Origin of the sequence: Fodinicurvata fenggangensis DSM 21160 (genome assembly GCF_000686045.1) — a bacterium.
GTDB lineage: Bacteria > Pseudomonadota > Alphaproteobacteria > Kiloniellales > DSM-21159 > Fodinicurvata > Fodinicurvata fenggangensis.
Genome location: NZ_JMLV01000007.1, coordinates 57672 through 167267, shown reverse-complemented (window position 1 = coordinate 167267; position 109596 = coordinate 57672). Strand labels below are relative to the sequence as shown.

Genomic DNA, 109596 nt, shown 5'->3' with positions numbered 1-109596 from the left:
GCAGGTCGCCCAATCGGTCCTGCCGGTCGCAGCGGGGGAATTCCTTGACCATGTAATCGGTCAGGTAGGTGTGGGACAGGATCGCGCCGTCCCGTCCCCGGGCCAGGTCGCAGCCCCGCTTCAGCAGTTGCACGTCGAAGATCGACCGCCCGAACAGGCGGAAGGCGACCAGGTTGGCAAAGACCACCGACACCATGGCGGCGATGGTCAGCGGGTAGCTGCGCGTCAGCTCGAAGACGACGATGATGGTGGTCAGCGGCGCGCCGATGACAGGGCTGGTCACCGCCATCATGCCGCAGATCGCATAGACGACGATGCCCGAGGTATCAAAGGGCGAGAACTGCGCGACGATCATGCCGAAGAGCGCCCCGAAGAGGATGCCGATCAGCAGCGAGGGACTGAAGACGCCGCCGGGAAAGCCGAAGCCGAGGCAGAGCGCGGTCAGGACAATCTTGGCCACCACCAGCAGGGCCAGTTCGTGGCCGGCGAAGGCGCCCTCGATCGTGGCGAAGCGCAGCGCCTCGTAGCCGATGCCCATGACCTCGGGCAGCTCAAGGGCCACCAGGCCCACGGCCAGACCCGCCAGCATGGGCCGGAAGGCGAAGGGCAGGGACATGCGGCCCGAAAGATTCTGGCAGGCAAGGATCAGCTGCATGAAGGCGATTGCGATGAAGGCGCAGAGAATGCCCTCGAGGGCGAAGAAGACGAATTCATAGCTGTGCTTGACGCCTTCGAAGGCGACGGTGAACAGAGGCTCATGCTCGAAAACCACATTGGCGAAGACATAGCCGGTTGCCGCCGCCACCGTGGTTGGCGCAAAGGCGCGCAGGGAATAGTGCCGCAGGATGACCTCGTGTGCGAAGACCAGCCCGGCAATGGGGGCGTTGAAGGCGGTGGAGATGGCGGCTGCGACGCCACAGCCGATGGCGACCCCCTGCAGGTGGGCGATGCCCAGGTTCAGGCGGGCGCCCAGTGCGCCGATCTGTGCGCCCATGTAGGCCATGGGGCCGTACTGTCCGACGGAGGCGCCGGCCCCCAGGGACAGTGCCGCCGCCAGGCTGGAGACCAGACCGTCGCGAAAGGACGGCATCGAGGTGCGTGTCTGTACGGCCAGGATGGCATCCGGCGGCGTGAAGCCGCGGCCCTGCGAAGTCAGACGCGCGAGCATGAGTCCCACGATCAGTCCGCCCAGCGTCGGCGCCAGGATGGTCGCCGCCATGACCAGCAGCGGCCTGGTTTCCCAGATGATCCGCGCACGCGGGGCGACAAGCAGCAGGTCGTTCAGCCAGGCCACCAGCTCCACGAAGCCGATGGCGGCCAACGATGCCAAAGTGCCGATCGCGATACTGAGCAGCGCCAGAACCGTGATGCGGTAGAGCGCCTGCATTGCGAACCCCCGCTCGAACGCCTCCCCTTGTGGCGGGCAGTATGCCGCTTTCAACGCCGATTGCCCAACATTTCCTTGTAGTTTCCGGGTGGGATGCTGGCGAGCGGGGCAATCCACCTGTGCCAAGGCTGTTTCGAGGCTTCGCGCTTTCGCACTCCGCACCTCAACATGAGGCTAGTCCTAAAGTATTGAATCAAAATAGAAAATTCCCTCGCGCTGAGGTGTGCTCCCGCAAGGGGGCGCCTCGAAGCGCCCTGGCCCAGGCGCTGCCATTGGCAAGTACCGGCATGTTCCGGACGCGCTGTACGCGTGTATCCATGCCACCAGACACCTTGTCCGGCAGAATGTAGGGTCATTCCGCCCAGACTGCACTGTGAGGCAAGGCCTGCAGATGGTCGCCGAAATTCAGTACCTGGTCTCCGGAATAGAGGACGAGCCCAATAAAAGCGCGTTCGCCGGCAATGTTATCGCGAAACCAGCGCAAACTCTTGAAGGCGTTTTTACTCAAGGTAGCAGAAGATTTTACCTCTATACCCAGAAGTGCACCGTCTGATTGTCGTTCCACCAGGAAATCGATCTCGTGCTGTTGGCGATCGCGGTAATGGTACAGCCGATAGTCCTCTTCCAGATCGCTCAATGCCGCAAGTTCGTTATAGATGAAGGTTTCTACCAGCTTGCCAATACGGTCAGCATCATACTGAACCTGCTCCATGCGCCAATTCAGAATACTTGCCATAAGACCGCTATCCGACATGAACAGCTTATCCTGTTTTCCAACGCGCTCGTAATCGGTCTTTGTCCAGGCAGGGACACGATCGACAAGATAAAGTGCTTCGAGTGCCGCGAGATAGCTCTCTACTGTGGGGCGTTTGATTGAGAGGCCGGAGGCGATATCCGCGATCGTCAACAACTTGGAGGACCATGCCGCGACGATTTCTACCAGCCGGCGCATGGCATCGTGGCGGTGGATGCGCGCTATATCGGCAAGGTCGCGGTCCAGAAGAGCTCTGATGTAGTCCTGGTGCCATTCCTGCCGTCCGCTTTTATCAAGCCCAAGAGCCTCCGGATAACCGCCCATGAATGCGAGATTGCCAATCTGCTCACGGCTGATCGGTGGGACTTTCTTTGGCAAATTCATGTTGAAGGCATTGTGAAGAAAATGCGGAGCCGTTCCTATGCGCTCGGCCTGGGTGAAGGGTCTCAAGCGAATTCTGGCAATTCGGCCTGCCAGGGATTCCTGGACCTGAGGTATGGCGGACAGGTTGGTGGAACCGGTTAATAGAAACTGGCCTGGCCGGAGGTCCTGATCCACCATAAGTTTGATTGCCGAAAGAAGTGCAGGTGCACGCTGGATTTCATCGATGATCAGTGTCTGCGCGTCGTGATGCACAAAGCTGATCGGATCCTCAAGTGCGGCAGCACAGATATTGGGGTTGTCGAGAGTCCGGTATTCCGTGTCCGCGCCGTGCAGGCTGCGTGCAAGCGTGGTCTTGCCGCACTGACGCGCCCCGGCCAACAACAGAACGCGTCGATCCTTCAATCGTTTTTCAACGCAGGATTGCTGCCAACGCTGAATCAGCTCTTTGTTCATTCTGGTCATTCACTCAAGCCACCGCAGAGAACAAGCCACTTCAGCGAGATTATAAAATTATAAGGCGCGAAATTACAAACTATATATGCGCGAAATTATAAAAATTTAGCGCGCGATTTTATAAATTTTCGGGATGAAATTCGGGCACGGGTGGGTTTTCTGGCCCATTGAGCCTCCACCATACGTGCCATCACCGAATCCCGGTGCTAAGCTGGCGACCATGAACGACTACAGTCCCCTATTCCAGAAAGGCGCGGATGCGACCGAGTACGTCAGCCTGGGTAAGGACGGCCTGGCGGTGGAGCGGTTGGGTGCGCGCGAATTCCTGACCGTGCAGCCGCAGGCCCTGTCGGCGCTGGCCGAGCGGGCCTTTGCCGACCTGGCGCATCGTTTCCGGCCCTCGCACCTGCAGCAGTTGCGCGCCATCCTCGAAGACCCCGAGGCTTCGGACAACGACCGCGAGGTGGCGCGCTCGCTGCTGAAGAACGCCGTAATCGCCTCGGCCGGCGTGCTGCCGTCCTGCCAGGACACGGGCACGGCGCTGGTGGTCGGCGAGAAGGGGCAGCAGGTGCTGACCGAGGGCGACGACGCCGCGGCCTTCAGCGCCGGCATTGCGCGCACCTATGCCGAACGCAACCTGCGCTTCAGCCAGCTGGCGCCGCTGAACCTGTTCGAGGAGCAGAACACCGGCACCAACCTGCCGGCGCAGATCGACATCTCCGCCGTGCCGGGCAACAGCTATGACCTGCTGTTCGTGGCCAAGGGCGGCGGCTCGGCCAACAAGACCTTCCTGTTCCAGCAGACCAAGGCGCTGCTGAACCCCGAAAAGCTGCACGCCTTCCTGGAAGAGAAGGTGGCCAGCCTGGGCACCGCGGCCTGTCCGCCCTATCACCTGGCCATCGTCATCGGCGGCCTGTCGGCCGAGCAGACGCTGAAGACCGTGAAGCTGGCCAGCTGCCGCGCCCTGGACGGCCTGCCCACCTCGGGCGATGCCACGGGCCGCGCCTTCCGCGACCGCGAGCTGGAGGCGCAGGTGCTAGAGATGACGCGCAAGCTGGGGATCGGCGCGCAGTTCGGCGGCAAGTACTTCTGTCACGACGTGCGGGTGATCCGCCTGCCGCGCCATGCCGGCAGCCTGCCGGTGGGCCTGGGCGTCTCCTGCTCGGCCGACCGCCAGGTGAAGGCGAAGATCACGGCCGATGGCATCTTCCTGGAAAAGCTGGAGGCGCATCCCGAGCACTATCTGCCCGAACTGTCGGAGGGTGCCGGCACGGCGCCGCTGAAGCTGGATCTGAGCCGTCCCATGGCGGAGATCCGCCGGACTCTGTCGGGCCAGCCGGTGGGCACCAAGCTGAGCTTGAGCGGCCCGCTGGTCGTGGCGCGCGATGTCGTGCACGCCAAGCTGCTGGAGCGCCTGCAGGCCGGCGAAGACCTGCCCGACTATTTCAAGGACCACCCCATCTATTACGCCGGGCCGGCCAAGACGCCGGAGGGCATGGCCTCGGGCTCGTTCGGACCGACGACCTCGGCGCGCATGGACCCCTATGCCGCGCCCTTCATGGCGGCCGGCGGCTCGCTGGTGACCCTGGGCAAGGGCAATCGCAGCCCCGAGGTGCGCCAGGCCTGCGCCGAGCACGGCGGGTTCTATCTGGGCACCGTGGGGGGCGCGGCCGCGGCCATCGCCCAGGACCACATCCGCAAGGTCGAGACCCTGGACTTCGCCGAGTTGGGCATGGAGGCGGTCTGGCGCATCGAAGTGGAGGACATGCCGGCCTTTCTGGTGATCGACGACCAGGGCAGCGACTTCTACGCGCGCTGAACTACCCTTCGTCCTTTCCGCGTGCTAAGAGCGGGGCGCAATGATCCGGGCCGTGCGCGCCGACAGGCTCGTTCGCAGATGTGACAAGAGCAACAGGAGACAGTTCACCATGACCTTCGATTTCGGCAGGACCGCCCTTCTTCTGGCCACGGGACTGGGGGCTGTGCTGCTGTCCACAGCGGCTCCGGCGCAGGAGACCGAACCCTTGGGCAGCATCGAGGCCACGATTGCCGGCGAGGCGGGAAACTGGGAAACCCTGGCGGTGCCGGCGGACGATGCAGCCACGGCGACGTTCCGCATCGGCGGTCAGACCACGCACATCGCCATACAGGGGCACGATCCCCAGGCGGATTCCCTGCTGAAGAACGTCCTGAACCTCGAGGCGACGCTGGCGGGCAGCAACGCCGATGCCGAGGTGCTGGATGCCGGCGTCAACCTGTTCCCCGACGGCCTGGACAATCCCTTCTATGTCAGTGAGGCCGAGGCTGGCGCAGCCAGCATCACCTTCGACAGCCTGGAGCTGGGCGACAGCGAGGGACGGGCCGAGGGCAGCTTCACGGCCACAATCTGCCGGCGCGAGGGAATCATGGCGGAGGCCGATTCCGACGACTGCCGCCGGGTCGAGGGCCGTTTCAGCACGGGGCTGCAGCTTCTGAAGGAATAGGCCCGGAGGTCAGAATTGGCTCGGGGGTAAGAATAGGCGGGAGGGCTCAGCGGGCCCTCGCGGCCTTCTGGATGGCGGCCAGGTAGACGCCGAAGCCGGTGAAGACCACACCGACGCCGTGATACCAGTGGAGCTGTTCGCCCAGGAAGAACACGGCCATCAGGCTGCCGAAGACCGGGATCAGGTGGATGAACTGCCCGCCCCGGTTGGCGCCGATCAGCTCCACCCCGCGGTTGAAGCAGAAATAGGCCAGGACCGAGGCGAAGCAGGCCACATAGAGCACGGCGCCGATGGTCGGCAGGTTGGCGCTGGGTTGGCGCCCGAAGGTCAGCTCGAGCAGGAAGACCGGAAACAGCAGGGCCACGCCGATGGTGAAGGTCACCGTGATGAAGCTGAGCGGATGGACCTGGGGCCGCTTGCGCAGGAAGACGGCATAGACGCCGTAACAGCAGAAGGCGATCATCAGGATCATGTCGCCGGGATTGAACTGAATGGACAGCAGCGCCAGCGGGTTGCCCTGGCCGACGATGATGCTGGCCCCCACGATGGACAGCCCCACGCCCAGCAGCTGCTTGGGCGTCATCGTCTCGCGGAAGAAGACGAAGGAAAAGACCACGATCAGCACCGGAATGGTCGATTGCAGCAGGGCGCCGTGCAGCGCCAGGGTGTGGTTCAGCGCGAAGTAGACCAGGGTGTTGAAGGCTGCGATTCCGGTGGCCGAGATCAGCAGGACGACCGGCAGGGAACGACGGATGACGGGCCAGTCCTGCAGCGTGCGCCGCCAGGTGAACGGCAGGATGATCAGGAGCGCCAGAGACCAGCGCATGAAGCCCAGCGCGATGGGCGGCACGTCCTCGTAGACCGCGCGCCCGATCACCACGTTTCCCGACCAGCAGAGCACGGCGGTGAGCAGCAGCAGATAGGGCATGTTGAACAGGCGGCCGGGCAGGCTGCGCTTCACTGCGCCTTCCGTTTCCGCCGTGCCGCTCTCTGGGCCGGTTTTCCGTGGTGAGGACCCCTCGGACATGCTTCCCCCCGACTGGAGTTGACGCGACTAGAGTTGGCGCGGCGCCGAGCCCAACCCGAGCGCCCTGTTCAGGACAGCGAGACTGTCCCAGGCTCGCCTTGTTCACAAGCCGGGAAGTTACAAGGAAAATTGTGAGTTCAGGGGCTGGCGGGTTGGTCCGGACAAGGGGCCTGGACGGGCTCAATCGTAGTAGACGCCCACCACCAGGTGCAGGCCGGCCACGCGGTGGCGGGGCAGGGCAAAGTCGCGGGCGGGGTTCAGCTGTCGCAGGATCACCTGTCCCGCGTCCAGGCGCACGAGCTGCTTGATCCAGGCGCTGTGGTCCCCGTCGACCTGGACCGCCGTGGCCTCTTCCTCCGGCAGGGCGGTGTCCGCCTCGGCCGGCAGGCTGTCGCGCGAGATCACCAGCACGTCCTTGCCCGGGCGCACCGGCCGCTGGGGATGGATCAACAGCAGGTCTCCCTGGCGGTAGCGTGGCTCCATGGAATCGTTCACCACGTACATGGCGAAGGCATCCGGCACGCCGGCCAGGGGCGCCGGCCGTTCGATCCACTCGATGGGGTCATAGGAGACCATCATGCCGTCGGGCCCCGCCTGGGCGCTGGCAAAGACCGGCAGGTCGCGCGCGCCCAGTGGCGCCGGTCGCGGCGGTCCGGCCACGTTTGGGGCTGGCTGTGGGGGGGGTGGCTGGGCCGGGGCGGGTGCCGGTTCGGTTGCCTCATGCTGCGCCCCCCGCGCCAGGCCGGGCGGCAGTTGCCCGGCTGCCAGGGCGCCGGGCTCCATGTCCATGACCTGGGCCAGCTGCAGAAGGTAGCGCGGCGCACGCGTCTGTCCGGCCTCCAACTGGGCCAGGGCCTGCTGCGTCACGCCCAGGCGCGCGGCCAGCTGTGGCTGCGACAGGCCGGCAGCCTGGCGCCAGCGGCGCACGATCTCGCCCAGGCGGTGCGGTCGTATCTCGCCCGTCTCGTCCATGATGTCCAAGCATAGGATCCTTTCCACAAGTTATCAACAAGAAAATTTGTTGCATTCGGAACAGGCTTGCCTGTATAGAGAACATAACAAGAACATTCATCCTAGCGACAAGGACAGCCCAAGGGAAGGAGCTTTCAGGATGCAGAACAGGCAGCCGGGGAATCGGGACGCGGGACAGCAGGAGGTGGAGCGCTGGCAAAGGGACTGGCAGGAGGAGTTGGAGGCCCTGGCCGAACGCCTGTCCAGCCGGGTGGCCTGGGGGCGCATGAGCACGGGGGCCACGCGCCGGGCCCTGGGGTTGCCGCCGCCGGCCTGCCGCGAACGCCGCGAGCACGAGGCGGGACGCCTGGACCGGGCGGCGGGTTGCCGGCGGCCGCGGCAGGCCACGCTTGCCTATCGCAGCGGCTTCCGTTCGCCCCGCCTGCCCGGCACCACCGCCCGCGCGGCGGCGCGCCTGAAACAGACAGGGGAGGAACGTTGATGACGCGCGCGCAGGCACGGCGCCGCCTGGCGCTGCAACGGGCGACGGCTGAACACTCTACCCCAGCCGCCTGGCAGGAGCGGCAGGCGCCGACCACCACCGTGGAGCTGCGCCTGGGCCAGCGCCTGGAACGGCAGGGCGATGGATCCCTGGCCTTGGTGACCCTCAGCCAGGCCCGCACGCGGCGCCGGCGCCTGGACGCGCGGCTGTGGGACAGCTTCACCGCCGAGGAACAGGCGGCCGCCGAATGCATCTGGTTCGCCTTTTCCGCCATTGCGCGCGGCATGGGCCTGGCCTCCTGCGCCCTGGCGCGCGAACGGGTGGACGGCACCCCGGCCGACGGCGAGGGCGCGCGGCGCCTGGTGGACCTCTATTTCCGCTGGGCGCGCTGGTGCACCGCCGAGGGGGTGGAGCATGCCACCATCATGGATGTGCTGGGCTATGGCCTGGGCTGTGCCGAAACCGACCGCAAACGCCGCCGCCGCAAGGGCCACAGCCGCGCCCAGATCGCCGACGGCCTGGCCCTCTACTGCCGCCTGCGCGGCTGGCCGGTTCGGCGGGGGTGAGGGGCGAGCAGGAGTGAGAGTGCAGGATTCAGGGAGGCGCCAGAATATGTATCGTGTCATGATACATTTATGTTGACGTCAGGAATGTATCACGCAATGATATAGGAAGACGGGAAGCCTGCATGATCCTCTCTTACCGAGATAAAAAGACCGAGACTGTGGCACGCGGAAAAGTGCCGAAAGGGTTCCCCTCGGATTTGCTGAGACCGGCCATTCGCAAATTGACAATACTTGAGCATGCAATGTCCCTAAATGATCTTCGGTCTCCGCCAGGTAACAGGCTGGAGGCTTTGGCTGGAAATCGAAAGGGGCAGCATTCAATCCGCATAAACGAGCAATGGCGAATATGTTTTGTATGGACAGAAGCCGGCGCGGAAGGTGTCGAGATTGTCGATTATCATTAGGAGATAGGACCCACTGATGACCAGTATTTTGCCCCCGGTCCATCCCGGTGAAATCCTGCGTGAGGAATACCTGGTTCCCCTGGGGTTGTCCGCCGGTGCTTTGGCGAAGCGGTTGGGCGTGCCGCGCACGCGTATCGAGCGCTTGGTGAAGCAGGAGACGCCGGTCACACCGGACACGGCACTGCGTCTCGGACGCTTTTTCCGCACAAGTCCGGAATTCTGGATGAACATGCAGGCCACCCATGACCTGAAGGTCGAGGCGGAGAGGAAGAAACGCGAATTGGAAGCCATCGACTCCTTCGAGGCGGCCTAGGTTTGTATTGCTTTTTTTGTCCAGCTTCCGGCCACGCACTTTACTGCTGCGGGGGGTAACGGAACAGCCGGGGTTTTTCCGGTCCTCGAACGCCTGCGCGTTGGTCAGGTCACAAGGACCTGGTCGAGCGGCCGGCGCGGGCTGAGACGGGCCGTGTCCGTGGCCTGGCCTGCCCGGAACACGAAGGTCGGGCGCCAAGCGGCCCCTCCCGTCAGGGAAGCCAGCCGGTCCGCCGTGACGGGCGGTGCACCGGTCTGCGCTTCGCGATCCACCATCTCCACCGGTTGGTTGAGCGGCTGCGCGACGAAGCCGTTCGCGGTGAGCCAAAGGTGCAGCCTTTGCCAGAGCCGGCCCGCCTGGAGCGCCGTTGCCGGATCGTAGAGGTCGCGCACGGCGATCATGCCGAGCAAGGGGGCCGTTGCGACGTGAACATCGCGGGTGCCCTTGAGCCATTGCTGGTCCGCCTCCTCGTCGGAGGGTGCGGGCAGGATCTTGGCGACGGCGTTGAGAAGGGGCGGCAGGCCCACGGTGTCGAGGGTCACGCCGTCACGATGCTCCTGGACCGACTGCCAGTCGAAGCGGAACCAACGGGCACTGTCCTTTGCCATCTGGCGGTCCTCGATGATCGCCTCCGTACTTGAGACGATCAGTGCTCCGAGCTTGTCTCTGTCCACTTCCTCGCCGGCGCCGAAGAGATACAGTCGCACAGGCTGGTCCGCCGACACGAGCGCCTGCAGCTCTTCCTCGAGATCGCCAGGCACCGCGCTGGCGGTGTCGTAAGAACCACGGTGGGTGTGGCGATCTGGAATCGCCTTGAACAGATCGGTGGTTGCCGGCTTTCCTGGAGAAAGCCTGAGCACCGCCACCCGTTCGATCTCGTCCCCACGGGGCTGGGTCAGGGGCCGGGACGGAGTGGCTGAGACCTCAGCATCGAGCCCCTGGGCCCTGGCCGCCTGGGCCATGTTCTCGAGGACGCAGCCCAGGGACAGCATCATTTCGCGACGGAAGGGGTCGAAGCTGCCCAGGTGCCGGCTGTGATCGGCGTAGAGGGTGATGGAATCGCTGCCGACCTGAAAGCGCCAAGGCTGGGTGTTGTGCGCATTGGACGCCAGGATGCCCGCCTTGACCAGGGCCAGCGGGCCGTCCTCGGCATCCGTCCAGGAGTGCCAGGGCGCATAGGCGGGGCCTTCGCCAACGGAGAATACACCGTTGTCCCAGGCGCGCCAGGCGAGTCCGCCGCCGGCGGCCACGCCAAAGCCCGCCAGGCTTGCTCCCAGAACCTGACGGCGTGTCATCTTGAGTCTCATGGGGTTTGATCCTGGCTGGTGGATGTGATGGCCGTAGGCGGATCCGGCAACCGCACAGCGCCCAGCATGTGCTCAGCCGACTTGCACAGCTGTGTCCAGCCGGCCTCCGACTGCAGGTCGAGGCCATTGAAGCGAGACAGGTGACGGCCGCGTGCGGCGAGGTAGTTCGCGGCGGCCCCCAGCAGCGCAAAGAGCGGCGCGACCTGAGCCTGGAAGTCGGATTCGGCCACATCGAAGCGCAACGCCAGGCCGCGTATTACGGCCAGGCTGCGATCTTCACGCACGCTTTCCAGCGCAGCCGTCAGCTCGTTGCGCGCGCTCATTTCCCAGGCGATCACCTCCAGTGTCACGGGATGGCTGCGCAGGAAGGCGACATGGCGCTCGAACACGCGGGCCAGGCAGTCCGGGAGCGCGTCCGGACGATCCGGATCAGGCAGCGGTTCGGCCAGCAGGTCGTCAACCCTCCACCAGAAATCGCCGGCCTCGGCATAGGCCGTCAACAGGCCAGCGAGCCCGCCGAAATAACGATAGATGAGAACCTTGTCGACGCCGGCGCGGCGCGCGAGCGCGTTAACGCCGATGCCCGAGAATCCTTCTTCCAGAATGACGGACTCGACGGCCTGGATCAGGCTGATTTCGCTCGTGTCCCGGTCGCGGGCAAGGGTGTCGGTCATGCTGCAAGCCTTCATGTCACTGATAAGTGACATTGTATAGTCACCAGTTGGTGACAAGTCAAGACCTGGTGATGGACTTTACAAGTGGGGTTCCGATGGGAGGTCGGGCCACGGTCATGCCAATGGCACAGCCGGTGCTAACATGTTTCGAAGCATCCCTTCGGGGTGCGCCTCAACATAAGGGGATGTTTTAACTCGCTGATATAAAACAAAAAAACGCGTCACGCTGAGGCGCCCGGCCGCCAGGCCGGGCCTCGAAGCGCGTTGGCACAGGTAGGTCTAACCTGGCTATCAGGAGGCGTCGGGGGAGGTGTGTGCGTTCTTGGACTTTCCGCTGGAGGGACAGAAGACGCGGCAGATCATCCGGGTCAGCGCGTTGCCGCGGCGGCCTCTGACCTGCTGGCGGGCAGGATCGGACGGGGCGGCCCCGCCTTCGCCTTCCCAGTCGCGGACGGCTTCAGCTTCCTTCGAGCGGTCGGCCGGTCCGTTTGGCGGGCCGGCGGATGTGGTCTTTTTGTTGGTCATCGTAGGTCTCCTGGTTCGATATAATCCGCTGCGCCGGGGTCAGCGCGCGGAGGCTGTCTTGCGGCTCGCGCCGGACGGGCCGGTCTTGTGCGGGTCGCCAAAGGGGGAGGTGGCGGCTTGCGGCGCCTTGACCTGCTTGGGTTTTCGGGGCTCGCGCCCGCTGCGTTTCTGGCCTTTCGCCATGGGAGTGTCCTTTCCGGACTCTGTGCACCTTTCCGGTGCAACTGTAGGGATTCGGGGTTGGTCTGTCAGGCCTGGTGGGAGCCGTCCTTTGCCTGGTCACGGAGCAACGCCGCCTGCAGTTCCAGGTGATCGATCGCAACCGTCTCGCGCAGCTTGATGCCCGAGGTCAGGGCCGGCAACTGCATGAAGGTGGCCACGCGCCGGTAGGCGACCCAACTTGGGCCCTGGATCTCATCGCTGTCTTCCTCGACGGCGTAGTCGCCCGCCGGCTGGACACCCTCCAGTCCGGTCAGGACGAAGGGCGCGGTGAAGTGGATGATTGTCTGGCGTGTCTGGGCGGGCATGGCCGGCTCCTTCGCCCGAGTGCCGGCCAAGAAGCCGCGGTTCGGGCCTGTCGCGTGGGATGCGGGAAAGGGGCGGCAGTCGGCTCTCTGACAACACGAGATGTCGGACCACTGGCCTGCATATCAATAAAAAGAAACTGGACCGTAAATGTGGTTTATTTGAGGCCTTGTTGTATCGGGCTCGGCGGCCGGCTGTCGCCGGTGCCCAGGGCACACTGAAGGTCCACGGCGGCTATGGCTGTTGCCGTAATTTTTCCCCTGGAAAGTTCCTTGCGCGATCTGCGCATCTTCCGCATCTATGAAGGCAGCTCGGAGGTTCAGCGCAACATCATCGCCCGGACCTTGTTGAAGAACTGAGGTTCAGGCCAGTTCGAGGCGCAGCGAGCGGCCCAGGATGGTGGCGGCACGCTGCAGCTTGTCCAGCTGCACCCGGTCGTTCCCGGGATCCAGCAGGCGGTCCAGCTGGGCGCGGCTGGTGTTCATGCGGCGGGCCATTTCGCTCTTGGTCAGGCCCTGGCGTTTCATTTCCTGGTCGAGCTGCCAGGCAAGCAGGGACTTGAGGACATGAGGCTGCGCCGTGTCGCGCAGGTCCGCTTCCTTGAGGGAGTCGTCAAGGGACGATCCCCGGATCGGGTGCGTCATTCTTCCATCTCCATTTATCAGCTCCGGACCATCTCCAGTCCGGGGGCAGGCGTCTTTTGGGTTCTTCTCCACGACCCTGTGCAACAGGATCATGCGCCCAGCCTGGCCAAGTTTACCGTTCCTACTCCAGGCGGTCCAGCAGGCCGGCGAGGACGCGGCAGCAGGGTTCCAGGGAGCTGACCAGCAGGTGTTCCTCGTGGGTGTGCGGGCCGCCGCCGCAGACGCCCAGGCCGTCCAGGGTGGGGATTTCCAGCGCGCCGGTGAAGTTGCCATAGCTGCCGCCGCCGAACTGGCCGTGCTCCAGGGTCAGGCCCTGTTCGGCGGCAATTTCGCGCGCGATCTCATAGAGCTGCAGGGTGCCCTCGTGCGGCTTGAACAGCGGGCGCACCGGGCCGGCCTCCACCTCGATATGGCGCGCCTCGCTCTGTTCGGCCAGGCCCAGGACGCGGGCGCGCACCTCCTCCATGTCGGCCTCGGTGGGGGCGACGCAGAGCAGCTGGGCGCTGCATTCGATGGGCATGACGTTGGCGAAGGTGCCGCCCTGGATGACGCCCACGGAATAGGTCACGCCGCGCTCGAAGTCGGACCAGGACTCCACCTGCTGGATCACCCGGGCCATCTGGCTGATGGCGCTGCGCCCGGCGCGGTTGTCGGCGCCGGCGTGGGCCGGCCGGCCGTGGCAGCGCAGGACGAACCGCAGGAAGGCATGGCGGCCGGTCACCAGCTTGCCCTCGCGCGAGGGCTCGGGCACCAGGACGTGGCGGTGCCGCTGCGCCTCGGCCTCGATCAGCGGGCGCGAACTGGGGGTGCCCACCTCCTCGTCGGGAATGACCATGACGGTGACGGGCAGCTTCGGGCGCCCGCCGTCGCGCAGCACCTGGCGCAGGGCATGGACGGCCAGGTAGAGGCCACCCTTCATGTCGAAGATGCCGGGACCATAGACCCGGTCGCCCTCGCGCCGGATGGGCAGGGGGCCGTCCAGCGTGCCCTCGGGATGCACCGTGTCCACATGCCCCAGGATCAGGATGCCCGAACCTTCCTGCTGGCCCGGGAAGCGCGCCAGCAGCACGTCGCCGTACCCCTCTCCCTGGTCGACGCGCTCGATGGCGCCGCCCAGGGCGCGCAGCTCGCCCTCGACCTTGTCGACCATGCGGTTGACGGCTTCGCGGCTGTAGCTGGGGCTTTCGATGGCCACCCATTCCAGCAGGCCGTCCAGGATGCTGTCGGGATTGAAGGCGTTTGATCGGGTCATCTGTGGTGCGGTCTTCCGTTTGTTTTCATAAGCGGTGCGGATTATGCGGCTCCAGGCGCGCTCTGCAATGCCGGCCTTCCGGTATTGCGCGCGGGCAGAGCGCATAGGTTGTTATTGCGATTCTGCGGCCAAGGTCTGAAATTACGCAGCGGACTGGAGATGAAAGGGCCAGAGATGAAAGGGAATAGAGGATGAAACCTGAAATCGTCGGCTGGGGTCATACGCCCTTTGGCGCGCACAAGGACCAGGACCTGGAGGCCCTGATCCGCAATGCGGCGCGGGAGGCCCTGGATCATGCCGGTGTCTCGGGCGCGGACGTCGACGGCATCTGGCTGGGCCACTTCAACGCCGGCATGGTGGACGAGGCCTTTCCCGCCTCGTTGGCGCTGGCAGCCGACGAAGGGCTGCGCTTCACGCCGGCGACGCGCTGCGAAAACGCCTGTGCCTCGGGCTCGGCGGCCATCTATTCCGCGCTCAACGCCATCCAGAGCGGCGCGGCGCGCATCGCCCTGGTGATCGGCGTCGAGAAGATGACGCACCTGGATACGCCGGGCGTGACGAAGGCCCTGGCCCGCGCCTCGTACCAGCGGGAGGAGGCGGGCCAGAGCTTCCCGCAGATCTTCGCCAACCTGGCCCGGCAGTACGCCCAGCGCTTCGGCGACCCCTCCGAGGCCCTGGCCCGGATCGCGGTCAAGAACCACGCCAACGCGCTGTCCAACCCTCTGGCCCAGCTGCAGAAGGAGCTGAGCTTCGACTTCTGCAATACGGTGTCCGAGAAGAACCCCATGATCGCCGAGCCCCTGCGCATGACGGACTGCTCGCTGATTTCCGATGGCGCGGCGGCCCTGGTGATCGCGCAGCCGGACGTGGCGGCCGAGTTCAAGCAGTCCGTCGCCTTCCGCGCTACGGCGCAGGTCAGCGACTACCTGCCCATGTCCCGGCGCGAGATGACCGAGCTGCCCGGGCCGCGCCGCGCCTTCCAGAGCGCCTTCGACAAGGCCGGCATCCAGGTGCACGACCTGGACTTCGCCGAGGTCCACGACTGCTTCACCATCGCCGAGCTGATGATCTATGAGGCCATGGGCCTGGCCGAACCGGGCCAGGGCGCAAGGTTGCTGGCGGACGGCCATGTCCTGAAGGACGGCAAGCTGCCGGTCAACCTGTCAGGTGGGCTGAAGGCCAAGGGGCATCCCGTGGGCGCCACGGGCGTCTCCATGCATGTCCTGGCCGCGCGCCAGCTGGCCGGCGCCGCCGGAGAGATGCAGGCCAAGGGGCAGACCGTGGGCGCCGAACTGGGGGCCGTCTTCAACATGGGCGGCAGCGGGGTCGCCAACTACTGCTCGGTGCTGGAGGCGCGGCGATGAACCCGGCAGAGTGGCTGGCCCGCACGGCGCGCGCCCATCCCCGGGCGCCGGCCCTGTTCCACGGCGCGCAGCAGATCGCCGACTATGGCGGCTTCGCGCGCCAGAGCGCGGCCCTGGGCGCGGCGCTGCAGGGCCGCGGCATCGGCCCCGGCGATCGGGTGGCCGTGGTGCTGCCCAACTGTCCGGACTATCTGCCGATTCTCTATGGCATCTGGTATGCCGGCGCCACGGCGGTGCCGATCAACGCCAAGCTGCACGCCAAGGAGGTGGACTGGATCCTGGACAATGCCGGGGCCCGGCTGGTCTTCCTGCCCGATGCCGGGGCGTTCCGCGCGGCCGGCGGCCTGACCGGCGCGTTGGAGGTGATCGAGGTGGGCGCCGCGGGCTTTGCGGCGCTCTACGATACGCCGCCGATGGACTGGCCCGTGCCCCTGCCGCCCGAGCAGACCGCCTGGATCTTCTATACCTCCGGCACCACGGGGCGGCCCAAGGGGGCTCTGCTGAGCGGCGGCAACCTGATGGCCATGTCGCTCAGCTATCTGGTGGATGTGGACCCGGTCCAGCCGGAGGACGCGGCGCTCTATGCCACGCCCATGTCGCACGGCGCCGGTCTCTACAACTTCGTCCATGTGCTGCGCGGCGCGCGCCATGTCATTCCGGAAAGCGGCGGTTTCGATGCGGCCGAGATCCTGGACCTGGCGCCACGCATCGGCAACCTCTCCATGTTCGCAGCCCCCACCGTGGTCAAGCGCCTGACCGAGGAGGCCCAGCGGCGCGATGCAGGGCCTCGGGATACAGGGCGTCAGGGCGCAGGCGGAGAAGGGATCAAGACCATCGTCTATGGCGGCGGGCCCATGTACGTCGCCGATATCCAGCAGGCGCTACAGGTCCTGGGCCCGGTCTTCGTGCAGATCTATGGCCAGGGCGAAAGTCCCATGTGCATCACGGCCCTGTCGCGCAGCGAAGTGGCGGATAGCGCCCATCCCGACTGGGCAAAGCGGCTGGCCTCGGTGGGCCGCGCGCAGAGCGTGGTGGAGGTGCGGGTCGTGGACGAGCAGGGGCGTGACATGCCCGTCGGCGAAGTGGGCGAGGTGGTGGTGCGCGGCGCCTCGGTCATGCAGGGTTATCTGGACAATCCCGAGGCCAACGCGAAGTCCCTGCGCGACGGCTGGCTGTGGACCGGCGACCTGGGGCAGCTGGATGAGCAGGGCTATCTGACCCTGCACGACCGCGCCAAGGACCTGGTGATCTCGGGCGGCGCCAACATCTATCCGCGCGAGGTGGAAGAGGCCCTGTTGACCCACGGATCGGTGCGGGAAGTGGCCGTGGTGGGCGCCCCCGACCCCGAGTGGGGCGAGATCGTCGTGGCCTTCGTCGTGGCCGCCGACGGCGCCCGGCCCGAGCCGTCCGCCCTGGACGCCGCCTGCAGTGCGGAGATCGCGCGTTTCAAGAAGCCCAAGAAGTATGTCTTTGTGGAAGAACTGCCCAAGAACAACTACGGCAAGGTCCTGAAGACGGAATTGCGCGCGCAGCTTCAGGGGATGAAGGCGGAGCAGGGGGTTTTAGGTGAAGTCTTGTCTGATGGATAGAATTCACCAGGCCAGATCATTTGCCTGGTCCTGAATTCGGGTACAAGCCTGCATGAGATCGTCAAAGGGCGCTGCATGTGTATGCAAGAGCCCTGCATCGATCATACGGGCATAGTCATCGGCCAGAACCTGCTGTGCTTCGCCTTCAGGCACGATACGCAACGCACCGTTCACGGCCTCTTTATAGTCGATGAGCGTTCCATCAGCGGCTTTCTCACGAAAGAAAACGGCCTTCTGTCGTGCAACGGTCTCAGCGATCTCACGATCACTCAAGGCCTGATCGAAATAGTCGCTGTTCGCCAATGCAGCGAGATCATGCCAATGCCTGGCAAAGCGTTCGCCTTTCAGTTTCGCCTGGGCGCAGAAGACGTGCGCAGCCGTGGCTTTCTCCCAGAACGTTCGCTCGACTTTCATGACCCGTGCCCTGGCGATGGGGAAGGTGACTTCGGGCAGGAAAGGGGCCGCATCGCAGGTGATTGTGTGAACTTCCGCTGGTTCTCCGGTCGATCGCGCGCCAAACTCCAGCATGACAGCGGGCTTCACGTAGCCATAGCCCTCACGATGTACTGGAAACTCGATGAAAAGCCGATCCTGCCCCTCCTGCTGGAGGGAGGCCGGAATTCCCTGCCTTGCCACCGCGTCGGTCAGAAGGGGTTTGATGGTGCTGTCCATCCAGTCGGGCAGCTTCCGGCGAACTGCCTCCGTCCATTTCTGACCCTGGCTCCTGCTGGCTGGAATGCCATCTCCATCCCCTGCCAGTTCCGGAAGCATCGTTCGAATGTCATAGGTCAGATCGATATCTTCCGAGAAACGATCTATGAGCCCATAGGCCTTTGAGAGGGACGTGCCGCCCTTGAAGGACAGGTAACGTCCCATGCTCGTGTCAAACAGGACGGAGAGCGACCAGACAACCCATATGTCTTTTTCGAGGAGATAGGCTGGTTGGCCCGAACGAGCGGCAGCGGTCTCCAGTGCTTCGCCCTGATCCTCGGCAGAGAGCTCGAAGAACGCCTCACCCATGCGTTCCGGCTTCGCTCACGGCCTTGGCCATCCAGGTGGGCAGGAGAGGGCGTGCCGACGCCAGGGCCTGCCATTCGGCTTCGGGCAGGGTCTTCCGGAGCTTCGCGAAAGCCTGTCGCGCATGCCGTTCGCCCAGCCACGCGACCGCCCGGATAGCATCGCCGGCGGGCCGGCCTTCCAGGGCCATCTGCCAGTGCGGCACGTGCCGGATCTCCAACGTCTGGGCACCGAGGCTCAGGCGCTTTCCGCGGCCCGATGTGACGAAGCGTTGCTGAACGGGGACCTGGCTCGTCAGGCCAAGGGCATTCGCTGCGGCCGCGCCATGCGCGGCGATGCTTTCGCCGCCTGTGGCGGTCAGGGCCTCGATGACCCTGTTGGCGGAGGGCGCGCGGGCTCCGAAGCGGCTTTTGACAGGGACGACATAGGCGCCGCGGGCAATGCGCATCAAATGCCCGCTTCGGACAAGCCTGGAGAGCGCCTGGTCAACGGCCGCCCGGCTGCCCAAGTGCAGCATGCCCCTGGCCGTGATGACGGCGCCTTCAGGTTGTTCCCTGGCTTCGCGTAGGATGCTTTCGGCTGTCGAGGTCATGTTCGTTTCTCCATTTGTCAGGAATATAAGTTAGTTTCTGACATACTACAAGTAACTATAACGCTTTGCCCTGATCAGAGTTTGCTGTCAGTGGGTTGACGTGAGCGCACTCTAAGCTGTGTGTATTGCTCAAGCAGACGAAGGTTGGCCGGCATCTCCTGGAAAGCGGTAGAAGTCTGTCAGGCTTCAGCGTATTGGTGTTACAAATAAAGCGAGTGTGTTTGCTTGATACGCCAGACGACTTTTCCATCGTAGTACCATACCGAAAAAGGCTAGGCGCATGATTCCCGACTATCAGAGCTTGATGCTGCCCGTGCTGCAGGAGGCTGCGGAAACAGAAGTCAGCACGCGGGAGGTGATCGAGACACTTGCGGGCAAGCATGGCCTGTCGGTGGAGGAGCGGGAGCAGCTGCTTCCCAGCGGCCGGCAGAGAATCTTCGACAATCGCGTGCACTGGGCGAAGAGCTACCTGAAGCAGGCGGGGCTGGTTCGTTACACGCGGCGCGGGTCTTACATCGCGACGACCGAGGGCCGCAAGGTGCTGGCCCAGGCGCCGGAGCGCATCGATAACGCCTTTCTCAAGCAGTACGAGTCGTTTCAGGCCTTCCAGAACCGCCGGGGTGCGCAGACGCCCACGAAGGAAAAACCCGAAGAACCGCCGGAGCCGACGGGCTCGACACCCGATGAAGTGCTGCGCACGGCCCATCGCCAGATCAACGCCGCGCTTGCCGCCGACCTGCTCGACCGGGTGCGGCAGGCCACGCCCCAGTTCTTCGAAGATCTGATCATCGAGCTGCTGCTTGCCATGGGGTATGGAGGAACCTCGGAGGACGCGGCCCGCGCGCTGGGGCAATCCGGGGACAACGGCGTGGACGGCGTGATCGACCAGGATCCGCTGGGCGTGGACCAGATCTATGTTCAGGCCAAGCGCTATGCCGAGGGCAACAATGTCGGGGCCAGCGATATCCGTGATTTCTTCGGCGCGCTGAATGTGAAAAAGGCCCAGAAGGGCCTGTTCTTCACGACCTCGTCCTTCAGCACCTCGGCCAAGCAGACGGCGAAGGAGCTAGGTATGCGGATCGTCCTGATCGACGGCGACCAGCTGACGAAGCTGATGATCCGCTACAACGTCGGTTGCCGGGACGAGGAGGTCCTGCACCTGAAAAGGGTGGATGAGGATTACTTCGGGTGAGTGCTTTGGCTGGTGCGGCTGTGCAGAAAGGCTGTATGAAGCTTACTGGGGCTTTGGGATTGGGAAGGGAAAAAGATTGCCAGACTGTAGTTTTTAGACTACAGTCATCATAGATGATGGACATCAAGCAGTCAGAGACCTTCCGCAAGTGGCTGGGTAAGCTGAAAGATCGACGTGCACGCACCCTCATTACCGCACGTATCAATCGGTTGGCAGAAGGCCTTCCCGGTGATGTGCAGCCCATAGGCGGGGGCTTGAGTGAGCTGCGCATTCACTACGGCCCTGGCTATCGCGTTTATTTCCAGCAGCGTGGAGATGTCCTGATCCTGCTTTTGTGTGGTGGAGACAAGAAGTCTCAAAGCCGCGATATCGAGAAGGCAAAGAAGATTGCCGAGGACTGGAGTGCCCAATATGGCTGAGAAATTCACAACCTTCGATCCAGCGGCCATGCTGGAGACGGAAGCGGATATTGCTGATTTCATGGCTGATGCCTTTGAAACCGGAGACACGACTTATATTGCCAAGGCCCTTGGTGTCGTTGCCCGTGCCAAGGGCATGACCCAGATTGCCCGGGAAACCGGCTTGTCCCGGGAACAACTCTACAGGTCGTTCAGCGAGCGGGGAAACCCGACGCTGAAGACCACGCTCTCGGTCATGCGCGCCCTTGGTGTGGACATGACGGCCAAACCGCACGCCGTTCAGAAGTGAAATTGCCTTTTTATGGACTGACAAGCGAACAGTCTAGAAAGGCTAATAAGGCATAAGAAGCTATTTAAAGTGAGGGCCGCGGTGGCGCCAGGCGGGTTGCTTCAGCCCGACCAGGCGAAGGCCATTAAACCCTCTTGATAGCCGGGGCATGTTCCGGTTATGTTCACGCATCATCGAAAAGTTTGAGCGAAACCCGCGGCCCTTGTGGCGGCGGGTTTTTTCGTTGGGGAGAGTGCGGTGAGCGGGGACGCGGTGGGGGACGGGCCGGTTGGAGCGGATGGCACGGCCGGCGCCGCTACCGAGGACTGGCGCGACCTTCTCTGTCGCCGGCTGGCGGCGGGGGAGGTGCTGGGGCAGCTTTGCGGGCGGCGCGGCATTCCCGAGCGCGGGGCGGTGCTGGCGGCGCTGGCGGGCGAGCCGGAGCTGGCGCGGCGCTTTGCCCTGGCCCTGCAGCTTCAGCGCCAGCAATGGGCCGAGGAGATCCTGGAGATTGCGGATGGCAGCGAACCGGCGGACCCGGAGGGCGATGGGCGCCTGGCGCTGAGCCACGCCCGCCTGCGCATGGAGGCGCGGCGCTGGGTGCAGGAGATGACGCGCCGGGCGGCGGCCTTGCCGGCGGGGGACGCGGCGTCGGACGGTTCCGGCAAGAAGAACAATGCGGGCGATACTGCGGAGGTGGGCGCCGAACGGGCGGAGGCGCTGCTGGCCGCGGCCCAGCTGGACCGGTCCGAGCGCGCCTTCCTGCGCCGTCTGCTGAACAAGCGGCTGGCCCGGAACGAACGGCGCCCCAGAAAAGGACGACGCCCCAGAGGTTAGTTTCTCTGGGGCGTCGCTGTTTCAGACTTTGACGTCAGTGCCCTTTGGGCGCCGTCACGTCAGGCCGTGTCCTCTTCCATCGGGTTGAAGATTTCGTGGTTTTCCTCGCCCTCGACGATCAGGTGGCCGGCCAGGCCGCGTTCGGCGCGCGACAGGGCGTGGTCCACCAGCACATAGGTGCCCGGCACCTGGGTGGTGAACTCGGTCATGATGGCACCGCCCGCCGGCACCATGGCCGTCTGGACGTTCTCCAGCGGCGGGCTGGTCAGCGAGCCATAGGGATAGACGCGGTCGAAGATCTCGCCGATGACATGGAAGGAGGCGGGGTAGTTCGGCCCGCCGACGCCGTAGAAGATGCGCACGCTCTCGCCCACCTGGGCCTTCAGGGGGTAGTGGTCGGTCAGTGCGCCCACATGGCCGTTCATCACGAAGTACTCGGGCCGCTCGTTGAGCAGCTTCTCGTAGCTTTCGGTCAGGACACCCGAGGTGCCGAAGGGCTCCTCGGTATAGATCTCGCCCTGCATCACGTAGAACTCGTGGTCCACGGGGGGCAGGCCCTCCTCGGGCTCGACCAGGATCATGCCATACATGCCGTTGGCAATGTGCAGCGCCACCGGCGGAACGGCGCAGTGATAGACATAGATGCCGGGGTTGAGCGCCTTGAAGCTGAAGCGCTTGGTCTCTCCCGGACCGGCCGTGGTGGCCTCGGCGCCGCCGCCGGGCCCGGTGGCGGCGTGGAAGTCCACGTTGTGCATCATCCAGCTGTCGTCGGCGTTCTTCAGGGTCACCTCGACCGTGTCGCCGACGCGCACCCGAACCATGGGGCCGGGCACCGTGCCGTTGAAGGTCCAGAAGCGGAAGGTGCTGTTGTTCGACAGATGGGCTTCCAGCTCGATGGTCTCCAGCTCCACCTGGACGGTGGCCGGTTCGCTGCGCTCGATGGGTGGGGGCACGTTCGCCGGATTCTCGGCAATGTCCGCCATGTCGGGATGCTTGGGATTCACCGAATAGAGACGGTCACTCATGGTGCCGCCGTGTTCGGCCAGCTGGACATGGCCCTGTTTCTGGGCAAGCGCCGGCGATGCGCCGAGCAGGCTGCCCAGGCCCAGGCCTGCGGTGCCGGCGAGCACCCCGCGGCGGCTGACGCCGGTGCGTGTGGGGGTGTCGTCCGTCTCTTCACTCGAAGCGTCGCGCGTGGTGCGGTCATTGCTCTGAGACATGTTGCCTCCTTTGATTCCACAGTTATAGGGCCCTGTCCCTTGTGGTGCGGGTCAGGCCGGCCGGATGCGGGCGAAACCCGTCCGTGTCGCCGGGTTTTCCGGCAAACATGCATCTACAGGTTGGGATTTGACCGACTGCTGTCCACCCATTCCCGACCAGCAGCGAAGAGGACGGCACCGAACGGCCCGATGGCACCAGGAAAACCGGGAGGAACGAGCCAGCGCCGTGGCAGGTCGGGACAACTCAACTCTGGACGAGATGGCCGTCCTGGACGATCCGGGCGCCAGTCTGGCGGCGCTGGACCGGCTGGAGGCAGCGGGTTCGCTGTCGGCCTTCATCGAGCTGGCCTGGCCGGTGCTGGAGCCGGGGCGGCGCTATCGCGGCAACTGGCACATCGACGCGCTTTGCCGCCACTTGGAGGCGGTCAGCCGGGGCGAGATCACGCGCCTGCTGATTAACGTGCCGCCGGGGACCATGAAGTCTTTGACGGTCAGCGTCTTCTGGCCGGCCTGGGAATGGGGGCCGCTGGGCCGGCCCTGGCTGCGCGGCGTGCTGGCCAGCTATTCCCAGCGGCTGTCGATCCGCGACAACCTGCGCTGCCGCCGGCTGGTGGGCTCGGACTGGTACCGGGCGCGCTGGGGCGGCGGGGTGCAGCTGTCGCGCGAGCAGAACGCCAAGGCCAGGTTCGAGACGCGGGCCGGCGGCTTCCGCCTGGCCACCTCGGTGGGCGGGCTGGCCACCGGCGAGCGCGGCGACCGCTTCGTGATCGACGATCCGCACAACGTGCAGCAGACGGACTCGGACCGTGTGCGCGAGGCCACGCTGCGCTGGTTCCTGGAAACGGTGCCCACGCGCCTGAACGACCCTGCGCACTCGGCCCTGGTGGTGGTGATGCAGCGGGTGCACGAGCGCGATGTCAGCGGCCTGATCCTGGCCCGGGCGCTGGACTACGAGCACCTGATGCTGCCCATGGAGTTCGAGCCCGAGCGGCGTTGCGTCACCCGCCTGGGGCCGGCCGATCCGCGTCGGCGGGCGGGCGAGTTGCTGTGGCCGGAGCAGTTTCCGGCGCGCGAGGTCAAGCGCCTGAAGGACACGCTGGGCAGCTACGCCGCCGCCGGCCAGCTGCAGCAGCGGCCGGCCCCGCGCGAAGGCGGCCTGTTCCGGCGCCAGTGGTTCCCGGTGGCGGGCGCCCTTCCGGTCGAGTGCACCTCGGTGCGCGGCTGGGACCTGGCGGCCACGCGCGCCGGTACCGGCAGTGACCCGGACTGGACCGTGGGCGTGAAGCTGAGCCGCTCGGCCGAGGGTGTCTTCTACATCGAGGATATCCTGCGCCTGCGCGGCAGCGGCCTGGAGGTCGAGCGCGCCATCCTGAACTGCGCCCAGCAGGACGGGCCCGAGTGCCTTGTGGCCCTGCCCCAGGACCCGGGGCAGGCGGGCAAGGCCCAGGCGGCGTACCTGGTGCGGCGGCTGGCCGGCCATCGCGTGAAGGCCAGCCCGGAAAGCGGCGACAAGGTCACGCGCGCCGCACCGGTGGCCGCCCAGGCCGAGGCCGGGAACCTGCGCCTGATCCGCGGCGCCTGGAACGACACCTTTCTGGAGGAGGCGAGCTTGTTTCCCAACGGAGCCCACAAGGACCAGATCGACGCGCTGAGCCGTGCCTTCGCCGAGCTGACCGCCGCTCGCCCGCCACAGGTCTTTGCGTGATGGGGAGGGGCAGGCTTGAATGGCTTGCCGCGTGCGCTTGCGGTAGGATCGTTCGCGGAGGAGAGCAGGCATGAAAGTCAGGCTGGAAACCATCGGCAAATCAAAAGTGGTGCGCCTTCCCGAAACCGTGATCCGGGATTGTGGCCTGGGCGATATGCTCGAGCTGCGGGTCGAGAACGGAGCTGTCGTCCTGACGCCCTGCCGTGGTGTTCGGGAGGGCTGGGATGCCGCCTTCGAGCGCATGGCCGCCAGTGGTGACGATGCACCGCTGATTCCCGACACGCTCGACAACGACTTCGACACCAAGGCCTGGAGCTGGTGACGCCCAGGCGCTTTGTGCCTGCGGCCTGACGGTCGAACGACTCACTGAAAACTGAAGACAGCATGGCGCTGTGCCCGGCCTTGTTCGCGCGCAGGCGTCTCTGCGTGCTCGGGAGGGCTATGAATGTGGCGTTGGCTGACGAAACGGCGGGCGGCGCCGGTGGCGCTGCCGCGGGGCAGTAGCAATGATGGTGGTGGGGGGACGGGCTTCACCGGCCTGCTGCGCCGGGGGCCGGAGCTGGAGCTGCGGCCGGTGCGGAGCCGGCGGCAGGCGCTGGAGGCCTATGCCGGCTGGGTCGCCGCGGCGGCCGGGGCGCTGGCCCAGGACGTGCGCGCCGCGCCCTGGGACCTCTGGCGAAGAAGTGGCAGCAAACAGCACTGGCGGCGGCTGGCCGAGACGGAGATCCCGCCCCTGCTGCTGCGGCCCAACGGGCTGCAGACCTGGGGCGACCTGCTGGAGCTGACGCAGCTGCACCTGGACCTGGCGGGCGAGGCCTTCTGGCACCTGCTGACGGAAGCGGACGGGCGCGGGCGCGAAAAGGTGACGGGGCTGCAGCTGCTCTATCCGCACTGGATCGAGCGGCCGGTCTTCGACCGCGACGGCCTGGGCCTGGCGGGCTGGCGCCTGCAGGTGCCGGGCCATGCGCCGCGGACCCTGCCGGCCCGGGACGTGGTCTTCCTGCGCTATCCCCATCCGCTGGAGCCGCTGCGCGGTGCCTCGCCGGTGGAGGCCTTCGCCCTGTCGCAGGAGCTGGACCTGCACGCCCGGGCCTATGCCGGGGCGCTGCTGCGCAACCGGGCGACGCCGGAGCTGGTGATCACCAGCGAGGAGGAGCTGACAAGCGACCAGGCCGACCTGATCCGCGAGCGCTGGCTGGAACGCTATCGCGACCCGGCCAGCGGGCCGGCGGTGCTGGGCCGCGGCGGCAAGGTGCAGCAGCTGGGCGGGCAGCTGAAGGATCTGGCCTTCCTGGAGCTGGCGCAACTGAGCCGCGACCAGGTCTTCGCCGTCTACAAGCTGCCGGCCAGCAAGGTGGGCCTGACCACCGACACCAACCGCGCCAACGCCGAGGCGGCGGACGCGACCTACAAGGAGAACGCCGTGCTGCCGCGTCTGCGCCGCATCGAGGAGGCGATCAATCACGCCCTGCTGCCGCGGCTGGCGGAGGAAGCGGCGGGGCCGGCGGACGGGGGCCGGCTGTGGTTCGAATTCGAAAGCCCGGTGCGCGAGGACCGCGAGCATCTGCTGCGCCGGGCCGGGGAACTGCTGGCCAACGGGGCCATCACGCTGGACCGCTATCGCGAGCTGCTGGGCGAGGACCCGGGCGCTGCGCGCGGGGATGCCGGCGTATCCGAGAGCTGAAGGGGAGACTGTATGGAAACTGAGATGGAGACGGCTGGCCAGGCGGCCGGCGTGCTGCGCCGCGCCGAAGGGGCGGCCCTGCCTGCGGCGGGCGAGACGAATGCAGGCATGGAGGGGCGGCGGGTGACCTTCCGCGCTATCGGGCCGGGGGTGGACCGCCACGGCACGCGCATCGACCCGCGCGGGGTCAGCACCGCCGACTTCGACCGCAACCCGGTCTTCCTCTGGGGTCACGACGGCTATGCCGCCCAGGGCAAGGCGCCGGAGCTGGGCAACGTCATCGGCCGGGTGGTGCGGCACAGCGCCGGGGCGGCGGGCTTCGACATCGTGGTGGAGTTCGCCGGGGCGGAGGTGAACCCGCGCGCCGAACAGGCTCTGCGCCTGGTGCGCGCCGGCTTCCTGCAGGCCGTCTCGGTGGGCTTCCTGCCGCTGAAGAGCCACCAGGAGGAGGCGCCGGGCGGGCGCAGCGTCACGGTCTTCGATGCCGTGGAGCTGCTGGAGGTCTCGCTGGTGCCCGTGCCCTCGAATCCCCAGGCGCTGGCGCTGCTGCGCGCCCTGGCGCCGACAGACAGTACAGGTTCGAACATTCAACGCACAGCAAGGGAGTACAGCATGACGGCAGAGACCGAGACCCGGGCGCCGGAAGGTGCCGGAGACCGCGAGACGGCGGACGCAGCAGCGGAGGAGGCGGCGCTGACCGGCGCCGTGCGGCGCGAGGTGGAGGCCCTGCGCGGCAGCCTGCTGGCCGAGATGCAGGCCGGCGCCGGGCCGCGCGACCGCAGGGTCAGCGACCTGGAGGCCCGGCTGGGCGAGGCCGAGGCGCGCCTGGCCGACGCTAGGGAGAGCCTGCGCCTGCAGCGGGCGGGGCCGATCCTGCCCCGCGACGGGGCAGCGGGCGGCGACGGGGTGGCGGGCGGCAGTGAGGCCTTCCGCGGCATTTTCCTGTCGGATCCCGGCGAGGTGCGGGCGCGGCTGGCCCAGCTGCGCTCGGGCGAGGCGGCGACGCGGGCCATCGACTCTAGCCTGTTCACCGGCGGTGGCAAGCTGGCCGCCGAGACGGCAGACCGCTTCGTCGACTACCTGATCGAACAGCAGGTCGCCCTGTCGCGGGTGCAGGTGCGGCGCATGAACAGCCCCGAGGGCCATACCGACGAGCTGACCGTGACCTCGCGCCGCCTGCGCCGGGGCAGCGAGGGCACGGCGCCCACGCCGGCCGATGCCGTGGGCGTGCGGCGGCGCGGCCTGTCCACCGTGGAGGTGATCTGGGCCGAGGACGTGACCCTGACCTTCCTGGAAGACAACATCGAGCAGCAGGACGCCGAGCAGGCCATCGCCGGCCTGTTGGCCAAGGCCTTCGGCAACGACGTCAACGACCTGGCCTGGAACGGCGCCGAGGCCGAGACCGGTGATCCCTTTCGCTCGATCAACGACGGCTGGATCGCCCTGGCCGAGGCCGATGCGGCGGTGAACGACCTGGACCTGGCGGACGTCGCCCACGGCATCGACGGCGACAGTTCGGCGCGCGATGTCCTGGCCCTGCTGTTGCGGCAGCAGCCCGTTCGCTTCCGCGGGCGCACGGACCAGGCGATCTTCGTGCCGGTGGCCTTTGCCGAACGCTATGCCGAGGAGACGGCGAGCCGCCAGACGGCCCTGGGCGACCGGGTGCTGGTGGGCGGCTTCCCCGAGCTGCGCTACTTCGGCATCCCGGTGATTCCCGAGCCGCACCTGACCGGCGCCACCGGCGAGCGCATCATGATGACGCCGGCCGGCAACCTGTTCTTCGGGATCCAGCGGCAGATGACCGTGGACGGCCAGTGGCAGCCGCGCCGCCGTGTGGTGGAGTACACCATGACGGCCCGCACCGATTACCAGTACGCCACCGGCGAGGCCATCGTGCTGGCCGGCAACCTGCCGGCCCACCTGGCCTGAGCGGCCTGACCTGGGTTTCTTGGCCCCTATCCCCCTGACTGACGGGCGGGTCCCTGGCTTTGGACTCGCCCGTGCTTTTTCTCGAGCAAGGGAGCGAAAGTAACGATGTCTTTACTAACGCAGGCGGAGCTGGCCGCCTTCGCCGGGGTGGACGTGGGCCATCCGCGGTTGATGGCGGCCGCCGAGTCCGCCGAGGCCCTGGTGGCGGCCTGGCTGGGCACGGCGTCGCTGACGGCGCGGCAGGTGACCTGCGAGATCACGCCGCCGCGCCGGCGGCGCCTGCTGGAATTGCCGGAGGGGCCGCTGAGCGCGCTGTCCGGCGTCGAGATCGACGGGGCGGTGCTGGCGCCCGAGGGCTTCACGGCCCGCCCCTGGGCCGTGTCGCGGGCCAGCGGTTTCCGCGCCGGCGTTCCGGTGACGCTGACCTTGCAGGCGGGCTGGGGGGACGGTCCCGGCGAAGTCCCCTTGCCCGATGCCCTCCGCCAGGCGTTGCGCCTGGTGGCGGGCAGCCTGCTGGGCCGCGGCGCCGACCTGAGCCGCGCGCGCGAACGCCTGGGCGATCAGCAGGTGACGCGCAACCTGCAGGGCCAGGGCCTGCCCGGCGAGGCGCGCCTGTTGCTGCGGCCCTGGCGCAAACCGTGAGGAAATGGCGGTGATGGGATTGAACGAGCGCCTGACCTGGCTGCGCCGGGTCGAGAACCGCGACGCCCAGGGCCAGTGGCAGGTGGACTGGCAGGAGGAAGGGCCGGTCTACGGCCAGCTGCAACTGCATCTGCCATCGGGCGCGCCGGACGTGCCTTATGACGTAAGTGCGGTGATGGGGCGGCTCTGGCTGCCCGGTCACCTGGACATGAAGGTCGGCGACCGCCTGCGCCACCAAGGCCTGGACTACGAGCTGCGCGCCCTGCTGCCCGCCGCCGGCCCCGACGGCCTGCAGCAGGTGCGGCTGGAGGCGGTGCGGCCGGAGGCGAGCTCATGAGCCTGTCGGCGGCCCTCTACGAACGCCTGAGCGGCGATGCCGAGCTGGCTGGCCTGCTGCCCGCCTTCCACGGGAGCCCGGCAATCTTCACCGCCCTGCCGGTGCCGGCGGCCGCACCCCTGCCGCTGCTGGTCATCGGTGCCCTGGAGCAGGAGGACAATCTGGACGTACAGGACGTACGCCTGGCCCGTCTGGGTTTCGCGCTCACGGCTTTCGCGCGGCAGGAGGCACCGCCCGGGCAGGCCGAGGCACCGCTGCGCCGGGCGCGGACCCTGCTGGAGGGTGCCGACCTGGCCTGGCCGGACGGGCAGCTGGTCTCGCTCACCTGTCGCGGGCCGCTGGCGGTGCCGGCGGAGCGGCCCTGGCGGGCGTTCCGCCTGGAGGTCGCGGGCCTTTACTTTCCACAGCCTGAAGGAGGCAGCACGCCATGAGTCACCAGGCCTATCGCGGGCGCCTGGCCCGCCTGTTCCTGGCCGCGCCCGGGGACCCCGAGACCTTCGAGGTGGTGGCCGGCCTGCGCAGCAATGCCGTCAGCCTGGACAACGACCTGCAGGACGCCACCACCCTGGACTCCCAGGGCTTTCGCGAACTGCTGCCCGATGCCGGGGTGCAGCGCCTGAGCGTCGAGGCCGAGGGGCTGGCCAACGACAACGCCGCCTGGGCGCGCCTGCACGCCAGCGCCGTGGCGCGGCAGGTCGAGCGCTGCCGTATCACCTTCGACAACGGCGACCGCTTCCAGGGCGATTTCGCTATCGCCCGCTTCGTGCGCACCGGCAGCTACAACGAGGCCGAGACCTTCTCGCTGACCCTGGAGAGCAGCGGGCCGGTCAGCTTCACCGCCGGCGGAGGCACGCCATGACCATGGGCGCAACAGCAACAGGAAACCCACAGCAAGGAAATCTCTATAGGGGAGAGGTGGTGCTGCGCCTGCAGGGCCGGCACCATCGCCTGCGCCCGACCTTCGCCTTCGTGGCGCGGGCCGAGGCGGCGCTGGGCCCGCTGCCCGACCTGGCCGAACGCCTGGTCGCGGGCCAGGGCTGGCGCATCGGCGAGGTGGTCACCCTGTTGGTTCTGGCTCTGGAGGAAGGACCGGATCAGCTGTCGGAGCCAGGCATCGAGGATCGCCTGCTGCGCGCCGGCGCGGCCCGCTTGCTTCCCGTGGCGGCGCAGCTGCTGATCCAGGCGCTGTCGGGCGAGCCGGAGAGCAAGGAAGGGGCAGGAGGCGGCGCGACCGATCCGCCGGGAAAGCCGGGACGCCCGGCTGGCGCATCGACTGGCGCCGCCTGATGGCGCTGGCCTTCGGGCCGCTGGGGCTAACCCCGGCCGTCTTCTGGGCCATGACCCCGGGCGAGTTCACCGCCCTGCTGGAAGGCCGCGGCCTGCTGACCCCGGTCAACGGCGGTCTGTCGCAGGAGGAGCTGGAGGCTTTGGCGGGCATGCTGGAGGAGGTTGACTAGTCCTGTTGAAGGTGGTCGGCATACAGTGGATGCGCTAGATTCAAGGAACGATGGAATGAGGCAACCGAGGAGGTTTGCAGTGAGGGTACCCGTTATCATGACCGCGGCCTGTCTGTTCCTGGTAGCCGCGCCCGCCTGGGCCGAGACGTCGCAGCCCTATTCCGGACTTCAGGAGCGCGAGATCAAGGCCCTGTCGCAGGAGGAGCTTGCCGACCTGCAGGCTGGGCGGGGCATGGGATTTGCCCTGGCGGCTGAGTTGAACGGCTATCCGGGCCCCTTGCATGTGCTCGAACTTGCCCGGCAACTGGACCTGACCTCCGAGCAGGAGGCGCGCGTCCAAGCGCTTTACGACAGCATGAAGGATGCGGCGGAGGAGCAAGGGGCAAGGCTGGTCGAACTGGAAGCGAAGCTCGACCGGAAGTTCGCCGAGCAGAGCATCACGTCCGAAAGCCTGCAGGCATTGACCGCAGAGATCGGGCAGGCCCGGGCCGCGTTAAGAGCCACGCACCTGAAATCCCATCTGACCACGAGGGACCTGCTGAGCGCCGAGCAGATCGCAGCCTATGCAGAGTTGCGCGGTTACCAGCCGGGTGAGGGGCAGGAAGGCGAAGGTCATCACCACGGCGGGCACGGGAATTAGACCGCCGCCGCTCCGGTGCTTCTATTACAGGGCCTGAGGTGCAGGTGCCGCTTACCGCTCGTCGTTGGCTGAGCCCGGCCACTGGTGGGTACTAGGGGGACGAGCTGGAGACTTTGGCGGAAATGGTTGATGATTTCATTGACTAAAAACAACTTCAGCGGGTAATCTTTAGTTATAGAATTATTCTGGATCTAGGGTCCCATTTTTCCAGAATATTCGTCCCAGTATGTCATGGGGGGTGGTTATGAGTGGAAATCTATCAAAAGCAGTTATTTATATTCCAGTAGTAACTATTTCTTCCATCATTCTCTCCTCCTGTCAGTTGCAGAACGCGGATAAGGTTGGACAAGGGGATATTACACTTAGTTCGGACGTTCAGAGCGCTTACCAAAGCTACAGAAGTTCTTATCAGACAGGATACTTTGCTGTTTCCGAAGACGGGGAAACCTACGGTGGGTATGGTTGCCCATCCGTGTATGATGGTTGTTCGGGAGTCGTTACAGCGCAGAAAGCTATCAACCGATGCGAAAAGGCCTCAAATGGTGTCCCCTGCTACACCTACGGCATCAATCATAGAGTGGTTTGGGAAGGGGACATCAGCGAACAAGATTCTGCTGGTCGTACTACCAAACAATCCAATGCCTCTACCCAGAAAAAATTTTCTAATAGTGGAGACTTTTCGGTAAAATCGGATGATAAATCTGGTGATATTAGGAAAATGGCAATTTATTGGGATAATAAATATGGAAATATGATTGGTGAAATAGAAATAAATAATAAGAAAACAGGGGATATTAAAATAGACATGGATGATAATGTTAAATGTACAGGCTCATATGCCTTCGCAAATAAGGCCGAGGGGAGTTGGTCAGTGGCTTGCAACGACGGTAATTCTGCTTCAGGAGGGTTTACAGCGCTCGGTCCTGGTAAAGGATCAGTGGGCGAGGGACAGGATCAGGATGGAAATAAAGTTGAATACAGAGTAGGGAAATTATAATTTATGGAACTGATTATCTATAATGGAAAGTATATCAAAATTAATTAGGTTTTTATTATCATTTTGGTTCATTACGATACCAATAGCTATTTCATTAATATTTATTATTTTAAAAGAAAGTGATTATAATTGTAGTTCAGTTGAATTTGAGGTTCAGCAAGCTTCGCGTTGTTTCGTCTCTCTACGTGCATGGGAAGGTTGGGATAGAATAAGCGATTCCATACCAGGAGACGGTGGTCTGGGCATAGAAGAGTGCGAACAACATATAGATAGGAGCTTTGATGCAGGGTTTACCGATTATGAATTAGATAATATCGGTAATTGGCTTAAAAATGAGAAGGGCAGTGTGTCCAGTTATTGGTCACATGCAAAAAATGAAGACTTTTGTGACGATAACCGTGTTCAGGATCGGGTGACGAAGATGAACCGGGGATCAAATTCGGAATGAACATAATGCCTGTGTTCAAGAACACACCGAATATACAGGGAAATAGCTGATAAAATATCACTACCCAAAGATTTCTCTTCTCAATTAGAGCTACCGCTCGTCGCTGGCTGACCCCGGTGTGCCGAGCACGGGTTCGCGGCGCTGTTTGTCCTGTCGGGCTGGCTTCTCGTTGCGCAGGCGGCGGCTGCGCGGTTCTTCCGTCTCTTCGTCCTTCAGCGGCGGCGCGTCGGTGAGCGGCGGTTCGCGGTGGGCCCTGCGTTCGCGTCTGGGCTCTTCCGGGACCGCTTCCTCGCGGGCGCGGCCTTCGCGCGGGGCGGTTTCCCGGGCCGGGGCCTCGCGGGCGGGCAGGTTCTCCAGGCTTTTCATCATCCGGGCCTGCTGGGCCAGCAGGCGGGCGAAGCTGTAGGACAGCAGAGCCAGGCTGAGCCAGCCGATCAGCCAGAAGCCGCTGGCCACCACGGGCATGTTCATCACCAGCGTTGCGGCGCCCTCGGAGGTGCCGAAGATCTCTCCGGACAGGCCCTGGAAGACGACCACCCGCGCCAGCGGCAGGACGGCGATCACCAGTTGGGCGAGACAGAAGATATAAAGCAGGAAGCGGGCCATGCGTCTGTTTCCCTGGAAAGCCGCGTCAAAGCTTGAAGCCTAGACCTGCGGGGCCGGCAAGGCAACGCGGGAACCCTGAAACAAAAATGGGAAGATTCCGTGACTCACCCACTCGAAGAGGAGGTCGGGCATGGCCGAGCTGTCGTCGCCCTATGGTCATGACGGGCGCCGTGAGGCGCCGCCGCTGCGCCTGGAGGTGGACCTGGCGAACTATCGCCGGCAACTGCAGGCCCTGCGCCGCGAGACCGAAGCCGAGCTGGGCAAGGCCTTGCAAGGAGGGGGCTGGAGGCGTCGCCCGCCGGCCTGCCCGACCCGAAGGCGCTGGCGGAGCTGCGCCGGGGCCTGCTGCAGAGCCGCGAGGCGGCGCGCGGCCTGGACGCGGCCGCCGATGACCTGGGCACGGCCTTCGCCCGCGCCTTCGAGGGCGCGGCGCTGGAGGGCGGCAAGCTGTCCGAGGTGCTGCGCGGCCTGGTCGGCGACCTGCAGCGCATGACCCTGCGCCGGGTGCTGGACGGGCCGTTGGAGCAGCTGGGCCAGGGCGTGACGAACCAGCTGGGAGGCCTGCTGGGCAACCTGCTGCCCTTCGGCGGCGCGCGCGCAAATGGCGGGCCGGTGCGGCCGGGCCGCGCCTACCTGGTGGGCGAGCGCGGACCCGAGATCTTCCGTCCCGACAGCGGCGGGCGCATCCTGCCGAACGGCTCGAAGCAGGAGGCGGCGGCCCCGCAGATCACCATCAACATCCAGGGCACCGGCGGCGATCCGCGCCGGGTGCGCCAGGCCGCCAGCCAGGCGGCGGTGCAGCTGGCCCGCATTGTCGAGAAGGGACGGCGCGATGCCTGAAGCGACCTTGGAAGGATTTGACGACGTGGCCTTCCCGCTGGCCCTGGCCCGCGGATCCCAGGGCGGGCCGGAGTTCAGCACCGCCATCGTGGAGACCGCCTCGGGCCGCGAGCAGCGCAACCAGAACCGGGCGGCGGCGCGTTTGCGCTTCAATGCGGCGCGCGGGGTGCGCTCGGCCCCCGACCGCGACCTGCTGCTGGACTTCTTCTACGCCCGCCGGGGCCGGGCGCGCGCCTTCCCCCTGCGCGACTGGGCCGACTACAAGTCCTGCCCGGCCGCCCAGGCGGTGCAGCCCACGGACCAACTGCTGGGCCACGGCGACGGGGTGCGGCGGCGCTTCCCGCTGGTCAAGCGCTACGGCGTCGGGGCGGGCAGCTACCTGAGGCGCATCACCCTGCCGCTGGCCGACAGCCTGCGCGTGGCCCTGGATGGCGTGGAAGTGGACGGGGCGGAGGTGACCGGCGGCTGGAGCGTGGATCGCCTGGCCGCCGAGCTGGTCTTCGACAGCGCGCCGGCCGAGGGCGCGGAGCTGCGCGCCGGATTCCTGTTCGACGTGCCGGTGCGCTTCGACAGCGACCGGCTGGACATCGCCTGGCTGGCGCCGGGCGGACACGAGATTGCCGAGGTGCCGCTGGTGGAGGTGATCCTGTCATGAGCTATCTGATGAGCCTGCCAGCGGCCGAGCGGAACGGCCAGATCATGCGCTTTGCGCCGGACTACTGGCAGACGGACTTCAACCTGCTGACCTCGGCCTCGTTGGTGAGCGAAGGCGGCGACAGCCTGGTCTTCCGCGCCGTCTATCGCCGCAACCTGGACTTGGCCGGCGCGCACTGGGCGAGCGAGGACAGGGCCGGGCACCTGCTGCACCGTTACGAGGCGCAGCCCAGCAATCGCGGCTGCACCCTGCGCTTCCGCTATCGCGCCAACCCGGAGTCCCTGGGCCTGGACGCCTTCAACGGGCCGGCCCTGGCGCTGGAGACCCATGGCGGGCCGACCCACCACCTGCGCCTCTGGAACCACCGCGTCCTGCCCAATCCCAACGCGCCGGACGACGACCCTTACGACCAGGTGATCGAGGTAGTCTTCGACGAGGCTCTCACCAGCGGCTTCAGTCCGCCGTCGGAAGACGAGCCGGAGGCCTTGCGGGCGGCGTGGGTGCCGGTGGACGACATCCGCCGTGTCCTGCTGACCCTGCCACCCAAGAGCTACATGGCTGGGCGCACCACCCTGGCGGCACCACTCGCCAGCGGAGACAGCCAGGTGAGCCTGTCGGTGCCCAGCGGCCTGGCCATCTCGCCGGGCGACCGCCTGGTGTTTCCGGCGCAGCGTGCACCGGGACCGGAGGAATATATCGTCACCAGCACCACAAGCGGCCCGCAGCAGACGGTCAGCTTCGAGCCGGCGGCGGTGCTGACCGACAGCATGGCCACGGGGCAGGAAGTGCGGGTGACGGTCGAGACGCAGCAGCGCCTGCCCCAGGCCGAGACGGTGGAGGTGCATCTGGAGGAACTGGTCTGTGAGGGGCCGGGCGCATTGCTGGCGATCAACGACCAGGGCTGCGCGCCGCACGGCCTGGCCATGGCCGACGGCTACGACAATGCCTATCACCTGACGCCGGCGCGGGTGGTGGCGCAGGCGGTTCAGCTGGGCTACCGCGACGACTGGGTGCTCTACCTGGGCATCTCGCACTTCCACAACCTGGCCTGGGACGAGAGCGCCGGGCGCTATCTGGTGGATCCGGCGCAGGCACCGCTGAACGCGCCGGCGGCGGCCTGGCTGGCCGATCTCTGCGCGCGGCTGCAGGCGGCAGGCTTCCGCCTGTGGCTGTCGCTCAGCTTCGAGATCCTGGCCGACTTCATGCCGGCCGACTGGGCGCAGAAGGACCATGCGGGGCGGATGGCGCTGACCGGCTGGCAGCCGCCCTCCTCGCTGATCTCGCCCTGCAATGATGCTGCGCTGGACTGGCTGGGCGGCGTGGCCGAGGCGGCGCTGGGCCTGGCGGAGGGCGCCGGTCTGGAGCCCTGCCTGCAGATCGGCGAGCCCTGGTGGTGGGACGGCAGCTTCGGCGCCCAAGTGCCGCACATCTATGACGCCTTCACGCTGAACGCCTATCATGCCGAGACCGGGCTCTATGCGCCCACGCCCTGGCTGCAGCGGGTGGAGGGTCCGGCGGGGGTGCACGGGCCCTACCTGGACTGGTGCCGCGGGCGGCTGGGCGCGGCCACCGACGCGCTGCGCGACCGGGCGCGGGCGGCCTATCCGGCGGTGCAGGTGGCGCTGCTGCTCTTCACGCCGCAGGTCTTCCGCCCCGACAGCGAGATCCTGACGCGCCTGAACTTCCCGGCGGCGGCCTGGGCCTGGCCGGCCTATGACGTCCTGCAGGTCGAGGACTACGACTGGGTGGTGGCGGGCGATTTCGAGCGCATGGCCGAGACCTGGCGCATCGCGCAGGAGGTGCTGGGCTATCCCCTGTCGGCCCTTCACTACTTCGCGGGCTTCGTCCTGCTGGGCGAGGAGGCCTGGCGCTGGCGCGAAATCGACCGGGCCCTGGCCGAGGCCCTGGCGCGCGGGCCGGCCCGGGTCTTCGTCTGGTCGCGCGAGCAGGTGGTGCGCGACGGCTTCGTCTACGATCCCGAGGTCAGCTGGCCGGGTGCGGGCGCGGCGCTGACCCGCCTGGCGCTCTGCTGGCGGGTGGAGCGGCGCGACGGCCTGGTGCAGGGCTTCACCACCCACGACCGGGAGTTGGTGATCGCCGGCGAGAGCTATCGTCCGGCCGTCAGCTTCGAGCCCAGCGAGATCCGCGCCACCGGGCGGCTGACCGGCGACAGCCTGGAGGCCTGGGGCGGCTTCCACAGTGACGAGATCGCTGCCGCGGACCTGCGCGCCGGGCTCTATGACGGGGCCGAGGTGCGCATCCTGCAGGTGGACTGGCAGGACTCCCAGGGATCGGGGGAGGGAACGGCGCCGCTGGTCCTGGCCGAGGGGCATATCGGCGAGATCCAGCCCCAGGACCATCACTTCCGCGCCGAGTTACGCGGGCCGGCCCAGTGCCTGAACCAGCCGCTGGGCGAGGTCTACCAGCCGCACTGCCGCGCCGACCTGGGCGATGCCCGCTGCGGCGTGGACCTGGCGGCGCTGGCGCTGGAGGGCGCGGTGACGGCCCTGGGCGCCGGCGGGCCGGGCGGACTGGCCGAGGACCAGGTGCTGGCCTGGGATCAGGCGCCGGCGGACACTGAGGCCTATCGCGGCGGCCTGGTGGAGTTCCTGGACGGCCCTCATGCCGGCCGGTCCCTGGAGGTGAAGGAGCTGCGCGCCGACAGCGGGCGCCTGGTGCTGTTCGAGCCCCTGGGCCGGCCGCCGGAACTCGGCGACCGCATCCGCCTGACGCCCGGCTGCGACAAGCGGGCGGAGACCTGCCGCCGGCGCTTCGACAACCTGGTGAACTTCCGCGGCGAGCCCGCCCTGCCCGGCAGCGACGCCGTGCTGCGCCCCGTGACCCAACTCAGCCGCGCCTGAGGATCAGAGATCCTGACACCAGGGACCATGACAGAGGATGATCTGCGCCGAGCCGTTGTGGCCGAGGCGCGGCGCTGGCTGGGCACGCCCTTCCGTCACGGCGGGCGGCGCCTGGGTGCCGGCGTGGACTGCATCGGCCTGGCCATCGGCGTGGCCCGGGCCCTGGGCCTGCCCTACGAGGATGCGGCCGGCTATCCGCGCCGGCCCGACGAGGACGAGTTGGCGCGCGGCCTGGCCCGGGTGCTGGCCCCCTGCGCGCCGGAGGCGGCGAAGCCGGGGGACCTGCTGCGCCTGTCCTGCCGCGGTCGGGCGACCCATGTGGCCATCGTCACGGAGCGGGGCATCCTGCACGCCCATGTGCCCAGCGGGCGGGTGATCGAGCATGGCTATGACGGCCGCTGGCCCGGGCCGGCGGTGGCGGCCTATCGCCTGGCGGCGCCGCATGAAAGGGAGCAGGGCTGATGGCGACACTGGCGTTCTCGGTGGCCGGCGGCGCGCTGGGTCAGTCGCTGCTGCCGGCCGGGGTCAGCCTGTTCGGCCAGACCCTGGGTGGTGCGGCCATCGGCCAGGCCGTGGGCGGGCTGGCCGGGGTTGCGGTGGACAACGTGCTGTTCGGCGCCTCGCTGCCGCGCCAGCGGGTGGAGGGCCCGCGGCTGTCGGAGCTGCGGGTCTCGGGCTCGGAGTACGGCAGCGCCATCCCGCTGGTCTATGGCGCTGCCTGCCGCCTGTCGGGCACGGTTATCTGGATGGGACCGGTGGCGGAGCGCAAGTCCACGCGCACGGAAACCCATGGTGGCGGCAAGGGCGGGGGCAGCTCCAGCAGCAAGACCACCACCACGACCTACAGCTATGACGTTTCGCTGGCCCTGGGGCTCTGCCAGGGGCCGGTTCGGGCGCTCAGGCGCATCTGGGCGGACGGGCGCCTACTGTGGGAGGCGGGGCAGGACCTGGACGGCCTGGCCGCCGGGCTGCAGCTCTATCCCGGCGACGCGGCGCAGGACCTCAGCCCGGTGATCGAGAGCGTCGAGGGCGCGGGCCGGGTGCCGGCCTATCGCGGCCTGGCCTATGTGGTGCTGGAGCGCCTGGAGCTGGGGCCCTTCGGCAACCGCCTGCCCAACTTCACCTTCGAGGTGGCGCTGCCGCCCGAGCGCACGCGGCTGTCGGATGCATTAAGCGACCTCTGCGCCCGGGCCGGGGTGGCGCCGGTCCAGGCCCTGGCGCTGGAGGGGCAGCCGCTGCGCGGCTATGCCATCCCGCGCATCATGTCAGCGCGCGAGGCCATCGAGCCGCTGCAGCGTGCCTATTTCTTCGACGTGCGCGAACAGGACGGGCAGCTGACCTTCCTGCCCCTGGCGCAGGCGGCGCAAACGTGCATTCCCGAGGACGACCTGGGCTCCTTCGATGCCGATGCGCGGGCGGCCGAGAGCCATGGGGAGGACACGCCGGTGCCGCGGCTGGCCAGCCGGCGGGCCGATGTCCACAGCCTGCCACGCGCGCTGGCGGTGCAGTACGCCGACGTGGCGCGCGACCACCAGGCGGGTGTGCAGCAGGCGCGCCGGCGGGACGCCCTGTCGCGCAGCGAGACGGAGCTGCAGCTGCCCCTGCTGCTGACCGCCGACGAGGCGCGCACCATCGCCGAGCGCAGCCTGGCCCTGGCCTGGCAGCAGCGGGTGACCCACGAGATTACCTTGCCGCCGGCCTATTGCCGGCTGGGGCCCGGCGACGTGGTCAGCCTGGAGCTGGACGGCGGCCGCCTGCAGGGGCGCATCACGGAACGCCGCTTTGCTGCGCCCGGCCTCTTGTCGCTCGAGTTGGTGGCCGACCGCACGGGTCCGGGCAGCGCCCTGGAGAGCGCGGCCCCACCTGGCGTGCCGGCGCTGGCTGCGCGCAACCGGGCGCCGCTGCGCAACAGCCCGACGCGGCTCATCCTGCTGGACCTGCCGGCCCTGCGCAGCCAGGACGCCGGCGCCGGGTTCTATTTCGCGCTGGGGCCCGAGGCGCCGGATCTGCGCTGGCCGGGGGCGCTGATCGAGGGCGGTGGCCAGCCGCAGCCCGAAAGCTTCCGCAAGCTGGCCGAGAGTGAGACGGCCGCGGTCACGGGCTGCGCCCTGACGGCCCTGGCGCCCGGGCCGGTCACTCACTGGGACCGGGCGGCGTCCGTGGATTTGCAGCTGGACGACCCGGAGCGCGAACTGGACAGCCTGCCGGAAGACCAGGTGGCGGCGGGACGCAACCTGCTGTGGCTGGGCGGCGAGATCCTGCAGTTCGCCTCTGCCGAGCTGCTGGGACCGGGAAGCTATCGCCTGTCGCGCCTGCTGCGCGGGCGGCTGGGGAGCGAGGCCGCGGTGGCCGGCCACCAGGCCGAGGAAGCGGCGGTGCTGCTGGACGGGCCGGGGCTGGGGCGCTTCGCCCTGGACGTGAACGACCTGGGCCGGCCGCGCTGGTACCGCGCCGTCACCTGGGGGCGGGACGACGCGGACGCGGAGGTGATGGAGCGGAGCTGCGAAGGCCGGGCGCTGCAGCCCTGGGCGCCGGTGCACCTGCGTGGAGCACGGGCCGCCAACGGCGACCTGACGGTCAGCTGGGTGCGCCGCGCCCGCCTGGACCGGCGTTGGCGCGACGGCTTCGACGCGGCGCTGGAGGACGCGCCCGAGACCTATGAGCTGGAGGTCCTGGACGGGGACGTGCTGGGGGGCGGGGCCGTGCTGCGCCGGGAGACCTGCCCGGCGCCAGCCTTCACCTATACGGCAGAGCAGCAACTGGCCGACTTCGGGACCCTGCCCGCAGCGGTGCGGCTGCGCGTCTGCCAGATCTCCCCGGTGGTGGGCCGGGGTCTAACCACGGAGGCGGAGCTGTGAGCAGCGAAAACGAACAAACCCCCAGGCTGGAACTGCCCTATCTGTTCAGCGGACAGGCGCAGAAGGAGCTGTTCCACAATATGGCGCTGAACCGCCTGGACGCCCTGCTGGCCTGTGTGCTGGCCAGCCGCACCGAGACGGCGCCGCCGGCCGCACCCGAGCCCATGCAGGCCTGGCTGTTGCCGGCCGGGGTGCAAGGGGATTGGGCTGGACAGGCCGGGCGCATCGCGCTTTGGCTGGACGGTTGGGACTTCCTCGATCCGCCGGCGGGCCTCAAGGCCTGGATCGCCGACGAGGACCGGCACCTCTTCTTCGACGGCCAGGACTGGCGCGCGCCGCATGCCAGCCCGGGGCAGGGGCAGCTGGCTGAGAGCGCCGTGCAGCCGACGGGGCTGGCGGCCGCGCTGGCCGACTATGCGCCGCTGGCCGGGGCGGCCTTCACCGGCGATGTGGGGACGAGCGGAAATCTGAGCGCGGCCAACAATATTCACGCGGGGGGCGGCTTCCTGACCCTGGGCGGCGGTGCGGCCGGCCTCTCGGCTGATGGCACCTATTGCTATCTGAAGGACGCCGACGGGGCGACGCGCCTGTTCTTCGGGCGCGCCGGGGCCGACAACCGCGTGATCGTCGAGCTGCAGGACCAGGCCGGTGGCGCCAGCTTCCAGGTGCGCGATTCCGGGGCGCAGAGCGTGGCCAGCGTGAGCTCGCTGGGGGACGCGGACTTTCAGGGTGCGGTGAGCGCCGCCGGCTATGCCAGCGCCGGCCAGGCCGGGGTCAGCGGGAGCTTCCAGAGCGCCGACGGCAAGACCGTCACGGTCACCGGCGGCCTGGTCACCGATATCTCATGAGAGGGGAGGAGGAGATGAGCCTGTACGACAAACCCGACAGCCTGAATACGACCTTCATGGGCCTGCGCGGGGCTTGGATGGGCCTCTGGCGGGCGCTGATCCTGGCTGCCCTGGTCGGCACCGGCAGCGTGGCCTGGCAATCGGTGGAGACCCTGGTGGAGGTGCGCACCGAGCTGCGCCTGATGCGCGAGCAGGTGACCCGGCAGCTGGAGAACCACGACGAGCGCCTGCGCTACCTGGAGCGGGAGTCCGCCTATCGCCCCGCACCCCATCGGTCCACACCCCATCGGTCCACACCCCATCGGCCAACAGGGGAAGAGGAGACAGCTGATGCAACCCGGCTTTGATGGCGTCCACGGCTTCGAATCGGCCCTCGCCTTCGTCCTGGCCTGGGAGGGCGGCGGGGCGGTCACCGACGATCCGGTCGATCCCGGCGGCACCACCCGCTGGGGGATTTCCCTGCGCTTCTATCGCCGGCTTCATCCCGATGCGGACGCCGCGGACATCCGCCGGCTGGACGAGGCCGCGGCGGCGGCGCTCTATCGTGAGCACTTCTGGCAGGCGCAGTTCTGCGACCGGCTGCCGCCGCCCCTGGCGCTGCTGGTCTTTGACATGGCCGTGAACTGCCCGCCCGAGGTGACGGTGCGGACGCTGCAGGAGGCTTGCGGTGTGGACGTGGACGGGCTCTTCGGCCCGGTGACCCTGGCGGCCGCCAGGGATCGGGGCCAGGAGGCGGCGGTGCTGCGCGACCTCTGCGCCGAGCGGGCGGCCTATTACGCCGGGCTGGCCGGCTTCGCGCGTTACGGTCGCGGTTGGCTGCGTCGCACCCTGGCCGCCCACGGCGCCGCGTTGGCGCTGTGCGCGGCGTCAATCGATGTGCGGGAGGGTGTGATTACACGGGCCAGTGCGCGTGATGGGTATCGATGACGAAGGCATGGCGGTGGCGGCCGGGCGCATGGCGGTGCGGATGCGCATGGGGCTCCGGACCTTCCCAGCCTTCGTGTTCATGCTGGTGGTGTTCGTCGTGGACGTGCAGATGGCTGTGATGCTGGGGCGGGTGTTCGTGTTCCAGCACAACAGGATCGCCATCCGGCCAGAGCCGTGCGGCCGCAAGGGTCCCGGTCAAGGCGAGTAGGCCGAGGACAAGGAAGGCGAGCGAGAGTCCGTACTGGCTGCCCAGCCATCCGGCCAGCGGATAGGTCACAAGCCAGCAGGCATGGGAGAGCGAGAACTGGGCCGAGAAAACGGCGGCGCGATCCGCCCCGCGACAGGACTGTTTCAGCAGCCGCCCCGAGGGCGTCAGGACCAGGGAGCTGCCCGCGCCCAGCAGGAACCAGAGAAGTAGCAGGGGACCGAAGGCGGGCTGGAGCAGGCCGAGGAACAGGCTGGCAGTCATGAGGCCGCCGCCCGCCAGCATGAGTGGACGCTGGGCCACTTTGTCGAGCAGGCGCGGCAGGCCGAGCGCCACGACCATGGAGCCGCCACCGGCGGCGGCGAAGGCGAGCGCCACCGAAATTTCCCCCAGGCCCAGGCCGCTGCGCACGTAGACCACGGTGTTCACGATCTGCATGGCGCCGCCGGCGGCCACTGCCAGGCTGAGGGCCAGCAGTCCCTTCAGGCGGGGCGTGCGCAGGTAGATCCTCAGGCCGTGTCCGAGCCGGTCGCGCAGGCTCTGCGGGGCGTCCGTCGCCTGGGCCCGGGGCAGCACGACCGAAACGACCAGCAGGGCCGAGGCCAGGAAAGCCAGGGCGTTCAGCAGGAACAGCAGGTCGAAGCCCATCATCGTCAGCAGCAAGGCGGCGGCCAGGGGACTGAGCAGGTTTTCCAGGTCGTAGGCCAGCCGCGAGAGGGAGAGGGCCCGCGTATAGTGGCTGTCCGTCTCGAGGATGTCGGGAATGGTGGCCTGGAACAGCGGCGTGAACCCGGCGGAACAGGCGTTCAGCAGGAAGATCAGCAGGTAAATCTGCCAGATCTCGCTGACGAATGGCAGGACACCGACAGCCGAGGCGCGCAGCAGGTCGAGCCCGACCAGCAGGCTGCGCCGCGGCAGGCGCGTGGCGTAGGCGCCGACCAGCGGGGCGATGCCCACATAGGCCACCATCTTGATCGCCAGGGCGGTGCCCAGCACCTGTCCGGCCTGCGCGCCGGCCAGGGCATCCGCGAGCAGTGCCAGGGCCACGGTCGTCAGGCCGGTGCCCAGAAGGGCGATCACCTGGGCGGCGAAGAGATGCCTGTAGCGCCTGTCGCTCAGCGGTCCTGAAAACATGGCTCGACCTGCAGCTTGCCGACCCCGGCATTGTCGGCAGCGCGCGCGGCGGAATCAAGACGCAAGGCTGTTGCTGCCTTCGGCAAGGATGGCCGGCGTGGCCTGGCATGAAGAATATTGAGACGGGATGAGGAGGAGGGAACGATGGCCTTTCCGGCCCTGATTGCGGCGTTGGCGCCAGTCTTCGGACAGGTGCTGGACCGCGTGCTGCCCGACAAAGGGGCGCGGAACGAGGCGGAACGCGAACTGACCGCCGCCCTGCTGGCCCATGCCGGCGAGATCGAGCGCGCCGGTGCCGAGATCGTACTGGCCGAGGCGCGCTCGGAACATCCCCTGACGGCCACCTGGCGGCCGCTGCTGATGCTGGTCATCGCCGCGGTGATCGCCAACAACTACCTGCTGGCGCCCTACCTACAGGTCCTGTTAGGCCTGGGCCTGACCCTGGAGCTGCCCGAGCGCCTCTGGGACCTGCTGACGCTGGGCGTCGGCGGTTACGTCGTCGGCCGCAGCGGCGAGAAGATGGTGAAGTCCTGGAAGGGGTAGTGGGCCGCTTGGAGCCTATGCAGGAATTTCCTTGGAAACGTAATTTTGTTTAGCGTTAACTAGGTCGGTTCATGAGTTTCTATGCTAGAAAGCTGGGCAGCGTTGTTCATAAGTGATAAATGAACTCAACTAGCGTTCTAATGTTAACATGGACAAATTACGCCATCTCAATATGATTTGCACTGATCGCATTAGATGCGAGGTGCTTTATAAGGACAAACTATGAGTGTCCGGCTTGCACATAAGACAGACCCATTATTGGCCGGGTTCTTCAGTATTTCTGACGTGGCACGCCTTGTTGGGGTTAAGTCTGCACTGATCAGGAGTTGGCTTACCGGGTATCCGAATAGCAAGTCAGGTCCAATTGTTGATCGTGACTTTGAGGGCACACGTACGGTGAGTTTTCTTGACCTCATGGAATTGCGGTTCATTGCCATATTTCGAGGACAGGGTGTTCCAATGGCAACGATCAGGACAGCGGCAGAGAATGCTCGCAGAGACTGGCAGGTTACTCATCCGTTGGCTTTGTCCCGCGCACAATATGTGACCGACAGGCGCAAGGTATTTGCACGAGTAGCTGAGAAGCACGGAGACAGCACGACACGGGATTTGGTTACTGGTCAGCACGAAATGTGGGACACGATAGAGCAGACGATTGAAAAGGGTGTTGTGTTTGACCCGAAAACGTATCTGGCTCGTATGTGGAAGCCCCGTCCCGCAGAGTTCCCGAGCATAATAATCAACCCTCATGTTGCCTTTGGACGTCCAACAATAGAAGGTACGAAAGTACCGACTACAGCATTGTTTCAACAGTGGAAAGCCGAAGGCAGCAAAGCACGTGTTGCAAAATGGTTTGACGTGCCTCCAGAGTTGGTATCTTCGGCAATAGAATACGAATTGGTGGCTGCTTGATAATTCGTGCCGATGAACACGTCTCCCCGTTCATTGTAGCTGCAATCCGTGATATTGCGATTCGTGACGGCTGGGAAATCACTTCAATCCATGAGGTTGGAGATAGTGGAAGTAGCGATGTACATTGGATCACTAATTTTGCCAATGAAGGCGGCCACGCCATTCTGACAGCAGATAAAGATTTTGTGATTCTTGAGCCGCAGATAAATGCTGTTTTCGACACGGGACTCAAGGTGATACACCTTCCGCCTAAGTGGGGGAACTTCAAAGGTTATTTACAGGCCGCTCACATATTACAGTGGTGGGATAGAATAGAATTAACGTTAGAAGCTATGAGTTCTCGGGAATGTTATCGGCCACCTTGGAACATCAAGGAAACGGGAGAACTCAAAAAGGTGGATATTAATTTCTCCAAGGCGCAGAAGAAGCGAAAGAGAAAGAGTAAGCGGCAGAAATAGCAACTATTAGTCCTCTTTAAGAAAAACTTTTACGCCGTGACAGCGGTAATATGGTGAAATCCTGGAAAGGGAAGGGTGAGGTGCACTGAAAGGATCCAGCTTGCTGAAAGGCCCGCTGTCAGTAACCCGCTTCCTTCTGATGCCGGAAGGCCAGGATGTAGACTGCATCTTCGGCTGGGTCGTGGCGGTAGAGCGCGACATAACCGGAGTCTCCAAACGCGATCACCAACTCGCGCAACTCCGGTGCATCAGGTAGCGGCCGGCCGATGCTGGGTGTTGTTTCCAGGAGCAGGAATTGCTGCTGGATTGCCTGGCCCGCACGCCTGGCCGCTGTCGTGGATTTGGCAGCCAGGAACTGCCGACAGCGTTCCAAACCCTGTACGGCGCCTTCCGTGACGATTACTCGTGGCACTCGGGCGGCGCCTTTTCATCGTCGCTGTCCCAGGTGTTCAGCCAGGTGCGAACTTCCTCGCCCGTCAGATGCCGCCCCGTCTCCTGATAAGCCTCCCAGGACGAGAGAGCTTCCTGCTTGAAGCTCTCGCGCGCCTCCTCGCGCTCGACATACTGCTGGATCGCATCCAGCATAAGCCAATGCGCCGAGCGGCGACGCTGGCTGGCGAGGTTCTGGATACGGCTTTTCAGCGCGTCATCAATCTTGAGGGACGTTGCCATCAGTGGGCTCTTATCACCAAGTATTACCTGATAATACTGTAGTCTTCTTCGGTCCAGCTGTCCAACGCCAAGATCAGCCCTGACCTTCCTCGGCGGCCAGCTTCCTGCGGCGTGCCAGCTCGGCTTCGGATGGAGTGTCAGGAGCAAGCGATGCTTCCGGGAGAGGTCCGGCCGGACGGTAGGTATTGAGGAGGACGCCCTTGGGTGCGCTGCGTGACTCGACCAGGGTCAGGCCACGCGGCGGTACGCCATTTTCGAACAGCCGCTTGCCCTTGCCGAGGACCAGCGGGAAGATCCAGATGTGGAACTCGTCGACCAGATCTGCGGCGATCAGTGCCTGAAGCAGTTCGCTGCTGCCCCAGACGTGCAATGCGGGCCCGTCGGTGGCCTTCAGCTTGCGGATATTCTCAACGGCATCACCGCGCAGGGGGTGCGTGTTCACCCAATCGAAGCTGTCTAGGCTGTTCGTGATGACGTATTTCGCCGCCTTGTTGAAGGCCCGCGCGATGGGATGGTCGCCGGCATAGGGCCAGTAGGCCGCGAATATTTCGTAGGTGCGGCGCCCCAGGAGCAGGTCGAATTCCCCGGACATGATTTCACCCAGGGCCTCGTCCAGGGCTTCATCAAAGAAGGGTGCAATCCAGCCGCCTTGCCTGAAGTCTCCAGTCGGATCCTCCTCCGGTCCTCCAGGCGCCTGCATGATACCGTCGAGCGTGACGTGGGTGATGGCGATGACCTGTCTCATGAGTGTTTCTTCGGCTGCGGGTGGCACCAGTTGTCATGTGCCTTCTTCGAAGGCACAGGCATGACTATCATGGATTGCGCTTTCTGCTAACACAGGGGATCGATCTCTGGTCCTTGGGCGTTGGCAAGGAAAGCGCCAAATGCGCCATTTCTGCATGCATCGTATGAAGATTCGGTCACAGGATATGACAATTCTTGATGAATTTGCGATTCGGCTGCTTTATGATCTGGATTCGCGCAAAAGCCTGACTGGATTCTTCCCATGCCTGAATCGCATTCCCAGACGTCATTCCTGACCCGCCGGAAGGCGCTGGCCGGGCTCGGCCTCCTGGCGCTGACCGGTGGTCTGGCCGGCTGCGGCTCCGGCCGCGACTTGCCCAGCCGCCGCTATGCCCGTTCGCGCAGCGGCTCGGGGAATATCTCCCTGGCCCTGCTGACGGACAGCTCGAGCATGCGGCGTGTCGGTGAGAACATCGACTGGCGCATCTATCATCACGAGGGCGCCGGCGGGAACCACAGCTACCTGGTCAAACAGAGAAGGGGCGCCAATCCCAGGATGAGCCTGCCGTCCGGCTGGTATTACGTGGAGGCGCATCATTCGCGGGGCGTCAGCACGCACACCATCGAGGTCATGCAGAACAACAGCCTGGACTACTATATCGTCCGGGACTGAACGTCTGGACTCTTCCCTGGGAAATGCGCTTTTATGGGACGGTCATGATGGCACGGCTCACCCGCTTTTCCGCACTCCTGTTGCTGGCCCTTGCCTTCGGGCTGTCCGGCGCTGTCGCCAATGCTCTGCCGGAGAAAAACCCGACAGCCGCCGAATCGGATCATGTCCATGGGGCCGCTGATGGCAAGATGGAGTCGGGTGATAGGGCGTATCCCAGGGCTATGGACTCCGAGGATGACGGGCATTCCCATGACCAGCCCGGTGGCTGCAAGACGACGGCCGGGCACTGTACCTCTTTCCAGATGGGGCAGGACAGCTGGTCCGCGGTGCCTGACTTTAACCTGCTGCTCGTGCTGGCCCCATTTGACGAGCACCTGGCGATAGGCGGATTCCTGGAGGTGGAGATACCGCCGCCACGTTCCTGAGAGAGCGGAAGTTCTCATCGACACTCCACCTGCGGTCCGGTGAGGACGGTTTCGGGTGGAGTCTGCGACCCGTTACAGGAACGAGGATAGACATGTTCAAAACGATTTATACGCGCTGCCTTGCCTTGGCAGCGCTGCCCTTCGCTGTCGCCGCGACAGGCGCGCTTGCCAACGGCGCCAACAACGACGGCCATGCTGCGCCCCATGGCACGCCGGGCGAGGCCTCCCAGGTCTCGCGCAGCATCGAGGTCGTCATGGACGACACCCGCTTCGAACCGGAACGCCTGGAGGTCCAGGCTGGCGAAACAATCCGCTTCGAGCTTCGAAACACAGGCGACCTGGTGCACGAATTCAACATCGGGACCCCCGAGATGCATGCCGATCACAAGGAGGAAATGATGGCGATGATGCAACAGGGGATCATGACACCGCAAAGCCTGGATGAGGAGGCGATGGAAGGCATGCATGGGCATGCCAACAGCATTCTGCTGGAGCCTGGCGAGAGCGGCGAGGTCGTCTGGACCTTTCCCGAAGAGACGGATGGGACGCTCGAATTCGGCTGCAACGTGCCGGGGCATTACGCTTCGGGCATGGTCGGCGACTTCGAACTGAAACACTGATGTTCTGCCGGGCCGGAGGGGCGCGTCCTGCCCCTTCGGCTCGGCTGAAGATTCCGAAGACTCAAGGGTGAGACAAATGGCACAGGCACATGGCGGGCATGCAGGTCACATGCCCTCGAGCGGGCGCGGAATGGCGATCTCCGCCTGGCTGACAGGTATCTATTTCTTCATCGAGATGGGCATCGGACTCTGGACCGGTTCGATCGCCGTGATCTCGGATGCCTTCCATACCTTCTCGGCGGTGGGCGGCGTGCTGGTAGCGATTTTTGCCGCGCGGCTGGCGCGGCGGCCGGCGGACGAGGATCGCAGTTTCGGCTGGTACCGGGCGGAGCTTCTGGGGGCGCTTGTCAATGGCGGGTTCCTCCTGGCAATGGCGCTGGTGGTCATCGTCATGGGCGCGATGCGGTTGGCCCAGCCAATCGAACTGCCGCCCACGCCGATGCTGCTGGCAGCGGCCGGCGGCATCGTGACCGAGGTGATCTCGCTGGCGCTGATCTGGAAGCAGAGCCAGAGTGACCTGAACGTGAAGGGCGCGCTCTGGCACATCATCCAGACCTTCATAGGCAGCCTGTTGATCATCATCACCGCGCTGGTGATCCACTTTACCGGTTTCCTCTTGATCGACCCGCTCCTGGGCATGGGCTTCGGCTTCGTTCTGCTCTGGGCGAGCTGGGGCGTTCTGCGGGATTCCGCGCATCTGCTGATGGAGGGCACGCCGGCGGATATAAGCCTGTCGGAGGTCTCGGACGCGCTCAATGCGCTGGAGGGCGTGAAGGACGTGCATCACGTGCACGCCTGGGCCCTGACCAGTGGCCGCTATGTCTTCTCAGGCCATTTGCGGGTGGCGGATGGCGTGGACAGCCAGGCGATCCTGAAAGAGGCGCATGGGATGGTGAAGAAACGCTTCGGATTCTTTTTCGTTACCCTGCAGGTGGAAAGCGCCTGCCTGGATGAATCGGGCGCCGAGGCCATTGATGTGACGCGGCCCGCACCGCAGGGAAGTCAGGAATGAAGACTCTTCTCCTGCTTTTGCTCATCACGCTGTCGGAGGCCACGATTGGTGTCTTCGTGAAGCTTACGGACAGGCTGATCCCGATCCAGACGCTCAATTTCTACGCCCTTGCCTTTGCAGCGGCCTTTCTGATGGCCGTCATGCCCGTGGCGACCGGCCAGTCGTTGCGGTTTCCCCGGGGCAATCTGAAGGACACGATCATCATAGGGGCTCTGATTGCTGCGCAGATAAGCGTTTTCAACTACGCCATGACGCTGGTTCCCATTGCCAACGCCGTGATCTTCTGGAGCATCGCACCCTTCTTCGTCTTCATCTTTTCCGCACTTTTTCTCGGCGAGAAGGCGCGGAAAAGCTATATCGTGATCTTCGCCATCGCCATGATTGGCATTGTGCTCGCCAAGCCACTGGAAGGTGGTCACATGCTCGGCAATCTCGTGGCGCTTGGAGATGGCGCAATCTATGCCGCGATGGTCACCTACATGCGTTATGAGGGGAAGAGCGAGGCCGGTAACGACATCGCCTGGTCGATGCTGGTCGCGGCCCTGATTCTCATGCCGGCGCTCGTTCTGGTGGGCCCCGGCGCGCTCACGGCGACGATTGCCTATGATGCGTTGGGGATGGAGCTGCCGGTGATGCTCTGGGCGGCGGCACTCGGCATTGTGTCGACCGGTTTCGCCTATTTCGGCATCTCCATCGTTCTGAAAACGCTCGATGCCAATGTCTATGCGCTGGTCGACATCATCGTCTCGCCGGTTGTCGCCACGACACTCGGCTTCCTGATCTTCGCCGAGGTGCCGGCGCAGGGGATGATCTATGGCGGTGCGCTCCTGCTCGGGGCCGGCTTCTGGCTCACGCGCGAAATGTCGCGGGGCGCGGAGAGGCGGTCTGTGCATCCCTGTCAGTGTGCCTTGGGAGGCGTAGCAAATGCAACTAGATAAGGGGTCTTGTTCCTATCTGCGTTCTGTCTGAGCGGGGGAATGCTTAACTGCCCCATGAAGCCATCAATCGCTTGACCTTCCATGCACTGGAACCTCCACATTCATCCTGTAATGCGGACCGACCGAAGGGCTGTCCCATGAAGGAAGGACTTCAGGAATGTGTATCGGCCTGATGACCTCACCTGCCGCACACTGTTCTGTAGATCCGCGCAGAAGGGCTACCCCATATCGCATTCCCTTACAGGAAAAGGAGAAAACGCCATGATGAGTGGGAACAGGCTGTACTCAGTTATGTTTGCTGGAATTCTTCTGGTTGCAAGCTCGGCTTCGGCGCTTGCCCAGAACGAGAACGATAACCAGGAGACACATCATCCCGAGCAAAACCAAAGTACCGACCAGCCACAACCCGGTGCAGCTGAAAGGCCGGGCGGTATGCCCGGCATGATGGGCACGATGCCGGGTATGAGGCAAATGATGCCAGACCAGGAAGGTATGGGCCGGATGGGGCCCGGCATGATGAGCCAGATGGGGCCCAGTATGATGGGTCGCGGCATGATGGGTGGCGGTATGATGGGCCAGATGGGACAAGGTGCGATGGGTCAGGCTCAAATGCCCATGGCTGGAATGATGTGCCCCATGATGCAAGCGATGACGGGAGTCGGCGGTCACGGAAAGGGGCACCCCGGGATGGCTGGTCCAGGCATCCTCTACGGGATCCCGGAGAATGCGCAGAACGAGATGACACCGGACCAGGTGCGTGGACTCCTTGAGAGGAGACTGGCGCATCACGGCAATCCCCGTCTGGAGGTTGGAGATATCGTGGCGGAAGGCGAAGCCACAATTACGGCGGAGATCGTCACAGTCGACGGTTCCCTGGTGCAGAAACTGGCGTTCAATCGCTTTCCGGGCCTGGTTCGACAGATCACCGAATAAGTGTCGCAAGGCCGAAAGCAAGATCACACGAGTCTGTCAGCAGCCGCGTCACATCAGCTCAGCTGGTATGCGGGTCTCAGGCGCTATCTTGCCGTGATGGCTGTGGGCAATCTTCTCTGGGAGTTTGCCCACATGCCGCTTTTTACTCTTTGGGAAACCGGGTTACCGGGCGAGATTGTTTTTGCGGCGTTGCATTGCACGGCTGGTGACATCCTGATCGCGCTATCGGCGCTGACCGCCTCCCTTCTCCTCTTCGGAACGGAGCAATGGCCCGGACAGGGCTATTGGCGGGTGGCCTTGCCAGCCATAGGGATCGGCCTTGGCTATACTCTCTTCAGTGAGTGGTTGAACATAGAAGTACGGGAAGCCTGGGCGTATCGCGAAGTCATGCCGGTGGTGCCTGTCCTTAATGCAGGGATTACGCCTCTCGCCCAATGGGTGATTCTGCCAAGCCTTGCCTTCTGGCTAGCGGCAAGAGGACGGGGCGGGCCATAACCCGTCGGCTTTGAAGGCCTGTGCCATCTTTGTCTTTCCCTCAGCCGCCGTTGCCGGTGGTGCCCTGAACGGAATAGCCGTGTCTTACCTGCCTTGGTCTTCCAGTCTGGCAGAAGGCCTCGTGAGGGACGGGCAAAACAGGTGGTTTGCCGGTCCTTGTCACGCTAGTTTCCCGTCTTCACACGGCACTGGGACGGCAGGGCGCTGGGAAAAAACGTGATGGCGGGGCAGGAACGATTGACGCGGTTGCAGGCGCAGCGGATTGCCCTGGCCGCTCAGGGGTTCACCGGACGGAAGCCGGCGTCACGGGTCGAGCGCCGCCATCTGCTGCGGCTTCTCGATCGCATCGGTCTGTTTCAGATCGATTCCGTCAATGTTGCCCAGCGGGCCCAGTACATGCCGGCGTTTTCCCGGCTTGGTGCCTACGACACGAGCATCCTCGACCGCGCCCAGGCCCGGCGGCCGCGTGCGCTGTTCGAATATTGGGCCCATGAGGCCTCGTTGCTGCCGGTGGAGATTGAACCGCTGCTGCGCTGGCGCATGGAACGGGCGCGGCAGGGACGCGGCATCTACAGCGGTCTCGCCACCTTCGGCCGCGAGCGCCGCACCGTCATCGACCATGTTCTGCGGGAGGTCGAGCGGAATGGTCCGCTGACCGCGGCTGACATCGATGGCCACCGCGGCGCCAGTGGCTGGTGGGAATGGAGCGAACCCAAGAGGGCACTGGAGTGGCTGTTCTGGGCCGGGCTGGTGACCACGCATTCGCGCGGCCCCAACTTCGAGCGGCTCTATGACCTGCCCGAACGCGTGCTGCCGCCGCAGATCACGGCCCGCCCGACGCCCTCGCCCGCCGATGCGCAGCGCAGCCTCATGGAGATCGCGGCAAAGGCCCATGGTGTGGCCACGGCAAGCGACCTGCGCGATTATTTCCGCCTTGCCCCGGAGGATGCGCGCCCGCGTATCGAGGAACTTGTGGAAGACGGCGTGCTGGTTCCGGTGGCGGTGAAGGGCTGGACAAAGCAGGCCTATCTCCACCGCGCTGCCCAGCGCCCCCGCAAAGTCGAGGCCCGCGCCCTGCTGGCCCCGTTCGACCCCTTGATATGGGAGCGCTCACGCACCGAACGCTTGTTCGACTTTCACTACCGGATCGAGATCTACACCCCCGCCGAAAAGCGCGTTTACGGATACTATGTCTTCCCGTTCCTCCTGGGAGAGCGGATCGTCGCCCGGGTCGACCTCAAGGCCGATCGCCGCGCCTCTGCCCTGCAGGTGCAGAGTGCCTTCGCGGAAAGGAAGGCCCCGCCGGAAACGGCCGCCGAGCTGTTCAAGGCGCTGACCTCGATGGCCGCCTGGCTTGGCCTCGAAAGGGTGGATATCCGCCACCAGGGGGACCTGGCGCCGCAGCTCAAGGCAACAGCCGAAAGTTGAACATGGGTCTAGAGGGGAAGTGCGGCAGCCGCCGGTTTGACTGAGCCTGCCTTGGCGAACTTCTCCGGATGCGGGAGCCGCATGGTTGTCGATTGCTTGTCCCGGGGCGAGGGCGTAACTTCCGCCCGTGGCCGGGGGGCCGGTCGTTCTCGTGGGGGAATAGCATGGATTTTCGCCCGGTTGGTTTTATCCTGGGCTTCCTGATCCTGGCGCTGGCCGGGGCCATGGCTTTTCCGGCCCTGCTGTCACTTCAGGTAGGTGACGGGGAGTGGTTCGGATTTCTGGCATCCTTGGGGGCCGCCGTTTTCCTGGCTGGCATCCTGATCCTCAGCCAGCGGCCCGGGCGGATCGAGCTGAGCCGGCGACAGGCAGTCCTGCTGACCTGTCTGGCCTGGTCCGTCCTGCCGTTGATCGGGTCCCTGCCACTGCTTTGGTCGGACTTGGGGCTGTCCCCGGCCGATGCCGTCTTCGAGAGCGTCTCCGGACTGACCACGACTGGGTCGACGGTTCTCTCGGGGCTCGACGGGATGGCGCCCAGCCTGCTGTTGTGGCGCTCCATGCTGCAGTGGCTGGGCGGCATCGGCATCATCGCCATGGGCATTGCCATCCTGCCTTTCCTGCGCGTGGGCGGCATGCAGATCTTCCGGCTGGAATCCTCGGACCGTTCCGACAAGGTGGTGCCGCGCGCCAACGACTTTGCCAAGCTGCTGATCTCCGTCTATCTGGGTCTCAGCCTTCTCTGCGCCATCGCCTATGCGGCCGCCGGCATGAGCGGTTTCGAGGCGATCAACCACGCCATGACGACCATTTCCACCGGCGGCTATTCCACCTCCGACGCTTCCCTGGGTCATTTTCAGCAACCGCTGGTGCAGTGGCTGGGCACCTTCTTCATGATGGCAGGTGCGCTGCCTTTCGTGCTCTACATCCAGATGCTGCGGGGGCGGCCCTACCTTCTGTACCGGGACAGCCAGGTCCGCACCCTGCTGGCCTTCCTGCTGGGTGTGACGCTGCTGCTGGCCTTCTGGCTTGTCTTCATCAAGGGAGAGGGACTCCTGGACGCCCTGCGCCTGGCCGCCTTCAACGTCACCTCGGTGGTCACCACGACCGGCTATGCCACGGACGACTATACCCTCTGGGGTCCCTTTGCCGTGGTGGCCTTCTATTTCCTGATCTTCATGGGCGGCTGTTCCGGATCCACTGCGGGCGGCTTCAAGATCTATCGCCTGCAGATCCTGGTCCAGCTGTTCACCATCTCAGAGAAGCGCATGATCACGCCGAACGGGATCTTCTTCGCCCGCTTCGGCGGCAAGCCCATCGACGAGGAGGTCATGCATTCGGTGGCGAGTTTCATGGTGCTGTTCGTGTCCACCATTGCCGCGATTGCCATGGCCCTGGGTTTCATGGGCCTGGACTTCCAGACCGCCTTCAGCGGCGCGGCAACCGCCGTCGCCAACGTGGGACCGGGCATCGGTCCCATTATCGGCCCTGCCGGCAATTTCGCCACCCTGCCCGATACGGCGAAATGGCTGCTCTGCCTCGGCATGATCATGGGGCGGCTCGAAGTCCTGACCCTGGCCATACTGGTGATGCCCGAATACTGGAGGCCTTGAAGCGGTATTCACCAGGGCGTGGTCCTGACGATACTGGACAGTACCACTCAGTGGCGGGCGAAGACGGCCTGCTTGCCACCTTTGGTGAAGACGATGACATCGTAGGGCTGGCTGCGGTCCCCCTGCTCCATGCCGGGCGAGCCGAGCGGCATGCCCGGAACGGCCAGACCCTGCGCCTGGGGCGCGGCCTCGAGCAGCCGTGCGACGTCTTCAGCAGGCACATGCCCCTCGATCACATAGTCGCCCAGTACGGCGGTGTGGCAGGAAGCCAGATCCGGCGTGATGCCGTAGCGCTCCTTGACCGGGGTCAGATCTTCAACGTCATTGACTTCTACAGCGAAGCCGGCCGCGCGCATATGATCCACCCAGGCTTCGCAACAGCCACAATAGGGCGACTTGTAGACCTCGAGCTTTTCCGCGGCCAGGGCCGGCAGAGAGAGCTGCAGCAGGGCCAGGAGTAGGCTGCCGGCCAGTACCAGAGCCGGGAAGAGGCGGAATCTCATGGTCATACCTGTAAATCCTTGTGTAGGGGACTCAGTCCCGCAGGTGCTTCTTGCGATTCTGATATTCCTCTTCGTCGATCTCGCCGCGGGCGAAGCGTTCCTTGAGGATCTCGAGGGCGCGGTCTTGACTGTTGCCTTTGCTGTGGGTGCTGTCCCCAATGCCCAGGGCGCGCAGGACCAGCACCACGCCCAGGATCAGCAGGCCGAAGACCAGGAGCATCATGATCGGGCCCATGAACCAGCCGCCCCAGCCGTCCATCATGTGGTAGCCATAGGAATTGCCCGACTGGGCCAAAGCCGCGGGTGCTGCCGTGACCGCCATGGCCGAAGCAAGGGAGAGAGTGGATAAGGCTTTTACCATGATAGGGGTTCCTTCTGCCGGATGAAGGCTGTTGGATAGACCCACAATTTGGGGCTTCCAGCAGGAGGAAGGTCAAGGGATTTCCGCCTTACTTCGCATTCGGCATGAACAGCTGTTCGCCACCCAGCTTGTAGTCGGCGATGGCCTGCTGGCCGACGTCGGAGACCAGCCAGTCGATGAAGGCCTGGCCGTCCTCCGCATTCACGTTCTCGTGGCGCTCGGGGTCCACCAGGATCACACCGTACTGATTGAACAGGCGGTTATCCCCCTCGACGAGGATTTCCAGGTCGCCCCGGTTCTCGAAGCTGATCCAGGTGCCGCGATCGGCAAGGCTGTAGGCCGGCATCTGGGCGGCGGTGTTCAGGGTCGGGCCCATGCCCTGGCCCAGTTCGCGGTACCAGGAGCCCGAGGGCTCGATGCCCGCTTCCTCCCAGATGGCGCGTTCCTTCTTGTTGGTTCCGGACTCGTCGCCGCGCGAGGCAAAGGCGGACTCCGTCTCGGCGATGGATGTGAAGGCGTCGACGGCGTCCGCCCCGCCGGCGATGTCGGCCGGATCCTTGGCGGGGCCGACGATGATGAAGTCGTTGTACATCACCTCGACGCGCGCGACGCCGTAGCCGTCCGCAACGAACTTCTCCTCGGCCGGCTTGGCGTGCACGAAGACCACGTCGGCATCGCCGCGGCGTCCGGTCTCCAGGGCCTGGCCGGTGCCCTGGGCGATCACGCGCACCTCGATGCCGGTTTCCTCCTCGAACAGGGGCAGGAGGTGATCGAACAGGCCGGAGTTCTCGGTCGAGGTGGTCGAGGCCACGGTGATGACGTCGTCCTGGGCGGTGGCCGGCAACGCCATCAGGGCGGCGGCCAGGGCCGTGGCGGAAAACAGGGTCTTGACGGTGTTCATGGGGGTGCTCCCTGGCATCAGTGGTTAGGGGGCGCTCACCAGAGCAACTCGCCCTTCACGAAGGCACGGGCTTCCTCGGTTTGCGGTTGGCTGAAGAACTGATCCGCGGGTGCCTGCTCCAGAAGCCGGCCGTGATGGAGGAAGAGAACCTCGTCCGCGATACGGCGGGCCTGGCCCAGGTCGTGGGTGGTCATGACGATCTTCACGCCCTCGTCATGGATGGACTGGATCATCTGCTCGATGGCGCGGGTGGCGGCAGGGTCCAGGGGCGAGGTGGGCTCGTCCAGGAAGAGGACCTGCGGCCTGAGGGCCCAGGCGCGCGCAATGGCCAGGCGTTGCTGCTCGCCGCCCGACAGCGTGCGGGCCGGCCGCTCGGCCAGCGCGCTCAGGCCGAAGTGCGCCAGGGCCGCTACGGCGCGCTCGGCCTGCTCGGCGCGTGGAACGTCGGACACGGAGAGAGCATGGATCAGGTTGGCACGCGCCGTGCGCCGCAGCAGGACCGGGCGCTGGAAGACCATGGCGTGGCGTTTGGTGGCGTTGCCGCCGGCTGGCCCAGACCAATCGATCCGGCCGCCCGTCGGCCTGAGCAGGCCGTGGCAGAGCCGGAGCGTCAGCGACTTGCCGGCACCGTTCGGCCCCATGATGACGGTCCGGCTGCCGTCCAGCAGCTTGAAGCCGAGGCCGCGGAGCAGTTCCTTGCCGCGCACGGCATAGCGCAGGTCCGCGACTTCGAGCGGCAATATGGAAAGCGTGCCGTGCATGGATCAGGCCGCCTGCCGCTGTGCGATGCGGCTTGAGAGGAAGGCTCCGGCGTTCAGGACCAGGGTGAGCAGCAGCAGGATGATGCCAAGGCCGAGCGCGAGCGCCAGGTCGCCCTTGGCGGTTTCGAGCGCGATGGCTGTGGTCATGGTACGGGTGTAGCCGGCGATGTTGCCGCCCACGATCAGCACCGCGCCGACCTCGGCCATGGCACGGCCGAGCCCGGCCAGGATCACGGTGACCAGGCTGAAGCGCCCGTCCCAGAGCAGTGTCGGGATGGCGCGCAGGGCCGAGGAGCCCAGCGAGCGCAGCTGTTCCTCGTACTCGCTCCAGAGCTCGTCGATCACCGAGCGGGTGAGCGAGATGATGATCGGCGTGATCAGCAGGCTCTGGGCAATGATCATCGCAGTGGGCGTGAAGAGCAGCTTCAGGAAACCCAGCGGGCCCGTGTTGGAGAGCGCCAGATAGACGATCAGACCGGCCACCACCGGCGGCAGGCCCATCAGAGCATTGAAGACGACGATCACCGCGCCGCGGCCCGGAAAGCGCGCAAGCGACAGTGCGGCGCCCAGCGGCAGCCCGATCAGGCAGGACACCAGCACGGCCGTCAGGGTGACGCGCAGGGACAGCGCCACGATCTGGGCCAGGGCCGGGTCGCCGCTGAGGATAAGGTGAAATGCGGTCAGGAACGCGTTGTCGCCGTCCATGGAAAATCCCTGAAAGTTCAGTAGATTATGGACAGAAAGGTAAATATCGACAAGAATGGAATAATTGCAGTCAAACAGGGTTATATGCAATGGACCTGATGACCACGACCGAGGTCGCGGACTACCTGCGCCTGAAGGAGCGCACGGTCTACGAGATGGCATCGAAGCGGCAGATACCCTGCACGCGCGCCACCGGAAAGCTGTTGTTCTCGCGCAAGCTGATCGAGCGCTGGGTGGAAGGGCGCACGGATCTGCCGCTCGGTTACGATGCCGCGCCGCCGCCGATCTATGCCGGGTCCAGCGAACCGCTGCTGGAATGGGCGCTGCGGGAGTCGGGCAGCGGTCTGGCCCTGCTGACCAGCGGCAGTCGTAACGGCCTGGAACGCCTTGCCCAGGGCGAAGCCCTGCTGGCCGGTCTGCACATCAAGGATCCCAATGGCCCGGGCTATAACGTCGAGACCATCGGGCGCGAGATTCCCTTTCCCGACATCGTGGCCGTGCGTTTTGCCGAGCGGGCGCAGGGCCTGCTGGTCGCGCCCGGCAATCCGCTGGATATCGGGGACCTGGACGACCTTGTCGCGCGGCAGCCGCGTGTCCTGCTGCGCCCTGAGGGCACGGGCAGCCGCAGCCTGTTCGATGCACTGGTTATGGCGCGGGGCCTGGACGAGTCCAGGTTGAACAGGCTGTCCGGCGAGGCCCAGACCGAGGGCGACCTGGCCACGATGATCGCCGATGGCGAGGCCGATTGTGGCCTGGGCATTGCCGCGGTGGCCGGGCGCCACGGTCTGGACTTCGTTCCCCTGGATGTCTGGGAATCCTTCGATCTGGTCCTGCGCCGGCGGGATTACTTCGAGCCGCCGGTCCAGAAACTGATGGCCTTCCTGCGCAGTGACGCCTTCCGACGCCGGGCCGAAAGCCATGGCGGCTATGACCTGGGACAGCAGGGGCAGGTGACCTATAACGGTTGATGCCCGGATATGGCTTGGGCTGGGGGCGCTGGGAAAGTTCCTTGCCGTGATCTTCGCTGCAGGGATCTTCGTTGCACTGGGCGCCTTCAGGCACTAGCGTGTGCGCCGTTTTGCCGACTGCACAAAAGACAAACGGACCCATGGACCTTAAAGATCATATCCGCTCGGTTCCCGATTTTCCCAAGCCGGGCATCCTGTTCTATGACATCTCGACCCTGCTGATGCATGCCGAAGCCTGGCAGGAAACGGTGCACCGCCTGTCGGACGCGGTGGCGCCCTACAAGCCCGACATGCTGGTGGGCATCGAATCCCGCGGCTTCCTGACCGCAGCGCCCTTGGCGCACCAGATGGGGATCGGCTTCTTCATGGTCCGGAAGAAGGGCAAGCTGCCCGGCGAGACGCTGGAATACAGCTATGGCCTGGAATATGGCAGCGATACCATCGAGATCCAGGCCGACGCCGTGAAATCCGGCCAGCGTGTGGTGGTGATGGACGACCTGCTGGCCACCGGCGGTACGTTGGATGCTTCGGTGCAGCTGCTGCGCAAGGCCGGCGCCGATGTGGCTGCGGCCGCCTGCATTATCGAGCTGTCCTTCCTGGAGGGGCGCAGCAAGTTAGATGTGCCGGTCCATGCCCTGGTGTCCTACGACTCCTGAATTCCATCGATCTGCTGGGAGCGGCGCTGGTTTCGCATCCCCCAAGCTGTCTCCCTCTGTATCTTTTATTGCGTCAATGGCGGCCGCTGTAGAATCCTCTCGCCGTTAACGAACCTTTCATGGCAGGATCGTAACTTATACACGCGCGGGGCTGTTGCAGACTGCTTAGCGCCAGCGATTGTCTTGGCCTCAGATACGGAGTGTGGATGTCAGTTGGGGTGATCCTCTCCGCAGCACTGGCCGCGGGCCTGCCGGTCTGTGCGGGCCTCTGGCTGGGCTGGACCTTGCACCGTGCGCGCCGGCGGCAGCGAGAGCTGGAGGCACGGCTGGCGGAGCTGGAACGGAAACAGGCCGCACTGCAGGAGATCACGGAGGAGTGGCAGTGGGAAACCGATGCCGAACATCGCTTCACCTGGTTTTCCGACAACTACGTCAATCTGACCTGCCATCCGGGCGCCAACTATATCGGCAAGACCCGCGGGGAGATCATGAACCTGGAGGTCGAACCGGGCCTTTGGGAACAACATCTCCGCGACCTTGAGGCACATCGTCCCTTTCGCAACCTGATCTACATGTGCCGGGGGCACGACGGCGGCCTTCGGGTCTTCCGCACCTCGGGCCAACCGCGTTTCGATGCCGGGGGCACCTTCCTGGGGTATCGCGGTGTGGCCAGCGATATCACCGGGGTTGCCAGCGCCGGGAAGCAGGCGGACGTGGCGCAGCAACGCCTGCAGGAAGCTGTGGACTCCATGCCCCAGGGCCTGGCGCTGTTCGACGCGAACGAGGAGTTGATCGTGGCCAACAAGGTCTATCGCGACAGCTTCTCGACCCTGGACCACGGCGCAGGTATCAAGTCCGGTATCACCTTCGAGGAGGTGGCCCGGGCTGCTCATTCTCAGAGGTTGACCAGGGAATGGGATGTCAATGACGAGGCCGCGATTCAACGGCGCTTGGCGATCTATCGCAATCCGCCCTATCGCATCGAGCTGAGCTACAGCGTCGATCGCACGCTTGAGGTCACGGGAAACCGCACCGCCGAGGGTGGACAGGTCATTCTCTGGTCCGATATCACCGAGATGAAGCGCCGCGAGAGCGCCCTGACCCTGCTGGTCACCGGACCGGCGCGTGGCCGCGATTTCCTGGAAACGGCCTGCGAGGCCCTCTCGGTCCTGCTGAATTATCGGTTCGCGGGCATTGCCCAACTGGAGGCGAACGAAGACCGGGCGCATGTGCTTTCATGCTGGCTGGACGGCCAGGCGGGAGAGACCTTCAGCTACGACCTGGAGGGGACCCCCTGTGACGGCGTCTACAGGGACTCCTCTCACTGCTACATTGCCGAAAATGCCGACGCGCGCTTTCCCGAAGACGAAATGCTGGTTCAACTTGGAGGGCAGGCTTTTGTCGGCGAGGCGCTCTTCAGCCAGAATGCCGAGAAGATCGGGCATATCTTTGCCGTTCATGACCAGCCGGACAGTGAGAAAGAGCGCCACAGGGACATCGTCAACCTGATTGCCCGCTGGGTGGCTACAGAGCTGGAACGCCGCGAGGCCGAGGAAGAGCGCCTGCAGCAGGCGCGCCTGCTGCAGATCTTCTTCGATCACATGACCGAAGGCATCAAGGTCGTCGACAAGGACTTGCGTGTCCTGGCCTACAACAAGCGCTTCCTCGAGGTTGCCAATATATCGCCGGAACTGATGGCCAGGGGCGATTACCGCGAGATCATTCGCCAGAGCGCCCGGCGCGGGGATTACGGCGAAGGCGATGTGGAGGAGTTGGTGCAGCAGCGGATCGAGCGCCTGTTCCTGCCGCGGCCCTGTGTCACCGAGGAGGTGCGGCCCAATGGGCGCAGCCTGGAAATACGCAGCAATCCCCTGCCTGACGGGGGCGTGGTGGCGACCTATATCGATGTCACGGACCGCAAGCAGGCCGAGGAGCGCCTGCGCGAGAGCGAGCATCGCTATCGCCTGATCTCGGACCTGGCCTCGGACATGGTCTTCTCCTATGGCCTGGATGAAAACGGCCGCCTGGGCCTGGAGTGGCATGCCGGCACCCTGCTGTCCCGCCTGGAGCTGCCCGGCTTGCCGGAGACGACCGATGACTGGGAGAACCTGGTCGTCAACGAGGACCGCCCGGTGCTGCGTCAATGCCTGTTGCGCCTGGCCCGGGGCGAGGACTGTTCGGAGGAGGTGCGCCTGCAGTCCAACGGCGACAAGCCGCTCTGGGTGCGCATCCTGGCACGCGGCGAGCACGACTTCGAGAGCGGGCGCCTGAAACGCGTCCTAGGTGCCGTCCAGGACGTGAGCGAGCGCCGCAATGCCGAGGCCGAGATGCTGCAGGCCATGCAGGCGACCGAATTGGCCAACCGCACCAAAAGCGAATTCCTGGCCACCATGAGCCACGAACTGCGCACGCCGCTGAATGCCATCATCGGTTTTGCCGAGATCATGGAACACCAGATGCTGGGGCCTCTGGGTGACGAGCGCTATCGCGCTTACAGCCACGACATTCGCGAGAGCGGCACGCATCTGCTGCAGATCATCAACGACATCCTGGAGGTCTCGAAGGCCGAGGCCGGGCGCCTGGAGCTTTTCGAAGAGGCCTTCCGCCTGCAACAGCTCGTCGAGTCCTCGATCCGGCTGGTCCAGCACCGGGCCGAGAACAATGGCATCGACCTGGACTACACCATGGCGGTGCCTCAACTGATGCTTTATGCCGATCAGCGGCGCCTGAAGCAGGTGCTGCTGAACGTCCTGTCCAATGCCATCAAGTTCACGCCGGAGGGCGGCCGGGTTCACCTGGAAGTGGTCCACGTCCAGGAGAGCGGGGTGGACATCACCATCCGCGACAGCGGCATCGGCATCGGCGCCGAGGATATCCAGCGCGTCTTCGAGCCCTTCACCCAACTGGACAGCGGACTGGGCCGGCGTCACGAGGGCACGGGGCTGGGCCTGCCGCTCAGCCGGACTCTTGTGGAACTGCACGGTGGTGAATTGATCCTGGAATCCACACCGAACGAGGGGACGCTGGTGACCATCCATCTGCCGCCGGAGTGCCTGGTCGAAGGCCAGGGTGCGGCCTTGCAGCAGCACGCCTCAGGGAGCGCCTGACGCGCCGATTGGATCCCTGCTGCAGGAAATGTGAGGCTTCAGAATCCGGCCGAGCGCGCGAAGCTTTCCGCAAACTCCAGAAGGGCCCGGTCGCTGCCGCGCGGCCCGATCAGGGACAGGCCCAGGGGACAGCCCTGCCGCGTGGTGACGGGCAGGCTGACCTGCGGCAGGCCGGAGAGGTTGGCATAGCTGGTGATTGCCATGACGTCGAGGCGTTGCCGGAACAGCGTGTCGGCATCGGTGCCCAACAGGGGGGCGATATCCGGAGCCGTCGGCAGGACCATCAGGGCGTCGTCGCCCAGCAGGCTGTCCAGCCGCGTGCGCACGTCAGCCATCAACGCGCGGCATTGGGCCAGCTTGTCGGTCATGCCGGCCACTTCCTTGGCCCAGGTCATGCGGGCCTGCAACTCGGGGCCAAGGGTCGGTGCGCTTTCCTGGATCCAGGGGCCATAGCTGTCCCAGGCTTCGGCCGCCTGCAGGTGACGGAAGCCGTCGCTCCAGCTGTCCAGGCCGCCATCCGCCTCGGCCGGGCTGACCGGTTGGCGCTTGCCCAGCCGCATCTCCAGCCGCTCGACAAAGACCTCCAGCTTTGCAGCCACCTCCGCATTCAGGCGGGCAAAGGCCTCGCTGGCATAAAGCAGCCGGTCGAAGGCGAAGCTCTTTTCATCCGCGCCCAGCAGCACTTCACCCACCGCACGGAAGGTTTCCGGATCGCGGGCGAACCAGCCTACTGTGTCGAAGGAAGGCGCCAGTGGAGCCACCCCGTCGATGGGGATACGTCCATGGGTGGGGCGCAGGCCATAAAGTCCGCAGTAGGAGGCCGGTATGCGGACCGAGCCACCGGTATCGGTGCCCAGCGCGCTGTCGCAGAGGCCGCCGGCCACGGCCGCCGCCGAGCCGCAGGAGGAGCCGCCCGTCGTGCGTCCGGGGGCATTGCTGTTGGCTGCGGCGCCGTAGTGCGGGTTCTGGCCGCTCAGGCTGTAGGCGAACTCGTCGGTGAGCACCTTGCCCACCATGGCCGCCCCGGCGTCCAGCAGGCGCGTCACGCTTGTGGCCGTCGTCTCGGCCGGCCCGTGGGTGCGGCGGTAGTCGGGGTTTCCGCAGCCGGTCACATGGCCGGCAATGTCATAGATATCCTTGACCGCGAATTCCAGTCCCGAGAGGGAACCGGGCGCGTTGGGCGGCAGCGTCAGGCGCGTGCCGGGCATGAAGGCGTTCAGGGGATCGTGGCCGGTAGCCTGGCCAGCCTCTTCCCCCGCAGTCTGGGGCTGTGGGGTGTCTGTCATATCTCGCGTGCACCTTGTGTGTCTTCCGTTTCGTTCGTGCCGTTTCCTTTGGGCGCGCTCTCCGGCCTGTCCTCTGGCGTCTCATCCAGGCGGGGAATGACGATGTCGCCGTCCTCATTGATGCGGGGCATGCCATAGCGCGGCAGGATCTCGACCAGCCCGGCCATGCTTTCCGAAAGACGTGCCAGCATTTCCTGGATCAGGGTGCGGGCCTCTTCCGGCAGGGCATTCTCTTCGCCGGATGTGCCTTCTTCCTGAGTGTCCTCTTCCGGTACCTCCTGGGCGGCAGCGGGGGAAAGCGCCAGCAGCAGGGCTGCAAGGACCAGGGCGGGCAGTCGCAGCGTACTTGGAATGGCGAAGCGTGTCATCATGGGGCCAAGTCTAGGACAGAGCCTTGGCCAATGCCACTGCCGATACCGAGGGCCGGAGGAATTAATCGAAGACTACGGGCAGGACCGAGAGCACCAGCAGGGTTGCCATGGCGATGTTGAAGACCTGCAGGCGCCGGCCGCTGGCCAGGAAACGGCCCAGCCCCGAGCCCAGCAGGGTCCAGGCCGAGACGCAGGGAAAGGCCACCAGGGCAAAGAGCGCGGTGATCAGCAGCACCTCGGCAAAGACGCTTTCGCCGCCGCTGGTATAGGCGGCCACGGCACCGGTCGCCATCATCCAGGCCTTGGGATTGACCCACTGGAAGGCCGCCGCCTGCAGGAAGGTCAACGGCGGGCGGCTGCTGGCCTCGCCTTGCTTGCGGGTGGTGGCGATGCGCCAGGCCAGCCACAGCAGATAGGCGACGCCGGCCCACTTCAGGACGTCGTGCAAGGCCGGAAAGGCGCGGAACAGTCCACCCAGGCCCAGGCCGACGGCCAGGACCATGACCGGGAAGCCGATCGCGATGCCCAGCATGTGCGGCAGGGTGGCGCGATAGCCGTGGTTCACGCCCGAGGCGGTGACCATGATGTTGTTGGGTCCCGGCGTGATCGTGGCGACAAAGGCGAAAGCCGCGATCACCGGGATCAGTTCCGGGGCAGGCAGCATTTCAAGCACGATTCTTCGACTCCCGACCTGTCAGCACCGCTGACCTAAAGGATTGCGCCAGTCTGAAAGCTGCGTCAAATGCGCTTTGCGGATGGCTGTCCTGCCGCGGGTTCCGGCCGTGCCGCTTGGATCAGGCAGCTTCCGAGGACTTGTTCTTGGAGCTGTCCTTGGAACGGGTGATATAGGCCATGGCGCAGTGCTCGGCGCAATAGGGGCGGCCGGGCGCGGCCGGGCTTTCGCAGAAGTGGAAATCCGGCTGCGAGGGGTCGCCGATGGGCCACTGGCAGCTGCGGTTGGAAGGTGCCGCGCTTTCGGCCGGCTTCGGCGTGCGGGAGACGGGCTGCGGGCGCGGCGCCGGCTTTGGCCGGCTGGCGCGCGCGTTGATCGCTTCCAGGGCCTGCTCGGAGGGGGGCGGCGCCGCGCTGTCAACAGCCGTCGGGTTACGGTCCTTTGCCGCCTGGGGCTGGGCTTTCGCCCTGGACTTCGCCGCGTTCTCCGGTTCAGCGCCTGCCTTGTCTGTCTCCCTGGACTGGGGGGCCTGGGATTTCTCCCTGGCCGGGGACTGGGGCTGCGAAACCTGCTTCGGGGTGCTCTCCTCTGGTCTGGGCTGGGCCAGCGGCTGTGAGGCACTTTCGGCCGCCTCACCGCTGCTTTCGGAGCGGGGCGGCATGGCCAGGGATTCGCTGCGCTTGCGCTGTGTCGTGGCGTTGCCAGCCTCCTGCTTGCGGATGGGCGAGGGGCGCGCGGCCAGCTTCAGCCGATGGGCCTTGCCCACGACGGCATTCTTGGATATCCCGAGCTGCTTGCCGATGGCCGAGGCAGACTGGCCCTCGTTCCACAGGCGCGTCAGTTCGTCGATGCGGTCGGGTGTCCAAGTCATCGCCCTATTCCCTATATCTTGCGATTTTCCACAGTCTCCCTACGATATCGTGTAGTGGTCGCCCTGTCGAGTCGGGACTGAGTCCCGCCCTTGTGGATAAGCCGGGATTTTGGCGGCGGACTGCCATGCTTCTGCCGGCTGGTTCGAGGGCCCCCTGCGGAGGCCGCCTCACCATGAGTGTTTTAGGGCATTGATTTTAAAGTGAAAAAATATTCTTTCCTTGAGGTGCCCGCGCGGGCGGGCCTCGAAAGGCCTCGGCACAGACCAGGCCTTTGGCCCAGCCCAAATGGCGCATCCTCCTCTTTCCTTGCATGACAACCCCGGCTAGTGTTTTTCCTGCGGGATAAGCTGGGCAAGAAGCATGCGGGGGCAGGACTCATCTTGGAGGGTACAGGCAAGCCAGAAGACGGGAAAACCGCAGACGCACAGGCCTTTATTGCGCGCTGGCAGGAAACCGGCGGCGGCGAACGCTCCAACGCCCAGCTATTTCTGAGCGAGCTCTGCCAGCTGCTGGAGGTGGCGCAGCCCCAGGGTTACGCACCCGAAGCGGACAACGCCTATGTATTCGAGCGGCGCGTGCGCGCCTATCAACTGGAGGACGCGCGCCACCAGGCCAACTTCATCGATCTCTACAAGCGCGACTGCTTCGTGCTGGAGGCCAAGCAGGGAAGCGATGCCAGTGCGGCCGGAATCGGCCGGCGTGGCACCGGCGGCTGGGACAAGGGCATGAAGGCGGCCCGCGTGCAGGCGGAGCGCTATGCCAAGGCCCTGCACGATGCGGACGAGCCCTGGCCCCCCTTCCTGCTGATCGTCGATGTGGGGCACCTGATCGAGGTCTATGCCGACTTCTCGCAATCGGGCAAGACCTACCTGCCGTTTCCCGATCCGGCCGCCCATCGCATCCGGCTGCAGCAACTGGCCGAACCTGACACACGCGCCTACCTCAAGGCCATCTGGGAGGATCCCCAGTCCCTGGACCCCACGCGGCGGGCCGCCCGGGTCACGCGCGAGATCGCGGATCACCTGGCGGAATTGGCGCGCTCGCTGGAACGCGATCACCAGCCCGAGAAGGTGGCGCAGTTCCTGATGCGTTGCCTCTTCACCATGTTTGCCGAGGACGTGGGCCTGCTGTCCGAAGAGGGCTTCACGCGCCTGCTGCGCGATCGGCGGGATGATCCCAAGGTGCTGCAGCGTTCGCTGGAATCGCTCTGGAAGACCATGAACAAGGGCGGTTTCGATAGCTTCCTGGGTGCCGAGGTCCTGGTCTTCAACGGCGGGTTGTTCCGCGAGAACACCGCCCTGCCGCTGGCGCCCGGACAGATCGACCTGTTGCTGGAAGCCGCCGCCGCCGATTGGCAGGAGGTGGAGCCCGCGATTTTCGGGACCTTGCTGGAGCGGGCCCTGAACAAGCGCGAACGGCACAAGCTGGGCGCCCACTACACGCCACGTGCCTATGTGGAGCGTCTGGTCCTGCCCACCGTCGTCGAGCCCCTGCGAGAAGCCTGGGAGAACGTGCGCATCGCCGCCGAGCGCCGGCTGGAGGATGGCGAACGCACAAAGGCCATCGAGGAGATCAAGGCCTTTCACCAACGGCTCTGCGACACGCGGGTGCTGGACCCCGCCTGCGGCTCGGCGAACTTCCTCTATGTCACCCTGGAGCACATGAAGCGCCTGGAAGGCGAGGTGCTGAACGCCCTGGAGGAACTGGGCGACGACCAGCCCGACCTCTATGCCGTCGACCCTCAGCAGTTTCTGGGCCTGGAGGTCAATCCGCGCGCCGCCGTGATTGCCGAGATGGTGCTCTGGATCGGCTATCTGCAGTGGCACTTCCGCACCCGGGCGCGCCGGCAGCTGCCCAGTCCCGTCCTCAAGGCCTACGGCAACATCGAGTGCCGGGACGCGGTCCTGGACTGGGATGGGGAGCCGGAGCTGGTGCGCGACGAGACCGGCCGGCCGGTCGAGCGCTGGGACGGCCTTTCCATGAAGACTCATCCCGTCACCGGCCGTGAGGTACCGGACGAGAGCAAGACGCGTCCGCTCTATCACTTCCGAAATCCGCGCCCGGCCAGCTGGCCACGGGCCGACTTCATCGTCGGCAATCCGCCCTTCATCGGCAACTGGCGCATGCGCGACGAGCTGGGATCAGGTTACGTGGAGACCCTGCGCGCCACCTATCCCCAGGTGCCGGAGTCCGTGGACTACGTAATGTACTGGTGGCACAAGGCGGCCGATCTGGTCGCCACCGGCAAGGCGCAGCGTTTCGGTCTGATCACCACCAATTCCTTGCGCCAGAAGTTCGCCCGCCAGGTCATTGCCAAGCATATGGGCGGGAAGAAGCCGCTGTCGCTCGCCTTCGCGATCCCCGATCACCCCTGGGTGGACGCCGCCGACGGCGCCGACGTGCGCATCGCCATGACCGTAGGCGTGCCCGGCGAGCACCCGGGCCAGCTCCACAAGGTAACGGCGGAAAACCCGGCTGCCGAAGAAGGCGCGCGGGCCCTGCGCTTCGACACGCGCCAGGGGCGGATCCATGCTGACCTGACCATCGGCCCGGACGTGTCGGGCACCCACGCGTTGAAGGCCAATGATGGGCTTTGCTGTCCCGGCGTGAAGCTGCATGGCAGCGGCTTCATCGTGACGCCCGAGGAGGCCGAAGCCCTGGGCCTGGGCCGCCGTCCGGGCCTGGAGCAGCATATCCGGCCTTATCGCAACGGCCGTGACCTGATGGGGCGGCCGCGCGAGGTGATGGTGATCGACCTCTACGGCCTGTCCGCCAGGGAGGTCCTGGCGCGCTATCCCGAGGTCTATCAATGGGTAAGCGATCGGCTGAAGCCAACACGTGATGGGCGCAAGGGAACCACGTCAGATTCAGACCAGTATGCTAAGGATTGGTGGTTGTTCGGCAAGACACGCCCGGAACTTCGCCGGGCGCTTTCTGGCTTGCCACGCTATATCGCCACCGTGGAAACCGCCAAGCACCGTGTCTTCCAGTTCCTGGAGGCCGAGATCCTGCCCGACAACATGCTGGTGAACATTGCGCTGGAGGACGCCTTCTTCCTGGGCGTGCTCTCCAGCCGCATCCATGTCGTGTGGGCCTTGAGTTCGGGTGGAACGCTTGAGGACCGACCACGCTATAACAAGTCGCGCTGTTTCGATCCCTTCCCCTTCCCGGACGCGACAGAGGCACAGCAGGACGAGATTCGTGCGCTGGCCGAGCGGTTGGACGCCTTCCGCAAGGAACGCCAGGCCGAGCAGCCGGATTTGAGCCTGACCCAGATGTATAATGTGCTGGAGGCCCTGCGCGCAGGCCGTGCGCTCAGCGACAGCGAGCAGGCGATCCACGAGAAGGGCCTGGTCTCGGTGCTGCGCGACCTGCACGACCAGTTGGATGCGGCGGTGGCCGCCGCCTATGGCTGGCCTCGGGAGCTGTCGGACGAGGCGATCCTGGAACGCCTGGTGGCGCTCAACCGGACGCGCGCGGAGGAGGAGGCGCGCGGGGAGATTCGCTGGCTGCGCCCCGCCTACCAGAACCCCGAGGGGCAGGCGACACGCACCGCAGCCCGCGCCGCGGAACTGGACCTGGGCGAAACGGCCCTGGCCGCCGCCGGCAAGACGGCCTGGCCCAAGAGCCTGCCCGAACGTGTGCAGGCCGTGCGCGCGGCGCTCGCCACCCTGGACCGCCCCGCCAGCACCGAGGAGGTGGCGTCCCTTTTCAAGCGCGCCCGCCGCCAGGACGTGAGTGCGTTGTTGCAAACCCTCTGCGAACTCAACCACCTGCAGGAGACGGAGGCGGGCTACAGGCTGTAGGTGGCCCGGCTATTGAGGTGTAACCCTATGGGATGCGAACCGTGTACTGGCCTGTGTTCAAAAGCTTTCTGATGAATTTCTTGTGGATGCCAGGGACTGCTTGGAGCACTGCTTTTGGGCCGTTGTTGTCCTTGAATGACAAGTGAATGACAGTGCGTTCATTCTGGTTTTTACGCCGGTTGCGAGGGGACTTGTAAGTAAGTGGAATGTTTTCCTCTTCTGCTGCTTCTTTCCATAACGATGAAAGGTGTTCAAGTCGTCCATCTCTCTTGGCAGTGTGGTCTTGGGAATTATACTGTCGAATGGCGAGGTAATATCCATTCCGGTCGTGATCCAAACGATAGAAAAGGCAGTCTTTCGGGGCGCTTATGGCATCAGCAAAGTGAATTTGGGTCCAGGGAGCACCACTATTATTGGTGCCTCTTACAATCTGTGAGGCATCTTGGCCTATGCCCTTACATAACTGATGCATCCATAGCCATTGCCCCGACGGTTCCTTGAAAGCTTTGTATGTCTCATTGGCATCATTCGAGTTGATGGCACTTGAAATCCAGTCGCGGAAATCTCGCTCCCTCTTCAGGAAAGCAAGATATTCATCGCTGATATCATGGGTGCCCTCAGCTTGTTCCAGCCAGACAATCATTTCATCTAACCCGAAATAGGGCCAGGAAAGATCAGCTCGCACATCTTGATCGAACGCTAGAGAAAATAAAACACCTGAGGTTGCTGTACTGTTATTGCTATGATTTGAATATGACTGTAACTGCTTGTTGCTTGGAGTTGATTTTATCTTATTTTCTATAATAATTTTTTCGCTGTCTGATTCTATTGTAATATCATAGCGGCCGCCTTTTCTCGCTTTCACCTCAGTTCTGACAGTTATTCCTGCCCCTGTGTTTTGTAAGCCTAGCTCGTTGAGTGCCTTTTTCGCATGCTGGGCCAATGCAGCGCGTTTCCCAGATGTTGCATTCAGGGAATCGAAGAACCACGCCCAAAACGCAGAATGAGACATTTCGCTGGGCGCTCGGTTGAATAACGTTTCCGGCATTCTTGACCATCCATATTAGAGTTGTATCGAATTCCAGAAAAATACAACATATAAGAGTGTACTTGAACCCTGACGAATCAAAATCTGACCGAGAGTTGGTGGTGGAGTTTACTGTCATCACTCCCGTCAAAAAGAATGTTTGCAACAGCTTCTGGCGGTTGGTTTTCCTCTTCAGCAGCACCACTCGCCTTGGCGGCAGCGATAACAACCACTTCCAGCGCGGTCTGCCATAATCAAAGCGCCCCGTTGGCGCATAAGAGTCGGTGTGAGCAGTGTGCGGAAACTTCGTCTCACGAAATGAGGAGATTGAGATGAGCCTTGGAAAGGAATTGGTGCAAAGCGCCCACGAGGCTCTTGCGATCGCAATGGGTGAGGCTGAGCCAACCGGTGTCTGTGCGTCCGAGGCCGTTGAGGCGGCAGAGTCCGGAAATGGTGGGCGAGACCTCGTCCAGGTGACCAGCGATATAATAGCCGAGTGACTGAGTGCGGCGTTATGACGGCGGCGCCTATGCCGGATGGTTCGAGGGTCTCCTGCGGAAGCCACCTCACCATGAGGATGTTAGTGCATTGATTTTAATGTAAAAAATACCCTCGCCTTGAGGTGCCCGCATGAGCGGGCCTCGAAAGGTCTTGGGACTGACTCTGCCATTGTCCAACTCTACGCCCTGCTATGAATTCACCATGGAAGCTGCAGTGGCTTTCCGGGGGGCTTTCTGTTAGGACACGCCGATCAGCGAGATCATGGGCAAAGGCAAGGGTTACATGCGCGCGTTCGACAGCGCTTACATGCAGCGGGGATTCCTGATGGGACTGGTGGCCATGACGCTGCTGGTCACGGCGTCGAATGTCCTGGTGCAGTATCCCATCAACGACTTCCTGACCTTCGGGGCGCTGACCTATCCGATCTGTTTCCTGGTGACCGATCTCTGCACGCGGGCCCTGGGTGCGCAGCAGGCGCGCCGGGTGGTCCTGGCCGGCTTCGCAGTGGCCGTGCTGCTGTCTCTGGTGCTGGCCACGCCGCGCATTGCGCTGGCCTCGGGGGCGGCCTTCCTGACGGCGCAGCTTCTGGATGTCTTCATCTTCGACCGCCTGCGCCGGGCGGCCTGGTGGCAGGCGCCGCTGCTCTCGTCCTTCGTCGCCTCGGCCATCGACACGGCGCTGTTCTTCGCGCTCGCCTTCTGGGCCACGGCGGTGCCCTGGGTGACGCTGGCCCTGGGCGACTATGGCGTGAAGGTCGCCATCGCGCTGACCATGCTGGTGCCCTTCCGGGCACTGATCGCGCTGATCCCCGACCGGCAGGCCGTGCGTTCCTGATCTCACAGGCTGGATGCGGAAACCTGCATCCCTATAGAAACCCATTATTTCATATGCTTGCCGAATAATTTGGCGTTCAACGCTGCAGTCGTTAGACTGCGCGCCCCAAGAGACCCGCAAGAGAACGGGCGTGAAAAGCCGATAAACTGTTCTAGGGAGACCCCATGAATCCGTCGATCCTTCTGGTCGATGACGAACCCAATATCGTACTTTCGCTGGAGGTGCTGTTGCGCGGCGCCGGCTATCACGTGCGCGTGGCGCCGGATGGCGAGGCCGCACTGCAGGCGTGCCAGGATCACAAACCTGACCTGATTATCCTGGACGTGATGCTGCCGCGACGCGATGGCTATGATGTCTGTCGCCTGCTGCGCGAGAAGGCCGCCTGGCGCTCGGTGCCCATCATCATGCTGACGGCGCGCGGCCGCGACGAAGAGCGCGAGAAGGGGCTGGCCATGGGGGCTGATGCCTATATCACCAAGCCCTTCTCGAACCGCAGGATCCTGGAAGAGGTCGAGGCCCTGCTGGACAGTGCGTGGGTCTGACGACAGGATCGAACAGGTCGGGCAGACACCAGGTCAGGGAGACGCCAAGTCAGGGAGATGGGGGGCCGAACGGCAGCCGGGATGGCAGAGGGGATGAAGGAGCCAGGCAGACAGATCGGAGAACGGCGCGGGCTGCACGGCCTGCGCATAACGCCGGCGCGCTCCGTCGCCCTGTTCCTTCTGACCATTCTCCTGCTCAATCCGCCGCTGCTTCTGGTCTTCGACCAGGCTGTCCAGTTCTTCGGCCTTCCACTGCTGTTCGTCTATTTCTTCGCCAGCTGGGCGCTGGTCATCCTGATGATCGGACTGGGAACACGCCGGGCACCGGACCTGCCCGCGGCACAGGAGGACACCCCCCATGAGCGGGACAGGGAGGGGCTGAACCGGGATCCGAACGCGCCGGACGTCCAGCAGGCGGCCCGGCGCGCGTCCTCCCAGGTTTCTTCCCGCCTCCCCCCCGGCACAGCCTCGCGGGATGGTGGTTGAATGCAGGGCTATGGCATCATCCTGCTGGTGGCGGTGGGCTATCTGAGCCTGCTGTTCGCGGTCGCCTATTTCGCGGACAAGCGCGCCGAGCAGGGCCGCAGCCTGCTGAACCCCTATATCTATACCCTGTCGATCGCGGTCTTCTGCACCTCCTGGACCTTTTACGGCTCCGTGGGGCAGGCGGCGACCACGGGCTTCAGCTTCCTGCCCACGTATCTGGGGCCGACGCTGGTCTTCACGTTGTGGTGGGTGCTGCTGCGCAAGATGGTGCGCATCGGCAAGGCCGAGCGCATCACCTCGATCGCCGACTTCATCTCCTCGCGCTATGGCAAGAGCACGGTGACCAGCGGAGCGGTGACGGTGATCGCCGTTGTGGCGATCCTGCCCTACATCGCGCTGCAGCTGAAGGCAGTCTACGGCAGTTTCATCGTCATGCTGCAGGGGGCGCGCAATGCCGAACTGCAGATGCCGCTGGACGGCCTGGCCTTTATCGACAACGCGCTGTTGATCACCCTGCTGATGGCCGGCTTTGCCATCCTGTTCGGCACGCGGCACATCGATGCCAGCGAGCATCACGAGGGGATGGTGACGGCGGTCGCCTTCGAGTCCGTGGTCAAGCTGGTGGCCTTCCTGGCGGTCGGCATTTTCGTCACCTTCGGCCTGTTCAACGGCTTCGGGGACCTGTTCAGCCAGGCACAGGCGGTGCCGGAGATCGCCTCGGTCCTGTCGCTGGACGCCATGGGCACGCCCTTCCAGTGGATCACCCTGATGCTGCTGTCCATGGCGGCCATCATCTGCCTGCCGCGCCAGTTCCAGGTGATGGTGGTCGAGAACGTGGACGAGCGTCACCTGAAGAAGGCGGTCTGGCTGTTCCCGCTCTACCTGTTGGCCATCAACCTTTTCGTCATGCCCATCGCGCTGGCCGGCCTGCTGATGTTCCCGGACGGCGGGGTCAACCCCGACACCTTCGTGCTGGCGGTGCCGCTGGCCGAGGGGCAGACCCTCCTGGCCTTCCTCGCCTTCGTTGGTGGCCTGTCCGCGGCCACGGCCATGATCATCGTTGAGACCGTGGCGCTGAGCACCATGATCTGCAACGACCTGGTCATGCCGGTCCTGCTGCGCTGGCGGGCGCTGCGCCTCAACGAACGCGGGGACCTGACGCGCCTGCTGCTGGGCATCCGGCGGGGCAGCATCCTGTTGATCCTGCTGTTGTCCTATCTCTATGTGCGCAATCTGGGCGGCTCCTACACACTGGTCACCATCGGCCTGATCTCCTTTGCCGCCGCCGCGCAGTTCGCCCCGGCCATCGTCGGCGGCCTGTTCTGGAAGGGCGGCACGCGCAACGGCGCGCTGACCGGCCTGCTGCTCGGCTTCTTCCTCTGGAGCTACACCCTGCTGCTGCCGTCCTTCGCACGCTCGGGCTGGCTGCCCCTGGAGTTCATCGAGGCGGGGCCTTTCGGCATCGAGCTTCTGAAACCCTATGCGCTGTTCGGCCTGACCGGCCTGGACGAGCTGACCCATTCCCTGATCTGGAGCATGCTCGGCAACATCCTGGGGTACGTCGTGGTCTCGGCCTATGACCGGCCGGGTGCGCTGGAGCGTATCCAGGCGGTGCGCTTCGTGGATGTCTTTGCCGGGCCGGGGGGCGAAGTCACCTGGCGCGGCACGGCCACCCAGGGCGACCTGCAGGACCTGCTGGGCCGCTTCCTAGGGCCCGCCCAGGCCCAGCGCGTCCTGTCCGAGCCGGGCAGCCGCAAGCCGGGCGTGCCCTCGGCCAATGCCGATGCCGACCCGGCCATGCTGGCGCGCGCGGAACGTGCACTGGCAGGCGTGATCGGCGGCGCTTCGGCGCGCGTGATGGTGGGCAGCATCATGAAGGGCGAGCGGGTCGGCTTCGACGAGGTCATGCAGATCCTGGACGAGACCTCGCACGTCATCTCCTACAGCCGGCAGCTGGAGCAGAAGTCCCGCGAACTGCAGGAGCTGACAGCCGAGTTGCGGGCCGCCAACGAGCGCCTGAAGGAGTTGGACCGCCTGAAGGACGACTTCCTGGCCACGGTCAGCCACGAGCTCCGCACGCCGCTGACGGCCATCCGCTCGTTCGGCGAGCTGCTGGCCGACAATCCCGATACCGATGCCGAGCAGCGCGCGCGCTTCCTGGACATCATCGTCAAGGAAAGCGAGCGCCTGACCCGACTGATCAACCAGATCCTGGACCTGGCCCGCATGGAGGCCGGCCGCATGGACTGGGAGATGAGCGAGGTGGAACCGCGCACGGTGGTCATGGACGCCCTGGCGGCCACCGCCGGCCTGTTCGACGAGCGCGAGGTCACGCTGGAGGTGGAGGTGCCCGAGGGGCTGCCTCTGCTGCGCGTGGACCGGGACCGCCTGATGCAGGTGATCGTGAACCTGCTGTCCAACGCGGTGAAGTTCTGCCGCAGCCCGGATGGCGAAGTCTCGGTGCAGGCGGCCCTGCAGGGCGACAGCGTTGTCGTCTCGATCCGCGACAACGGACCGGGCATCACGCCAGAGGACCACGAGCGCATCTTCGAGCGCTTCCAGCAGGCCGGCAGCACGCTGTCCGACAAGCCCAAGGGCACGGGCCTGGGCCTGCCCATCAGCCGGCAGATCATCGAGAGCTTCGGCGGGCGCATCTGGGTGGAAAGCACGCCCGGCGCGGGCGCCTGCTTCCGCTTTTCCCTGCCTACAAGCGAGTCCGAGGACGCACGACAGGATTCTGCGGCGGAGTGAGCCTGCCAATTCGGTGGCCGCGTCTTTATCCGGCTATGGCTCCTTTGCAGCAGGACGCTTGAGGCAGGTTTACAGCCGCCTGGTAAAGAGCCTTCAAAGTTTCCTCACGGAAACGTGAACGCATTTTTACAAGTTATCGTTCATCTCAAGTCACCAATCTTTTGCGCAATCTGCGTCTAATCTTACGGCGGAGAAGAGCTTAACTCCTTCATCAACAGCCAATGCCTGGCTTGCAGATACCAGCCGAACCGCAGCCTGCGGTTCGGAGCTTAGTAGAACGAAGGAGACGTAAGATATGACCAAGACAATGATCCCCGCCATCGGTTTCGCCCTGACGACAGCGCTGGCCCTGCCGGCCATGGCCCAGACCACCCCCAGCAACGAAGGCTATGCCGGCGGCCATGTCCAGGCCCAGACCGCTTTCGGAACGGCTGATGTGGTGCCGTCCTTCGATGCCAATGGCACGCAGCTTTCCGGCAACCCGGGCATCGAGGGGTACAGCGGTGAGCGCACCCTGAACGCCAATGCCGCCCTCGGTACGCTGACGGTTGAAAGTGCGCAGTACGCCTCGAACCCCGAGGTCACCTCGGACGTCATCGAGGCGCGCCAGACCCGTAACGATTTCGCCGAAATGGCGCAGCGCGTCCGCTACAGCGGCCGCTGAGCCAACTGCACATCCAATGACCCCGGGGCCTTCCAACAGAACTGGCCCCGGGCTTTTCCAGAGACGAAGGAGACGTAAGATATGACCAAGACAATGATTCCCGCCATCGGTTTCGCAATCACCACCGCCCTGGCAATGCCGGCCCTGGCCCAGACATCCCCCAGCAACGAGGGTTATGCCGGTGGCCATGTCCAGGCGCAGACCGCACTCGGCACGGCTGATGTGGTGCCCTCTTTCGATGCCAATGGCACGCAGCTTTCCGGCAACCCGGGCATCGAGGGGTATAGCGGTGAGCGCACCCTGAATGCCAATGCGGCCCTCGGTACGCTGACGGTTGATAGTGCGCAGTACGCATCGAATCCCGAGGTCACCTCGGATGTCATCGAGGCGCGCCAGACCCGTGACGACTTTGCCGAGATGGAGCAGCGCGTCCGTTACAGCGGCCGCTGAGCCAACTGCACATCCAATGACCCCGGGGTCTTCCTGACGGGATGACCCCGGCACCAGTATCATGGTCCCCCCATCCTAGACCGCGCCAGCTTCCCTCTGGCGCGGTCTTTTTTTATGCAAGGACCTGGAGCTTCAGACGCTCAAGGAGTCACGCCCGCTGTCCTCAGGATCTCGGCGACCAGCAGGTCCAGAGTGTCGGCGATGGGCAGGCCGGCCGTGTCCGGCAGGTCGATGACCGACAGTTCCGTGCAGGCGATCAGGAAAGCGTCCGCGCCGCGTCGGCGCAGCGCGTCGGTGGCGGCCTGGTAGCCTTGGCGCTCCGTCTCGCCATAGCCCTTCGACTTGACGGCGCGGATGGCTTTCAGCAGCTCTTCCGCCTCCTCGCCATCGGCATGCAGCGGCGTGAAACCGGCGGCCTGCAGGCGCTGGTCGAACAGCCCGACCTTGCGCACGGCGGGCGACGCCAGCAAGGCGACCGTCTGCGGGCGCAGCCGGCTGTTCCGGAGATAGCGCACCGACAGGTCGATCATGTCCAGGAAGGGCAGGTCGACGGCCTTGCATACGGCCGGCAGGTACCAGTGCGCCGTGTTGCAGGGCATGGCCAGGAAGTCGGCGCCGGACTGCTTCAGGCCTTCCGCCATGGCGATCAGCACCGGCGTCGGGTCTTCGCCGGTGCCCTCGATCACATGGGCAATGCGTGAGGGCACCTGCGGGTTGTTGTCGACCAGCATGTGGATGTGGTCGGCGTCGTCGCGCGCCGGCGTGGCGGCGACGACGCGACGCATCAGCTCCACGGTGGCTTCCGGGCCCATGCCGCCCAGCAGGCCGAGCGTTTTCCTGGACCCGGGGTGCGGCTGGCCCGTCGTCATGCCTGGTAGCCGGGCAGTCCGTAGATGTCGGGATAGCCGAACAGCGCGACCGAACCGCCGGTGTGCAGGAAGACCACGTTGTCGTTCTTGTCGAAGTGGCCCTTGCCGATCAGGTCGAGCAGGCCGGCGAAGCCCTTGCCGGAATAGACGGGGTCCAGAAGGATGCCCTCCTGCTGGGCCAGCAGCTTGACCGCCTCGACCATGCTGTCGGTGGGAATGCCGTAGCCTTCGCCCACGTAGTCGCAGTTGGCGACCACGTCCTCGCGGCGCACCACGCCGTCCAGGCCCAGATGGGTGGAGGTCCGCTCGGCCAGGACGAAGACGTTTTCCTCCTGCTTGTCCTTCGGTGCGCGGACGCCGATCCCCAGCACGGGAATCTGGCTGTTCAGGGCCTTCAGGCCGGTGACCAGGCCGGCCTGGGTACCGGCGCTGCCGGTGGCGTGAACCAGATGGTCGACGCGCAGACCCATGTCGACTGACTGGTTCAGCAGTTCCAGGCTGGCGTTGACGTAGCCCAGCGCACCCACGGGGTTGGAGCCGCCGCCGGGAATGACATAGGGCTTGCGGCCCTGGCCGCGCAGGGCTTCGGCCAGCTTTTCCATCTCGGCCTGCATGTCGGCACCGGCCGGACGCTTGGCGATACTGGCGCCGTGCAGCTGGTCGAGCAGGACGTTGCCATTGTGGACGTAGCTCGGATCGTCGCTGCCGGTGCGGTTCTCAAGCAGGATGTGACAGGCAAGACCGAGTTTCGCAGTGGCGGCCGCAGTTTGGCGCGCATGGTTCGACTGGGTAGCGCCCTGGGTGATCACCGTGTCTGCGCCCTGCTCCAGGGCATCGGCCATGAGAAATTCCAGCTTGCGCGTCTTGTTGCCGCCGGAGGCCAGGCCCGTGCAGTCATCGCGCTTGATCCAGAGGTTCGGGCCGCCGAGGTGCTTCGACAGGCGCTCCATGGGCTCCAGCGGGGTGGGCAGGTGACCCAGGCGGACGCGGGGGAAGCGGGCAAGATTCATGCTGTCTGTCTCCGTATTTGGGCTTTTATCTTCTTGAAGCACGGGCGTTGACGACGCCCGTGAGGATTCCGGTCGAAAGGGTAACATTGCCGCACGGCCAAGGCACGTCACTTGCAACTTCGGCCAGGCGCGGAAGGCGCAAGGTGGCTGGACCTTGGGCATGGCTTGTGCGACACATCGGGCGCGCCGGCGCAAAGGCTCTGGCGCAGCGTTTCCGACAGCAGTGAAGGTAGGGCAAGATGGCGAGCTATCAGTACATCTACACGTTACAGGGACTGAATAAGACCTATCCCGGCGGGCGGCAGGTCCTGAAGGACGTCCATCTGCACTTCCTGCCCGGCGCCAAGATCGGTGTTCTGGGCCCGAACGGTGCCGGCAAGTCGACCCTGCTGCGCATCATGGCGGGCGAGGATACCGAGTACAATGGCGAGGCCTGGGCCGCCAAGGGCGCCAAGGTCGGCTACCTGCCTCAGGAACCGCGCCTGGACGAGGACAAGGATGTCGCTGGCAACGTGATGCTGGGGCTGGCCGACCTGAAGGCGCTGGTGGACCGCTACAACGAGGTCAGCGCGCTGTTCGCCGACGAGGACGCCGATTTCGATGCCCTGCTGGCCGAACAGGCCGAACTGCAGGAGAAGATTGACGCGGCTGACGCCTGGGACCTGGAACGCCGGATCGAAGTGGCCATGGATGCCCTGCGTTGCCCGCCGGGCGACACGGCCGTCACCAACCTGTCGGGCGGCGAGCGGCGCCGTGTGGCGCTCTGTCGCCTGCTGCTGCAGAAGCCGGACGTGCTGCTGCTGGACGAACCGACCAACCACCTGGACGCCGAGTCCGTCAGCTGGCTGGAGCGCTACCTGGAGGAATACAAGGGCACCGTCATGGCCGTGACCCACGATCGCTATTTCCTGGACAACGTGGCCGGCTGGATCCTGGAGATCGACCGTGGGAACTGTATCCCCTTCGAAGGCAACTACTCCGGCTGGCTGGAGCAGAAGCGCAAGCGGCTGGCGCAGGAGTCCCGGGAAGAGGCCGCGCGCCAGCGCACCCTGTCGCACGAGATGGAGTGGATCCAGCAGAGCCCCAAGGCGCGCCAGGCCAAGTCCAAGGCGCGCATCAACGCCTATGACGAGTTGCTGCGGGCCGGGCAGGAGAAGGCGCCCGAACCGGGCGAGATCACCATTCCCGCGGGCCCGCGCCTGGGTGACCTGGTGGTCGAGGCCAACGACCTGCGCAAGGGCTTCGGCAACCACCTGCTGATCGAGGATCTGTCCTTCAAGGTGCCGCCGGGTGCCCTGGTGGGCATCATCGGCCCCAACGGCGCCGGCAAGACGACGCTGTTCCGCATGATCACCGGCCAGGAAACGCCCGATGGCGGCGAGCTGCGCGTGGGCGAGACGGTGAAGCTGGGGTACGTGGACCAGAGCCGCGATTCCCTCAATCCCGACAAGACGGTCTGGGAAGAGGTTTCGGACGGCCTGGACATGATCCAGATCGGCAAGAGGCAGACGCCTTCGCGCGCCTATGTGGGCGCCTTCAACTTCAAGGGACCGGACCAGCAGAAGCGTGTGGGGCAGCTGTCGGGCGGTGAGCGCAACCGCGTGCACCTGGCCAAGATGCTGAAGTCGGGCGCCAACTTCCTGCTGCTCGACGAGCCGACCAACGACCTGGACGTGGACACCCTGCGCTCCCTGGAAGAGGCGCTGCTGGAATTTGCCGGCTGCGCCATGGTGATCAGCCACGATCGCTGGTTCCTGGACCGCATCGCCACCCATATCCTGGCCTTCGAGGGCGACAGCCAGGTGGTCTGGCTGGAGGGCAACTACCAGGACTACGAGGCCGACCGCAAACGCCGCCTGGGCGCCGAGGCCGACCAGCCGCATCGCATCAAGTACAAGCCCCTGGAGCGCTAGAGGTCAGAGGAACGCTAGAGGTCAGGCGGCTGTCACAGGGTGCGGACACCCTGGCAAGCCATCGGGGTTATTTATTCCGGAACGCGCACCACATAAAGGGACCGTCGTTTAACAAGTAGAAGAAGTTTTCTTCATGCAAATGGTTCAGGACGCGAACCGAATCACATCCGAGCGTCTACTCAGCTTTCGCGACCACTGGAAAAGCCTCTGCAACGGGGCGGCCGTGGCCAAGCGCAGCGCCTTCGACATCGTCGAGGCACCGCGCGCTCTGCTGGGCCACCTGATCCTGCTGGATGTTCTCGATGACGGGACGGACTTCCGCTATCGCGTGGTCGGAACGAAGATTGCCGAGGAAATCGGCCGGGATTTCACCGGCGAGACGGTCCTGGAATACCACGCCCGGCACGAGAGCCGGGAGGTTATCGACGGCTACGCGGAAATCGTGAAGAGCGGCGAACCCCACCTCTATCGGGGCAATCTCTATGACCTGGGCCGGGAATATGTAACCTATGAACGCTTGGCGGTGCCTCTGGCAGGCCCCGACGGCGACATCGCATCCATCCTGGCCTGTTTCCAGTTCGAACGCAAAAGTGGCCCGCTACCCCGATCCATGTAGGGGCGCCCCCGGGTCAACACTGCCTGCCATGAAGGCCGCGGCAGGCGATATGCGATTCTGGACTTTCGGGAGTGGTGTGGAGGACGTGTCCGCAAGGCCTGCGGTACACGCCTCCAACTGGCATGGAAGAGTCGGAGGTTACTCGGAGATGGCTGCGCCGGTCAGGTTGTCGAGGGCCTTTTCCATGTTCTGCACGGCCTCCAGGTCCTCGTCGATGTCATAGCGGTCGGCCAGTTCCTCGGCCTCCAGGTAGGCCACGCGGGTGTTGCCGGAGCTGTCTTCCCAGGCCAGCACACGCACCGGCAAGTCCAGGCCCACTTCCGGGTTCTCCTGGATCAGCGGCGTACCCATCTGCGGATTGCCGAAGATCAGGACCTCCATGGGTGGCAGGTCCTCGTCGATGGCCGAGGCACCGGCGGCATGGTCGATGCGGGCAAAGACCGTGGCGCCGTTCTCCTCGACGACATCGCTTAGCCGGTCGAGGGTTTCGGAAACGCCATGCGGGCTGCTCTTGATAACCAGGTCGTCGTTTTCAGCCAGAGCCGGGGCGCTGATGAGGGCCAGGCCGCAGGCCAGGGCGAGGGTGTGCTTGAGCATTGAGAAGACCTCCCGTGTCTTGAAAAGCGTTCCCCATGAAATTGGGCTGCAGCGCCTTGAGACAAGAGGTCTCCGGAAAACCGGCGCTTCACGCTTTCGTGAGCGCGTTGTCCATCAGCTCGAAGAAACGCTCGAACAGATAATGGCTGTCCTGGGGACCTGGCGAGGCCTCGGGATGGTACTGTACCGAGAAGACCGGGCGATCCTTGACGCGCAGGCCTTCGTTGGTGCCGTCGAACAGGCTGACGTGGCTGGCTTCCACGTTGTCGGGCAGGCTGTCGTCCTTGACCACGAAGCCGTGGTTCTGGCTGGTGATCTCCACCTTGCCGGTGGCCAGGTCCTTGACGGGGTGATTCCCGCCGCGGTGGCCCAGGTGCATCTTCTCGGTCTCGACACCCAGGGCCCGGGCCAGCAACTGGTGGCCCAGGCAGATGCCGAAGATCGGCAGCTTCTCGTTCTCCATCAGGCGTTGCAGCGTGGGCACGGCGTATTCCCCCGTGGCCGCCGGGTCGCCTGGTCCATTGGACAGGAAGACGCCGTCCGGCTCGTGGCGCAGGATGTCCTCGGCCGTGGCCTGGGCCGGTACCACGGTGACGCGGCAGCCGAGCGCGGCAAGACAGCGCAGGATGTTGTGCTTGGCACCGTAATCGACCGCGACCACGTGATAGCGCGGTGCGGTCATCCGGCCATACCCCTGCTCCAGCGTCCAGGTGGTCTGGTCCCAGCTGTAGGTCTGGCGGCAGGTCACCTCGGCGGCCAGGTCCATGCCTTCCAGCCCCGACCAGTCGGCGGCCAGTTTCTGCAGGGCCTCAAGGTCGATCTTGCCGTCCGGTGCATGGACGATCACGCCGTGGGGCGCGCCCAGGTCGCGGATGCGCCGGGTCATGGTGCGGGTGTCCACACCGGTGATGCCAGGCAGGTCCTGGGACTTCAGCCAGGCGTCCAGGTGCTGGGCGGCACGCCAGTTCGAGGGCTCGGTCACCGGTGCGCGCAGGATCAGTCCGCGTGCGGCGGCGGTGGTGGTCTCCACATCCTCGGGATTGGCCCCCACATTGCCCACGTGCGGGAAGGTGAAGGTGATGATCTGGCCGGCGTAGGAGGGGTCGGTCAGCACCTCCTGATAGCCGGTCATGGAGGTGTTGAAGCAGATCTCGCCCACCTTGTGGGTGGCGGCCCCGATGCCCTTACCCCAGAAAACCGTTCCGTCGGCCAGGACGACCGCCGCTGTCGCGCCCTCGGGGCGCTGTCCAGCCCCGGTCGGAAAGGCCTGGGCTGCGGGGCTGCTGGTCGTCTGACTGTCGTCCATGGGTCGCTTTCGTCCTGTGTCATTGGCCAAGCCCGTGCGGCCGTCCCCACGGGTGGAGTGGCAAAGCTGTTGCGTTGCCCCCCGGCTTTACTATATAGGGCCTTTCCGCCTTGACCAGTAGGGATCGGCCGGGGGCGGAGCAAGGGGCGTGACAGGCCTGTGGCCACAAGCTTTCAGGCGCTGTCTTTACGTCACGGACCGGCAAGGGTCAAGCACCAGGTAGTTGCGAATTTTTCTTTCAATCTCATGTAGTTGGGACAGGACGCCGGAGCCGGTTTCGGCATGGGTGCAATAATGCAAGGAGATGCGCGGTCATGTTGCGCGAGGAACTGAACACCGCCTTGAAGGAAGCCATGAAAAGCAAGGACCAGACGACCCTGTCGACGGTGCGTCTGATCCTGGCTGCCCTCAAGGACCGCGATATCCAGGCCCGGACCGAGGGCAACAGCGACGGTCTGAACGAGGACCAGATCCTGGAGATGCTTCAGAAGATGGTGAAGCAGCGCAAGGAGTCCGTCGATTTCTACGAGAAGGGTGGCCGCGGCGACCTGGTCGACAAGGAAAAGGCCGAGATCAAGGTGATCGAGCGCTTCCTGCCCCAGCCCATGAGCGAGGAGGAAGTCCAGGCTGCCGTGGACGCGACCATTGCCGAGCTGGAGGCTGACAGCGTCAAGGACATGGGCAAGGTCATGGGAACCCTGAAGCAGCGTCACGCCGGGCGCATGGACTTCACGCGCGCCAGCCAGATGGTGAAGCAGCAGCTGTCCTGATAGTTGGGGCCTGCGTTTTTCCACACTGCCGGGGCGGCGCAGTACAGCTGGCTTAGCGGCCCGTTTGTCCTGGTGTTGTCCACAGCCTTACCCACAGGCTGTCCCCCCGGCGGTGGATGAAAGAAAGACCGATCGGGTCTTCCGCAGCCACGGCCGGGACCCCATCTTTAATGCACGGGCGTTCCCACGGCCTGGATGATGGGGCATAAAGGCCCGTTCTCGATGCAACCGGTGAAACGGGGCCATGGCTTTCGACACGGATTTTCTAGAGCGGCTGCGTGACAACCTGCCTGTTTCCGAGGTGGTTGGCCGGCGCGTGCGCCTGACCCGTCGGGGCCGGGAACACAGTGGCCTCTGTCCCTTTCACAACGAGAAGACACCCTCTTTCACGGTCAATGACGACAAGCAGTTCTATCACTGCTTCGGCTGCGGTGCGCATGGCGACGTCATACGCTTCGTCATGGAGACCGAGGGGCTGGAGTTCCGCGAGGCGATCGAGAAGCTGGCCCCGCTGTGCGGCCTGGAGGTTCCCCGCACGGGGCCGGAGAGCCATGCCCGCGAGAAGCGCCGTGCCGGCATCCAGGAGGTGCTGGAGGAAGCCTGCCGCTGGTTCGAGGCTCAATTGTCCTCCGGCGAGGGCGCCAGCGCGCGAAGCTATCTTCAGGGGCGCGGCCTGGAGCCGGCAACGCTGGAACGCTTTCGTCTGGGCTTTGCCCCCAACCAACGCGGCGCCTTGCGCCAGGCCCTGAATGCGCGCGGCCTGGACGACCGCCTGCTGATCGCGGCGGGCCTGCTGAAGCAGCCCGAGGACGGCTCTGAGCCCCGCGACTATTTCTTCGACCGCATCATCTTTCCCATTACCGACCGCCGGGGACGGGTCATCGCCTTCGGCGGCCGCGCCATGGCCCAGGATGCCAAGGCCAAGTACCTGAATTCGCCCGATACCGAGCTGTTCCACAAGGGGCAGGTGCTCTATAACCTGCACCAGGCCCGCCAGGCCGCCCGGGACGGCGCGGAGCTGATCGTGGCCGAGGGCTACATGGACGTGATCGCCATGGCCCAGGCCGGCTTTCCCGCAGCGGTGGCCCCCCTGGGCACGGCGCTGACCGAGGCGCAGCTTGCGGGGCTGTGGCGCATGGCGCCGGAGCCCGTGATCTGCCTGGACGGGGACGAGGCGGGCCAGCGTGCGGCGCGCCGCGTGTCGGAACGCGCCCTGCCGCTGCTGAAGCCGGGGCACAGCCTGCGCTTTGCGACCCTGCCGCCGGGTGAGGATCCGGACAGCCTGCTGCAATCGGGCGGGGCGGCCGCCCTGAAGGGCCTGCTGGACCAGGCGCAGCCGCTTTCCGACCTGCTCTGGTCCATCCAGGTGGCCAGCCGGCGTCTGGACACGCCCGAGCGCCGCGCGGCCTTGCGCCACGACGCGCTGAAGCAGGTGGATGCCATCCAGGACCCGGCCGTGCGTTCGGCCTATCGCCGCGATGTCTTCGAGCGACTGGACGCCCTCTTCGCACCGCAGAGGGGCGGGTACGGGGCGCGCAACCAGGGCGGCCGCAATAAGCAGGGGGCCGGAAGCGGCGGCCGCCCGCGTGGCCAGTGGCAGAAGGGCGGTCGTGCGGACTGGGGCCAGGCGGTCGTGCGCAGCCGTCCCCTGCCGTCGCCGCAGGCGGCTCTGCGCCGGCGTCCGGCCCAGGTGCTGCTGGCCCTGGCCCTGGACTATCCCCAGGCGGCCCTGGCCCGTGCCGAGGAACTGGCCATGGCCGAGCTGGGGGCCGCGGACCTGGACAGCCTGCGCCGGGCGCTTCTGGACCTTCTGGCCGAGCCCGTGGACCTTGACTCTTCACAGATTAAGTGCCACCTACGCGATCAGGGTTTTTCCGGGCTTCTCGAAGGGCTTTCGGAGGCCTCTGTCGTATTGCATGAACCTTTCCTGACGGAAGAGGCCTCTTCCGTAGAGGTGCAGCGCAGGATGGAGTACTGGCTGAAACGCACGGGCGAAGCCGTGCGGGGCGCGCAGGAGAGCGAGGAAATCCGGAAACGGGCTCAGCATAGCTTGGCCGAGGACGATGGAGCCAGTGACGGCAGTGTCGAAGGCAAGACGGAAGGGCAGTTCGAACGCATGCGAGCGGAGATTTCCGCAGCGGAAGACTCGACGGCGCATCCGCGCATCATAAATCGCTTTGAAAAGAAGGACTCGGATGACTGACAGGGGCGGCCCGTGTCCGGGCCGGTATAGCCGCCTGTTTGGTTTTCTGGTGAGGGTGTAAATGGCGACCAAGACGAAGGAAAACAGCGAAGAGACGGAAGCCACCGAGGAAGGTGGCGAAGGCGCCCTCGGCGACAAGGTCACGGCGGCCGTCAAGCGCATGCTGGCGCGCGCGAAGGAGCGCGGCTATGTCACCTATGACGAGTTGAACCAGATCCTGCCCCCCGACCAGGTGTCCTCGGAACAGATCGAGGACGTCATGGCCACGCTGTCCGAAAGCGGGATCAGCGTGATCGAGGACGAGGAGAGCGAGGAGGCCGAGCCCAAGGCCGTCGAGGAAAGCGAAGAAGGCGAGGCCGTCAGCGGCAACATCAACGATGCCGACGCCGCGCGCACCGACGATCCGGTACGCATGTACCTGCGCGAGATGGGCTCCGTCGAGTTGCTGAGCCGCGAGGGCGAGATCGCTATTGCCAAGCGGATCGAGGCCGGCCGCGAAAAGATGATCGGCGGCATCTGCGAGAGTCCGCTGACCATTCGGGCGTTGCTGTCCTGGCGCGAGGCGCTGGTCGAGGGCGATATCCTGCTGCGCGACATCATCGACCTGGATGCCACTTATGGCGCCGACCCCGGTGCGGCCGAGGCCGGCGATCCGCAGGCCGAGGCGGCGCTGGAGACCGCGGCCAAGGCCGAGGAAGCCGTGCAGGAGCAGGGCGCCGACGAGGCAGAGGTGGTCCAGGACGAGGCCCAGAAGGACGAGGCCCAGAAGGACGGGGCCCAGAAAAACGACGCCCAGAAGGAAGCGCCGAAGAAGAAGACGGACGCGGAGGGCGAGGAGTCCGAAACGGAAGCCACCGAAGGCGAGTCCGAGGAAGAGGACGAGGAGGAAAGCTCCATCTCGCTCTCGGCCATGGAGCAGCAACTCTTCCCGCAGGTGCTGGAGACGCTGGATGCCATTTCCGAGACATTCGTGGCCCTGTCGCGCGCCCAGGAAGAGCGCCTGAAGTACATGCAGGCCGGCGAGGCCGTGCCCGCCAAGGCCGAAAAGCGCTATACCCAGCTGCGCCACCAGTTGGTGGAGCACATGGAGAAGGTGCATTTCAACAATGCCCGGATCGAGCAGCTGGTCGAGAACCTGTACGAGCACAACAAGAAGCTGGTCACGCTCGAGGGGCGCCTGCTGCGCCTGGCCGAGAAGAGCAAGGTCGATCGCGGCGACTTCCTGAAGCAGTACTACGGGCACGAACTGGACCCGAACTGGCTGTCGCGGGTCGCCGAGATCAACAAGAACTGGAAGAAGTTCGCCGAGCGCGAAGCCGACGAGGTGGCCCAGCTGCGCGAGCAGATCGGCGACATCTCGGCCGAGGTGGGGCTGCCCGTCAGCGAGTTCCGCCGCATCGTCACCACGGTGAAGCAGGGCGAGCGCGAGGCCACCAAGGCCAAGACCGAGATGGTCGAGGCGAACCTGCGCCTGGTGATCTCGATCGCCAAGAAATACACCAACCGCGGGCTGCAGTTCCTGGACCTGATCCAGGAAGGCAACATCGGCCTGATGAAGGCGGTGGACAAGTTCGAGTACCGGCGCGGCTACAAGTTCTCGACCTATGCCACCTGGTGGATCCGGCAGGCGATCACGCGCTCCATCGCCGACCAGGCGCGCACCATTCGCATCCCGGTCCACATGATAGAGACCATCAACAAGCTGGTGCGCACCAGCCGGCAGATGCTGCACGAGATCGGCCGCGAGCCGACCCCGGAGGAGCTGGCCGAACGCCTGGTGATGCCGCTGGACAAGGTGCGCAAGGTGCTCAAGATCGCCAAGGAGCCGGTCTCCCTGGAGACGCCGATCGGCGACGAGGAGGACAGCTACCTGGGCGATTTCATCGAGGACAAGAACGCCATCATCCCGGTGGATTCGGCGGTGCAGTCAAACCTGCGCGAGACCACGACACGGGTGCTCTCCAGTCTGACGCCGCGCGAGGAACGCGTGCTGCGCATGCGTTTCGGCATCGGCATGAACACCGACCATACGCTGGAGGAAGTGGGCCAGCAGTTCTCGGTGACCCGCGAACGCATCCGGCAGATCGAGGCCAAGGCCCTGCGCAAGCTGAAGCACCCCAGCCGCAGCCGCAAGCTACGCTCCTTCCTGGACACCTGATCCAAGATCGGCCGCCCTGAAACCCGGGGCGGCCGAAAATCTCTTGAACCCTCTGGCGGAAACGGCAAAATGCCGCCCCCACGGGCCCGTAGTTCAGTGGTCAGAACGCGCCGCTCATAACGGTGTTGTCGCAGGTTCGAATCCTGCCGGGCCCACCACTTATTCTTGCAAACTATAGTTGAGTTGGCGGCTGTACCCCATTAATGGGTGATAGATCTTAAATAGGATTGGCTGTCGGCCAGGAGGGCACGTCGAACGCATTCGATCGTCCAGATCCAGATGATCGTGCCGACGATTTCCGAGACATAGCCTTCGAAAGGGATGGTCCAGAACATCGGGCCGACGCCGATGATCGGCAGCACGAGAATGTGTGCCCCCAGCCCCATGGCCAGGCCAAAGGGCATGCCCTGTCCCGCGCGAAAAATGGGCTTGGCCTGGACCAGCAGGCAATAGATCACGGCGATCACCACCGAGAACAGAATATGTACTCCGTTGCCGCCCCAGTTCACGACCTGGTCCGAGAACCGGTAGGTCATCCCCGTCGCATCGAAGCCGAGCAGTTCAAGCAGGCCGATGGGCGGAGGGACTGCGTCTGGCAGTCTAGGGGGCAGCAGCGTCTCCACGCCTGACTTCACAAGCGCAGAGATAACGCCAGCAGCGACCCCGGCGCCGATCAGTTGATTGAGGCTGTGGCTCGATTGTCCTCTGCGGATAGTCCCATCCCCCTTCATGAATCATTTCACCCCGTCGCTAAACCGCACACCAGCACGGTACGTTGTGGAAAGTACTACAACTTTAGGCTACACAAATGCCTGCTCGTTGGCCACACTGCGAGGTATCAGATGAGCGCCTCAAAGCACTGGTCGTTACGGTCCATCCTTTTCCGTCTGGTCCTCGCTCAGGTCCTAAGGCCATGGGGGCGAGGCCATGATGGAGCTTGCCTGCAACTGGATTGAGGCGGACAGACTACTCCGACAAAATCAGGAGAACGCTCGTCTATTATTTCTCCCGCGCAGCGAAGGTTGATGCCAACGCACTATTGGACTAGCGCGACGTTCCGGCAAATGGGACGGCAAAGGCTGCGGCTGGCAGGACTTTCAGTTCCGAGTGCCGCTTCATATCATCCCGAAAAATGACTCGTTGCAAAGGATTGACAGCGCAAGACAAGGCACGCCATAGTAATTGAACAACAATAATGATTATTGCTATTCAATAACGAGGCTGTGTTGGGAGTTGAAATCGAGCGCAAAGGCGCGCTGCTGTGTCTGACGCTGAACCGTGAAGAGCGGCTGAATGCGTTGGATACGGATATGCGAACGGCCATCGTGGAGGCACTGAATGCTGCTTCCGAGGATGATGAGGTCAGGGCGGTCATTCTGACCGGCAAGGGCGCGCGCGCGTTCTGTGCCGGGCAGGACCTGAATGAAAGCCGCCAGCTCTCTCCCGATGGTGGTGATGCCTGGATGGATACCTGGCAACGCTTCTTTGCCGCCGTCAGCCAATGTCGGAAACCCATCGTTGCGGCGGTCAATGGCACGGCCGCGGGCGCGGGATTGCAGCTTGCCCTGATGGCGGACCTGCGCGTGGCCGTGCCAACGGCCCGGTTCCTGATGGCGGAGATCAATGTGGGCCTGCCCGCCATCGCCGGGAGCTACCTGTTGCAGACCCATCTCGGCCAGGCCCGGATGCGGGAGCTGGTGCTCACCGGCCGCGTCTTTACCGCAGAAGAGGCCAGTGAATGGGGACTCGTGCAGGAGACCAGGTCACCTGGCCAATTGATGGAGCGCGCCGAAGCCATGGCCCTCCATCTCGCAGAGAAACCTCCGGTCGCGATGCGACTGACCCTGGAGATGCTGAGAGGCATGATGCGCCGTGGCCTGTCCGAGGCCGAAACGGCTGCTGTCTCTTACCAATCGGAAGCCATCGCCACCGGGGAACCGCAGGCCCAGATGGCTCGTTTCTTCGAAGCGCGGCGATAAGGCGAAGAACAAACGCTAACCCTAGGAGGCAAGAATGTATGAATTTCTGAAGGTCAGTACAGAAGGGAAGGTGGGCATCATCACGTTGAACCGCCCGGATGTGCTGAACGCCTGGCATTCGCCGATGCGCCGGGAGCTCGCGGCGGCCCTCGAGGCAATGAATGCGGATGAAGAGGTGCGCGCCGTGATCATGACCGGGGCGGGAGAGCGTGCCTTCTCTGCCGGACAGGACCTGAACGAGACCAAGTCGTTCGATACCGAGCGTGCGCGCGAATGGGTCGAGGAGTGGCGTGCCCTCTACAGCGCCATACGCGGCATGACGAAGCCGTTGATTGCCGCCCTGAACGGAGTGGCTGCCGGTTCCGCATTCCAGGTGGCCCTGCAGTGTGACATCCGCGTCGGCCATGCGGGCAGCAAGATGGGACAGCCCGAGATCAACTCGGGAATCGCCAGCACATTGGGGCCCTGGCTCATGAAGGAGATGCTGGGGCTGTCGCGCACCATAGAACTCACACTGACGGGGCGCATGATGGACGGGGAGGAGTGCCATCATATTGGCCTCATACATCACCTCGTTGCCGCCGACCAGGTTCATGCCAAGGCGATGGAAGTGGCTGGCGAACTGGCGGAGAAGCCTCCGGTCGCAATGGCACTGAACAAGCGTCGCTTTGCGGAGATGACCCAGCCCGGGTTCGAGGATGCCCTTGCAGCCGGCAGCCGGAACCAGAAGGAGGCTTATGCCAGTGGGGAGCCGCAACGCATGATGGAGGCATTCTTCGCCGAGCGTGAAAAGCGTAAGCAGAACGCCTGACAGGAGGCATTGCGCTGTGGATCTGCTCGAATACCAAGGAAAGACGCTCTTCCATCGATACGGAATTCCCATTCCAAAGGGAGCTCTCTGGCCCGAGATTCCAGAGTGTGCCGGCCCATTCGTGCTCAAGGCGCAAGTCGCTTCAGGCAAGCGCGGCAAGCGCGGCGGTATCCGTTTCGCCGATGACCGCAAGATAGCCGGACAGGCAGTCCAGGAGATGGAATCCCTGTCTTTTGAAGGCGAGACGGCTGCCACGATTTATGTGGAGCAGTGCCTCGATATAGCTCGTGAAATTTACCTCGCCCTTGCAATCGACCGCGACCGTCGCTGTCCGGTACTGCTTGCGTCTGCCGAAGGCGGCATCGATGTCGAGGACGCCCCTGAAGGCTCCTTGCTGCGCCTGCCGATACATCCGTTTCTTGGCCTTCGCGGTTTTCATATTTCCGCCGTTGCCCGGTGGCTGGGTGTCGAGGGTCAGACGGGCGAGCAGCTGGTAGAGGTGGTCCACGCGCTCTATGCACTGATGCTGTCCGAGGACGCCGAACTGGTAGAGATTAACCCGCTTGTGGTGTCTGCTGACGGAAGCGTCGTGGCCGCAGATGCCAAAGTCAGCCTGGACGACAATGCAGCCTTTCGCCGTCATCCCGTGGAAGGGGCAAGTGAGTCCTCGGCATCTCGTCGCTCGTCGTTTGAACAGGCCGTGGCGGACGCCGGCGCAGTGGGGATCGAGATCGATCCCGACGGGGATATCATTGCCGTCGTCAGTGGCGCGGGGCTGATGATGGCCACGCTGGATATCCTCTGTGAAGCCAAGCTCCGTGTCAGGGCGGTGGTGGATCTGGGAGGCTCTGTTCTTGCCGGTGGAGAGGTGCTGGGGAGGGTCTTCCAGGCCGTCGTCGCTGCAGGGCCACGGGCAACATTCCTCAATGCCTATATGCACACCGCCCTGTGCGACGAGCTGGCGAGAATGATGATCGAAGCGCAACGTATTGCCCCCCTCGAGGGGCGTGTCCTCGTGCGGCTCAAGGGCAGGAACAGCGATGTCGGGAGATCCCTCCTTTCTGACCAGGGTTTCGATGTCTTCGAGGACCTGGGTCCGGCCATCGAGACGCTGACACAAGCCAGGGAGCTGGTCTGATGGCGATCCTCGTTGACGGAAACAGCCGGATCCTCATTCAGGGCATCACAGGACATACCGGGCGCAACCTGGCACAGAAGATGCGCTCGGAGGAGAGTCCGCTCGTGGGCGGTGTATCGCCCAAACGGGCCGGCGAAGAGGTCAGTGAAATCCCTGTGTTCGCGTCCTGTTACGAGGCCGTGGCGGCAACGGGGGCAAACTGCAGTTTCGTATCCGTTCCGGCTCCTTTGGCGTGCGAGGCGGCGCTTGAGGCCATCGATGCAGGGGTCTCCACCCTGGTTGTCTATACCGAGGGTGTCCCGGTCATGGACGCGATTCGGGTATCGGCATATGCCCGCAGTCGCGGCGTTCGGGTTCTGGGACCAAACGCGGCGGGCTGTATCAGCCCGGGCCTTGCGAACCTGTCGGACCTGAATGCGGCGCTTCTGCGCCGCGGCCCCATAGGCATCGTCTCGAAGAGCGGCACGCTGACCTATGAGGTCATAGAGACCCTGAATGCACACGGCCTGGGGCAAAGCACAGTTGCCTGTCTCGGCGGTGATCCCGTCGTGGGGATGAGCCATGGCGAGGTGCTGGAACTGTTCGAGGCGGATCCCGATACGGAGGCTGTCGTCCTTATCGGCGAGATCGGCGGGCGCAGCGAACTCGATGCCGCCGATTTGGTGGCCCGGATGCGCAAGCCCGTGGTCGCCTATATAGCCGGGCTGCATGCACCGCCCGGCAAACGCATGGGACATGCGGGGGCCATGCTCGGGTCACCCGAAGAGAATGTACCCGGAAAACGCGCCGCTTTGCAGACTGCGGGTGCAAGCGTAGTCAATGATGTCATGGGAATCGGTGAGGCCTTGCGGCGCGTCATGGCCCCGGCTGGGGTCGGCTGAATACTGATTCCACAAGTATAACAAAGGATTGGGAGTACAAATCATGTCTAGGACGAAATATAACAAGGTTTTCCCGCTGACCCGGCGGGAAATGCTGCTCGCTACCGGGGCCGGCGTTGCGGTGGGTTCCATGGGCCTGCCTTTCAACGCTCTGGCTCAGGAACGTCTAACGGTTGCCGATCCCGGCGGTCCGTTCGAAGCCGCGTTCGGAGAAGCCTTCTATCGCCCCTTCGAAGAGGCTACGGGCCATACGATTGCGAACACGGCCCGGGAACACCAGCCGACAAGCCAGGTGCAATCCATTGTGGAAACAGGCTCCTACAGCTGGGATGTGGTGACGGTCACGCAGGCCGACCAGGTCCTGTTGGGCGATCGCGACCTACTGGAGGAACTGGATTGGTCCGGGGAGCATATGGACAATATCATGTCCGACGCTCGAACCGATGTCTGGATGGGCACGGATGTTTACGCCACGATCCTTGCGTATCGCACCGACACATTTCCTGATAAGGCGCCCGAATCCTGGGCTGATTTCTGGGATGTGGAGAACTTCCCGGGCCGGCGGGCCCTGCGGCGCAGCCCCATCGACACGCTTGAAATCGCCCTGATGGCGGATGGCGTGGCCATGGAGGATTTGTATCCCCTGGATATCGACCGGGCATTGGCCAAGCTGGATGAGATCCGCGAGCATGTCGATGTGTGGTGGACAGGCGGCGCGCAGACCAGTCAGCTGTTGGCGAGCGGTGAAGTTGACATGCTGCCGACCTGGAACGGTCGCGCACAGACCGTAATCGACGATGATGCACCGGTGGGCATTCTATGGAATCAAGGACTCTATTCCATCGAGGGCTGGAGCATTCCGAAAGGAAATCCCAAGGCAGACCTGGGCCGGGAATTCATCAAGTTCTGTGCCGATCCGGAACGACAGGCGGCCTTCACGGACAAGCTCGCCTATGGGCCGACCAACCCGAAGGCCTATGATTACATATCGGAGGAACGGGCCAAGTTCCTGCCCACGGCCCCTGACAACCTGAAGCGCATGACACTGGCCGACCAGGGTTGGTGGGGCGAGCACAAGGAAGAAGCAGAAAGCCGCTTCAACGAATGGCTCCTTTCGTAACGTCCAGCACTTCGCAGTGTCCGGGACGATGTCGGTGAAACTCCGGCATCGTCCCTCCCTGGCGATTTCTTTACAGGCTGTCCCAGCTTCGCTGCGGCGCTACCCGCGACGGGGATGTATAAATGACCACCTCACAGGTGCAGCAGAAACTTCAAGTTCGTCAGCTCCGTAAGACATTCGGTGACCTCGTTGCCTTGGAGGGGGCCGATCTGGACCTTGCGGATGGTGAGTTTCTCACTCTCCTGGGGCCCTCCGGTTCCGGCAAGACGACCTTGCTGCTGGCGATTGCCGGCTTGAACGAGCCGGACAGCGGCGAGATTCACATCGATGGAAGGCTGGCGACCTTCCTGCCATCGTACAAGCGGGATATCGGGATGGTTTTCCAGAACTATGCCCTGTTTCCGCATATGACGATCTTCGACAACATCGCCTTCGCATTGAAGATGCGCAAGTGGCCGAAAGACCGAATCACGGATGCGGTGGAGCGCGTCCTGGAGATTGTCCAGCTCCCGCATGTCGCGACGCGCTATCCGCGTCAGCTATCGGGAGGGCAGCAGCAGCGCATCGCGCTCGCACGCGCCATGGTGTACGAACCGTCTGTCATCCTGATGGACGAGCCACTCGGTGCGCTCGACAAGAAGCTTCGCGAGCAGTTGCAGCTTGAAATCAAACGCCTGCACAAGGAGCTCAATATCGCAGTGCTCTATGTCACCCATGACCAGGAAGAAGCCCTGGTCATGTCCGATCGCATTTGCCTGATGCGTGAGGGGCGCATCGAGCAGTTGGGTACGCCTTGGGAATTGTATTTTCGGCCCCGCACTGTGTTCGCAGCCGATTTCCTTGGTGAGGCGAACCTGCTGAGCGGACGCGTGGCCGGACAGGACAACGGAACCGTGCTGGTCGATCTTGCAGACGGTACCCGGGTGCGCGGGGTGAGCGACCATGACCTTACCATCGGCCAGGATGTGCGCATGATGGTCCGACCGGAAACGATCGGGGTGCTTGCCCAGGGAGAAAGCGCGGAGAATGTGCTCGAGGCCCGCTTCAGTGAAGAAGTCATGAGCGGCAGTACGACGCAAAGCTTCTTCACCATCGGATCCGACCAGCGGCTCTTTACCAAGTCCTTGACCCAGACAGGGGCATCTGTGGCGAACGGTGAGTCCCTGCGTCTGGGATGGGCCTCAGAGCGTGCCGTCGTGCTTCCGGACGAATGAGCAAGAATGGGAAGATGATGGGCTCAATAGTCTCAAGGATGTCCCGGGGGCGGTTGCCGTGGCCCCTCATGCCTGCCTTGCTCTTCCTGGCAGCTGCATTCGTCTATCCTGTGGTCCTGCTGCTCAGCCAGAGTGTCAGCGGAGAGCAGGGAGGCTTCACGTTTGATCACTACGTGAAGCTGCAGGAGTCATTTGTCGTCGGGCAAGTCCTGGCCACAACCTTCAAGATTGCCGGCTGGACGGCGGTATTCTCGGTGCTGGCCGCCTATCCGGTTGCGTTCCTGCTTTCCACAGTGGGCAAGAACCGACGCAACTTCCTGATCATCTGGGTGTTGATGCCGTTCTGGACCAGTTTCCTGGTTCGTACCTTCGCGTGGATTGTTCTGCTCGGCCGCAACGGAGCCATCAACCAGTTCGCAGCGGCTCTCGGCCTGCCGGAAATGCCGAGTATGCTCTATAATTTCACCGGCGTCATGATCGGCATGGTGCATGCGCTCATGCCCTTGTGTGTTCTGACCATGCTGTCCGTCATGGAAGGCATCGATCAGAATCTGACACGCGCGGCCAACACGCTGGGGGCACGGCCTTCCCAAGCCTTCCTGCGCATCTACCTGCCACTGTCGATCCCGGGCATGGCGGCTGGCGGACTGCTGGTCTTCATCACCGCACTCGGGTTCTTCATCACCCCCGCATTGCTGGGCGGGGAGCAGGAAACCGTGATCGTCCAGCTGATTATATTCCAGATCAAGGACCTGCTGAACTGGGGATTTGCGGGCGCAATCGCCGTGATGCTGCTCGTCGTGGCCCTGGTCGTGTTCTTCTTCTATGATCGCCTCGTGGGTCTTTCCACCTTGTCGGGCGGCGCTATGCGCGCCGATGACAAGCCCTGGCGCAATCCGATCGGGTGGGGCGGACGCAAGCTTGGCAACTTGATAATCGAGGTGCTGGCTTTCGTTTGTGAGGCTATAGGCCGCGGCTTTGAGATGCTGCGACCAACCCGTCCCGACCGCCCGAGGGCTCCGGCTGGTCGGCGGGTTCTGTGGCTTGTCGGGGGGCTGATCCTGTTTTTCCTGGCCGGTCCGGCATTCTTCATCATACCGGTCAGCTTTACCGAAGGAAACTTCCTGGGCTGGCCGCCCGAGGGCTTCTCGCTGAAGTGGTATGACTCCGTATTCCAGGACCCCCTCTGGATCGAGGCGGCGGTGCGTTCGCTGATCGTCGCCCTGCTGGCCGGCACCATGGGGCTGTTGCTCGGGGTGCCTGCGGCGTTCCATATCGTCAGGCGCTCACGCCACAAGACGGCACTGATCGGCTTCCTGGTCTCGCCCATCATCATGCCTAACATCATCATTGCGGTGTCGCTGTTCTATCTCTTTGCGGGCATAGGTCTTGTGGGCACGACCATCGGCCTGGCCATCGGCCATACCGTGCTGGCCGTCCCCTATGTCGTCGTCACAGTCGTCGCCATTCTCAAGCAGTATGACGAACGCCTTGACCAGGCGGCCTATACGCTTGGAGCAAGCAAGGCGAAGACGTTCCGTTACGTTACATTTCCCCTGCTCAAGTCGGGTTTGGTTGCCGCCTTCATGTTCGCCTTCGTCATCTCCTTTGACGAACTGACGATCGCCCTCTTCCTTGCAGGCGGACAGATGACCACACTGCCCAGGCAGATGTGGGACAATGCCCTGCTGCAGGTTTCGCCCACGCTTGCAGCCGTGGCCACGCTGGTCCTGCTGTTCATGACCGCGATCATCCTCTTCTCCGAGTACATGCGTCGCCGGAGAGAGGGAGCATGAGCGACCAGGCTCCGAGTTACGCGGACCCCTTGTCCCTGCGTCTGCCCGTTCATGGCGAAGAGGCCCCGGACACCTATTGGCATGCGACAGCAGGAGCAGCTCCGCACGACGACGGCGTGCTCAAGCAGGATGTGACCTGCGAAGTTGCCGTGATCGGGGGCGGATATACCGGCCTGGCCTCTGCCTATTATCTGGCCCGATCGGGAATCGGGCCGGTCGCGGTCCTGGAGGCCAATCGTCCTGGCTGGGGATGCAGTGGCCGCAACGGCAGTTTTGCCCGCCCCGCCATAGGGCGCATACCCTATGAAGAGTGGGACCGTCGTTGGGGCCGCGACATTGCCGACGCCATGTTCTCCGAAGCCTTGGCAGCCCTGCAGTCGGTCCGCGATACCATTGCCGAGGCTGCTATCGATTGCGAAGCCATGCCGGAAGGCTGGCTGAAAGTCGCTCATCGGCCAGAACGGGCTTCCGCCCTGCAGACGGAAGCAGCGCTGCTGCGAGAACGCTTCGGTCTCGATGTCGATTATCTGGACAATGAACGCCTGGCGGCAGAGCATGTCCGAGGCGGGGAAGCTTATGCCGCCTTGCGATGGCCGGTTTCCTTTGCCATGCATCCGGTGAAACTGGTTAACGGACTGGTGAACGCGGCCCGCGAGGAGGGCGCCAGTGTCCATGGCGGAACACCCGTCATCGGACTGGACAAGGAGGGTGCGTATCACCGCCTGACCACGCCGGCGGCCGAAGTCCGGGCGCGCCATGTCATCGTCGCAACAAATGGCTATTCCGTGGAGAAGCTGTTTGCTCCCTTGCGCAGCCGCCTCTTGCCCGTTATGTCCAACGTGGTCGTGACACAACCTCTGACAGCCGAGGAGAAGGCCGAAGGGAACTTCCACACCACGGACTGCATCAGCGATACCCGCAAGATGCTGTATTACTATCGCCGTCTTCCTGACGACCGGATCATGCTTGGAGGCAAGGGGCCGGTGCAACCCGAGCCCGAGGCCATGGCCCGACACAGAGACGCCCTGTTGGCTGCAATCGGCAGGAAGTTCCCCTTCATGCAGCGCCCGCGCGCCGATTACTTCTGGGGTGGCTGGGTGGCGCTGACCCGGGATTCCATCCCGCATGTTGCAACCGCGGAAGACGACAAGTCGTTACACTATGCCATGGGATATATCGGCAGCGGCGTCTCCTGCAGTATTCATGCAGGTCGCCGGCTGGCGGAGCATATTGCAGGAAGGGGGCAGGCGTTTCCCCCGCCGATGGCGCGAGGTCTTCCGAAATATCCTTTTGCTGCGTTTCGCCGGTTGGGGCAGGCCGTGGCAATGGCCTGGTTTGCCCGCAAGGATGAGAAGGGGCTGTGACGGTGCGCAAGGATCAGGAACGGCACATTGCCGTAGTGGGTGCCGGGATCGTCGGCGTTTCCTGTGCATGGCAGCTCCAGAAGCGGGGGTTTCAGGTCACCTTGATCGATCGGCTGGAGCCGGGCGAAGCCTGTTCCTTCGGTAACGCAGGCGTCATAGCGACGAGTTCCTGCATTCCTCTGGTTCTGCCGGGAACCTGGCGCAACGTTCCGAAATGGCTCCTGGACCCGGATGGACCTCTGGCGATTGACCTGCGCGATGTGCCGCGCCTGGCCAACTGGTTTCTCCAAGCCCAGCGTACGGCGACTGCGGAGGGCGTTCATGCTGCCACCACGGCCTTGCGCGGGCTTCATGCCCCGGCACTCACCGATCATCTGGACCAGGCGACGGAGGCGGGATGTGATCACTTGCTCCGCCGCAGCGAGTACCTGCATGTGTATAAAACCACTGCCGCCTATAAAGCGGATCGGTTTGGGTGGCAGCTGCGCCGGGACCTCGGCATTCCGATGCGCGAGGTGGGGGGGCAGGAATTGCGGGATCTGGAGCCTGCGTTACCCGACAGTTTTGCGTGCGGCGTTCTGCTGGAGGGACATGGCGCAGTGTTGGATCCCGGCGGGTTGGTCAAGGCACTGGCAAGCGACTTCAAGAGCCGGCAGGGCCGATACATTCAGGCAGAGGTCCACGATATCATGCCGCGCGGTCCGCGCGGCGTGAGCGTGCGGGCCGGGGAAGAGGAAATACAGTTTGATACGCTGGTCCTGGCGGCGGGCGCTTGGTCCGCACAGCTGGCAGGGGCGCTCGGGCACGATTTTCCCCTGGTCGCGGAGCGCGGCTATCATGTCATGTTTCGCGAACCGGCCGTCAGCTTGAACCGCCCTGTGATGTTCGCTGAGGCAAAGTTCGTGGCAAATAGCATGAATGCCGGATTGCGGGTTGCGGGCACGGCGGAGTTTGCCGGGATAACGCGCCCTGCAAAGCAGAGACGAATTGACATGCTGACGCGATTGGCCTCAGAGAACCTCCCCAACTTGAATTCCGACCAGCAGACCTCGTGGATGGGGCCCAGGCCAAGTTTGCCGGACACCCTGCCGGTTATCGGCCGTTCGCAACTGCATCCGGATGTTCTCCTGGCTTTCGGGCATGGTCATACAGGCTTGACGGCAAGTGCAACGACCGGGCGGATCATTGCGGCTCTGGCGTCGGGTGAAAGCCCCGAGATCGATATCAGCGCCTTTCGGCCCGATAGATTTCCCACCAAATCGCCTGAGCCAACAGCTGGGACAATTCGTACTGGCCGGGAAACCTCAGGGGCAGTCGGATGACAGCACCTGTCTATCTGACCGATGATGATGTAAGGGGAGCAGCCCTGCCGATCGGCGAATTGGCGGATGCGCTTGTTCCGGCTTTTCGAAAGCGCTCTGAAGGGGTGGTCATGATGCCGGCGAAGACCGGGATGCACCCCAGCGGCTCGGATGCGTATTTCCATTCGATGCCCGCGCTGGTCCCTGGGGTCGCTGCGGGCGTGAAATGGGTCGCAGGATCTCCTTCCAACAGCAGCCGCGGTCTGGCGCATATTCATGCGCACCTGATCCTGTCGAATGCCGAGACGGGGGTGCCGATCGCAGTTGTCGAAGCGGGGTATCTGACCGGTTTGCGAACGGCTGCCTTGTCCCTGCTGGCCGCCCGGTCCTTGGCGAGACCCGAAGCGAAGCGGCTGGGTTTCATCGGCTGCGGGTTTCAGGCGCAAACTCATCTGCAGGCCTTCGCCGAGGAATTTCCCATTCGCCAGGTGGCCCTCTATGGTCCTCGCCGGCAGAGCGTGACAGCCTTCGAGGAACATGTTGCGGATTGCTACGGCTTGGAAACGGTTGCCTGCTCCCATCCAGAAGAGGTGCTGGCCTCCAGTGACATCGTCGTAACCACGGTTCCGGCCCATCGTGATCTGGTAGGGTTCCTTGATGTGCGTGCCCTTCCAGAGGGCGCTTTCGTGTCCATGGTGGACCTGGGGCGGTCGTGGGATGCGGCCACCGTTGGGGACTTCGATCGCTGCCTGACGGACGATCTCGATCAGAGTGCTGCGCTCGCTCACAACAACGCCGCATTTTCCGCAATGTCCTTCTCAGGTGACCTCTCGGGGTTGCTGGCGGGTGACGTCGAGGGACGCCAGAGGACTTCGGAGCGTATCGCCTTCCTGTTTCCGGGTGTTGCCCTGGCGGATATCGTTGCCGGACACATGATTCTGGAGCGAGTCCAGGCACCGCCGAGGCGCTAGATCTTCCGGCCCCCCAAGGCTTTCGTAATCGCCCACGCGGTTTCGATCACCACCGGCGCCAAGTCACGTTCGGCCTCCGCGATAGACCATCGTGGATGAGGGACCGCAATATTTATGGCTGCCACCACGTCCCCCGCATGATTGCGAACTGCGGCGGCAATCGAAATGTCACCCAGGAAAGATTCCTGATTGCTCAGCGCGTATCCGAAGTGACGGATCTCCTCGAGCTTCCTTTCGATTTCGGAAAGCTCGGTGATGGTGTGTTTGGTTCGTGCTTGGCGATCCGACCTTTCAAGTATATCAGTCGCCTGCTCAGGTAGAAGCCCTGCCAGGATGGCTCTTCCCGGTGCCGTGCAGTAAACGGGCAAGCGCTGCCCGAGAAGAATGTCCACGCTGATCAGGTTGCGACTGGGCAATCGGGATACATAGATAACCTCCGTGTCGTCGAGCTCGGTCAGGTTGACGGTTTCATCCGTGCGCTTGCTGGCTTCCAGGAGGTAGGGGAAGGCCTTTTCGACAAGGTAATCGTTGCGCAGATAGGAAAAACCGAAATCAAGGACCTTGGGGGACAGGGTGTAGCGTTTGGTGAACTTGTCCTGTCGCAGATATCCCAGTGCCTTCAACGTGTAGATGAATCTCTGGGTGGCGCTGCGTCCCAGGCCAGTCGATTCAGTGATCTCGGTCAGGCTTTGCGGATGCCGATGGTCCTGGAAAGCCCGCAGAACACGGAGTGCCTTTTCCGCACCGCCTACGAACAATCGGGAATCAATATTATCTGCTTCGGCTTCTTTATTTTTCATTGTCAGTTTAGGGCAATACCTGAATTTTATTCTAGTGTATAATAAGAATGGGAATATTGAACTTTTACAGGCCGGTCTGGCTTGTGCCGATCATGCGAGTGGTGGTTGTGGTAAACGGGCAGCCTGCCACACCGCAAATTATTGTAGCATTGCGCGTGCACGCCTGAAATCCCTTACCGGGCAGCAATGAATGTGCGTCAAGCGAGGGTTCGGACGCGGCCTATTCGCTGTGGAAACGGGACCTGGAAAGAGCTTTCACCTGGGCCTCCCCTGCAGGGTTTGCCTGCAAGCCTTGCTGAAGTCGTGGGGGGAGCGGGGCAAGTCCGTGCGCCGCTACACCCTGTCCACGAGGGCATACCAGGCTGCCAGGGCGCTGACAGCAGGTTTGCGCAGAAAATAGAATGGGATAGTCCGAACCGGCGTCACCGGGAAATCCAGGTCCTTGTCCGCCGTGCCGCTCGCCTTGTCGGCGAGGACCCGGCCCATCGCGGTGGCCATGGCAACGCCGCGGCCGTTGAAGCCCAGGCCTGCGATCAGGCCCGGCTCGATCTCGTGAAGATGCGGGAAATGGTCCTTGGTCATGGCGACGAACCCACCCCACTGGTGTTCCCATTCCGGTTCGCCGAGCTGTGGGTACATCTGGCAGGCTCGAGCGCGCAAGCGTGCCATTTGGGCCTCGATGCCGCCATCGCCATAGGCTCCGCGGCCGCCGATCAGGAAACGACCGTCTCCGTCCAGGCGATAATAGACCAGCAATTTGCGGGTGTCGGATGCCACCTGGCCATAGGGCAGGATGGAGCGGCGCACATTCTCGGACAGCGGTGCGGTGGCCACCTGCACGGAGCAGGCCGGCACTACGCTGCGCCGCAGTCGTCCGGTCAGTTCCGGCGTATAGGCATTGGTGGCCAGCACCACCTTGCCGCTGCGCACCGATCCCCGGGGCGTGCGAACCAGGAATCCTTCCTGCTGCCGTTCGATCGAAGTGACGGGGCTTTCTCCGAAAATCGGGGCACCCTGGGCCAAAGCAGCACGTGCCAGTCCGAGAGAATAATTGAGCGGATGGACCCCACCACCGCGCCGATCGATTAGTCCGCCATGGTAAACTTCACTACCAAGAAGTTCGTCGACCTGCTGCTTGTTGAGCGGTTCGATTTCCGCCCCGCGTCTTTGCCACTGCTTCGCCCGTACCTGGCAGGTTCTGATAGCTTCTGAATTGTGGGCGGACTGGATCCATCCCTCGCGTACTGCGCCACAGTCGATGCGGTACTTGTCGATGAGACCGAATACGAGATCCGGGGCCGCGCCGGAGAGGCGGACCATGCGGCCCCCCATTTCGGGCCCGAACATCTCCTCGATGGTGTCGGGATCTTCCTTCAAGCCCGGAATAACCTGTCCGCCGTTACGACCCGAGGCGCCCCAGCCAGGATACTCGGCCTCCAGGACCGTTACGGAGACGCCCTTCTCAGCCAGATGAATCGCCGTGGAGAGCCCGGTGAAACCACCGCCGACAATCGTCACGTCACTTTGTAGATCTTCACCGAGGGGCGGCGTGTCAGGGTGTGAATTGGATGTCGCGGTCCAGGCGGAATTGGCGAGGACGGGGCGTTCGTTATCGATGACCATATGGGAATCTTCCTGAGCAAACAGCTATGCTGCGCCGATTAAAGGATAGCTGGTGTCAGTCCTGAAGCTATTTAGTAAATAGCCGGTGCCACGACCCAGGCAACACGACAATCCCTGTCGCCAGCGCACCAGAAACGGTGATATTTCACAGCCTCGAAAGCAAAGCTGTCGCCAGTCTCGAGGGTGTAGGATCTGCCATTAACTTCCAATCCGAGTGTACCTTCCAGTACAGTGCCGCATTTGGCCCCCTCGGAATTGTTGTATGCCTTCTCTCCCGAACTGCCGCCCGGACGAAGTGTGATGAACATCATCTGAATAGCTGGGCAGCTATCTGGAGTCAGAAGTTCCTTGACCATTCCTTTGCCGTTCAGATCCAGAATTCTGCGATTCTCACTGCGCACGACAACGGGGTCTTCTTCATCCGCATCCCTGCCTCCACTATCGAACAGCCAGCCCATCGGCATATCCAATGCGCTACAGATGAGGCGCAAGGAACGCAGTGAGGGTGATGAGATGTCTCGTTCAATTTGGCTCAATTGGCCTATTGAGATGCCGCTGCGGTCCGCAATCTCTTGTAGCGACAATCCACGCACTTTACGCCGAAGGCGCAGTTTGCGACCGATGCTACCGCTAGGCATTTCGTTTGATGTCCTGCTTCGCGCAACGCTCACGAAAGACCCCTTCTTCTTGCAATCATGTTTTCTTCATTCATAATGAAAAAAACATGACAATAGTTCAATATTTATGTTGGAGATAAAAACGAAAATTCAATTATAGACTGCAGAAAAGCTTCGGTATAGGCACGCCATGTATGTCTGTTGATGCGCACCAACTCGACAGGAGGCTGCACGGGCCTTCTGTTATCGAGCATACAAGGCCGCTTTTTTCGAGGCGAGTTCCAAGCGATCGCTGCCCGCTTTTGCTGCATCCACTTTCCGCTCGCCCGGATATATGGGACCTTATCCGTTCAATCTTTCTCTAGGCAGAGCGACTGCATGCAGGGCAACAAAGTGTGCCATATTTTGATGGTCAATCATCATGAAATAAGCCCTACATTGCACACCAACCCAGTTCCATGCACCAACCGGTTAAGGAACGAAAATGTCTCTTTATTGCCTCCATGTATCTCTCTAATGTGATGAAAGTCCCATGGTTGACCTATAATCAATAAAGATCAAGAACAGGAGATGAAGACATTGAGCGAACGTAAACCTTTTGAAAAAACAAAGTGGGAACTGATACCGGGTGCCACGGCCTTGGTGGTCATAGATCCGCAAAATGATTTTCTCGATCCTGATGGTTGGTATGCGCAAAGCGGGGTCGATATTTCTCATATGCGCCGCACGATAGAACCAACCAAGAAATTGGTTGAAGAGGCGCGTTTACGTGACGTTCCGATAGTATGGACTCGACATGGTTTTCATGACGAGCGGGATGCCGGTGTGTTTCTGCGCCTGCGGCCTTTTCTAAAAGAAGGCGGATTGCGAATTAATTCTTGGGGGTACGAAATACATGACGAGGTTGGTGCCCGACCTGACGATTGGTATGTGGAAAAAAATCGCCTCAGTGCTTTTTATAATACAAACTTGGAACTCATTCTCCGCTCGCTATCTGCTGAAACTGTACTCTTTGCCGGTGTTCTGACCAACCAATGTGTGGCGGCTACTTCCAAAGATGCCAACTTCCGTGACTTCAAGCCTATAGTGGTTGAGGAGGCGACGGGAACCACACTGCCTCATCTTCACGATCCGGCGATCGAAATGATATCTGTAGGATGGGGCGAGGTGCGCGGTCTTGAGGCTGCCCTTTCCGAACTGCAGGCGTTGTAATTGTCATTTCTCATAGAGCCCTCTTGAGATCTTTCTGGGATTGCTCCCAAACATGCAGGGGCCTGACCAGAAGGAAAGCAGGTTCAACAAAGGGTAGTTTCGCGGTGTTGTGCCTGAGCGTGAATCCGTACTGAAGGTCTCTGAACTTTTGCCACAAGCCGGGCACGCCGGCGGCGGCATGTGGTGGCTTACTAGTTTCTGCCCGCCGGTTGACGGCGTAAGGAGAGAAACGCACCCGCTAGGATCAGTAAGGCACTGCTTAGCAGGGCGGGATGTAACGGTTCATCCAGTACAAGATGACTGAGAAAGACGCCGAAAACCGGTGAAAGTAGAAGAAACTGACCGGCTGCAGTTGCCGAAGTCCGCGTCAGAGCGCGCGCCCAGCACCAAAAGCCAAGGCTTGTGGGGACCAACCAGTTGTAGACGACAATCGTGACGTATTCCGGAGAAAAGGTGATTGGTTCATCGCTTTCAAGGACAAGCGCGATGATGGTCATGCTCAGTGCGGCTGAGCAGAGTTGCCAAAAGACCTGCTGCCAGAAATTGCTCCGCCATTGCCGCAAGCGGTAGAGCACGGAACCAAGAGCCCAGCCGAGCGTGGCTGTAAGTGCAATGGCAGAGCCGATCAGGGTGCCGCCGCCCGTCCATTCCATGCTCACTATATCCGTCAACAGACACAAGCCGCTCAACCCAAGGGTGGCGCCGATAACCATGCGCCAGGAGATTCCTTCACGCAGCACCGGTAGGCTGATGATCATAGCCCAGATCGGCATGGAATATGCGATCAGAACGGTGCGGCTGGCTTCGATCCAGAGCATGGCCACAGTGGTTAAGCCGGTCATGACCGTGACCTGAAGCAGGCCGATAATGGCCATGAATCCCGCCTCTCCACGTACCGGGATCAAATCGCGTCCACGCCCGGCCAGACAAAGGCCAATTCCAATGACCATAACAGCCCCTGAATAGCGCAGTGCATTAAAGGTAAGAGGGCCGCTGTCCTCGAGAGCGACCTTGACCCAAGTGTAATTGCCACCCCACGCGAAGACGAGAACGCTCAATAGAGCGACCGTCAGAGGCCATCCGCGCCAAAAGCTGCTCATGATCTGATGTTTGCCGTCGCCTGGGGAAAGCGGCGCTGTGTTCCAGTCGATCCTAGTCGGGCTGTGGAGGCGGGCGAGACTGGCATGTTCATGCGATGTTTCCGCAGTTTTGCATAACGTAATAATCTTGCTTAGTTCATGCGTTACTAAAAAAATAATAGAAAATCTTCAATACGGGTGATACTTTTCGTAACTTCTCACAGAATTGTACGGGAGCAGTAGGGTCTATGCGCGTTGGTGTGGAAGTCGGGGGAACCTTTACCGACCTGGTCGCAATCGGAAAGGACGGAGTTCGTGTTACCAAGGTGCCGAGTGTACCAAAGCGGCCGGATGAGGGAGCCTTCAATGCCCTGGTGGCCAGTGAGCTCGATATCTCGGCCATTGAAGACCTGGCTCATGGCTCTACCGTAGCAACCAACGCTGTTCTGGAGCGCAAAGGTTTTCCAACAGCCTTCGTCACCACCCAAGGGTTCAGGGATATTCTGGCGCTGCAGCGCCATAATCGGAACTCCATCTACGACTTGGAATATCAGAAGCCAGCTCCGGTTGTTGCTCGGCTAGACAGTTTCGAGGTGGATGAGCGGGTTCTCTCTAGTGGAGAGGTCGAGCGGCAACTTGATGAAGAGGCGGTCCTGCGCGAGCTGGTGCCTCGTCTGAAAGACGGGAATTACGAGGCCGTCGCGGTCTGTTTGCTGAATTCCTATGTAAATCCGTCGCATGAAGAAAAACTGCGCGAGCTTATCAAGCAGCAGCTACCGGACCTGCACGTGACCCTTTCCTCCGAAGTCACGCGTGAGTTCCGCGAGTTCGAACGGGCATCGACCGCTGCTATCTCGGCTTATGTACAGCCGGTGATTGACCGCTACATCGGGCGTTTCGAGGATCGTCTCCAGGAACACGGGTTTCGGGGACGTTTCAGTGTCATGCAGTCCAATGGCGGACGACTGCCGGCTGAGGCCATGCGGCAGAGCGCTGTCACGGCACTGTTATCCGGGCCTGCCGCCGGGGTGATGGGAGCAACGCGCCAGGCGGGTCGATCAGGGTACAAGAACTTGATCACCCTGGATATCGGGGGGACATCGACAGATGTCTGTGTCGTGACCGAGGGCAAGCCGGAGTTGACCAGTGAATTCCATATCGATGGTCTGCCCATCCGCATCCCGGTCATTGATATCAATACGGTGGGAGCCGGTGGCGGCAGTATCGTCTGGATCGATGAGGGGGGCATGCTGCGTGTTGGTCCCCACTCGGCGGGCGCCGACCCTGGGCCGGCCTGTTACGGGCGTGGGGGGCAGCAGCCCACGATTACCGACGCACATCTGATACGACAGACCATGCGGCCGGAAGCCTTTCTCGGTGGGCGCATGAATATCGACGTCGAGGCCGCGCGCAGGGTCTTCGAATCCATTGCACAGCATTTCAACATGTCCCTGGAGGAGGCGGCTGACAGCGCGATCCAGCTTGCCAATGCCAATATCGTGCGCGCAATTCAGCTCATCTCGACGGAACGCGGCAAGGATCCTCGCGACTACGTGATGGTGCCCTACGGGGGCGCGGGACCGCTGCATGCGGCTCAGGTGGCAAAGGATCTGGGAATTGAAACAATCGTGGTGCCACCGAATGCTGGTGTCATGTCCGCCTATGGCCTGATTGCCTCCAATTTCGTCCAGTTCGAGAGTCTGACGCGGCGTGCGGTGGTTGACCAGAATGCCGGCGATCTCGTGCGCGAGACCTTCAAGTTCATGAAAGAGCGCGCGCTTGAACGTTTCGAGGGCATGGGGCTGAACAGCAACCTGCGTCTCGATTTCATTGCAGACATGAGGTTTGTCGGACAGGCTTTCGAAGTTCCAGTATCCTTGACGGAAGATCAGATTGTAAATCTGGATACCGCAGAGATACGTCGTTTGTTCGGCAAGGCGCACCAGAAGATTTATTTCTTTGGCGAAGGTTCCGAGAAGCCCATAGAATTCGTTTCCTTCCGACTGGGAACCACCGCGGAGCTGGACGATCTGCCCGTTCTCTCGGAAACCCCGGATTATCGTGTGGACGAAGGAGATATTGAACTTTTCGATCAGCGAAAGATGCACAAGGGCAAGCTGTTGAGCCGCAGCTCCCTGACGCCGGAGCGAACCCTCAAGGGTCCGCTCCTGCTCGAGGATCCAACCTCCACGCTCTTTGTCCCCGAGGGATGGGATGCTCGAAGCGATGACCAGCACAATCTCGTGCTTGAGAGGAGCGAGTGATGCCTGAAGGTAAGAGTGAAATCACCACGGAAACTGCACTGAATCCTGTTGATTACGCGGTCATCAGCCAGGGCCTGATTGCTGCGGCCCGCGAGATGGGGGCCAAGCTGATCCGCTCGGCCTATTCCACCATCGTGCGTGAGGCAGCGGATGCGTCCGCAGCTTTGCTGGATCGCGAAGGGAATGTCGTGGCCCAGGCGGAGTTGATTCCCATGCAGCTGGGTCCGATGGCGGACACCTTCCGGGCCTGCGCCGAACTCTATCCTGTGGATGAGCTGCAGGAGGGGGATTTCTATATCAACAACGATCCCTTTTCCGGTGGGCAGCACCTCCAGGATGTTTTCATATATTCTCCCATTTTCGTTGGGGGAGAAATCATAGGCTTTGCGGGAACGGTGGCGCACCATCTTGACCTGGGGGGCGGGAACCCAGGCTTGACCACAGAGGCGGCCGATGTTCATGCCGAAGGCTTTCTATTCCCGCCTTCCAAGTACAACCTCTACCGCGACTGGCGAGGCGGGCCGCTTGAACGACTTGTTTCGGCCAACATTCGTGTTCCGGCGCAGACGATCGGGGATTTCAATGCCCAATTTGCTGCCAATGCCATCGGGGGTGAACGGGTGGCACAGCTCTGCGAGAAATACGGCCTGAAAACCATACAGTCGGTAATGAACCAGTTGATGGACTACTCCGAGCGGCGCTTCCGTGCCGCGCTGTCGGAACTGCCGGAGGGAACCTATTACGGAGAGGATGCCATCGACGATGACGGCATCACGGAAGAACCGCTGGTGGTCAAGGCGGCCCTGACAATCGAGAAGGGAGAGATCACCGTCGACTTCGAGGGGACCTGTGCGCAGGTGACGCGCAATCTCAA

Annotated in this window: 113 protein-coding genes and 1 tRNA gene (2 of these 114 running past the window's edge); 76 read left to right on the top strand and 38 right to left on the bottom strand. The window is 64.0% G+C overall.

From position 1 onward, the window contains the following. Both BP38_RS0111490 and BP38_RS0111485 read right to left on the bottom strand, forming a co-directional pair. A protein-coding gene (locus BP38_RS0111490) for a chloride channel protein (RefSeq protein WP_051609282.1) crosses the window boundary here: on the bottom strand, positions 1-1387 show its 5' portion. It extends 329 nt beyond the left edge of the window; 1387 of the gene's 1716 nt are visible here — the first part of the coding sequence; its start codon is at positions 1385-1387; the stop codon falls past the left edge of the window. A gap of 352 nt (positions 1388-1739) precedes the next feature. After that, the gene (locus BP38_RS0111485; protein WP_051609281.1) at positions 1740-2978 is read right to left on the bottom strand and encodes an ATP-binding protein; all 1239 of its coding nucleotides are present in this window, start codon (positions 2976-2978) and stop codon (positions 1740-1742) included. 220 nt (positions 2979-3198) lie between these two features. Here BP38_RS0111485 and BP38_RS0111480 point away from each other — a divergent pair, with 220 nt between their 5' ends. Together BP38_RS0111480 and BP38_RS0111475 are read left to right on the top strand one after the other, a co-directional pair. Further along, complete coding sequence (locus tag BP38_RS0111480; protein WP_026987839.1) at positions 3199-4797, top strand: FumA C-terminus/TtdB family hydratase beta subunit; 1599 nt, start codon at positions 3199-3201, stop codon at positions 4795-4797. 109 nt (positions 4798-4906) lie between these two features. Beyond that, positions 4907-5461 carry a hypothetical protein gene (locus tag BP38_RS0111475; protein ID WP_026987838.1) on the top strand — a complete coding sequence of 185 codons (555 nt, stop codon included), beginning with the start codon at positions 4907-4909 and terminating at the stop codon, positions 5459-5461. A gap of 46 nt (positions 5462-5507) precedes the next feature. Here the strand turns inward: BP38_RS0111475 and BP38_RS0111470 are convergent, their stop codons facing one another. Both BP38_RS0111470 and BP38_RS21835 read right to left on the bottom strand, forming a co-directional pair. Further along, positions 5508-6488: a DMT family transporter gene (locus tag BP38_RS0111470; RefSeq protein WP_081816620.1), complete on the bottom strand. Its 981-nt coding sequence runs from the start codon at positions 6486-6488 to the stop codon at positions 5508-5510. 180 nt (positions 6489-6668) lie between these two features. Next, entirely contained in the window at positions 6669-7460 is a 792-nt protein-coding gene (locus BP38_RS21835; RefSeq protein WP_245602395.1) for an XRE family transcriptional regulator, read from the bottom strand. Positions 7461-7599: 139 nt separating this feature from the next. On the opposite strand from BP38_RS21835, the gene BP38_RS0111460 reads away from it, so the two are divergent. From BP38_RS0111460 to BP38_RS0111450, 4 genes are all read left to right on the top strand, one after another. Beyond that, complete coding sequence (locus BP38_RS0111460) at positions 7600-7941, top strand: hypothetical protein (RefSeq protein WP_026987836.1); 342 nt, start codon at positions 7600-7602, stop codon at positions 7939-7941. After that, a complete protein-coding gene (locus BP38_RS0111455; protein WP_026987835.1) occupies positions 7941-8507 on the top strand; it encodes a hypothetical protein in 567 nt (188 codons plus the stop codon). The genes BP38_RS0111460 and BP38_RS0111455 overlap by 1 nt, the downstream gene beginning before the upstream one ends. 122 nt (positions 8508-8629) lie before the next feature. Beyond that, a complete protein-coding gene (locus BP38_RS22260) occupies positions 8630-8911 on the top strand; it encodes a type II toxin-antitoxin system RelE/ParE family toxin (RefSeq protein ID WP_081816619.1) in 282 nt (93 codons plus the stop codon). Between the two features lie 16 nt (positions 8912-8927). Next, positions 8928-9224 (top strand): HigA family addiction module antitoxin, encoded by a 297-nt coding sequence (locus tag BP38_RS0111450; RefSeq protein WP_026987834.1) that lies wholly within the window; start codon positions 8928-8930, stop codon positions 9222-9224. Between the two features lie 104 nt (positions 9225-9328). On the opposite strand, the gene BP38_RS21830 is transcribed toward BP38_RS0111450, so the two are convergent. From BP38_RS21830 to BP38_RS0111425, 5 genes are all read right to left on the bottom strand, one after another. Further along, entirely contained in the window at positions 9329-10531 is a 1203-nt protein-coding gene (locus BP38_RS21830) for an Acg family FMN-binding oxidoreductase (protein ID WP_051609279.1), read from the bottom strand. Next, complete coding sequence (locus BP38_RS20355) at positions 10528-11205, bottom strand: TetR/AcrR family transcriptional regulator (protein ID WP_051609278.1); 678 nt, start codon at positions 11203-11205, stop codon at positions 10528-10530. Before BP38_RS20355 ends, BP38_RS21830 begins: the two co-directional genes overlap by 4 nt. A gap of 291 nt (positions 11206-11496) precedes the next feature. Beyond that, a complete protein-coding gene (locus BP38_RS0111435; protein WP_026987833.1) occupies positions 11497-11730 on the bottom strand; it encodes a hypothetical protein in 234 nt (77 codons plus the stop codon). Between the two features lie 39 nt (positions 11731-11769). Then, on the bottom strand, positions 11770-11913 hold the full coding sequence (locus tag BP38_RS22900; RefSeq protein WP_169737834.1) for a hypothetical protein: 144 nt from the start codon (positions 11911-11913) through the stop codon (positions 11770-11772). A 65-nt stretch (positions 11914-11978) separates the two neighbouring features. Further along, on the bottom strand, positions 11979-12257 hold the full coding sequence (locus BP38_RS0111425) for a hypothetical protein (protein ID WP_026987832.1): 279 nt from the start codon (positions 12255-12257) through the stop codon (positions 11979-11981). A gap of 234 nt (positions 12258-12491) precedes the next feature. On the opposite strand from BP38_RS0111425, the gene BP38_RS22970 reads away from it, so the two are divergent. Then, positions 12492-12614: an acyl-CoA dehydrogenase family protein gene (locus BP38_RS22970; RefSeq protein WP_211250299.1), complete on the top strand. Its 123-nt coding sequence runs from the start codon at positions 12492-12494 to the stop codon at positions 12612-12614. 3 nt (positions 12615-12617) lie between these two features. Here BP38_RS22970 and BP38_RS0111415 read toward each other — a convergent pair whose 3' ends face one another. Both BP38_RS0111415 and BP38_RS0111410 read right to left on the bottom strand, forming a co-directional pair. Further along, on the bottom strand, positions 12618-12899 hold the full coding sequence (locus tag BP38_RS0111415) for an XRE family transcriptional regulator (protein ID WP_026987831.1): 282 nt from the start codon (positions 12897-12899) through the stop codon (positions 12618-12620). Positions 12900-13020: 121 nt separating this feature from the next. Then, complete coding sequence (locus BP38_RS0111410) at positions 13021-14151, bottom strand: M20/M25/M40 family metallo-hydrolase (RefSeq protein WP_026987830.1); 1131 nt, start codon at positions 14149-14151, stop codon at positions 13021-13023. Positions 14152-14342: 191 nt separating this feature from the next. Between BP38_RS0111410 and BP38_RS0111405 the strand changes: the two genes are divergently transcribed. Next, positions 14343-15515, top strand: coding sequence for an acetyl-CoA acetyltransferase (locus tag BP38_RS0111405; protein ID WP_026987829.1), 1173 nt, complete (start codon positions 14343-14345; stop codon positions 15513-15515). Continuing rightward, a complete protein-coding gene (locus BP38_RS20350) occupies positions 15512-17104 on the top strand; it encodes a class I adenylate-forming enzyme family protein (protein ID WP_051609277.1) in 1593 nt (530 codons plus the stop codon). Before BP38_RS0111405 ends, BP38_RS20350 begins: the two co-directional genes overlap by 4 nt. Positions 17105-17107: 3 nt before the next feature. Here BP38_RS20350 and BP38_RS0111395 read toward each other — a convergent pair whose 3' ends face one another. Further along, positions 17108-18124: a nucleotidyl transferase AbiEii/AbiGii toxin family protein gene (locus tag BP38_RS0111395; protein WP_026987828.1), complete on the bottom strand. Its 1017-nt coding sequence runs from the start codon at positions 18122-18124 to the stop codon at positions 17108-17110. After that, on the bottom strand, positions 18117-18713 hold the full coding sequence (locus BP38_RS0111390; RefSeq protein WP_026987827.1) for a DUF6088 family protein: 597 nt from the start codon (positions 18711-18713) through the stop codon (positions 18117-18119). Before BP38_RS0111390 ends, BP38_RS0111395 begins: the two co-directional genes overlap by 8 nt. A gap of 280 nt (positions 18714-18993) precedes the next feature. Here BP38_RS0111390 and BP38_RS0111385 point away from each other — a divergent pair, with 280 nt between their 5' ends. From BP38_RS0111385 to BP38_RS0111370, 4 genes are all read left to right on the top strand, one after another. After that, positions 18994-19905: a restriction endonuclease gene (locus BP38_RS0111385; protein WP_026987826.1), complete on the top strand. Its 912-nt coding sequence runs from the start codon at positions 18994-18996 to the stop codon at positions 19903-19905. A 113-nt stretch (positions 19906-20018) separates the two neighbouring features. Then, positions 20019-20324 carry a type II toxin-antitoxin system RelE/ParE family toxin gene (locus BP38_RS0111380; protein ID WP_026987825.1) on the top strand — a complete coding sequence of 102 codons (306 nt, stop codon included), beginning with the start codon at positions 20019-20021 and terminating at the stop codon, positions 20322-20324. Beyond that, positions 20317-20613, top strand: a complete 297-nt coding sequence (locus tag BP38_RS0111375; protein WP_026987824.1) for an addiction module antidote protein — start codon at positions 20317-20319, stop codon at positions 20611-20613. The genes BP38_RS0111380 and BP38_RS0111375 overlap by 8 nt, the downstream gene beginning before the upstream one ends. Positions 20614-20850: 237 nt before the next feature. Beyond that, the gene (locus tag BP38_RS0111370; RefSeq protein ID WP_155992388.1) at positions 20851-21429 is read left to right on the top strand and encodes a terminase small subunit-like protein; all 579 of its coding nucleotides are present in this window, start codon (positions 20851-20853) and stop codon (positions 21427-21429) included. 59 nt (positions 21430-21488) lie between these two features. Here BP38_RS0111370 and nirK read toward each other — a convergent pair whose 3' ends face one another. After that, the gene (nirK, locus tag BP38_RS20345; protein ID WP_051609276.1) at positions 21489-22649 is read right to left on the bottom strand and encodes a copper-containing nitrite reductase; all 1161 of its coding nucleotides are present in this window, start codon (positions 22647-22649) and stop codon (positions 21489-21491) included. A 226-nt stretch (positions 22650-22875) separates the two neighbouring features. Here nirK and terL point away from each other — a divergent pair, with 226 nt between their 5' ends. The 13 genes from terL (at position 22876) to BP38_RS22615 (ending at position 32488) form a co-directional block, all read left to right on the top strand. Then, positions 22876-24354, top strand: coding sequence for a phage terminase large subunit (terL, locus tag BP38_RS20340; protein ID WP_211250298.1), 1479 nt, complete (start codon positions 22876-22878; stop codon positions 24352-24354). 70 nt (positions 24355-24424) lie between these two features. After that, positions 24425-24676 carry an AbrB/MazE/SpoVT family DNA-binding domain-containing protein gene (locus tag BP38_RS0111355; protein WP_026987822.1) on the top strand — a complete coding sequence of 84 codons (252 nt, stop codon included), beginning with the start codon at positions 24425-24427 and terminating at the stop codon, positions 24674-24676. Positions 24677-24799: 123 nt separating this feature from the next. Then, positions 24800-26038: a phage portal protein gene (locus BP38_RS0111350; RefSeq protein WP_026987821.1), complete on the top strand. Its 1239-nt coding sequence runs from the start codon at positions 24800-24802 to the stop codon at positions 26036-26038. Positions 26039-26329: 291 nt separating this feature from the next. Next, positions 26330-27967, top strand: coding sequence for an HK97 family phage prohead protease (locus tag BP38_RS0111345; RefSeq protein WP_162175156.1), 1638 nt, complete (start codon positions 26330-26332; stop codon positions 27965-27967). A gap of 105 nt (positions 27968-28072) precedes the next feature. Beyond that, positions 28073-28609 (top strand): hypothetical protein, encoded by a 537-nt coding sequence (locus BP38_RS20335; protein WP_051609275.1) that lies wholly within the window; start codon positions 28073-28075, stop codon positions 28607-28609. 13 nt (positions 28610-28622) lie between these two features. Beyond that, positions 28623-28946, top strand: coding sequence for a head-tail adaptor protein (locus BP38_RS22625; RefSeq protein ID WP_155992386.1), 324 nt, complete (start codon positions 28623-28625; stop codon positions 28944-28946). Further along, positions 28943-29377 carry a tail completion protein gp17 gene (gene gp17 / locus BP38_RS0111330; RefSeq protein WP_026987818.1) on the top strand — a complete coding sequence of 145 codons (435 nt, stop codon included), beginning with the start codon at positions 28943-28945 and terminating at the stop codon, positions 29375-29377. The genes BP38_RS22625 and gp17 overlap by 4 nt, the downstream gene beginning before the upstream one ends. After that, positions 29374-29805, top strand: coding sequence for a phage tail tube protein (locus BP38_RS0111325; protein WP_051609274.1), 432 nt, complete (start codon positions 29374-29376; stop codon positions 29803-29805). Before gp17 ends, BP38_RS0111325 begins: the two co-directional genes overlap by 4 nt. Continuing rightward, positions 29802-30233, top strand: coding sequence for a GTA-gp10 family protein (locus BP38_RS21825; RefSeq protein WP_081816616.1), 432 nt, complete (start codon positions 29802-29804; stop codon positions 30231-30233). The genes BP38_RS0111325 and BP38_RS21825 overlap by 4 nt, the downstream gene beginning before the upstream one ends. Further along, entirely contained in the window at positions 30233-30403 is a 171-nt protein-coding gene (locus BP38_RS22245; protein WP_081816615.1) for a phage tail assembly chaperone, read from the top strand. The genes BP38_RS21825 and BP38_RS22245 overlap by 1 nt, the downstream gene beginning before the upstream one ends. Before the next feature lie 79 nt (positions 30404-30482). After that, the gene (locus BP38_RS0111310; protein WP_211250297.1) at positions 30483-31043 is read left to right on the top strand and encodes a Spy/CpxP family protein refolding chaperone; all 561 of its coding nucleotides are present in this window, start codon (positions 30483-30485) and stop codon (positions 31041-31043) included. A 244-nt stretch (positions 31044-31287) separates the two neighbouring features. Continuing rightward, a complete protein-coding gene (locus BP38_RS22620) occupies positions 31288-32040 on the top strand; it encodes a hypothetical protein (RefSeq protein WP_155992384.1) in 753 nt (250 codons plus the stop codon). A 22-nt stretch (positions 32041-32062) separates the two neighbouring features. Continuing rightward, positions 32063-32488, top strand: a complete 426-nt coding sequence (locus BP38_RS22615; RefSeq protein ID WP_155992382.1) for a hypothetical protein — start codon at positions 32063-32065, stop codon at positions 32486-32488. 90 nt (positions 32489-32578) lie between these two features. Here the strand turns inward: BP38_RS22615 and BP38_RS0111300 are convergent, their stop codons facing one another. Further along, positions 32579-33094 carry a hypothetical protein gene (locus BP38_RS0111300; RefSeq protein WP_026987815.1) on the bottom strand — a complete coding sequence of 172 codons (516 nt, stop codon included), beginning with the start codon at positions 33092-33094 and terminating at the stop codon, positions 32579-32581. Between the two features lie 540 nt (positions 33095-33634). Between BP38_RS0111300 and BP38_RS22845 the strand changes: the two genes are divergently transcribed. From BP38_RS22845 to BP38_RS20315, 8 genes are read left to right on the top strand one after another with little or no spacing between them, the layout of a single operon-like run. Continuing rightward, positions 33635-33934 (top strand): hypothetical protein, encoded by a 300-nt coding sequence (locus BP38_RS22845; RefSeq protein WP_162175155.1) that lies wholly within the window; start codon positions 33635-33637, stop codon positions 33932-33934. Beyond that, positions 33927-34589, top strand: a complete 663-nt coding sequence (locus BP38_RS0111290; RefSeq protein ID WP_026987813.1) for a DUF2460 domain-containing protein — start codon at positions 33927-33929, stop codon at positions 34587-34589. The genes BP38_RS22845 and BP38_RS0111290 overlap by 8 nt, the downstream gene beginning before the upstream one ends. Next, complete coding sequence (locus BP38_RS21820; protein WP_155992380.1) at positions 34586-37450, top strand: phage/gene transfer agent baseplate hub protein; 2865 nt, start codon at positions 34586-34588, stop codon at positions 37448-37450. The genes BP38_RS0111290 and BP38_RS21820 overlap by 4 nt, the downstream gene beginning before the upstream one ends. Before the next feature lie 27 nt (positions 37451-37477). Further along, on the top strand, positions 37478-37912 hold the full coding sequence (locus BP38_RS0111275; RefSeq protein WP_026987812.1) for a C40 family peptidase: 435 nt from the start codon (positions 37478-37480) through the stop codon (positions 37910-37912). Next, positions 37912-40308: a phage tail protein gene (locus BP38_RS0111270; RefSeq protein ID WP_026987811.1), complete on the top strand. Its 2397-nt coding sequence runs from the start codon at positions 37912-37914 to the stop codon at positions 40306-40308. Before BP38_RS0111275 ends, BP38_RS0111270 begins: the two co-directional genes overlap by 1 nt. Further along, entirely contained in the window at positions 40305-41156 is an 852-nt protein-coding gene (locus BP38_RS21815; RefSeq protein WP_051609270.1) for a DUF2793 domain-containing protein, read from the top strand. The genes BP38_RS0111270 and BP38_RS21815 overlap by 4 nt, the downstream gene beginning before the upstream one ends. Before the next feature lie 14 nt (positions 41157-41170). Then, positions 41171-41503: a hypothetical protein gene (locus BP38_RS0111260; RefSeq protein WP_026987810.1), complete on the top strand. Its 333-nt coding sequence runs from the start codon at positions 41171-41173 to the stop codon at positions 41501-41503. Continuing rightward, positions 41487-42083: a glycoside hydrolase family 108 protein gene (locus BP38_RS20315; RefSeq protein WP_051609269.1), complete on the top strand. Its 597-nt coding sequence runs from the start codon at positions 41487-41489 to the stop codon at positions 42081-42083. Before BP38_RS0111260 ends, BP38_RS20315 begins: the two co-directional genes overlap by 17 nt. On the opposite strand, the gene BP38_RS0111250 is transcribed toward BP38_RS20315, so the two are convergent. Continuing rightward, positions 42049-43422, bottom strand: coding sequence for an MFS transporter (locus tag BP38_RS0111250; RefSeq protein ID WP_026987809.1), 1374 nt, complete (start codon positions 43420-43422; stop codon positions 42049-42051). The genes BP38_RS20315 and BP38_RS0111250 overlap by 35 nt on opposite strands. A 144-nt stretch (positions 43423-43566) precedes the next feature. Here BP38_RS0111250 and BP38_RS0111245 point away from each other — a divergent pair, with 144 nt between their 5' ends. The 3 genes from BP38_RS0111245 to BP38_RS0111235 all read left to right on the top strand — a co-directional run bounded on the left by BP38_RS0111245 (position 43567) and on the right by BP38_RS0111235 (position 45335). Further along, on the top strand, positions 43567-43965 hold the full coding sequence (locus BP38_RS0111245) for a 3TM-type holin (protein ID WP_051609268.1): 399 nt from the start codon (positions 43567-43569) through the stop codon (positions 43963-43965). A gap of 222 nt (positions 43966-44187) precedes the next feature. Beyond that, positions 44188-44877, top strand: a complete 690-nt coding sequence (locus BP38_RS0111240) for a DUF433 domain-containing protein (RefSeq protein WP_026987807.1) — start codon at positions 44188-44190, stop codon at positions 44875-44877. Beyond that, positions 44874-45335: a DUF5615 family PIN-like protein gene (locus tag BP38_RS0111235; protein WP_026987806.1), complete on the top strand. Its 462-nt coding sequence runs from the start codon at positions 44874-44876 to the stop codon at positions 45333-45335. Before BP38_RS0111240 ends, BP38_RS0111235 begins: the two co-directional genes overlap by 4 nt. Before the next feature lie 118 nt (positions 45336-45453). Here BP38_RS0111235 and BP38_RS0111230 read toward each other — a convergent pair whose 3' ends face one another. The 3 genes from BP38_RS0111230 to BP38_RS0111220 all read right to left on the bottom strand — a co-directional run bounded on the left by BP38_RS0111230 (position 45454) and on the right by BP38_RS0111220 (position 46752). Further along, positions 45454-45747, bottom strand: a complete 294-nt coding sequence (locus tag BP38_RS0111230; RefSeq protein ID WP_026987805.1) for a type II toxin-antitoxin system RelE/ParE family toxin — start codon at positions 45745-45747, stop codon at positions 45454-45456. Beyond that, positions 45735-46007: a CopG family ribbon-helix-helix protein gene (locus tag BP38_RS0111225; protein ID WP_026987804.1), complete on the bottom strand. Its 273-nt coding sequence runs from the start codon at positions 46005-46007 to the stop codon at positions 45735-45737. The genes BP38_RS0111230 and BP38_RS0111225 overlap by 13 nt, the downstream gene beginning before the upstream one ends. 73 nt (positions 46008-46080) lie before the next feature. Then, positions 46081-46752 carry a dihydrofolate reductase family protein gene (locus BP38_RS0111220; protein ID WP_026987803.1) on the bottom strand — a complete coding sequence of 224 codons (672 nt, stop codon included), beginning with the start codon at positions 46750-46752 and terminating at the stop codon, positions 46081-46083. A 261-nt stretch (positions 46753-47013) separates the two neighbouring features. Between BP38_RS0111220 and BP38_RS0111215 the strand changes: the two genes are divergently transcribed. The 9 genes from BP38_RS0111215 (at position 47014) to BP38_RS0111175 (ending at position 54885) form a co-directional block, all read left to right on the top strand. Further along, on the top strand, positions 47014-47424 hold the full coding sequence (locus BP38_RS0111215; RefSeq protein WP_026987802.1) for a hypothetical protein: 411 nt from the start codon (positions 47014-47016) through the stop codon (positions 47422-47424). Between the two features lie 44 nt (positions 47425-47468). Beyond that, positions 47469-47849, top strand: a complete 381-nt coding sequence (locus BP38_RS0111210; RefSeq protein WP_155992377.1) for a hypothetical protein — start codon at positions 47469-47471, stop codon at positions 47847-47849. Between the two features lie 92 nt (positions 47850-47941). Continuing rightward, complete coding sequence (locus BP38_RS0111205; RefSeq protein WP_035724849.1) at positions 47942-48469, top strand: cupredoxin domain-containing protein; 528 nt, start codon at positions 47942-47944, stop codon at positions 48467-48469. Positions 48470-48545: 76 nt separating this feature from the next. Next, complete coding sequence (locus BP38_RS0111200; RefSeq protein WP_026987799.1) at positions 48546-49481, top strand: cation diffusion facilitator family transporter; 936 nt, start codon at positions 48546-48548, stop codon at positions 49479-49481. Next, the gene (locus BP38_RS0111195; protein ID WP_026987798.1) at positions 49478-50419 is read left to right on the top strand and encodes a DMT family transporter; all 942 of its coding nucleotides are present in this window, start codon (positions 49478-49480) and stop codon (positions 50417-50419) included. Before BP38_RS0111200 ends, BP38_RS0111195 begins: the two co-directional genes overlap by 4 nt. Positions 50420-50680: 261 nt before the next feature. Continuing rightward, positions 50681-51352, top strand: coding sequence for a hypothetical protein (locus tag BP38_RS0111190; RefSeq protein ID WP_026987797.1), 672 nt, complete (start codon positions 50681-50683; stop codon positions 51350-51352). 96 nt (positions 51353-51448) lie between these two features. Next, positions 51449-51847: a hypothetical protein gene (locus BP38_RS0111185; protein ID WP_245602393.1), complete on the top strand. Its 399-nt coding sequence runs from the start codon at positions 51449-51451 to the stop codon at positions 51845-51847. 219 nt (positions 51848-52066) lie between these two features. Further along, positions 52067-53275, top strand: coding sequence for a winged helix-turn-helix domain-containing protein (locus BP38_RS0111180; RefSeq protein ID WP_026987795.1), 1209 nt, complete (start codon positions 52067-52069; stop codon positions 53273-53275). Between the two features lie 164 nt (positions 53276-53439). Continuing rightward, positions 53440-54885 carry a TrkH family potassium uptake protein gene (locus BP38_RS0111175; RefSeq protein WP_026987794.1) on the top strand — a complete coding sequence of 482 codons (1446 nt, stop codon included), beginning with the start codon at positions 53440-53442 and terminating at the stop codon, positions 54883-54885. Between the two features lie 47 nt (positions 54886-54932). On the opposite strand, the gene BP38_RS0111170 is transcribed toward BP38_RS0111175, so the two are convergent. The 5 genes from BP38_RS0111170 to BP38_RS0111150 all read right to left on the bottom strand — a co-directional run bounded on the left by BP38_RS0111170 (position 54933) and on the right by BP38_RS0111150 (position 58206). After that, positions 54933-55394: a DUF411 domain-containing protein gene (locus tag BP38_RS0111170; protein ID WP_081816613.1), complete on the bottom strand. Its 462-nt coding sequence runs from the start codon at positions 55392-55394 to the stop codon at positions 54933-54935. Between the two features lie 25 nt (positions 55395-55419). Further along, a complete protein-coding gene (locus BP38_RS0111165) occupies positions 55420-55749 on the bottom strand; it encodes an SHOCT domain-containing protein (RefSeq protein WP_051609267.1) in 330 nt (109 codons plus the stop codon). Positions 55750-55837: 88 nt separating this feature from the next. Next, on the bottom strand, positions 55838-56650 hold the full coding sequence (locus BP38_RS0111160) for an ABC transporter substrate-binding protein (protein WP_026987791.1): 813 nt from the start codon (positions 56648-56650) through the stop codon (positions 55838-55840). Positions 56651-56685: 35 nt separating this feature from the next. Next, positions 56686-57411 (bottom strand): ATP-binding cassette domain-containing protein, encoded by a 726-nt coding sequence (locus BP38_RS0111155; protein ID WP_026987790.1) that lies wholly within the window; start codon positions 57409-57411, stop codon positions 56686-56688. A 3-nt stretch (positions 57412-57414) separates the two neighbouring features. Continuing rightward, positions 57415-58206 (bottom strand): ABC transporter permease, encoded by a 792-nt coding sequence (locus BP38_RS0111150; RefSeq protein ID WP_322098953.1) that lies wholly within the window; start codon positions 58204-58206, stop codon positions 57415-57417. Here BP38_RS0111150 and BP38_RS0111145 point away from each other — a divergent pair. From BP38_RS0111145 to BP38_RS21810, 3 genes are all read left to right on the top strand, one after another. Further along, on the top strand, positions 58206-59084 hold the full coding sequence (locus BP38_RS0111145) for a substrate-binding domain-containing protein (RefSeq protein ID WP_026987788.1): 879 nt from the start codon (positions 58206-58208) through the stop codon (positions 59082-59084). The genes BP38_RS0111150 and BP38_RS0111145 overlap by 1 nt on opposite strands. Positions 59085-59224: 140 nt before the next feature. Further along, entirely contained in the window at positions 59225-59740 is a 516-nt protein-coding gene (locus BP38_RS0111140; protein ID WP_026987787.1) for an adenine phosphoribosyltransferase, read from the top strand. 206 nt (positions 59741-59946) lie between these two features. Beyond that, positions 59947-62847, top strand: coding sequence for a PAS-domain containing protein (locus BP38_RS21810; RefSeq protein ID WP_051609266.1), 2901 nt, complete (start codon positions 59947-59949; stop codon positions 62845-62847). A gap of 38 nt (positions 62848-62885) precedes the next feature. Here BP38_RS21810 and BP38_RS0111130 read toward each other — a convergent pair whose 3' ends face one another. The 4 genes from BP38_RS0111130 to BP38_RS20305 all read right to left on the bottom strand — a co-directional run bounded on the left by BP38_RS0111130 (position 62886) and on the right by BP38_RS20305 (position 66048). Next, positions 62886-64133 carry an amidase gene (locus BP38_RS0111130; protein WP_051609265.1) on the bottom strand — a complete coding sequence of 416 codons (1248 nt, stop codon included), beginning with the start codon at positions 64131-64133 and terminating at the stop codon, positions 62886-62888. Next, positions 64130-64504, bottom strand: a complete 375-nt coding sequence (locus BP38_RS0111125; RefSeq protein ID WP_026987785.1) for a hypothetical protein — start codon at positions 64502-64504, stop codon at positions 64130-64132. The genes BP38_RS0111130 and BP38_RS0111125 overlap by 4 nt, the downstream gene beginning before the upstream one ends. 61 nt (positions 64505-64565) lie before the next feature. Next, positions 64566-65168: a LysE family translocator gene (locus BP38_RS0111120; RefSeq protein ID WP_051609264.1), complete on the bottom strand. Its 603-nt coding sequence runs from the start codon at positions 65166-65168 to the stop codon at positions 64566-64568. Between the two features lie 130 nt (positions 65169-65298). Beyond that, the gene (locus tag BP38_RS20305) at positions 65299-66048 is read right to left on the bottom strand and encodes a GcrA family cell cycle regulator (RefSeq protein ID WP_035724843.1); all 750 of its coding nucleotides are present in this window, start codon (positions 66046-66048) and stop codon (positions 65299-65301) included. A 381-nt stretch (positions 66049-66429) separates the two neighbouring features. On the opposite strand from BP38_RS20305, the gene BP38_RS0111110 reads away from it, so the two are divergent. After that, entirely contained in the window at positions 66430-69855 is a 3426-nt protein-coding gene (locus tag BP38_RS0111110; protein WP_051609288.1) for a class I SAM-dependent DNA methyltransferase, read from the top strand. Positions 69856-69880: 25 nt separating this feature from the next. On the opposite strand, the gene BP38_RS22240 is transcribed toward BP38_RS0111110, so the two are convergent. Further along, entirely contained in the window at positions 69881-70903 is a 1023-nt protein-coding gene (locus tag BP38_RS22240) for a PD-(D/E)XK nuclease family protein (protein ID WP_081816610.1), read from the bottom strand. Positions 70904-71214: 311 nt separating this feature from the next. On the opposite strand from BP38_RS22240, the gene BP38_RS22610 reads away from it, so the two are divergent. The 7 genes from BP38_RS22610 to BP38_RS0111070 all read left to right on the top strand — a co-directional run bounded on the left by BP38_RS22610 (position 71215) and on the right by BP38_RS0111070 (position 77110). After that, positions 71215-71382, top strand: a complete 168-nt coding sequence (locus tag BP38_RS22610; protein ID WP_155992375.1) for a hypothetical protein — start codon at positions 71215-71217, stop codon at positions 71380-71382. Between the two features lie 262 nt (positions 71383-71644). Next, complete coding sequence (locus BP38_RS0111095; RefSeq protein ID WP_322098952.1) at positions 71645-72217, top strand: queuosine precursor transporter; 573 nt, start codon at positions 71645-71647, stop codon at positions 72215-72217. A 164-nt stretch (positions 72218-72381) separates the two neighbouring features. After that, positions 72382-72759 (top strand): response regulator transcription factor, encoded by a 378-nt coding sequence (locus tag BP38_RS0111090; RefSeq protein ID WP_026987780.1) that lies wholly within the window; start codon positions 72382-72384, stop codon positions 72757-72759. 93 nt (positions 72760-72852) lie between these two features. After that, positions 72853-73245, top strand: a complete 393-nt coding sequence (locus BP38_RS22235) for a hypothetical protein (RefSeq protein ID WP_155992373.1) — start codon at positions 72853-72855, stop codon at positions 73243-73245. After that, positions 73246-75996 carry a sensor histidine kinase gene (locus tag BP38_RS0111080; RefSeq protein ID WP_026987779.1) on the top strand — a complete coding sequence of 917 codons (2751 nt, stop codon included), beginning with the start codon at positions 73246-73248 and terminating at the stop codon, positions 75994-75996. It abuts the gene before it with no gap. A gap of 295 nt (positions 75997-76291) precedes the next feature. Then, positions 76292-76660: a hypothetical protein gene (locus BP38_RS0111075; protein WP_026987778.1), complete on the top strand. Its 369-nt coding sequence runs from the start codon at positions 76292-76294 to the stop codon at positions 76658-76660. Positions 76661-76741: 81 nt separating this feature from the next. After that, positions 76742-77110, top strand: a complete 369-nt coding sequence (locus BP38_RS0111070; protein WP_026987777.1) for a hypothetical protein — start codon at positions 76742-76744, stop codon at positions 77108-77110. A gap of 140 nt (positions 77111-77250) precedes the next feature. Here BP38_RS0111070 and cuyB read toward each other — a convergent pair whose 3' ends face one another. Together cuyB and cuyA are read right to left on the bottom strand one after the other, a co-directional pair. After that, positions 77251-77979: a cysteate racemase gene (gene cuyB / locus BP38_RS0111065; RefSeq protein ID WP_026987776.1), complete on the bottom strand. Its 729-nt coding sequence runs from the start codon at positions 77977-77979 to the stop codon at positions 77251-77253. Beyond that, positions 77976-78989, bottom strand: coding sequence for a D-cysteate sulfo-lyase (gene cuyA, locus BP38_RS0111060; RefSeq protein WP_026987775.1), 1014 nt, complete (start codon positions 78987-78989; stop codon positions 77976-77978). Before cuyA ends, cuyB begins: the two co-directional genes overlap by 4 nt. A gap of 239 nt (positions 78990-79228) precedes the next feature. Between cuyA and ettA the strand changes: the two genes are divergently transcribed. Beyond that, on the top strand, positions 79229-80902 hold the full coding sequence (gene ettA, locus BP38_RS0111055) for an energy-dependent translational throttle protein EttA (RefSeq protein ID WP_026987774.1): 1674 nt from the start codon (positions 79229-79231) through the stop codon (positions 80900-80902). 133 nt (positions 80903-81035) lie between these two features. Further along, a complete protein-coding gene (locus BP38_RS0111050; protein WP_026987773.1) occupies positions 81036-81518 on the top strand; it encodes a PAS domain-containing protein in 483 nt (160 codons plus the stop codon). Positions 81519-81656: 138 nt separating this feature from the next. On the opposite strand, the gene BP38_RS0111045 is transcribed toward BP38_RS0111050, so the two are convergent. Together BP38_RS0111045 and carA are read right to left on the bottom strand one after the other, a co-directional pair. Further along, on the bottom strand, positions 81657-82115 hold the full coding sequence (locus tag BP38_RS0111045) for a DUF302 domain-containing protein (protein WP_026987772.1): 459 nt from the start codon (positions 82113-82115) through the stop codon (positions 81657-81659). 88 nt (positions 82116-82203) lie between these two features. Beyond that, positions 82204-83421 carry a glutamine-hydrolyzing carbamoyl-phosphate synthase small subunit gene (carA, locus tag BP38_RS0111040; protein WP_026987771.1) on the bottom strand — a complete coding sequence of 406 codons (1218 nt, stop codon included), beginning with the start codon at positions 83419-83421 and terminating at the stop codon, positions 82204-82206. A gap of 314 nt (positions 83422-83735) precedes the next feature. Between carA and BP38_RS0111035 the strand changes: the two genes are divergently transcribed. From BP38_RS0111035 to BP38_RS0111020, 4 genes are all read left to right on the top strand, one after another. Next, positions 83736-84191 (top strand): GatB/YqeY domain-containing protein, encoded by a 456-nt coding sequence (locus tag BP38_RS0111035; RefSeq protein ID WP_026987770.1) that lies wholly within the window; start codon positions 83736-83738, stop codon positions 84189-84191. A gap of 244 nt (positions 84192-84435) precedes the next feature. Then, positions 84436-86394, top strand: a complete 1959-nt coding sequence (dnaG, locus tag BP38_RS0111030) for a DNA primase (RefSeq protein ID WP_026987769.1) — start codon at positions 84436-84438, stop codon at positions 86392-86394. Between the two features lie 61 nt (positions 86395-86455). Beyond that, entirely contained in the window at positions 86456-88552 is a 2097-nt protein-coding gene (gene rpoD, locus BP38_RS0111025; RefSeq protein WP_026987768.1) for an RNA polymerase sigma factor RpoD, read from the top strand. Between the two features lie 82 nt (positions 88553-88634). Then, positions 88635-88710, top strand: a tRNA-Ile gene (locus BP38_RS0111020). A gap of 42 nt (positions 88711-88752) precedes the next feature. Here the strand turns inward: BP38_RS0111020 and BP38_RS0111015 are convergent. Then, the gene (locus tag BP38_RS0111015) at positions 88753-89283 is read right to left on the bottom strand and encodes a DUF1440 domain-containing protein (RefSeq protein WP_026987767.1); all 531 of its coding nucleotides are present in this window, start codon (positions 89281-89283) and stop codon (positions 88753-88755) included. Positions 89284-89778: 495 nt separating this feature from the next. Between BP38_RS0111015 and BP38_RS0111010 the strand changes: the two genes are divergently transcribed. From BP38_RS0111010 to BP38_RS0110965, 10 genes are all read left to right on the top strand, one after another. After that, on the top strand, positions 89779-90531 hold the full coding sequence (locus tag BP38_RS0111010; RefSeq protein WP_162175154.1) for an enoyl-CoA hydratase/isomerase family protein: 753 nt from the start codon (positions 89779-89781) through the stop codon (positions 90529-90531). Positions 90532-90565: 34 nt separating this feature from the next. Further along, positions 90566-91342 carry an enoyl-CoA hydratase/isomerase family protein gene (locus tag BP38_RS0111005; RefSeq protein ID WP_026987765.1) on the top strand — a complete coding sequence of 259 codons (777 nt, stop codon included), beginning with the start codon at positions 90566-90568 and terminating at the stop codon, positions 91340-91342. A gap of 16 nt (positions 91343-91358) precedes the next feature. Beyond that, positions 91359-92480 (top strand): ATP-grasp domain-containing protein, encoded by a 1122-nt coding sequence (locus BP38_RS0111000; RefSeq protein WP_026987764.1) that lies wholly within the window; start codon positions 91359-91361, stop codon positions 92478-92480. Beyond that, a complete protein-coding gene (locus BP38_RS0110995) occupies positions 92480-93361 on the top strand; it encodes a succinate--CoA ligase subunit alpha (RefSeq protein ID WP_026987763.1) in 882 nt (293 codons plus the stop codon). The genes BP38_RS0111000 and BP38_RS0110995 overlap by 1 nt, the downstream gene beginning before the upstream one ends. 43 nt (positions 93362-93404) lie before the next feature. Next, complete coding sequence (locus BP38_RS0110990) at positions 93405-94481, top strand: ABC transporter substrate-binding protein (protein WP_051609262.1); 1077 nt, start codon at positions 93405-93407, stop codon at positions 94479-94481. Positions 94482-94603: 122 nt separating this feature from the next. Continuing rightward, complete coding sequence (locus BP38_RS0110985) at positions 94604-95695, top strand: ABC transporter ATP-binding protein (RefSeq protein WP_026987761.1); 1092 nt, start codon at positions 94604-94606, stop codon at positions 95693-95695. A gap of 68 nt (positions 95696-95763) precedes the next feature. After that, the gene (locus BP38_RS0110980) at positions 95764-97491 is read left to right on the top strand and encodes an ABC transporter permease subunit (protein ID WP_211250296.1); all 1728 of its coding nucleotides are present in this window, start codon (positions 95764-95766) and stop codon (positions 97489-97491) included. Further along, a complete protein-coding gene (locus BP38_RS0110975; RefSeq protein ID WP_026987759.1) occupies positions 97488-98855 on the top strand; it encodes an NAD(P)/FAD-dependent oxidoreductase in 1368 nt (455 codons plus the stop codon). Before BP38_RS0110980 ends, BP38_RS0110975 begins: the two co-directional genes overlap by 4 nt. Beyond that, a complete protein-coding gene (locus BP38_RS20295) occupies positions 98852-100177 on the top strand; it encodes an NAD(P)/FAD-dependent oxidoreductase (protein WP_051609261.1) in 1326 nt (441 codons plus the stop codon). The genes BP38_RS0110975 and BP38_RS20295 overlap by 4 nt, the downstream gene beginning before the upstream one ends. Then, complete coding sequence (locus BP38_RS0110965; protein ID WP_026987758.1) at positions 100174-101127, top strand: ornithine cyclodeaminase family protein; 954 nt, start codon at positions 100174-100176, stop codon at positions 101125-101127. Before BP38_RS20295 ends, BP38_RS0110965 begins: the two co-directional genes overlap by 4 nt. Here BP38_RS0110965 and BP38_RS0110960 read toward each other — a convergent pair. From BP38_RS0110960 to BP38_RS0110950, 3 genes are all read right to left on the bottom strand, one after another. Further along, on the bottom strand, positions 101124-101927 hold the full coding sequence (locus BP38_RS0110960; RefSeq protein WP_035724824.1) for an IclR family transcriptional regulator: 804 nt from the start codon (positions 101925-101927) through the stop codon (positions 101124-101126). The two genes, BP38_RS0110965 and BP38_RS0110960, sit on opposite strands and share 4 nt — an antisense overlap. Positions 101928-102260: 333 nt before the next feature. After that, complete coding sequence (locus BP38_RS0110955) at positions 102261-103550, bottom strand: NAD(P)/FAD-dependent oxidoreductase (RefSeq protein WP_026987756.1); 1290 nt, start codon at positions 103548-103550, stop codon at positions 102261-102263. A gap of 71 nt (positions 103551-103621) precedes the next feature. Next, positions 103622-104221 (bottom strand): cupin domain-containing protein, encoded by a 600-nt coding sequence (locus tag BP38_RS0110950; RefSeq protein ID WP_026987755.1) that lies wholly within the window; start codon positions 104219-104221, stop codon positions 103622-103624. A 525-nt stretch (positions 104222-104746) separates the two neighbouring features. Between BP38_RS0110950 and BP38_RS20290 the strand changes: the two genes are divergently transcribed. Then, positions 104747-105379 carry a cysteine hydrolase family protein gene (locus BP38_RS20290; RefSeq protein ID WP_162175153.1) on the top strand — a complete coding sequence of 211 codons (633 nt, stop codon included), beginning with the start codon at positions 104747-104749 and terminating at the stop codon, positions 105377-105379. Positions 105380-105570: 191 nt separating this feature from the next. Here the strand turns inward: BP38_RS20290 and BP38_RS0110940 are convergent, their stop codons facing one another. Further along, positions 105571-106479 carry a DMT family transporter gene (locus BP38_RS0110940; protein WP_026987754.1) on the bottom strand — a complete coding sequence of 303 codons (909 nt, stop codon included), beginning with the start codon at positions 106477-106479 and terminating at the stop codon, positions 105571-105573. A 227-nt stretch (positions 106480-106706) separates the two neighbouring features. Here BP38_RS0110940 and BP38_RS0110935 point away from each other — a divergent pair, with 227 nt between their 5' ends. Beyond that, the gene (locus BP38_RS0110935) at positions 106707-108722 is read left to right on the top strand and encodes a hydantoinase/oxoprolinase family protein (RefSeq protein WP_026987753.1); all 2016 of its coding nucleotides are present in this window, start codon (positions 106707-106709) and stop codon (positions 108720-108722) included. Then, positions 108722-109596, top strand: partial view of a hydantoinase B/oxoprolinase family protein gene (locus BP38_RS0110930; RefSeq protein ID WP_051609258.1) — the 5' portion only. Its footprint extends 820 nt past the window's final position; 875 of the gene's 1695 nt are visible here — the first part of the coding sequence; it begins with the start codon at positions 108722-108724; the stop codon falls past the right edge of the window. The genes BP38_RS0110935 and BP38_RS0110930 overlap by 1 nt, the downstream gene beginning before the upstream one ends.

What these genes read in the sequence shown, in the direction of transcription:
- BP38_RS0111485 (WP_051609281.1), bottom strand. Translation starts at nt 2,978, where the DNA reads ATGAACAAAGAGCTGATTCAGCGTTGGCAGCAATCCTGCGTTGAAAAA.
- BP38_RS0111480 (WP_026987839.1), top strand. Translation starts at nt 3,199, where the DNA reads ATGAACGACTACAGTCCCCTATTCCAGAAAGGCGCGGATGCGACCGAG.
- BP38_RS0111475 (WP_026987838.1), top strand. Translation starts at nt 4,907, where the DNA reads ATGACCTTCGATTTCGGCAGGACCGCCCTTCTTCTGGCCACGGGACTG.
- BP38_RS0111470 (WP_081816620.1), bottom strand. Translation starts at nt 6,488, where the DNA reads ATGTCCGAGGGGTCCTCACCACGGAAAACCGGCCCAGAGAGCGGCACG.
- BP38_RS21835 (WP_245602395.1), bottom strand. Translation starts at nt 7,460, where the DNA reads ATGGACGAGACGGGCGAGATACGACCGCACCGCCTGGGCGAGATCGTG.
- BP38_RS0111460 (WP_026987836.1), top strand. Translation starts at nt 7,600, where the DNA reads ATGCAGAACAGGCAGCCGGGGAATCGGGACGCGGGACAGCAGGAGGTG.
- BP38_RS0111455 (WP_026987835.1), top strand. Translation starts at nt 7,941, where the DNA reads ATGACGCGCGCGCAGGCACGGCGCCGCCTGGCGCTGCAACGGGCGACG.
- BP38_RS22260 (WP_081816619.1), top strand. Translation starts at nt 8,630, where the DNA reads ATGATCCTCTCTTACCGAGATAAAAAGACCGAGACTGTGGCACGCGGA.
- BP38_RS0111450 (WP_026987834.1), top strand. Translation starts at nt 8,928, where the DNA reads ATGACCAGTATTTTGCCCCCGGTCCATCCCGGTGAAATCCTGCGTGAG.
- BP38_RS21830 (WP_051609279.1), bottom strand. Translation starts at nt 10,531, where the DNA reads ATGAGACTCAAGATGACACGCCGTCAGGTTCTGGGAGCAAGCCTGGCG.
- BP38_RS20355 (WP_051609278.1), bottom strand. Translation starts at nt 11,205, where the DNA reads ATGACCGACACCCTTGCCCGCGACCGGGACACGAGCGAAATCAGCCTG.
- BP38_RS0111435 (WP_026987833.1), bottom strand. Translation starts at nt 11,730, where the DNA reads ATGACCAACAAAAAGACCACATCCGCCGGCCCGCCAAACGGACCGGCC.
- BP38_RS22900 (WP_169737834.1), bottom strand. Translation starts at nt 11,913, where the DNA reads ATGGCGAAAGGCCAGAAACGCAGCGGGCGCGAGCCCCGAAAACCCAAG.
- BP38_RS0111425 (WP_026987832.1), bottom strand. Translation starts at nt 12,257, where the DNA reads ATGCCCGCCCAGACACGCCAGACAATCATCCACTTCACCGCGCCCTTC.
- BP38_RS22970 (WP_211250299.1), top strand. Translation starts at nt 12,492, where the DNA reads ATGGCTGTTGCCGTAATTTTTCCCCTGGAAAGTTCCTTGCGCGATCTG.
- BP38_RS0111415 (WP_026987831.1), bottom strand. Translation starts at nt 12,899, where the DNA reads ATGACGCACCCGATCCGGGGATCGTCCCTTGACGACTCCCTCAAGGAA.
- BP38_RS0111410 (WP_026987830.1), bottom strand. Translation starts at nt 14,151, where the DNA reads ATGACCCGATCAAACGCCTTCAATCCCGACAGCATCCTGGACGGCCTG.
- BP38_RS0111405 (WP_026987829.1), top strand. Translation starts at nt 14,343, where the DNA reads ATGAAACCTGAAATCGTCGGCTGGGGTCATACGCCCTTTGGCGCGCAC.
- BP38_RS20350 (WP_051609277.1), top strand. Translation starts at nt 15,512, where the DNA reads ATGAACCCGGCAGAGTGGCTGGCCCGCACGGCGCGCGCCCATCCCCGG.
- BP38_RS0111395 (WP_026987828.1), bottom strand. Translation starts at nt 18,124, where the DNA reads ATGGGTGAGGCGTTCTTCGAGCTCTCTGCCGAGGATCAGGGCGAAGCA.
- BP38_RS0111390 (WP_026987827.1), bottom strand. Translation starts at nt 18,713, where the DNA reads ATGACCTCGACAGCCGAAAGCATCCTACGCGAAGCCAGGGAACAACCT.
- BP38_RS0111385 (WP_026987826.1), top strand. Translation starts at nt 18,994, where the DNA reads ATGATTCCCGACTATCAGAGCTTGATGCTGCCCGTGCTGCAGGAGGCT.
- BP38_RS0111380 (WP_026987825.1), top strand. Translation starts at nt 20,019, where the DNA reads ATGATGGACATCAAGCAGTCAGAGACCTTCCGCAAGTGGCTGGGTAAG.
- BP38_RS0111375 (WP_026987824.1), top strand. Translation starts at nt 20,317, where the DNA reads ATGGCTGAGAAATTCACAACCTTCGATCCAGCGGCCATGCTGGAGACG.
- nirK (WP_051609276.1), bottom strand. Translation starts at nt 22,649, where the DNA reads ATGTCTCAGAGCAATGACCGCACCACGCGCGACGCTTCGAGTGAAGAG.
- BP38_RS0111355 (WP_026987822.1), top strand. Translation starts at nt 24,425, where the DNA reads ATGAAAGTCAGGCTGGAAACCATCGGCAAATCAAAAGTGGTGCGCCTT.
- BP38_RS0111350 (WP_026987821.1), top strand. Translation starts at nt 24,800, where the DNA reads ATGTGGCGTTGGCTGACGAAACGGCGGGCGGCGCCGGTGGCGCTGCCG.
- BP38_RS20335 (WP_051609275.1), top strand. Translation starts at nt 28,073, where the DNA reads ATGTCTTTACTAACGCAGGCGGAGCTGGCCGCCTTCGCCGGGGTGGAC.
- BP38_RS22625 (WP_155992386.1), top strand. Translation starts at nt 28,623, where the DNA reads ATGGGATTGAACGAGCGCCTGACCTGGCTGCGCCGGGTCGAGAACCGC.
- gp17 (WP_026987818.1), top strand. Translation starts at nt 28,943, where the DNA reads ATGAGCCTGTCGGCGGCCCTCTACGAACGCCTGAGCGGCGATGCCGAG.
- BP38_RS0111325 (WP_051609274.1), top strand. Translation starts at nt 29,374, where the DNA reads ATGAGTCACCAGGCCTATCGCGGGCGCCTGGCCCGCCTGTTCCTGGCC.
- BP38_RS21825 (WP_081816616.1), top strand. Translation starts at nt 29,802, where the DNA reads ATGACCATGGGCGCAACAGCAACAGGAAACCCACAGCAAGGAAATCTC.
- BP38_RS22245 (WP_081816615.1), top strand. Translation starts at nt 30,233, where the DNA reads ATGGCGCTGGCCTTCGGGCCGCTGGGGCTAACCCCGGCCGTCTTCTGG.
- BP38_RS22620 (WP_155992384.1), top strand. Translation starts at nt 31,288, where the DNA reads ATGAGTGGAAATCTATCAAAAGCAGTTATTTATATTCCAGTAGTAACT.
- BP38_RS22615 (WP_155992382.1), top strand. Translation starts at nt 32,063, where the DNA reads ATGGAAAGTATATCAAAATTAATTAGGTTTTTATTATCATTTTGGTTC.
- BP38_RS0111300 (WP_026987815.1), bottom strand. Translation starts at nt 33,094, where the DNA reads ATGGCCCGCTTCCTGCTTTATATCTTCTGTCTCGCCCAACTGGTGATC.
- BP38_RS0111290 (WP_026987813.1), top strand. Translation starts at nt 33,927, where the DNA reads ATGCCTGAAGCGACCTTGGAAGGATTTGACGACGTGGCCTTCCCGCTG.
- BP38_RS21820 (WP_155992380.1), top strand. Translation starts at nt 34,586, where the DNA reads ATGAGCTATCTGATGAGCCTGCCAGCGGCCGAGCGGAACGGCCAGATC.
- BP38_RS0111275 (WP_026987812.1), top strand. Translation starts at nt 37,478, where the DNA reads ATGACAGAGGATGATCTGCGCCGAGCCGTTGTGGCCGAGGCGCGGCGC.
- BP38_RS0111270 (WP_026987811.1), top strand. Translation starts at nt 37,912, where the DNA reads ATGGCGACACTGGCGTTCTCGGTGGCCGGCGGCGCGCTGGGTCAGTCG.
- BP38_RS0111260 (WP_026987810.1), top strand. Translation starts at nt 41,171, where the DNA reads ATGAGCCTGTACGACAAACCCGACAGCCTGAATACGACCTTCATGGGC.
- BP38_RS20315 (WP_051609269.1), top strand. Translation starts at nt 41,487, where the DNA reads ATGCAACCCGGCTTTGATGGCGTCCACGGCTTCGAATCGGCCCTCGCC.
- BP38_RS0111250 (WP_026987809.1), bottom strand. Translation starts at nt 43,422, where the DNA reads ATGTTTTCAGGACCGCTGAGCGACAGGCGCTACAGGCATCTCTTCGCC.
- BP38_RS0111245 (WP_051609268.1), top strand. Translation starts at nt 43,567, where the DNA reads ATGGCCTTTCCGGCCCTGATTGCGGCGTTGGCGCCAGTCTTCGGACAG.
- BP38_RS0111240 (WP_026987807.1), top strand. Translation starts at nt 44,188, where the DNA reads ATGAGTGTCCGGCTTGCACATAAGACAGACCCATTATTGGCCGGGTTC.
- BP38_RS0111225 (WP_026987804.1), bottom strand. Translation starts at nt 46,007, where the DNA reads ATGGCAACGTCCCTCAAGATTGATGACGCGCTGAAAAGCCGTATCCAG.
- BP38_RS0111220 (WP_026987803.1), bottom strand. Translation starts at nt 46,752, where the DNA reads ATGAGACAGGTCATCGCCATCACCCACGTCACGCTCGACGGTATCATG.
- BP38_RS0111215 (WP_026987802.1), top strand. Translation starts at nt 47,014, where the DNA reads ATGCCTGAATCGCATTCCCAGACGTCATTCCTGACCCGCCGGAAGGCG.
- BP38_RS0111210 (WP_155992377.1), top strand. Translation starts at nt 47,469, where the DNA reads ATGATGGCACGGCTCACCCGCTTTTCCGCACTCCTGTTGCTGGCCCTT.
- BP38_RS0111205 (WP_035724849.1), top strand. Translation starts at nt 47,942, where the DNA reads ATGTTCAAAACGATTTATACGCGCTGCCTTGCCTTGGCAGCGCTGCCC.
- BP38_RS0111200 (WP_026987799.1), top strand. Translation starts at nt 48,546, where the DNA reads ATGGCACAGGCACATGGCGGGCATGCAGGTCACATGCCCTCGAGCGGG.
- BP38_RS0111195 (WP_026987798.1), top strand. Translation starts at nt 49,478, where the DNA reads ATGAAGACTCTTCTCCTGCTTTTGCTCATCACGCTGTCGGAGGCCACG.
- BP38_RS0111190 (WP_026987797.1), top strand. Translation starts at nt 50,681, where the DNA reads ATGATGAGTGGGAACAGGCTGTACTCAGTTATGTTTGCTGGAATTCTT.
- BP38_RS0111185 (WP_245602393.1), top strand. Translation starts at nt 51,449, where the DNA reads ATGGCTGTGGGCAATCTTCTCTGGGAGTTTGCCCACATGCCGCTTTTT.
- BP38_RS0111180 (WP_026987795.1), top strand. Translation starts at nt 52,067, where the DNA reads ATGGCGGGGCAGGAACGATTGACGCGGTTGCAGGCGCAGCGGATTGCC.
- BP38_RS0111175 (WP_026987794.1), top strand. Translation starts at nt 53,440, where the DNA reads ATGGATTTTCGCCCGGTTGGTTTTATCCTGGGCTTCCTGATCCTGGCG.
- BP38_RS0111170 (WP_081816613.1), bottom strand. Translation starts at nt 55,394, where the DNA reads ATGACCATGAGATTCCGCCTCTTCCCGGCTCTGGTACTGGCCGGCAGC.
- BP38_RS0111165 (WP_051609267.1), bottom strand. Translation starts at nt 55,749, where the DNA reads ATGGTAAAAGCCTTATCCACTCTCTCCCTTGCTTCGGCCATGGCGGTC.
- BP38_RS0111160 (WP_026987791.1), bottom strand. Translation starts at nt 56,650, where the DNA reads ATGAACACCGTCAAGACCCTGTTTTCCGCCACGGCCCTGGCCGCCGCC.
- BP38_RS0111155 (WP_026987790.1), bottom strand. Translation starts at nt 57,411, where the DNA reads ATGCACGGCACGCTTTCCATATTGCCGCTCGAAGTCGCGGACCTGCGC.
- BP38_RS0111145 (WP_026987788.1), top strand. Translation starts at nt 58,206, where the DNA reads ATGGACCTGATGACCACGACCGAGGTCGCGGACTACCTGCGCCTGAAG.
- BP38_RS0111140 (WP_026987787.1), top strand. Translation starts at nt 59,225, where the DNA reads ATGGACCTTAAAGATCATATCCGCTCGGTTCCCGATTTTCCCAAGCCG.
- BP38_RS21810 (WP_051609266.1), top strand. Translation starts at nt 59,947, where the DNA reads ATGTCAGTTGGGGTGATCCTCTCCGCAGCACTGGCCGCGGGCCTGCCG.
- BP38_RS0111130 (WP_051609265.1), bottom strand. Translation starts at nt 64,133, where the DNA reads ATGACAGACACCCCACAGCCCCAGACTGCGGGGGAAGAGGCTGGCCAG.
- BP38_RS0111125 (WP_026987785.1), bottom strand. Translation starts at nt 64,504, where the DNA reads ATGATGACACGCTTCGCCATTCCAAGTACGCTGCGACTGCCCGCCCTG.
- BP38_RS0111120 (WP_051609264.1), bottom strand. Translation starts at nt 65,168, where the DNA reads ATGCTGCCTGCCCCGGAACTGATCCCGGTGATCGCGGCTTTCGCCTTT.
- BP38_RS20305 (WP_035724843.1), bottom strand. Translation starts at nt 66,048, where the DNA reads ATGACTTGGACACCCGACCGCATCGACGAACTGACGCGCCTGTGGAAC.
- BP38_RS22240 (WP_081816610.1), bottom strand. Translation starts at nt 70,903, where the DNA reads ATGCCGGAAACGTTATTCAACCGAGCGCCCAGCGAAATGTCTCATTCT.
- BP38_RS22610 (WP_155992375.1), top strand. Translation starts at nt 71,215, where the DNA reads ATGAGCCTTGGAAAGGAATTGGTGCAAAGCGCCCACGAGGCTCTTGCG.
- BP38_RS0111095 (WP_322098952.1), top strand. Translation starts at nt 71,645, where the DNA reads ATGGGCAAAGGCAAGGGTTACATGCGCGCGTTCGACAGCGCTTACATG.
- BP38_RS0111090 (WP_026987780.1), top strand. Translation starts at nt 72,382, where the DNA reads ATGAATCCGTCGATCCTTCTGGTCGATGACGAACCCAATATCGTACTT.
- BP38_RS22235 (WP_155992373.1), top strand. Translation starts at nt 72,853, where the DNA reads ATGAAGGAGCCAGGCAGACAGATCGGAGAACGGCGCGGGCTGCACGGC.
- BP38_RS0111080 (WP_026987779.1), top strand. Translation starts at nt 73,246, where the DNA reads ATGCAGGGCTATGGCATCATCCTGCTGGTGGCGGTGGGCTATCTGAGC.
- BP38_RS0111075 (WP_026987778.1), top strand. Translation starts at nt 76,292, where the DNA reads ATGACCAAGACAATGATCCCCGCCATCGGTTTCGCCCTGACGACAGCG.
- BP38_RS0111070 (WP_026987777.1), top strand. Translation starts at nt 76,742, where the DNA reads ATGACCAAGACAATGATTCCCGCCATCGGTTTCGCAATCACCACCGCC.
- cuyB (WP_026987776.1), bottom strand. Translation starts at nt 77,979, where the DNA reads ATGACGACGGGCCAGCCGCACCCCGGGTCCAGGAAAACGCTCGGCCTG.
- cuyA (WP_026987775.1), bottom strand. Translation starts at nt 78,989, where the DNA reads ATGAATCTTGCCCGCTTCCCCCGCGTCCGCCTGGGTCACCTGCCCACC.
- ettA (WP_026987774.1), top strand. Translation starts at nt 79,229, where the DNA reads ATGGCGAGCTATCAGTACATCTACACGTTACAGGGACTGAATAAGACC.
- BP38_RS0111050 (WP_026987773.1), top strand. Translation starts at nt 81,036, where the DNA reads ATGCAAATGGTTCAGGACGCGAACCGAATCACATCCGAGCGTCTACTC.
- BP38_RS0111045 (WP_026987772.1), bottom strand. Translation starts at nt 82,115, where the DNA reads ATGCTCAAGCACACCCTCGCCCTGGCCTGCGGCCTGGCCCTCATCAGC.
- carA (WP_026987771.1), bottom strand. Translation starts at nt 83,421, where the DNA reads ATGGACGACAGTCAGACGACCAGCAGCCCCGCAGCCCAGGCCTTTCCG.
- BP38_RS0111035 (WP_026987770.1), top strand. Translation starts at nt 83,736, where the DNA reads ATGTTGCGCGAGGAACTGAACACCGCCTTGAAGGAAGCCATGAAAAGC.
- dnaG (WP_026987769.1), top strand. Translation starts at nt 84,436, where the DNA reads ATGGCTTTCGACACGGATTTTCTAGAGCGGCTGCGTGACAACCTGCCT.
- rpoD (WP_026987768.1), top strand. Translation starts at nt 86,456, where the DNA reads ATGGCGACCAAGACGAAGGAAAACAGCGAAGAGACGGAAGCCACCGAG.
- BP38_RS0111015 (WP_026987767.1), bottom strand. Translation starts at nt 89,283, where the DNA reads ATGAAGGGGGATGGGACTATCCGCAGAGGACAATCGAGCCACAGCCTC.
- BP38_RS0111005 (WP_026987765.1), top strand. Translation starts at nt 90,566, where the DNA reads ATGTATGAATTTCTGAAGGTCAGTACAGAAGGGAAGGTGGGCATCATC.
- BP38_RS0110995 (WP_026987763.1), top strand. Translation starts at nt 92,480, where the DNA reads ATGGCGATCCTCGTTGACGGAAACAGCCGGATCCTCATTCAGGGCATC.
- BP38_RS0110990 (WP_051609262.1), top strand. Translation starts at nt 93,405, where the DNA reads ATGTCTAGGACGAAATATAACAAGGTTTTCCCGCTGACCCGGCGGGAA.
- BP38_RS0110985 (WP_026987761.1), top strand. Translation starts at nt 94,604, where the DNA reads ATGACCACCTCACAGGTGCAGCAGAAACTTCAAGTTCGTCAGCTCCGT.
- BP38_RS0110980 (WP_211250296.1), top strand. Translation starts at nt 95,764, where the DNA reads ATGCCTGCCTTGCTCTTCCTGGCAGCTGCATTCGTCTATCCTGTGGTC.
- BP38_RS0110975 (WP_026987759.1), top strand. Translation starts at nt 97,488, where the DNA reads ATGAGCGACCAGGCTCCGAGTTACGCGGACCCCTTGTCCCTGCGTCTG.
- BP38_RS0110965 (WP_026987758.1), top strand. Translation starts at nt 100,174, where the DNA reads ATGACAGCACCTGTCTATCTGACCGATGATGATGTAAGGGGAGCAGCC.
- BP38_RS0110960 (WP_035724824.1), bottom strand. Translation starts at nt 101,927, where the DNA reads ATGAAAAATAAAGAAGCCGAAGCAGATAATATTGATTCCCGATTGTTC.
- BP38_RS0110955 (WP_026987756.1), bottom strand. Translation starts at nt 103,550, where the DNA reads ATGGTCATCGATAACGAACGCCCCGTCCTCGCCAATTCCGCCTGGACC.
- BP38_RS0110940 (WP_026987754.1), bottom strand. Translation starts at nt 106,479, where the DNA reads ATGAGCAGCTTTTGGCGCGGATGGCCTCTGACGGTCGCTCTATTGAGC.
- BP38_RS0110935 (WP_026987753.1), top strand. Translation starts at nt 106,707, where the DNA reads ATGCGCGTTGGTGTGGAAGTCGGGGGAACCTTTACCGACCTGGTCGCA.